Here is an 87,128-nt window from a genome sequence, read left to right on the forward strand (position 1 = left end):
ATGGCTATGGAAAATAATGAGTTACCCCTGAATCTTCAGGAGGTCAATAAGACAACGGGTGAAGTTGTTAAGCTGGATGTCAACAGCGCCAGTACTGTTCAGCCTGTTGCGCTCATGAGGCTTGGTCTGTTCGTTCCTACCCTCAAATCGACCTCTAGGAGTAAGACGAACCGCAAAAACGTCACGGATGCGACTGAGGAGCTCGTACAGCTGTCCATTGCCCGGAGTGAAGGGTATACCGATGTCAGGATCACCGGATCGCGCCTCGATATGGATACGGACTTCAAAGTCTGGCTTGGAATCATCCGTTCAATGTATGATTTTGGCGTTAAGGATGACACGCTCAAGCTGTCTTTTGTTGAGTTTGTTAAAATGTGTGGCTTTGACTCCCGGCGCTCTAACAAGAAAATGCGTGACAGGATAAGCAACTCCCTGTTCAAGCTGGCATCCGTAACCCTCAAGTTTCAGAGTGAAACGAAAGGGTGGACTACGCACCTGGTTCAGTCTGCCTATTACGACATCACTGCCGATGTCGTGGAGATCAGGGCAGAGCCCAAGCTCTTTGAGCTTTATCAGATGGACAGGCGGGTCCTGTTGCGTCTGAAAGCCATTGATGCCCTGCAGCGCAAGGAGTCCGCACAGGCACTCTATACCTACATTGAAAGTCTGCCACAGAATCCGGCCCCCATCTCCATGAAGCGTATGCGAGACAGACTCAACCTGACGTCTAACCTCTACACGCAGAACCACACGGTGCGCAAAGCCATGGCGCAGCTGAAGGATATCGGCTATCTGGATTACACCGAATTCAAACGCGGCCGGGCCACCTACTTCAGCGTGCATTACCGTAATCCGAAACTCATCAGTAGCAAGGTCGTTGTTCCCCGTGAGCCGGAAGAGGAAGTACCTGAGCAGAACTATGACGAAGTTATTAAAGCCCTGAAGGCTGCAGGTATTGATCCTCAGAAACTAGCAAAAGCGCTCGCCAGCGTGAAACCGGGAAATGACTGAGGAATGCCGTTTTAGAGTTTGTTGACTGTGGTATGCAGAGCGCATACCACAGTCAATTTATACTGATTCATCATTCCGTTTAGGTTTTGCTTGCCTTGACTGCGATATGTGGATAGGCCTACCAGAGTATTGATATTGACTGCGGTGTGTGGAAGAGCGGGCAGTCTGCTCAACATCTTCACTGCGATATGTTTACTTTCATCACTTAGTCAATATTGTTCGTCAGGGCGGATGCCCTTAGCCCAGTACTTTCACAAAGGGTCTTAACCCACCGAGATCAAAGGATTCCGGGGGCAGCGTCCGGGATTCACTGATCCGCACTCCCGTGTTCCAGAAAGTAGAGAACAGCATTTAATGGTGAAGATCCGGCATATAGAAGAGTAGGGCTCTCACTTCGGGGACGAGTAGGTACGCCAGGGTGGCGCCGGTTAAAGTGGCCATCCTTCTGAGTGCGGCCGCGGTCGCAAAGTCGACCCCATGGGCTTTCGGCAACAGTGAAATGCGTTATGAAGAAAAGGGGGCAATGCAGGGATGAACAGGATCGGAACGAAAAGGTAAGTAATGAAGAAGACGTAAAGTGCGTTACGTGAATTCCGGCCTGGTACAGCCTGGACCCCTGTCAGTTTTCACGTAACGCAAGATTAATTTATTATCGAATAAGTGGATGTCATTACAACTGTCTGTAAATTTTGACAAATTTAGTTATCTTTTTTTCAGCATGGCAACAGCATCAGCCTCTGCCATTGAAAATTGCACACGATGCCTTGCAGCAACATCGAGAGCAAATACCTTTGTATAGACTTCCGTCGAGCTGATCGACTTGTGCCCCATCAGGCTCTGCAGCACCTTCAGCGGAATTCCGGCATACAGCATGTGCATGGCGTAGGAGTGGCGGAACGTGTGTGGCGTCACCGGCACGGAGAACGTCACCCCGTCGGCGGCTGCCGCTTTAACAGCTTCGCCCAGCCAGGTGCGAACGGTACGGTCGGTGATCTCCCAGATGCGCACCTTTTCCGTTCTGCCGGTGCGCTTATTCCGGCGTTCCAGCGGTATTTTCAGGGTGGCCACCATCATTTCCAGCTGGCGGGCATACTGCGGATCGGAAAGCGGAACGTTACGATGAGGCTGGCTGCCGGCCGGAGCACGGCCGGCCGTTCGGGCCGCTTTCTCCACCCGCTGTTTGAGGGTTGCCAGTTGCACGAACGGGTAGGGCGGGGCCAGGGAAAAATCACTCCGGGTCAGGGCCAGTGCTTCGTTAATACGGGCGCCGGTGTTCCACAGGGTGGTCAGCAGCATCTTACGGTGAAGATCGGGCACGTAGTGGAGCAGGGCGCTCACTTCCGGCGCCAGCAGGTATTTCGGCAGTTCGTCCTGAACGAGCGCCATCTGGCGCAGTGCCAGCGCGGCCGGGTAATCGATGGCCACCGGCAGCTGAGCAGAGGAAAAAGCCCCGCTATGGCCTGGCAGTGCTGGCATCATGTTATGTCACCATTGTCATTAGAGTGTGCAGTGCATCACCGGTGCATCCGGGGATGCCGGACCCGGCAGGATCAGATACTCGGTAGCAGATTTGACACGGTAATTGGTGTAATCTTCAAACGAAACCGGGCTTGCTTTCATCCCCGCGAGAAAAGTTTCTTCAAGACCGCGGGCACGCGGAAGCGATAGTTCTATCGTCTCAGGATCGATGGCCATTTTCTGGCGGGTGGCTTCCAGCTCAGTGGTCAGCCGGTATTTTTCCGTACGAAAAGGAATACTCTCTTCAGCGTTTCGCTGTGTATAGGTCACGTCAAACATCATGCGATCACCGTCGTTCTGCAGTACCACGCCCCTGAGGAGACTTTCTATACGAACGGGGGATTCACCTTTCTGCGGAATCTCCGAGGTCCGGCTGCAGATAATCACCATCCCGGGTTTCTGACTGGCATTAACCATCCGCATTTCACTGAGCGTTGCCGCCCCTGCATCCCGTGCAGTCACACCCAGCAGGATCGTCAGCCCCATTATAAAACCGGTCAGTTTACACATCGTTCCTGTATCCTTTACGTTAATGTCTGGATCATCTTCAGGGAGAAATCCCGCCGGACTACACTATCGAGTGACATGTGGCCGCCAGAGGGTGTCCAGCCGACCACTCATTAAATGCTGCTGTCGGCTATCAGTAGCGACCAAGAGTCATTAACTGGAAGCATTTTTCCTCGGAGAGCTCTCCTTCTTTCTTTGGGAGAGGGCCAAGGAAAGGAGTTATCACATCGACTTCTGTGGACAGATACCATGTGTCATCAGCATCATCCCACCAGGCAACTGTGCGATCGTCCCAAGTGTGTATCTCACGGTAGCAGCCGTATCCGTATATGTGCTCAAACTCCGATTCTTCCATCCAGACTCTGTCATGCCCAAGGATTATGAGAGCCTCAAATAAAACACTCAGTGTAATTTTCATATTCATAATCAACTTCCTTATTATTTAATATCTATTAGTTCTATTTATTTATCATCGCCAGCAGAACATTCCGTTGCCCGCCCGCAGTGATTAGCAGAATAACAGTCACCGCCCGCAATTACCGGATCTCACTCTTTTTGACTTCCGAAAAATTCATAATAGCAAAGTTTTCGGAAGCGATGATGAACAGATTAACAGGATTTACTCGTCAGGTCGGTCTGATGCGGAGAGGGTGAAAGTTATCTAACTACTTAAAGTGTAGCACATTTTTAATTTTCGTTTCACAAATCAGCGCAGAAAATCGCCGTGATCCGGAACTGGTATTTTTCGGATCTAGGGGTTTGAAGCCCAATGGAGCGGAAATGTACGCTAAGAACCTAACTGCATGATTTTAGGTCTATAAAGTCGTGGCGTTGTTCGTCAGGTTTACGTTGATTTGATTACCGGGTTTATTAACACTGAAAGTACCTGAAACCGCATGGCTACTGGCATCAACGAAAAGAGTAAACAAAATCCTCGTTTTCTTTACTCGTCTGACCGCTCAAAAAATGTACTTCGCGTACGTTCTCGTCCGGTTGGCCTTCAACCCCCACCGATAAATAACCGTCAATACGGCGCTCACTTAACGCTTACCTGATTTTATGGCGTGCCGATTACGGATTTTGTTGCTAACCTGCTTTGGCTTTTAACCTCAAACACAGCTCTTATTTGAAAAAGGAATATTATGATGGATTTTGTATATGCCCATAACACTGCAATTGGCTTTTTGCTGTTGTTTGTCAGCTTAGTCTCGCTAGTCACTGTTGTTGCTGGGGAGCATGAAACTAAGCCTGCCATCAGTCTATATTGCGCTTTTTTCGTCTTTTTAGTGGCTGGCATTCTTCTGGTTTGGCGTTAAGCTCGACATTAGCATCATAGCCTGATCGTGATGGTTGATTGACGTGGCGGGGATGTGCAGCGTATCTTCTTTCCCTAAACGAAAAAACCCGCGTTCTCAGGCGCGGGCTTTGACGGGCTAACCAGTTTTCTCAGGACTGATTAGCCAGGTAGCGTGTTCTAGGGGAACAACGTCACCAAATCAGTGATCTCAGTGTAGCCGCAGTTAGGCGCATACTTCAAGACCTCTCGACCTATTCCCCTGCATGAACACGCTACCGCATAGGCTGTTGCCTTTTAGCGGCGCTTTGCCGTGTCTGACGAACTGGAAGCATGAGTTTGTCATAGTCGGGGTTTGAAGCCCAATGGAGCGGAAATGTACGCTAAGAACCTAACTGCATGATTTTAGGTCTATGAAGTCGTGGCGTTGTTCGTCAGGTTTACGTTGATTTGATTACCGGGTTTATTAACACTGAAAGTACCTGAAACCGCATGGCTACTGGCATCAACGAAAAGAGTAAACAAAATCCTCGTTTTCTTTACTCGTCTGACCGCTCAAAAAATGTACTCCGCGTGCGTTCTCGTCCGGTTGGCCTTCAACCCCCGCTAACGGCCAGTACCATTTCAACTGAGGTTGGTGACGGGAAGCAGTACGGTAGTAGTCGTGATTTTACTGCGGCAACAGGGCTGGTACCCGTCAGTACAGCACTGGTGGCCGGACAACATTGCTGGGCATCAGCAAACGAGGTAACAAAAAGATTCGAACATTGCTTTTAGTCAAAAAAATGCAGACTCAGCTGCATTTTGCGCATGCGCAAAACATTTAGTTCCTGTGCTGATATCGCGTACCTGGATATTCCGTTCCCCTTAATTGCCGTGAGTAGAAGTTATCGAGGTTGTTAACCGCCTTTCGCGGATCTAAATCAGGTACATTATTCCAGTCAACGGAATGGCTAACGCCAGCCACATCATCATCATTGAGGTTTTTTTTAGCATTAGTTTCAGCAATATCCCGCCTGAATTCCCGCCAGATATGCTTCATGTCATCAATAAAGTTTCTGGTCCAGTTTTTCATTGCGACCTCCCGTACACAATGGTTTGTCTCTCAGATTTTAATTCTCCAGTCATAAAATATCCCTACACTTCGTATATCACTTAACTGTTACATACCTGATGGTGGCATTCAGCGCTTATAGAGCCTAATCCAATCGATGGTCTCGATAAACTGGTCGTTATCCAGTTCCGCGCAGTTCGCAAAAATTGCTTCAGCTACGCGTCCCTGACACTTTTCAGTTTTCAGCCGATACCTGCTACGCAACCCATACCTTGCTGGCCGTTGTCGGTAAGCACCTGTCGTCCCGTTGATGTGACAAACTGTTGAGCCTTGATTTCCTTCGTTGTATCCCTGTATTAACGCCTGGCGGTTGTCTCAATATACCAGGTCATATCCCGTGCAGCCAGCAGAACTGGACCGCAACTGCGATATCGCAAGGGCGTTAAATTAAAAGCGATAGCCTCTGACGCAAAATCATTCCGTTACGCCTCGCGATCGGTTAAATAATACGTTTAACGTAAAAAAACTCCGGTCTCCAAACTGCCCCCTGTATCTTCAGATAAATTTAAGTCCCATAACGGGACAAAAAACTTGAAGTAGTCCTAAAATGGGACTATCATCATGACATGAAGATAATCGCTATCAAGACACTGAGGGATTTCTGGACGGCGAATCCCGATGCAGAGCAGCCGCTAAAAGCCTGGGTAGATGAGGCCAGTAAAGCTGAATGGAAAACTCCGGCAGAAATCAAAGAACAATACCGCAGTGCCAGTATTCTTAAAAACAGGCGAGTGGTTTTTAATATTAAGGGAAATGACTACCGGTTAATTGTTGCGATTGCATACCAGCGAGGATGGATGTTTATCAAATTCATTGGTACGCATAAAGAATATGACAAAATAGATGCTGAAACTGTCAGCCTGGAGTAAACCCTATGCAGATTAAACCAATTAAAACTGAACAGGACTATGAAGATGCGTTACGCGCTGTAGAGCCTATGTTTGATGACGAGCCTCCTGCTGATACCCCGGAGGGAGACTTTTTCGAAATCATGTGTGTGCTGATTAATGAATACGAAAACAAACACTTTCCTTTCGAAGCCCCGGATCCGATTGAAGCTATTAAATTCAGGATGGAACAGCAGGGGCTGACGGTAAAAGATCTTGAGCCGGCAATTGGAAAATCTAACCGGGTCTATGAAGTGCTTAACCGCAAACGTAATCTGACGCTGCCCATGATCAGGAAATTACATTCAATGTTTGGCATACCTTTAAAAAGCCTCGTTGGAGGATAAGCCGAGTTGAAATTTACGAGCTTAATATCCGCAGGGTATGCAACCGGGGATAATAAATAATGAAACGGAAGTTCTGCTCACTGGTCCTGTTCGTTGTGGCGTTTTCGGCCAGTGCAGATATCAGCGGCCGGATTGTGCGCGTGCTGGACGGGGATACCGTTGAGATACTTGATCCAGGAAACCGACTGACGCGCGTTCGCCTGGCTGGCATCGATGCGCCGGAAAAGAGCCAGCCCTATGGTCAGCGTTCACGTCAGGAACTCTCATCGATGGTGGCTCAGCGGCCCGTAACCGTCACGGGAAGTGAAATGGATCGCTATGGACGCCTGCTGGGTACCATATGGCTTGGTATGACGGATGTAAATGCCGCACAGGTACGCAAAGGCCTGGCCTGGGCATACCGGTACCACGGAAAACCCGTCCGGCCAGACTACGCTGTTCTGGAGGCCGAAGCCCGCCGTCAGTCAGTCGGACTCTGGTCAGAACCGGGTCAGACAGAGCCCTGGCGCTGGCGTAGTCTGCATCAGGATGGGCTAAAAAAGAATAATGATTAAGGAGATTTCTGAATGACGTTAAAATTGACAGAAAGCAAGCTGGAAAACCTTGTAGATACTTTAAATGCCATTATATGCGGTGAAGTAAATATTACACGTGAGCAGCGTGAAAATATGGTCAGGACGGTTGCAATTCTGGGAGGGTTAACGGAGCGGCAGCGCCTCATCACTGCGGAAAAAGAAGCTAAAAAGCAGGTAAAAGAAGAAAAGGAAAAAAAACCACGCCTTCCGGATGAAGTATTTCCGCGATCAGGAAAACCGTGGGCACCTGAGGACCTGGACCTTATTCATTCGATTATTGCTGATATTCCGGATGACAGAATCGACGATCATATACTCTGGCTGTCGAAGAAACTGCAGCGCACCCCTTATGCCATCACCCTCAAAATTGTCAGTGAAGGCCGTATGAACGAGGAATGGGCTAAAGGGTGGAAGCCTGCCGCAAAATCTATTCGTGAAGATTTCGCTCTGGTCAGGGAAAAAATTTCAGCAAATAATACAGATAATTCATGAGCGATCGCCACATATATAAAAGGGTCGATAAATTGGCCCAGATTTTGGGCGCTAATATGAATTTTTATTAGGAATTTTCCTACTCCGCTAAATATAATATTCATGCAGCCGATAATAAGAGTGTAAGAAAGGGGGCGGTGTGAACGATTTTCATAATTTAAGTATTTGTATTCAGAATAAGGATGTGGCAGGCGCAATGCGCGTGCTGCGTGATAAATCAGAATTTGCAGTGCGCAAGATTCTGGAGAAACTAAAGATCAGGGTCACAACGCAAACCGGCAGGGCATTCTGGCATTATGTTCAGGGTTGGCTGTTAACCGCGTGTCGCCAGGGGAATCTACAGCATGAATCATTCAGTACCCGACGTTCTTCCCACTATCCGGAACGCCAGCCAGCTCAGTCCCGCAGCTCTAGATTTGGTCAAACTTCTCGCACTTCTGGCCATGATTATCGACCACATCAATACGGTGTTTCTGTCGCCAGCATTGCCGGTGATGTATGCGCTTGGCCGGATGGCCTTCCCCCTGTTCACGCTTATATGGGCGATGAACGTACAGCGTACCCCGGAACGACTGCAGAAGAGAGCCAATCGTCTGTGGATCTGGGCAGTCATCACGCAGCCGGTGTTCAGCCTGGCCTTCTGGCATCACCAGCCCTGGTGGGCCCTGAACATTCTGTTCGTGTTTGCCGGCGTCACGCAGCTGATTGCCCTGCAGTACCAGCACGGCCTGAAAGGAATGTTTGTGGGATATCTGCTCCTGGCCATCATGATTTGGCCATTGCAGCAGGCAAGCTACGGGCTGGCAGGAATAACGCTGGCCATCAGTATGGCAACCGTTTCTGGCAACGAAAAACCCGAAGTGCAGCGTCTGGCGGCCATCACTGCCGTGCTGTCACTGATTTGTTTAAACGGGTTATCGCATCTCCTGGATATGCCCGCAGAAACATTATTACTGGCCACGCTGCCTACTCTGGCATTCCCCCTGGCAGTGGTTTCCTTCTGCAGAAAAATCTGTCCGGAGGGCCGCAAGCGTTTCATGCCGCGTAATTTCTTTTATTATGCTTACGCCGGCCACCTGGGGATTATTGGTCTGGTACAGTCTGCTTTTGGCTGACTTAGGATGACGTGATGGCTATCAGTGAGAAAGAGCTGATAGGGGTCTGCTTGGAAAACGGAATCTATGGTCACTCCCGTTTTTGCAACACCGATTTTGACGACAAGTTGGCTTGCTTGAATCTATCCGGCGTCTGAATGGGATTTTATTCCCGCGCCTTGATGAGTTCCGCGCCTGATGAACCTCCAGAAAATATACGGCTTCAATGAGCCTTTCCGTTTTACAGGTTCCTCAACAGGCCGGTGGGCCGTTAGTATCATCAATATCAGTATTCGCAAAACCAGATCAGTAATTCTTTAAACCGGTGTATTTCTGCCGTTATGCTACATAAGTTTGCTGTCGTGCCGTTAGGGCCCAGGCTATTCTGGCCAGCTTGTTTGCCAGAGCACAAGTGACGACAAAGTTGCTTTTCCGGCACAGTAAATCCCTGACCCAATCGGCCAATTTGCCAGACTGGTGTTCCAGTTTTTGTATGAATACCCTGGCACATTGAACCAACAAAGTTCGGATCTTTTTATTACCTCGCTTACTAATTCCCAGCAATGTCGTCCTACCTCCCGTGCTGTACTGCCGAGGTACAAGCCCTGTTGCCGCCGCAAAGTCACGGCTGCTGGCGTACTGCTTCCCGTCGCCAATCTCAGTTGAAATAGTACTCGCTGTCAGTGTTCCGACGCAGGGAATGCTCAGCAAGCGCTGTCCAACCTCATCTTCGTCCAACTTTCGTTTCAACTGGGATTCCAAATCTTTAATCTGCTCAACAAGATAGTGATAATGCTGTTGTAATTTCAGCAATAACTGGCTGAGGTAAAGAGGCAAACTATTATCCTCAAGAATGGTACTCAGTCGGCTAATAACGGCAGCTCCTCGGGGAACGCTAATGCCAAATTCCAGCAGAAAAGCATGCATTTGATTGGTTGTTTTTACCTTATCCTGAACCAGGGATTCACGGACACGATGCAGAGCCCGCATTGCCTGCTGAGATTCCGTTCTGGGCTGCACAAAACGCATAGACGGACGCGATGCAGCTTCACAAATAGCTTCGGCGTCGACAAAGTCGTTTTTATTGCTTTTAACGAACGGGCGGACAAATTGTGGTGATATCAGCTTTGGGGAATGCCCCAACTCTTCCAACTTGCGTGCCATAAAGTGAGAACCGCCACAGGCTTCCATTGCGATGGTTGTAGCGGGGCATGTCGCCAAAAATTCGATCAACTTTGGCCGGGTAAATTTTTTACGGTAAACAGCCTTCCCGCGACGATCCTGGCAATGAATATGGAAAGAGTTTTTACCCAGATCGATACCAATGAGCGCAATGTTTTCCATGATAGTTCTCCGAATGAAAGCCTGTCCTCAGCATAGTACCGGGAAGGAGGGAGTGACCATCTCATTAAACATCCTACGCTAAGCCTGTTTTTTAAAGAGTCATGACAGACAGCTTTGAGCGAAGAGCGGATATTCAGACCGACTGATAGCTGATTTTGAGTTGCCAAAAAGAGCGCTCCTATTCAGTACAAAAAAGATGGTAATGTTTCATAAAATCTCTTAGGCCTTGCAGGAATGGTTTTGAAATGAATGGATCTTGTTTGTGTGGAACAATTGAATTTGAACTTACTCATAAACCAGCAGTGTTTTATCGTTGTCATTGCTCGCTTTGCAGAAAGCAGAGCGGCGTGGGTTACAATCTCGCCACACTAGTCAAAGACAGTGAGTTTCGCTGGATTAAAGGGGAAAACTGCATTGCTTCATGGTCTAAGCCAACGGGGTACCGTACAGATTTTTGCAATGTATGTGGCTCAACTGTGCCTAACAGTCTGCGAGATGTACCTTATGTCTGGGTTCCTGTTGGTTTAATTGACGAACGTCTTGAAATGGAATGTGCAGGAGACTTCTGCACTGATGATGCAATGCCCTGGGATGAAACCCGCTCACCTAGTTGTCACGCTGGACCTGTCGAGTCTCTAGCCTCGCTTTTAAAGTACCTGAAACTCAATTCCTGAGCGTCAGCATTTGGCACAGAGCAGACTCTCAGGAAGCCCGGTTGCCGGTGGCGAAAACGCTGGGTGAGTATGACTTCAGTCAGGTGCCGGAACTGAATAACGCTCAGTTCTGGCAGCTCTGCGAAACGACAGACTGGGTTGATGCCGTAGAAAACGTCCTGTTGTTCGGTGCCAGCGGCCTGGGAAAAAGCCTTCTGGCGGAGGCGATCGTGGATGGTGTTGTAAGGCTGGGCTACCGGGCCCGGTTCTACAGTGCCGGAGAGCTGCTGCAGGAGCTGCGTAAAGCGCGGACACAACTAAAACTGAACGAGCTTCTGCTGAAACTGGATAGCTACCGGGTGATAGTGATAGACGACCTCGGGTATGTCAAACGCGACAACGCGGAAACGGGAGTGTTGTTCGAACTGATCGCGCATCGCGATGAGCGCGGCAGTCTGGTCATCACTAGCAACCATCCGTTCAGCACGTGGGGCAGCATCTTCGTGGATGAAACGATGGCTGTGGCAGCAGCCGACCGGCTGATCCATCACGGATATATTTTCGAGCTAAAAGGAGAAAGTTACCGGAAAAAGACAGCGAAGGCAGTAACCAGCGTGGCTTAAAACCACCTATCAATGGATGCGGCCAGAGTAGTTGGCGCCAGTCGGCAAAACTAGTTGACGTCTAATACGCGGTAGCAGAAAGCAATATGTGGTGGAGTTCGGACCGCTTCGAGTTCGGCTGTGACAACGGTGAAAAACTGCGGGTCACGTTCGCGCGGGACTGCTGTGGCAGAGAGGCCATAGACTGGGTGGCAAGCACCGGAGGCTACGACAGTTCGAGGGTGCAGGATGTGATGCTGAGGTCGGTGGAAAAGCGTTTCGGCGACAGGTTGCCGGATACTCCGATACAGTGGCTGAAGGATAACGGTTCAGCGTATACCGCGCATGAAACGCGGAAGTTCGCCAGAGAGCTGAACCTGAAGCCCTGCACAACAGCGGTGAGCAGCACGTAGAGTAATGGCATAGCTGCAGCAACCGGAGAACTGGTCAGCTGTAGACCATGAAAAAGAGATTCTGCTTTCATTTTGCCTTCAGACATTGTTCCCTGCGGCTGCATTGGTGGCATTGCCACTTTTTCATGAGTATCAGAGGCCAACTTGCCCGAAATCAGAACATCTGGTGCCTTATGTTGTTCGGTCCATTCCATCAGCGGAGAAAGCAAATCTATCTGATTTAACCCTTCACCACCGCCACAATGACCTACTCCCGGCAACAGGAACAGACGGACAAACTTTTCAGTATTTCTTTCTCCAAGCTCCATCGGCCAGGTCAGGCTCGGGGCATCCAGACGCAGAAGCGGAAACCGTTCAGACGCCAGCCCCTCCTGACGCAGCATCAGCCAGATGCGCCGATAACCAAAACGTCTGCGTTCAAGAGTCAGCTAGATAATATGCCCTGATAAATGTGCATCAGCGTACAGCTGCTGAAGCACATTTATCAGGGCGTATCACAAAGCTTGCGCTCGAACGAAGGCGTTTTGGTTATCGGCGCACCCGCCGGAGGGGTACGGCCAGCTGTTTCGTGCATTTGAAGCAGATGACACTAGTATCTGCATCAGATGCGGCTAGCAATGTGGATTGACAAGGTCCGGGGCGAGAGAAGTGGCGCATCAGAAGGTTGCCCCCTGACGATCGACCGCATGTCTGACTAGGGCGCTGCACGATCCAGGGATAAACTTTGCGACCGCGATGTTTGCTTATTGCGAGGAATTGATCAGCATTAAAGGCGCGATGGGCCACGCCAGCATCACCTCAACTCAGCAATATGCTCGGCGCTGAGAAACACGGTTTCGTCTAATGCATTATCTTCTCAGACTGATTGAGAACTGGCAGGAATCTGTATTAGATATCACTGTCGCAACTCAAGAGGTTGCAAGACTGCTCTGTAGTCCATGTCTATTCTAAGTTTTCAAAACAATCAAATATAGAGTTTCTGCTCCGGACTTTGTCATAAGTGCGTCGTATCGGTTCTCTCTTTTTCACCTGCACAGTCCTGTCGGGCCACATTACTGAGGTTGGAGACTGTGGTGAGCGAGTGTCTGATAATGTATAACATACCGGATCAGGATATCTCTCCATTTTTTATGGCATACATTTTCATGTCTGCCTCTTTCATTATGTCGGAAGGTACCTTATGTTTCTCTGCATTAAATTCTGCAGTACCTGCTGAAAATGATAATATACCGGATATTGTAGCGGATTGATTTAAGTTATGCACAGCTAGCTTGATTTTTTCTACAACTGATACAGCATCAGCCTCTGAGCAGTCAGTCAGTAAGTAAAATACTGAATTCATCACCACCGAGTCTGGCAATCATGTGATTGCCTGCTGTAACCTCTTCAAGGATGCGGGCGAAAGCCTTCAGCACTCTATTGCCTTCATGGTGTCCAAAGGTGTCATTGATAAATTTGAACTCATCGAGATCAATAACGATGACACTAAACACGCTCTTTTTTAATCGTGCTTTGCGGAAGGTTTTTTCAAGAAAGAGGGTATAGGAGCGGCTGTTAAATTGTTCAGTTAAAGAATCTTTAATGGCTATTTGTAATAATTCAAACTCGTCTTCTACAATTGCTGCGAGGTCCATGAGCAAAGACATTTGCTCTGGGGAAAAGATTTTTGGCGAACTGTCAAGCACGCAGATTGCACCGGCTATATCTCCGCCGGGTAAACGCACCGGATATCCTGCATAAAAACGTATAAAAGGATAGCCGGTAACCAGAGGATTTTTTGAAAAGTTTGGATTCATCAATGTGTCTTCAATGACCAAAGGCTGTCCGGTTTTTAAAATCCAATTGCAGAATGACACCATTTTATTTATTGGTTGCAGTTCCACACCACATAAGGATTTGAAGTACTGCCGTTCTTCATCAATTAGTGTAACCAGCGCTATTGGAACATCAAACAACCTTACCGCTATTCTCGTCAGTCGATCGAAACGTTCATCTGAGCCGGTATTCAAAAGCTCGATGTTATATAAAGAAAGCTGTCTTTTTTCTTCGTTTCTCTGGTTGGAATTAATCATTTAAATCGTTTATCTCACTAAAGTGATATATTTATGTATTTCTTTAAATAAAGTGGTGCTTTCAGTTAGCAGGAACAGTTTTAATAAACTTTCGGTATATGTAAATTCCTTTCTCTTGAAAAAAAAGCGCTCTTTATAACCAAATGTTATAGAAAACATTGTGGTATCGACAAAACCAACCGTCGGAGAATAAATCAACACATTAATCTTATGCTATTGAACTTAAACTCCTACTTCAATATAGTTATACAATTTTTTTTAATGTCCATGTTTATCTGTTGCCTTTTCTCCTGATAGACACTATCCTGTTGATTCCATGAATATTGTATGGCATATGCTTGTCGCCAACTCTGTTTCTTTTTATGAGCCTGACTTTTTAGATAAAAAACTATCCAGGACTAAAAAATGCTTAAAAAATTCATTCATTCTTCAGAACCTGTTCTGAAGGCGCTGCAGGATCACGCAGCTTTTATAGAGTTTTCAACAGATGGCGTCATTTATGACGTAAATAAAAAATTTCTTGATGTTGTTGGTTATGAAAGAGACGAATTGATTGGACAGCACCATCGCATATTTTGTGATGAAGACTATGTAAAAAGTACAGATTATGAGTCTTTTTGGCTAAAACTTTCTGCCGGGTACTCGTTTTCTGACAAGTTCATGCGTTATAAAAAAGATGGCTCGATAATATGGCTTGAAGCTAACTACATCCCTATTAAAAGCAGGGGGGGTAAAGTAAAAAGCATCATAAAAATAGCCAGTGATATAACAGAGCGTATTGTCATAGCTCTTGAAAAGGATGCGTTATTAAAAGCTGCAAGTCTTTCTATGGGAATGATCACATTTTATCCATCGGGACACATTATCACAGCTAATGATAATTTTTTAAATGCTGCAGGATATAGCCTGGCAGATATCCAGGGTAAACACCATTCATTATTTTGCGATAAAACTTTCAGTACATCTGCTGAGTATGCACTTTTTTGGGAAAGATTAAGTTGTGGTGAAACGCTGACCGGTGTATACCGGCGCATCACGAAACACGGTGCGGATTTGTGGCTACAGGCCAGTTACTGTCCTGTTTTTGATTTTAACGGAAAGGTAATGAAGGTTGTCAAATATGCTCAGGATATTACAAAACAGAAGTTAAAAAATGAGTTTGAAGCACAGGCGGCGCATAAGGCATATGATGTGTCATCTTTAACTGCGGAGCAGACATCACATGTCAGTGCAGCAATTGCAGAAACGTCTGTTGCTCTTGAAGACGCAATTACCACTACCACGGTGCTGAATGGGTATATTCAGCAATTATCACAGCGCTCCGCAGAAATAACTGAAATATCAAATACTATCCATGATATCGCCGTCCAGACAAAAATGCTTTCACTGAATGCCACAATCGAAGCTGCTCGGGCTGGAATTCATGGTCGGGGATTTTCTGTTGTGGCTGCTGAAGTACGTCTTCTGGCGGACAGGATAGATTCCGCTACGAAACAAATTTCGGGTATTACTGAGCAGAACAGCGAACTCTGTAAAAAGTCCGTAGTGAAAATACGTGAGAGTAATGATGCGATCATAAAATCTGTCAATACGGCAGAAAAGACCGCAGAAATAATCTCGCAAATCAGTATGAATGCCTCGGCCATGATGGCGGTTGTTGAAGAGATAAATACTGCTGTACAGGCTGAATCATAGCCCCCTGCTTTCAACTGGTATTTTTTGTGTCTGAAACTAGAGTCAGTATTTTTAACTTAAATGTCATTACATAAAAAATTGACAAAGTAGTGGACGATGAAAAATATCAGTTTTTCACTCATGCCTCCTTCCAATTTCATGCCTCCGAAATACGAAAAGCAACCTTAACGAATGGAAGGGACTTGCCATGGATGGTTATTCGATTAAGGTCAAATCCCCTGAAAATGGCGTATAGCGCAGGAGTACACCTTATCGCTATAGGTGAGCCTTTTCAAAAAACAGGCTTACCGTACAATAATTCTCTATATCCAAACTGACCCCATTATGCTTACGCCGGCCACCTGGGGATTATTGGTCTGGTACAGTCTGCTTTTGGCTTACTTAGGATGACGTGATGGCTATCAGTGAGAAAGAACTGATAGCCCGTAACCACCTGACAGGTTATCGGTCGGGCTTAACTGGTTATTAGCGCAGGGCATGTTAAACTTCCCGCAGGGAAAAGGAGAGAAGCATGAACCATGAAAGTGATCTGACGAACCACGGCTTCAGTGAAGAGGACATTGTCCGGCTGCAGGCCAGTTCAGCTAAAACGGGTACGGAGATGGATACCCTCCTGAACGATCTGGCAAACCGTTTTAAGGCCCTGATATGGGTGCTGTCAGTCATGTTACTGATTTTTGTGGTCACACTTTTGGCGGGCTCGAGGATGCATGCCATTTCCTTTGGCGTGGCTATTCTTGTTCTTGGCACTCTGTTTACGATTACCATGCCTTTGAAGCTGGCCTATAAATCATGGCATTACCGCCGGAATCTCATTTCCCAGCGTCATCAGAAGTGATCAGATCGAAAACAACCTTAGCCTTTACCCCCCATCCCACAATTTTCATTGTCAGTTTGCCCCGGGACATGGTGTCGATTTTTCGGTAAAAATCGGTGCTGATATAGTTAAACAGACGCCATGTTCCAGGTCTGGCCATTAATCCATAGACACTGTAGATATTTCCTGCAAGCGCGATCCCGTTGTATATCCCCAATCCTGTTGATCGTTCAAATCCCATGAATTTAGCGATGTTCATGGCACCATCACCAAAAATACCCTGCGTGTCAGGTTCATTCAGGAACTGACGACCAACCTCACGGGTTATCGTGTTGGCCGAGTCGACAATCAGAATAGCCCCGGCAAGAACGCCAACGGGGGTCATTGAGGAAGTCAGCACGAAGCCAAATGCGCCCTGCATACCTGCCAGCACCACTTTAATTCCTGAGATGACATAACCGACCATCCGGTCTTCATCCCTGACGTATTTGATCTGGGCATATAGTTTCGCATAACCGGTCTGGATCTGACGGCTCTGCTCAAGCAGACTGGTGTTTTCGCCCTGCAGGTTACGCAGGCAGGTCATGCACTCTTCGTCAGACTTTGCCCGCCGGGCACGCTCAAATTCGCCATTAATGACAGATTTAATTTCATCGATGAATTTGAGACGCGTCAATCCATCCCCAGATGTCGGGCGCCAACAATATTAGCGGTATCGACGAGTTTGCGGGCCTCCAGATTAATCATGGTTTCTGCCCAGACTCGTGCCTGGCTTTTGTTTCCCGGAAGAATTATATCCATGTTTCTCATCCTGATTGAAAATCACCCGTTAAAGCTAATCGCGCTCCCGGATTTAGGCAACCCTGCTTTAAAGGGTAAATGTATGCCGCGAAGCGGCATGGAGACGCCAGCCGGAGCTGAACCGGGTGATTCTGGTGAGGGGCGTCGTAACCGGCATCAGCCGTTACGGATTGATAGGTTCTGCCAATCCCATCCCTTTCCCTGCAAAGCCATACCCGCTTAAAGCTTTCTGATTGCTAATGTGCGCGGTCGGAGTGAGTCCGTCAAGGCCTCTGGCCGCTGACGGGCTGTATCTCCGCGTTAGCGCCGTGAGGCGCTTACGAGCGTGTACAGCGGGCTTGCCGCGACGCTAACTGCAGCAGCTCTTACTTCTAGTTACAACATCCCTCTTAAAGCGATGGTGTTCCGGCCCGCGGGCCGGGGCGGCGTCGGTTTAGCAGGGGTCAGGTATGTATGCGGCGCCCGGTTCTGGCGAGAACGGTGCCCGGCGCTTGCGACGGGAGGTACTTTTTATTTCCTTCTGAGCGCGCGGCCGTGAGGCCGCTGCATGCGAAGGCATTTTTCGTTATCCACAGAGTGACTGCAGACAAAGATCTACTCTGGAATGAAATGAACAGAGAGATAAAAACGGTGAAGTAAGACTGTTTTGCGGAATGTCTTTTATTCGTTTCCGGGTTACTTCACTTATTCGTTTGCGGATTTCTGTGTAAAAAAACGAGACAGTGGCCACTGCGGGCCATAACGACACGCAGTACGTCATGGTGACCGGAATGAGAACGGAGTGAAGGTTGAAAAATGAGCAGAGTGGCCGAAAAAATCCAGCACGAAAAGCCCCGGTGAGGGGCCTTTAAACAGGAAGACTGTTGTGTCGTCTGTGGCTAGTCCGGTGGAGAAAGCGCCAGATCCAGCTGGTAAAGATGCTGGATGGCCAGCGCCTTCAGGCGCTCAGATGTGCACCAGTACGCTTCATCAGGCGGCAGGGTGCGATAAATCCATTCAGACATTGCATGGAGTCGTTCATCTGCCGGCAGCTTAATCAGATTGTTGGCACGTTTACGCTCCGCGCCTTTTTTGCGGCGGTAAACGAGTGCCTCCTGACGCTTACGGCCAGACCAGCATTTCCGCGCAGAGTGGGCCTGAACATCATCATGTTCGCTCATCACTCCTTCCCGGATCAGCTGCTCACGCTCGGCGCTCTGACGGAGCTTCTTCTCCTGCTCTTTAAACAGCTTGTCCATATCGACGCCCAGCATCTGGAATCCCACGGGGGTTATATAGACATACGTTGGCAACCAGGTGCGGGATTCACGATCCCAGGCGCGTTCTTCTGCGAGGCCCAGAACGCCAAACCGTACCTGTTCCTCAATAAGCCGTGAAAGGCGTGACACCGTCACCTCCGTTTCAGGAATGACATTGCCTTTTGCGTCCTTTGCACTGAGTTCTTTTGCAAGACGGGAGATACACATGCCGACGGTATGCTTGCCGGCATCACAGAAGCTGATGAGCACTGGCCAGAGCGCATCGAGCAGGCGCTGACGTTCCGGACGGAAGCCATATTTACGTCCCGCCTTACGGCGGCCGGCGACATAGAGAGGGTGACGAGAAACATGCATGCGCAGGCTGACCTGCCCGGTTTCTTTGTCTTTTTTCACCAGGCGATTGTAGGCGGGGTCTGACGCTCAGTGGAACGAAAACTCACGTTAAGGGATTTTGGTCATGAGATTATCAAAAAGGATCTTCACCTAGATCCTTTTAAATTAAAAATGAAGTTTTAAATCAATCTAAAGTATATATGAGTAAACTTGGTCTGACAGTTACCAATGCTTAATCAGTGAGGCACCTATCTCAGCGATCTGTCTATTTCGTTCATCCATAGTTGCCTGACTCCCCGTCGTGTAGATAACTACGATACGGGAGGGCTTACCATCTGGCCCCAGTGCTGCAATGATACCGCGAGACCCACGCTCACCGGCTCCAGATTTATCAGCAATAAACCAGCCAGCCGGAAGGGCCGAGCGCAGAAGTGGTCCTGCAACTTTATCCGCCTCCATCCAGTCTATTAATTGTTGCCGGGAAGCTAGAGTAAGTAGTTCGCCAGTTAATAGTTTGCGCAACGTTGTTGCCATTGCTGCAGGCATCGTGGTGTCACGCTCGTCGTTTGGTATGGCTTCATTCAGCTCCGGTTCCCAACGATCAAGGCGAGTTACATGATCCCCCATGTTGTGCAAAAAAGCGGTTAGCTCCTTCGGTCCTCCGATCGTTGTCAGAAGTAAGTTGGCAGCAGTGTTATCACTCATGGTTATGGCAGCACTGCATAATTCTCTTACTGTCATGCCATCCGTAAGATGCTTTTCTGTGACTGGTGAGTACTCAACCAAGTCATTCTGAGAATAGTGTATGCGGCGACCGAGTTGCTCTTGCCCGGCGTCAACACGGGATAATACCGCACCACATAGCAGAACTTTAAAAGTGCTCATCATTGGAAAACGTTCTTCGGGGCGAAAACTCTCAAGGATCTTACCGCTGTTGAGATCCAGTTCGATGTAACCCACTCGTGCACCCAACTGATCTTCAGCATCTTTTACTTTCACCAGCGTTTCTGGGTGAGCAAAAACAGGAAGGCAAAATGCCGCAAAAAAGGGAATAAGGGCGACACGAAAATGTTGAATACTCATACTCTTCCTTTTTCAATATTATTGAAGCATTTACCAGGGTTATTGTCTCATGAGCGGATACATATTTGAATGTATTTAGAAAAATAAACAAATAGGGGTTCCGCGCACATTTCCCCGAAAAGTGCCACCTGACGTCTAAGAAACCATTATTATCATGACATTAACCTATAAAAATAGGCGTATCACGAGGCCCTTTCGTCTTCAAGAATTTTATAAACCGTGGAGCGGGCAATACTGAGCTGATGAGCAATTTCCGTTGCACCAGTGCCCTTCTGATGAAGCGTCAGCACGACGTTCCTGTCCACGGTACGCCTGCGGCCAAATTTGATTCCTTTCAGCTTTGCTTCCTGTCGGCCCTCATTCGTGCGTTCTAGGATCCTCCGGCGTTCAGCCTGTGCCACAGCCGACAGGATGGTGACCACCATTTGCCCCATATCACCGTCGGTACTGATCCCGTCATCAATGAACCGGACTGCCACGCCCTGAGCGTCAAATTCCTTTATCAGTTGGATCATATCGGCAGTGTCGCGGCCAAGACGGTCGAGCTTCTTAACCAGAATGACATCACCTTCCTCCACCTTCATCCTCAGCAAATCCAGCCCTTCCCGGTCTGTTGAACTGCCGGATGCCTTATCGGTAAATATACGGTTTGCTTTCACACCTGCGTCTTTGAGTGCTCTGACCTGAAGATCAAGAGACTGCTGACTGGTTGAGACCCGAGCGTAACCAAAAAGTCGCATAAAAATGTACCTTAAATCGAATATCGGACAACTCATGTCTATTATTACAAATTTACGATTTAATAGACATATTAATGTAACAGTTTTACGATGTCCGATAATTTATAACATTTCGTACGGTTGGAAAAATGTTACTAAATGCCCGTCAGGCAGGGAGGCCGATATGCCCGTTGACTTTCTGACCACTGAGCAGACTGAAAGCTATGGCAGATTCACCGGTGAACCGGATGAGCTTCAGCTGGCACGATATTTTCACCTTGATGAAGCAGACAAGGAATTTATCGGAAAAAGCAGAGGTGATCACAACCGTCTGGGCATTGCCCTGCAAATTGGATGTGTCCGTTTTCTGGGCACCTTCCTCACCGATATGAATCATATTCCTTCCGGCGTCCGGCATTTTACCGCCAGACAGCTCGGGATTCGTGATATCACCGTTCTTGCAGAATACGGTCAGAGGGAAAATACCCGCCGTGAGCATGCAGCGCTGATACGTCAGCACTATCAGTATCGTGAATTTGCCTGGCCCTGGACATTTCGCCTTACCCGTCTTTTATATACCCGGAGCTGGATAAGCAACGAACGTCCTGGCCTGCTTTTCGATCTGGCGACAGGGTGGCTTATGCAACATCGTATTATTCTCCCCGGAGCCACTACGCTGACCCGGTTGATTTCAGAGGTAAGGGAAAAGGCGACGTTGCGCCTGTGGAACAAACTGGCACTGATACCGTCAGCCGAACAGCGTTCACAGCTGGAGATGCTGCTGGGGCCAACTGATTGCAGCCGCCTGTCTTTACTGGAATCACTGAAAAAGGGCCCTGTGACCATCAGTGGTCCGGCGTTTAATGAAGCAATTGAACGCTGGAAAACTCTGAACGATTTTGGCCTGCATGCTGAAAACCTGAGTACACTCCCGGCTGTGCGCCTGAAAAATCTCGCACGTTATGCTGGTATGACTTCGGTGTTCAATATTGCCAGGATGTCACCGCAGAAAAGGATGGCGGTTCTGGTTGCCTTTGTCCTTGCATGGGAAACGCTGGCGCTGGATGATGCATTGGACGTTCTGGACGCCATGCTGGCCGTTATCATCCGTGACGCCAGAAAGATTGGGCAGAAAAAACGGCTCCGCTCGCTGAAGGATCTGGATAAATCTGCATTGGCGCTCGCCAGCGCATGTTCGTACCTGCTGAAAGAAGAAACACCGGACGAATCGATTCGTGCTGAGGTGTTCAGCTACATCCCAAGGCAAAAGCTGGCTGAAATCATCACGCTTGTCCGTGAAATTGCCCGGCCCTCAGACGATAATTTTCATGAAGAAATGGTGGAGCAGTACGGGCGCGTTCGTCGTTTCCTGCCCCATCTGCTGAATACCGTTAAATTTTCATCCGCACCTGCCGGGGTTACCACTCTGAATGCCTGTGACTACCTCAGCCGGGAGTTCAGCTCACGGCGGCAGTTTTTTGACGACGCACCAACGGAAATTATCAGTCGGTCATGGAAACGGCTGGTGATTAACAAGGAAAAACATATCACCCGCAGGGGATACACGCTCTGCTTTCTCAGTAAACTGCAGGATAGTCTGAGGCGGAGGGATGTCTACGTTACCGGCAGTAACCGGTGGGGAGATCCTCGTGCAAGATTACTACAGGGTGCTGACTGGCAGGCAAACCGGATTAAGGTTTATCGTTCTTTGGGGCACCCGACAGACCCGCAGGAAGCAATAAAATCTCTGGGTCATCAGCTTGATAGTCGTTACAGACAGGTTGCTGCACGTCTTTGCGAAAATGAGGCTGTCGAACTCGATGTTTCTGGCCCGAAGCCCCGGTTGACAATTTCTCCCCTCGCCAGTCTTGATGAGCCGGACAGTCTGAAACGACTGAGCAAAATGATCAGTGATCTACTCCCTCCGGTGGATTTAACGGAGTTGCTGCTCGAAATTAACGCCCATACCGGATTTGCTGATGAGTTTTTCCATGCTAGTGAAGCCAGTGCCAGAGTTGATGATCTGCCCGTCAGCATCAGCGCCGTGCTGATGGCTGAAGCCTGCAATATCGGTCTGGAACCACTGATCAGATCAAATGTTCCTGCACTGACCCGACACCGGCTGAACTGGACAAAAGCGAACTATCTGCGGGCTGAAACTATCACCAGCGCTAATGCCAGACTGGTTGATTTTCAGGCAACGCTGCCACTGGCACAGATATGGGGTGGAGGAGAAGTGGCATCTGCAGATGGAATGCGCTTTGTTACGCCAGTCAGAACAATCAATGCCGGACCGAACCGCAAATACTTTGGTAATAACAGAGGGATCACCTGGTACAACTTTGTGTCCGATCAGTATTCCGGCTTTCATGGCATCGTTATACCGGGGACGCTGAGGGACTCTATCTTTGTGCTGGAAGGTCTTCTGGAACAGGAGACCGGGCTGAATCCAACCGAAATTATGACCGATACAGCAGGTGCCAGCGAACTTGTCTTTGGCCTTTTCTGGCTGCTGGGATACCAGTTTTCTCCACGCCTGGCTGATGCCGGTGCTTCGGTTTTCTGGCGAATGGACCATGATGCCGACTATGGCGTGCTGAATGATATTGCCAGAGGGCAATCAGATCCCCGAAAAATAGTCCTTCAGTGGGACGAAATGATCCGGACCGCTGGCTCCCTGAAGCTGGGCAAAGTACAGGTTTCAGTGCTGGTCCGTTCATTGCTGAAAAGTGAACGTCCTTCCGGACTGACTCAGGCAATCATTGAAGTGGGGCGCATCAACAAAACGCTGTATCTGCTTAATTATATTGATGATGAAGATTACCGCCGGCGCATTCTGACCCAGCTTAATCGGGGAGAAAGTCGCCATGCCGTTGCCAGAGCCATCTGTCACGGTCAAAAAGGTGAGATAAGAAAACGATATACCGACGGTCAGGAAGATCAACTGGGCACACTGGGGCTGGTCACTAACGCCGTCGTGTTATGGAACACTATTTATATGCAGGCAGCCCTGGATCATCTCCGGGCGCAGGGTGAAACACTGAATGATGAAGATATCGCACGCCTCTCCCCGCTTTGCCACGGACATATCAATATGCTCGGCCATTATTCCTTCACGCTGGCAGAACTGGTGACCAAAGGACATCTGAGACCATTAAAAGAGGCGTCAGAGGCAGAAAACGTTGCTTAACGTGAGTTTTCGTTCCACTGAGCGTCAGACCCCTAGGCATGACCGAGCTGTCCGGAGAGCTTTTTATAATGCTCCGGGCGATACCAGGCCGGGTTCTCACATTTGGCTTTTGTGGAATGCTCACCGCGTTTGCGGCGGGTCAATTTTTTGACCGGTGCAATGAGGAAATTACCCTGAGTGCCGGCATCGACATCCTGGCAGAAACGGGTTAGCTCATCTTTCGGTAGATCTGACCAGTGAACAGAAATCTGATTGTCATTCACGGCGGCCTGTTCTTATGGCGGCCGGGTGTTGTGTTATGTGGTGCATGCGTTATAATCCTTCACAGGCCACGCGCCTGCTTTTGGACCCCCTGATATCTGTGTCTTCCGCCAAGATGATGACAGATGTCGGGGGGTTTGTGCATTCAGGCTCCGGGAAATCCCGTTACCTGCTCCTGAACGTTTTACTGGACACGTCCTGTCCCTGTCTGTTTCCGGAAGTCCGCATTTCTTCCGTAAAACCATCTTTTGCCACCCGCCTGCCTCACCACAAAGCAGTCAAACCGTCAGTTTGAGTTAGGACACAAAAGTAATCTGAATCAACAATCTGTCCCACCACAAGACGATCGCTGACGATCCGAATACTACCTTCTCATCAGTAACTTTTCCAGATGTTAGACCAGATAACAATCCATAGTTTTCATGCTAATTGTCCGGATGAGACTGCTAGCAAGCATCGCACGCAGTAAATTCAGGGCGTTGGGTTTGATTTGGTAGGCCAGAGCAAGGAAAATAATTTAGAGGAAGAGCTTTACCTAATAGTTGCAAGTTGACTCTTTCGTATGTTCACTGCACTTAAAAAACCGTATAGCTTTTGCTATACAGAATCCATATGATATGCTTGTAAAGCAATCGCTATACAAGGAGCGCACTCATGAAATCAGATGTTCAGCTCAACCTTAGAGCTAAAGAATCTCAAAGAGCACTTATTGATGCTGCAGCAGAGATTCTCCATAAATCACGCACGGACTTCATCCTGGAAATGGCATGTCAGGCTGCGGAGAATGTGATCCTCGATCGTCGCGTATTTAATTTTAACGATGAGCAGTATGCAGAGTTTATCGATATGCTCGATGCACCGGTTTCGGATGAGGCGGCTATTGATAAACTTCTGGCAAGGAAACCTCAGTGGGACGTGTAACAGCACCAGAACCATTATCCAGCTCCCATCAACTAGCAGAGTTCGTCAGTGGTGAGGCAGTACTTGATGACTGGCTTAAACAGAGGGGATTAAAAAACCAAGCTCTTGGTGCAGCACGAACGTTCGTCGTTTGTAAAAGAGACACTAAACAGGTTGTCGGTTTTTACTCTCTGGCCACCGGCAGCGTTAACCACGTGGAAGCAATGGGAAGCCTCAGGCGCAATATGCCAGATCCAATTCCCGTAATCATACTTGCTCGCCTGGCAGTTGATGTTTCATACCGTGGCCAAGGGCTCGGGGCCGATTTACTGCATGATGCAGTTCTGCGCTGTTACCGTGTAGCTGAGAATATTGGAGTCCGTGCGATTATGGTTCATGCACTGACTGAAGAAGCCAAAAACTTTTATCTTCACCATGGCTTTAAGGCATCACAAACTCAGGAACGGACATTGTTTTTAAAGTTACCACAGTGAGGTTTGAGGAAGAAAGGGGCTTGTTCTATATTTAAGATATTGATTTATAATGATTTTACCATTGAATTTAACATAATCTTTGTTATGCGAACCGGCTTTGTAATGGCTCAATAGTAATGTCCGCCTGTGGCTCAATTCAGATGTCCGCGCTATGGTAAGCTTCACTGGTCCGTTTAAACTACCGGGAGGCATATCATGAGCGCAGAAAGCTCAGGAGTGTTTACTTTGAAAGAGATCAACCGGATCAAGATTATACAGGACGTCATTGAACGTCGCATCACAACGCGCCGTGCGGCCGAGCACCTCGGTATCAGCGACAGGCAATGCCGCAGACTTCTTGCCCGTTACCGTGAAGGCGGACCGCTTGGTATGGCCAGCAGACGATGTGGCATGCGTGGTAACCGCCAGTTGCCACCCGGGCTCGCAGATCAGGCTCTGGAACTGATCAAGACGCGTTATGCTGATTTCGGTCCGACTCTGGCGCGTGAAAAGCTCGAAGAACTCCACGGACTGTTTCTTGGCAAAGAAACTGTCCGGCGCATCATGGTGCGGGCTGGCTTATGGGTTCCCCGTAAACAACGTGCCGCAAGGATCCCTCAACCACGGTACCGGCGTCCGTGTACTGGTGAGCTGATACAAATAGATGGCTGTGATCACGACTGGTTTGAAGGCCGTGGCCCGGCCTGCACCGCGCTGGTCTATGTTGATGATGCAACCAGCAAACTGATGGAACTGTTGTTTGTTAAATCGGAGTCCACGTTTTCTTACTTCGAAGCCACGCGGCGCTATATCGATAAGCATGGTAAACCGCTGGCACTGTACAGCGATAAAGCCGGTGTTTTTCGTGTTAACAATAAACACGCCACAGGCGGAGACGGGCATACTCAGTTTGGGCGAGCCATGCATGAACTGAACATCCAGACTATCTGTGCAGAAACCAGTCCCGCCAAAGGGCGTGTAGAACGAGCTCACCTCACTTTACAGGATCGTCTGGTCAAAGAGCTGCGGTTACAGGGCATTTGTTCAATGGAGGCTGCAAATGACTTCGCTGAGGCCTATATGGCTGACTATAACCGCCGTTTTGGCAAAGTACCGCGACATGATTTTGACGTACACCGTGCTGTAGAACATGATGAGGACCTGGGGCTTATTTTCACTGTTCGTGAAAAACGTAAAGTCTCAAAATCGTTGACGATACAATATGATAAAATGTTGTACCTGATTGAAGACAGCGAACTGAGTCGCCGTGCAATAGGTAAATATATCGATGTGTATCACTATCCTGATGGCAGAAAAGAGCTGCGCCTGAACGGTACGCTACTTCCCTACTCTACCTACGACCGACTGTCAGAAATCGACCAGGGCGCGATTGTCGATAACAAGCGTCTTGGCCGAACCCTGGAGTTTATCAGTCTGGTGCAGAGCAAGCGGGATAACACGCGCTCTCAGTCAATTCCCGCTGGAGATGGCCCTTCCCGACGACGGCCAAAGCAGGAAGGGAAGAAATCCCAGCGCTCACTGGATAATGATGACATGCTCGAAGCACTCAAACAGCTTCAGTCACGTTCAGAGGACATTTTTGGTAAAAGAGCCCGCTGATGGTACTCACTGGCCGGACAGTGGTTGCTCACCAGTTGATATTGTCCGGCCAGACCCATGATGTATTATTCATTTCGTTCAGCATCTTTATGTCCTGCTTTTCACGGGCATACTTACCCCATAATGAATGAAAAGAACGAACAATACTGATTAACTGCTTTTTTCTTTGCTCCGGAGATAGGCTGATAAAATAGCAGCACCTGCTGTCAATATTATCCTCAATGAAATTAAAATCAGAGTCTGATGCATATTTTACTGTTAGCATAATATCATTCGACGTTGTTCTCTCAGACTCTGTTAATGCTGATTCTATCAGGTATTCAAAGGCATACATGACAGACAGCTGGTTTTTGTCTGTCTGAATATAACCCATTGAGTTTCTGAGTATTGAGGACTGTACCAGGACCAGAGGCCATAAAAGCTCAACACCATAAAGCTTATATGTATCATGTTGATCATACTGATGTTGCTCAACACGACGATTACCTTCCCGTGCTTTACGAATATCATAGGCAAGGGATAACATAAATCCGTCTTTAACTTTAATCAGTGGGCTTTCATCCACGATGTAATGAATGAGTTCATGTAATTCATTCAGGGCTTCTGAATCTCCCCACAGTATAAAACCTGCATTGTTCGGCGTTAACTCGTATCGAAGCATGGGCTCAATCATCCTGTTGTTTCAGTCGGAGGAAAGTCTATCGGCTTTGTTGAATAAATCGAACTTTTGCTGAGTTGAAGGATCAGATCACGCATCTTCCCGACAACGCAGACCGTTCCGTGGCAAAGCAAAAGTTCAAAATCACCAACTGGCCCACCTACAATAAAGCCCTCATCAACCGTGGCTCCATAACTTTCTGGCTGGATGATGAAGCTATTCAGGCCTGGTATGAGTCAGCAACACCTTCTTCACGAGGCAGACCTCAGCGCTATTCTGACCTTGCCATCACGACTGTGCTGGTCATTAAACGCGTATTCAGGCTGACCCTGCGCGCTGCGCAGGGCTTTATTGATTCCATTTTTTCTCTGATGAACGTTCCGCTACGCTGCCCGGATTACAGCTGTGTCAGCAGGCGGGCAAAGTCGGTTAACGTCAGTTTCAAAACGGCTTTGTTGAATAAATCGAACTTTTGCTGAGTTGAAGGATCAGATCACGTATCTTCCCGACAACGCAGACCGTTCCGTGGCAAAGCAAAAGTTCAAAATCACCAACTGGCCCACCTACAATAAAGCCCTCATCAACCGTGGCTCCATAACTTTCTGGCTGGATGATGAAGCTATTCAGGCCTGGTATGAGTCAGCAACACCTTCTTCACGAGGCAGACCTCAGCGCTATTCTGACCTTGCCATCACGACTGTGCTGGTCATTAAACGCGTATTCAGGCTGACCCTGCGCGCTGCGCAGGGCTTTATTGATTCCATTTTTTCTCTGATGAACGTTCCGCTACGCTGCCCGGATTACAGCTGTGTCAGCAGGCGGGCAAAGTCGGTTAATGTCAGTTTCAAAACGCCCACCCGGGGTGAAATCGCGCATCTGGTGATTGATTCCACCGGGCTGAAGGTCTTCGGTGAAGGCGAGTGGAAAGTCAAAAAGCATGGCCAGGAACGCCGCCGTATCTGGCGTAAGCTGCATCTCGCCGTTGACAGTAAAACACATGAAATCATCTGTGCAGACCTGTCGCTGAACAATGTGACGGACTCAGAAGCCTTCCCGGGTCTTATCCGGCAGACTCACAGAAAAATCAGGGCAGCATCGGCAGACGGCGCTTACGACACCCGGCTCTGTCACGATGAACTGCGGCGTAAGAAAATCAGCGCGCTTATCCCGCCCCGAAAAGGCGCGGGTTACTGGCCCGGTGAATATGCAGACCGTAACCGTGCAGTGGCTAATCAGCGAATGACCGGGAGTAATGCGCGGTGGAAATGGACAACAGATTACAACCGTCGCTCGATAGCGGAAACGGCGATGTACCGGGTAAAACAGCTGTTCGGGGGTTCACTGACGCTGCGTGACTACGATGGTCAGGTTGCGGAGGCTATGGCCCTGGTACGAGCGCTGAACAAAATGACGAAAGCAGGTATGCCTGAAAGCGTGCGTATTGCCTGAAAACACAACCCGCTACGGGGGAGACTTACCCGAAATCTGATTTATTCAACAAAGCCACGTTGTGTCTCAAAATCTCTGATGTTACATTGCACAAGATAAAAATATATCATCATGAACAATAAAACTGTCTGCTTACATAAACAGTAATACAAGGGGTGTTATGAGCCATATTCAACGGGAAACGTCTTGCTCGAGGCCGCGATTAAATTCCAACCTGGATGTTGATTTATATGGGTATAGATGGGCTCGCGATAATGTCGGGCAATCAGGTGCGACAATCTATCGATTGTATGGGAAGCCCGATGCGCCAGAGTTGTTTCTGAAACATGGCAAAGGTAGCGTTGCCAATGATGTTACAGATGAGATGGTCAGACTAAACTGGCTGACGGCATTTATGCCTCTTCCGACCATCAAGCATTTTATCCGTACTCCTGATGATGCATGGTTACTCACCACTGCGATCCCCGGGAAAACAGCATTCCAGGTATTAGAAGAATATCCTGATTCAGGTGAAAATATTGTTGATGCGCTGGCAGCGTTCCTGCGCCGGTTGCATTCGATTCCTGTTTGTAATTGTCCTTTTAACAGCGATCGCGTATTTCGTCTCGCTCAGGCGCAATCACGAATGAATAACGGTTTGGTTGATGCGAGTGATTTTGATGACGAGCGTAATGGCTGGCCTGTTGAACAAGTCTGGAAAGAAATGCATAAGCTTTTGCCATTCTCACCGGATTCAGTCGTCACTCATGGTGATTTCTCACTTGATAACCTTATTTTTGACGAGGGGAAATTAATAGGTTGTATTGATGTTGGACGAGTCGGAATCGCAGACCGATACCAGGATCTTGCCATCCTATGGAACTGCCTCGGTGAGTTTTCTCCTTCATTACAGAAACGGCTTTTTCAAAAATATGGTATTGATAATCCTGATATGAATAAATTGCAGTTTCATTTGATGCTCGATGAGTTTTTCTAATCAGAATTGGTTAATTGGTTGTAACACTGGCAGAGCATTACGCTGACTTGACGGGACGGCGCTTCCCTACCCTCATGGCCGCCTCCCAGGAATCGACCCAGGTGCTTATCGTGGACATAATCCTTTACTCATAAATTTATCTTATTCCATTATTGTACCTGTCGCGCAAAAGTTGCAGAAAAGCCATAAACGCAGGAGAATCCTGTCGGCGGTGAGGATAATAAATATGGTAGCCGTCAAAATATGGACACCACTCGGTCAGAACAGCAATCAGCTTGCCGCTTTTGATATATCCATCTGCAACATACTCGGGAATATAGGCAATCCCCAGCCCGTCTAATGCTGCATCGAGCTGATGAATCGTGCTGTTCGCAATATATTGCCCTTTGACTTTCAGACTGAATTTCTGAGCATCTTTCTCGAATTCCCAGGCGTACAATCCACTCGTATCAGAATAGCGGACGTTAATGCAGTTGTGGTTCAAAAGATCCTGCGGCTTCCTGGGCTTAGCATAACGCTTAAAATAATCTGGTGCAGCAACAACAAGCTGGCGCCAGTTCTGGCTTATTTTTGCGGCAATCATATCATTATTCAGAACATCGCCCGGACGAATCCCGGCATCAAAACGCTGATCAACAATATCTGTAAATCCATAGTCAATGCCGATTTCAATCTGAATATCTGGGTAGCGACTCAGAAAGTCCGGTAATACAGGACGGATCAAATACTGGATAACATCATCTGCCGCCGTGAGGCGTATGACGCCAGTGGGTTTTTCCCTAAGCTCACTCAACCGACTAATAGCATCATCAACCTGTTCCATTAACGGGCCAACTTCGTTAATGAGCCTTTCACCTGCTTCCGTAGTGGAGATACTGCGGGTGGTTCTGGCCAGCAGGCGGATCCCAAGCCTTTCCTCAAGAGATTTCACCGTGTGGCTGATGGCTGAGGGTGTCACACCTATTTCAGCTGCGGCTTTGGTAAAGCTTTTCAGCCTGGCCACTGTTAAAAAAACCTTTAATTCATCCACACGATTCCTCCTCCTCGGTCCCTACTGGAGACGTCAGCGTACCAGTCTGTCATTAATTATCAAATAAATTTCACAAGTAAGTGAAATTTATGTTGATTAATAAATAAAATTCAAAATGGTACTTTATATTCCACGACGTGAATATGTCCTCGTTGTAGTGACGGCTTTTAATTCTGAAAATGAGGTAATCATTATGCAAGATTTTATCTATCATAATCCGGTAAAAATTCTTTTTGGTCGCGATCAAATTTCTGCGTTAGCACAAGAAGTCCCGCAGGGTAAAAAGGTCATGATTGTCTATGGCGGGGGCAGCGTTATAAAACACGGTATATTGAAACGCGTAAAAGAGTCCCTGACAAACACCCTGGTTTATGAGTTTGGCGGTGTAGAAGCAAACCCTCATTATGAAACCCTGATGAAAGCCGTTGAGATTGTCAGAACAGAAAAAATTGATTTTCTTCTGGCCGTGGGCGGCGGTTCAGTGATCGACGGGACTAAATTTATTGCCGCCGCAGCCCTCTACGAAAATGATCCATGGGAGATCGTCAAGAGTTATGGCGGCGTGGTGAAACAAGCTCTCCCTTTTGGATGCGTGCTGACCCTGGCGGCCACGGGTTCAGAGATGAATAACACGGCGGTGATTAATCGGGTGACCACCCAGGATAAACTCTTTTTCACCTCCCCTTACGTTATGCCGAAATTTTCAGTGCTCGAACCGGAAATGACCTACACGCTGCCTGAACAACAAACCGCAAACGGGGTTGTTGATGCCTTTGTCCACGTTCTTGAGCAATACATTACTTACCCGGTTAACGCTAAGGTGCAGGATCGCCTGGCGGAAGGACTGCTGAGCACGCTGAAAGAAGAAGGCCCAGTAGCCCTTAAAAATCCACAGAACTACGACGCCAGAGCTAACATCATGTGGGCTGCGACGATGGCCCTGAATGGAATGTTGAGCGCAGGTGTCCCAACTGACTGGGCTTCTCACATGATTGGCCAGGAAATTACTGCATTATACGGAATCGACCACGCCCGTACCCTCGCTATCGTTATGCCTGCACTATGGCGCTTGTGCAAAAAGGAAAAAGCAGAAAAGCTGGCTCAGTACGGTGCGCGTGTCTGGAATATTCCTGAGTCTGATAGCGAAAAAATGGCCGATGAGGCTATCAATGCCACCGTGGAATTTTTTGAACTGATGGGCGTTAAAACCCGACTTTCTGATTATGGTCTGGGCGCGGAAGATATTTCAGCTGTTATCGGCAAGTTAAAAGAACATGGGCACATCGCATTAGGTGAACATGGAAAAATTACTGCTGAAGTGGCGGAAACAATACTGAACATGGCACTTTAATTGACTAACGATCTACTCTATTAGGCGCTAAGCCTGCGCACCTGGCAGGCTTAATTAAACATTAACGGTATTGCAAAATGCAGAAAATGAATGACACATTTCCCTATATGCCATTAATGGCTTTTGCGATGACCGGATTTATTTGCATCATGACGGAAACTATTCCAGCAGGATTATTGCCAGAAATCAGTAAGGGAATGAATATTTCGCTGGCTAGCGCAGGCCAGTGGGTCACCGTCTACGCCCTCGGGTCATTATTTGCCGCTATTCCGTTAACTATCGTTACCCGGTCGTGGAATCGGAAATATGTCTTATTAATGACCGTAGCGGGATTCTTCATTTTTAATACCATTACCGCACTTTCATCAAATGTTTACCTGACCCTGTTAGCGCGTTTGGGGGCCGGGGCGGCTGCGGGACTGGCGTGGAGCCTGCTGGCGGGGTTTTCACGCCGAATTGTTGAGCCGCTTCATCAGGGTCGGGCTATGGCGATAGCCATGGCTGGGACACCGCTGGCGCTCTCACTAGGCGTTCCGCTGGGAACCTGGCTTGGGCATTATCTTGGCTGGCGCCTGACGTTCGGTATTATGTCAGTACTTTCGCTGTTACTAATGATATGGATCCGTATCAGCGTTCCGGACTCTGCGGGGCGGCTTTGTTGAATAAATCGAACTTTTGCTGAGTTGAAGGATCAGATCACGCATCTTCCCGACAACGCAGACCGTTCCGTGGCAAAGCAAAAGTTCAAAATCACCAACTGGCCCACCTACAATAAAGCCCTCATCAACCGTGGCTCCATAACTTTCTGGCTGGATGATGAAGCTATTCAGGCCTGGTATGAGTCAGCAACACCTTCTTCACGAGGCAGACCTCAGCGCTATTCTGACCTTGCCATCACGACTGTGCTGGTCATTAAACGCGTATTCAGGCTGACCCTGCGCGCTGCGCAGGGCTTTATTGATTCCATTTTTTCTCTGATGAACGTTCCGCTACGCTGCCCGGATTACAGCTGTGTCAGCAGGCGGGCAAAGTCGGTTAACGTCAGTTTCAAAACGTTCACCCGGGGTGAAATCGCGCATCTGGTGATTGATTCCACCGGGCTGAAGGTCTTTGGTGAAGGCGAGTGGAAAGTCAAAAAGCATGGCCAGGAACGCCGTCGTATATGGCGAAAGTTGCATCTGGCAGTTGACAGCAACACACATGAAATCATCTGTGCAGACCTGTCGCTGAACAATGTGACGGACTCAGAAGCCTTCCCGGGTCTTATCCGGCAGACTCACAGAAAAATCAGGGCAGCATCGGCAGACGGCGCTTACGACACCCGGCTCTGTCACGATGAACTGCGGCGTAAGAAAATCAGCGCGCTTATCCCACCCCGAAAAGGTGCGGGTTACTGGCCCGGTGAATATGCAGACCGTAACCGTGCAGTGGCTAATCAGCGAATGACCGGGAGTAATGCGCGGTGGAAATGGACAACAGATTACAACCGTCGCTCGATAGCGGAAACGGCGATGTACCGGGTAAAACAGCTGTTCGGGGGTTCACTGACGCTGCGTGACTACGATGGTCAGGTTGCGGAGGCTATGGCCCTGGTACGAGCGCTGAACAAAATGACGAAAGCAGGTATGCCTGAAAGCGTGCGTATTGCCTGAAAACACAACCCGCTACGGGGGAGACTTACCCGAAATCTGATTTATTCAACAAAGCCGACGAAAGCCTGAAACCGGTACTGTCAACCTGACTATACCAGGCTGGCATTAAACACAAGGTAACGCTCACTGCAATAAGTGAGCGCAGTCCGTTATGAGCGAAGAGCGGACATTGATGCCCCCACAGGCTTTGAAAATATTCAATATAATCGCTCCTTGAGTGTAAGTTAAGTAGCGGAGGAATGCATCCGCTACTTTTTAACGTTATGACAGTAATTAATATTTGAATCTTTTGTTTGGTATGATTTTCAGTTTTTTTGCTAAAGCTGTTAACTTTCTTAAGCGCCATTTAAGGGTGGACTCAGTTAATCCTTCCCCTGCAATACCTTTAAAAATTTCATAACAGGGCTGATCAGCATGTATTGCTTTCCAGAAATCCTCATACCCGTCATCAAGTATTTGAGCTGTAAGTGCCTCATTAAGCTCTTCAATATTAGATACTGCTAAATGTCCACCGACTAAAACACCAGCATTATTTAAATCAGATTTTGCTTTAAGCGCTTCTTTTCCAGTAGGCTCTTCACCGTTCAGTATCAAACTGGTAACTTCAATCATTTTGGCGTGAGATGTTACAGGGAAGAAAAGCCCTTTATTTCCTGCCCTTAAGCCCGAAATTTTCTTAAGATTTCCTAACTCAGCTGTTGCATCATTATGCGACACATCTGAGGCAATAATGCGACCTTCTCCATCAATTTCTATAATTTTTAGGGCAAGCAACCATGACTTTAAAATCGTAGAGTATAATCCCCATGTTTTCTCTGATGCCTCAATAAAAGGATAAGATTCGGAAAAATACGTGGGTATATCGCTCTCGAAAATTTTTTCTCCAGAAAGATTTTTTTTAAGTAAAGTCTCGACGAGTTGATTGTCTAAAATCTTTCGGCGTAGATAACCAGCAAGAGTACCTTGAGAATATATATCTCTTACATTTGTTGGAATTATCCATTCACCACTTTTAACTGCATCAAGCAAGTCTAAATTCCGCAATTCCTTCACGAGATTAAATGCGTAACCTTCCCTTACATTTAGGTTTTCTGTTATTTTTGTAATTGTCAGCTTTCTCATTGTTATCAGTTTATGAAACTGAGATATAACAGAACTTGGATACATTCTATAAATAACTAGCAGTCTAAACTCGGGAAGCTTTTGGTATACAAGATATTCTTTGAAAACATCGTTATAAGTATCATAAGTAGAACCACTCAAGCGTACCAATCTGTAAGCTGTTAACTTATCGAGGACTTTTACAAGCATTGGGTCTTCGTCAAATTGGTATTGAAGTTCATTGAAATCTGCTGGTAGCTTGGCTGCAATCTTAACTAGATAATCTTTTTCAATTTCATCCAAACCTTCAAGCTCTTCTTCAAAAAGGTCGTTCAGTTTTAAGCCCGCACTGATTAAGTCCCTCTGAGAGTCACCTTTTCGAGTGAGTTTTAAAACATGAGCTATCGTTCTTTTTAAAAGCCAAGGAAAACCCTGCGCAAATTCAATAATATAGGGTAGTATTTCTTTGCTGAGAATATTGGAGTTATTTTCATTTATTTTTTCTAAAAGAAGTATTGATTCTTTGTTTTCAAAATCCGGAAGAGTAAAGCTTTTCGATAGCTGATTAATTCTATTAAGAGAAACTTTACTGTTGTCATAGGTTGTTAGCTGATCATTTTTACGCGCAAACACTATGTATACGCCACCACGAAGCTTTGTTATTGAGTTCGCAATGTATTCATAGCAATCGAATATGTCAGGATTCGAAAATGTAGATTCAAATTGGTCAACAAAGAAAACTGCCTTTTGGCCATTTAGTGAAAGCTGCAAGTTTTTCAGTTGTTCATCAAGCTCTATAAAATTAGTCGCAATAATGCTGCTTTGGGTAAACCTCTGAACAAGATAAAAAACATCATATATTGTTTTTACATCTCTTGAGTCATGTAATTCAGTAATAACTCCATCCATTGAGAGCTTGTTTTCTAAAAAGGATACAAGGGAGCTTTTTCCTACTCCAGAGCGACTTTTTATCTGAAGAACATGTGGTAGCTCATTATGTTTGATGTGAGAAAGAAGTTCACCTATGAATTCATTCCTGCCAACGAACACAGTTGGCCCTGCAGGTAGCCTATAGTCAGCCCATTCAGTCCCAACAGTTAATCCTCGAACTATTTCACGCTTTACCTGAGGCGTTTCGTCAACTATTTTTTTCTTGCTAGGCATAATGAAATCCAAACCAGCAAGTTCTGAAACCCCTATTTTTAAATCTTCCAAAAATCTTTCATCATCAATTTGGCTGCCACTTTTATTGAATACCACAAAATTTGATGGCGTTCCTGAATTCACCTCTTTTAAAATAAATAACTTATACAACCCTGTATCAGTCTTGAGAATATTTGGGGCCACAAGGTCATAACCTTTAATTTCCCTGTATAGAAATTCTTCAGTCGGCAAATGCAAAGTCGCAGTTATTTGGTTATAAAGTTCCTTTCCTACCTTTGTCGTTAACCCCATATTTTCGACAGTTCGAAAATAATCTTCCGCCTCCGGTGTTAATGGTGATAATGACAGAAACAATCCATGCACCTTCTTTTCCAGAAGACCTAGCGGCAAAAGCTTTCCAACGAACGCAGCAACTGTTTGTCCACTCATGCTTTTGCTGTGTGCTTTAGCTTCGCCAATAATCTTTTGGCCAGTTGCTCTAGCGAATTGGACTGACCCCACGCCCGTAGACAAATTCTGTCCTCACGATGAGGCCTGTTCGAAGGCCTCCGGACTGAGGCCGCCGAGGTGACTGTGGCGCCGGGCCCGGTTGTAGAACACTTCAATGTAATCGAAGATATCGGCCCGGGCCAGATCCCGGGTTTTATAGATGCGTTTTCTGATCCGCTCTTTTTTCAGCGAACTGAAGAACGATTCGGCCACCGCATTATCCCAGCAGTTGCCACGCCTGCTCATGCTCGGGGCCAGGTTATTAGCCCGGCAGAAGCGCTGCCAGTCGTCACTGCCGTACTGGCTGCCCTGGTCTGAGTGCACGATGACCTCGCCGTCCGGTTTTCGCCGCCAGACGGCCATCATCAGCGCGTCGAGTGCCAGTTCGCGTGAGAGAGTGGGCTTCATCGACCAGCCGACCACATTACGGGCGAAGAGATCGATAACCACCGCCAGATACAGCCAGCCCTGCCAGGTGCGGATATAAGTAATATCTGTGACCCAGACCTGATTGGCCCGGACAACAGTAAACTGCCGTTGCACGCGATTAGGGGCAACCACTGAAGGCCGGCCGGCGATACGACGCGGCGCTTTATAGCCGCGTACGGCTTTGATCCGGTTTTGTTGCATAATACGACCCACCCGGTTTTTGCCGCAGGTTTCCCCGATTTCGTTCAGGTCGCCATGAACCCGCCGGTAACCGTATACGCCTCCGCTCAGTGAATATGAGTCGCGGATAAGCATCAGCAGACGCTGGTTATCTTTATCACGCGCCGAGACCGGGTTGTGCAGCCACGCATAGAACCCGGCCCGGGCGACATTCAGTACCCGACACATCGTCATCACACCCCATACAGTGCGGTGTTCATTGATAAAGCGGTACTTCAGTCGGGCTCCCTTGCAAAGTACCGCGCGGCCTTTTTCAGGATATCCCGTTCTTCTTCGGTGCGTTTTAGCTGCGCCCGGAGTTTCAGGATCTCGCTTTTGGCTTCCAGTAAATCCCGGGCATGCTGTTCGCTGTTATCAGGTTTGATAGCCCGTAGCCACTTGTAGAGGCTGTGTGCAGAAACGCCCAGACGGTCGGATACTTCGGCAACGGAATAACCGCGTTCTGTTATCTGACGGACGGCTTCTTCCTTAAATTCAGGTGTAAATCGTGGTGTGCCCATACGCTCCTCCTATGCTCAAACTATAGGGCAGGATCGTCTACCGGGGCGGGGTCAGTCCAACTTACAAGTCGGCAAAAATTCCCACGTCCGCTTCTGGCTCAAAACGGACCGACTTAAGAGATAAAGTTCCGCTGTGAGCGAGATGCAGACAGTAGTAACGTTAAGCACTTTCAACGTCTTTACGATTTTCAATCCAATATTGGCGATGATTTTTCAGATGAGTTGTTAACGGCCAGTTTTGCTTATCTTTAGGTAACCTGAGATTTCGGCCATCTAACTCTGTATATTCTGTTCCGGCCAACTGTTCTGATATCCTTATTTTCAACTCGGTATCAATCCAGAGCAAACCGCGGTCAAACAGAGTATGGATATCTGTTTTCAGTAACAGCCCATGCTGAGCACGGGTATGCCAAGCTCCTGCGTAGGGGGTAATATGTGCAGCTTCAAGTAACACTTGGATTGAACAGCCCGTTACTGCACATTTACCCTCATAAGCTTCAATGAGCTTTCGTCTAAATACTGGTTGCCCTTCTCGAATAATTACCTCGCGTAGGGCTTTAAGGCGAAAGTCACCTTCATCTTCAGGCAATTCATTGAATAATTCATCTCTCGCTTCAACTACCATCCTGTCGCCTGGCCTGGGGACTGCAATCTGAATTGGCGTCTTACCATCATCGCCAATGTCCCATATGCCGTGCAGCTCCTGCACATACAGTTCATACCGTGTATTTCGTAGGTTTCCACTACGAAATAACAAATCGTATGGGCTACCCAGGTCAGTCCGAGCGCTTTTTCGGCTACCAAGATATCGATACCGGGAGTTGCTATTGACGGTTAATGCATCCAGTTGAATGCGAATCTCGGTCTCTTTCAGGGGGGCATTGCTGTTACGGATCCACTTAACAATATTTGTAGCAGAAGCGGAATTCAGTTGTGTCACGGCATACCATACGCGGAGATATTGCGGATAGTGCATTTCTTCAGGAATTATACCAGACACATCAACATCAAACGTTGAAAAATTATGATGACGCATCCATTCTCCCCACTGGCGGGAATGGGTGCTAATACCTATGCGATGGGGTTCGCGTTTGCCAATTTCATCATTGAATTCCTGTCGGGAGGGTGCTCGACCGAGTTTCTGATAAAGCTCATTACAGCAGTCCCACACTGCCCGTACTAACAGACCCTGTGGGTATCCATCTTTACTCAGGTTCAAAATGTTCTCCTTCAACGAACATATCATGAGAATAGCAATATCCAATTCTGACACTAAATCCCCCGGATAGCATCAGGCGGTTATGAGTGAAAAGCGGAAGTTGCGCGTGATCATTAGTGGACGAGGAGTGGAGTAGCCAGCTTAAAGGATAACAACCAAAGCAGATGTGACTAACACCATCAACTTATGAGCCGGATGTGTATTGCCTTTCAAACCCTCTGAGCATATTAGTATCAACTAATTGCAAACTATGCCGATACTGACAGAATGACTATCATTTAATGATAATGAAAGAAGGAAACTTGAATTGTACAGAATGACAGGAGTTGCTGTTTTAAGTCTTACGCTGATGGGATGCAGTTCTATGCCCTCAGAAAACAGAACGCAGTACCTGATAACGGAAATGCGGTCACCAGTTTCAGGACCAACCACAGTAACTGTAACCGCGGAAAGCCTTCTGAAAAAAGACAATACCCGTAATTTGCTACTGTACGCACTCCGTCCGTTGCCTGGTAAAGTATTCACCTCTGATCTGGACAGAAAATTTGCAGCAGCGACGATCTATATCGATTTTTACCCACATAAAGGAAACAGTACGGCCGAAATCAGTGGTGAGATAAATTACTATGATCACGAGCAATACGTGAATGCCCATCTGGTAGGAGGTGTTGTCAGGACAATACCACTTGCACCACAGACCATCCCGCTGACACTCAATAAGCCATTATTAATCAGTCTGCCACATGGCATCCACTATTCCGTCATGCTGACGGACAGCCAGCCTAGAACATAGCTCCGCTTAGTAAACTCATGAGGACGAAATGGCGAAAATATGGCACAAAATTAAATCGGTTTTCATAGCAGAACCGGAAGATGCTTACTGGGATCAAAGAGCGACCAACCTTGACTATCTGGTGAAGAGGCACACAGGTGAAATTATAGTTGATCCTACCACCGCGCACTTGTCCCTGGATGAACGGGCCAAAATGGCAGTCGGTACGGTGGATTTCGAGACGATGCTTGCAGACCTGGAGATATCAACAGATTATCGTTCACTCAATCCCAATGATATTGTTGTGGCAGTCTGCATTGGGATCATGGGAGTTGGAGCTGCGCAACTGACAAATCACTATGCAGATGCACTTGAAGAGAAATTCGTAAAGCTGCATGAGAATTTTAAGCCTAAGGATAAAGGCCCCAGTCCCTTAGACTACCGGGCAGGTGGTAACCATCGTTCAATCTTTGGGCACGACTTTAATCTCAATCAGAAACTGCCTGACGGTTATACGTATGGCGGGCAAGATGTCGGAGGGCAATCGGTCTATTCCCTGGTACTCAAGTATCTCGAAAGTAACTTTCCCGGTAGCAGTGGCCTCGGCCTGCATTTGAAGGCAATACTGCATATTCTGACCCACTATCTTTCCGATTTACCCACAACGAAAGGTCTTCCTCTGCCCTTTTCTTCTTTTTTTACAGAGTGGAAAGAGGACCCCACCAAAGCTACAGGGTATGCAGCCTCGAATCCTTTAATGGAAGCTCTGGGAGATGAGTACGGAACTATTAACGCAGCTGATGCATCCACCTACGCTGTTATGAAGATGCTCTTACTATCTTATGGCGCTTTTGCCCACAGGGGACTGGATACTCCTGAAGATGAAAAAGAGCTGCATAAGACGCAACTTGCGGTGATCGCTTATGGCACTGCGCTTGTTATACAGATGCTTCTGCTGGTAACAGGAACTCTTGGACGAACCGGAAAGCTGAACTACCTTATTGCCGGTCCGTTCCTCTGGAACAGCGCCCGTTCGGTGTTGATAGTCCATAAACAGCATCGTCAGGTCATGACTCATTATGAAAAATCTATTGCCGTACTTAATGACAGCGAATCAAATTTTGACGATTGGATAAAAACTGTATGCGCTTAGTAAACCATGCCACTAATACAAAAAACTTTTATCATTTTGAAGACTCCGATGATTGTTGCGAGCCTGCTGTAGTAACAGCAGCAGCTGAGCGTTTGCGGCAAAGCAAAGATCTTAATGCTGCAGATGTCGCCCAACTGGAAACGATTGTCTCGCTTGAACTGCTGAGGTATGAGTACGCTTCTGGCGAAATGCCGGTGGATGATTTAAAGTCGCAGATACAAAAATTGCGTAATAATTTAATCGATGTCCATGGCCGGGAACCTTTCGATAATGGCAATATAGACAAAGGCTTCTACACATTTCTGAACGAGGAGTATGGTCTTGTCACAAAGTAAAAACATCCTGGCCGCTGTTGGGTTATTAGTGACGGCTATTTCATCAGCTTTTGCAGGAAAAAAAGCTTCGGACCATCTTGAAAAGCGACGTAAAAAGTCGCTTGAAAAGGAAGAAGATGGGATCGATAAAAAACTCAAAAAGGACGGAAAATGATTATTTTATTTGTTGTTATTGCAATAATTGCTTTTGTTATTATATTTGGCGCCAATGAGGTGCCCAGACGAAGAAGGCATCAGGCGATGCAGGAGGCAAAAAAGAAAAGGTTTCGTGATAGTGACCAGAGATGAATGATATAGTATTACGATCAAGGATATGTTGCATATTGATGATGCTAATACAATTAGCTTAAAAAGCTGTAGCTAAGTGTTTAGCCAGAGTTAACTTTCTAGCTTCAACGGTCCTTGGTACAAAAATGTCATCATACGAGGCATTGTAAAGAATTCCGGAAGATACGACATCCATACCTTCCGGACAATAAATAAACAGCGTATTTGTTCGCTTTACAGCATTTTAACATGCCATTAACGCCGGAAATATTAAATTAAACTTAAGTTAAATTGCCTGGGTTAATCTTAATATGCCTGGAATTACACCAGGCACGTGGCCTTCAAAATTACAGAATATTCTTTAACTTAGCCTCATCAATCCACGTTCGGAATTCTTCAAGAAGATTATCGTAAAGTGCTTCATCGCTAACGGTTGCGAAATTATCCATGGCAAAGAAGTGCGTGTTATCGATCTTACGATCTGTAAAATCATCAAGGTTTTTCAGGATGCCATAATTCGAACCTCCGAGGCCGACAAATTTCCAGAAGATTGGATAATTTGCGGATCGACGAATAGCATCTTTTATCGCTTTTGTTTTACTGATGCCGCCGTCCGTGATGAATACGATATAGACAGGTAGCTTACTGTCCCGGTAGTAATCAACAATCTCCTCCATCACTGGTGGCTCGTTGTTCGTACCACCCAAGCCAGGCAGTAATTCCCACCTTGAGCGTTTGCCACTCCCCTGAATGGTTTCGACATAATTATCGAGATTACTCAGCGTGACATTCAGATATTTTCGGTGCTTTTCAGCAAAGCCCCAAAGATCCATTTCACCGTCATCATCAAACTGAACGGCAAGAACAGCGATGCGATCCAGTACAGACTGCACATGCCCTCTTGAAAACTCTCCGGTCATTGAGCCAGAGGCATCGAGCACAAACGCTACGCTCGCCTGCAGCGTATTAAGCTTGTGCTTGGTCAAACTGACGGTCGCTTTTTTTGCAAGGCTGACCAGGCGTGGCGCTTGTTTCTCCAGCTTTTTCTCAAGACTTATCGTCGGAGCTGTTGAAGGTTGAGGAGCCGGTGTCGGAGCTTGAGATGACACGTCAACACCGTAGCTGATGGCCAGCGGCTCAAGCCCGCCATTGAAACCTTGGCCAAGCGCCCGGAGCTTCCAGTTGCCGTTATGACGATAGACCTCCGCCACGATGATGGCTTTCTCGCTGCGCCCTGCCGTCTCGGGATCGAATGATGCGATGCCGGGTGCCTGCAGGCTCAGCTGCTGCAGGCCGGTAATGGTATCGCTGCCATCGATGACGAGAGTTAAGGCAATTTTCTGAACAGCCGGTGATACACGGTTAAGTTCAATATGCACGCTTGATTGCTGTGTCCCAGGAGTCAGTTTAACGGCGCCATCCGGTGAACTCAGATTATTAAAAAAGATGAAATCGTTATCACCACTCACCTTTCCCTGTGCGTTGAGCATGAAAACGCAGGTATCGGGTTCGCCGCGAAAAGCCGGTCGCACCGGATATCGCAGGTTGAGCGTGATAGAGGATGAAGTTAGAGGGATATTCTGACCTGACTGTAATTGCATGGCTTCTGCTCCTTGTTTAATAACCGTAGTCTCTGCCACCCTTTACGCGGGTTCTGGCCTGCAGCGCCGAAAGACATTCGTCACGCTTTTGTTTATTGGAAAAGTTGATACGGCGGGACCCAAAATCACCGTGAATGTAGAAATTGACGCCTTTCTCTCGGGTGATATTCGATATTTTGCGTATCTCTATGCTGTCCTGCTCGCCCATTCTGCTCAGGAACCTGAGGCGAAGCCAGTCACCCAGTCCCATATTGCCTATGTCGGCAGGGAGGATAATTGTTCTGTCGTTGTCATTGAAGACGATGCCGAAGTACTCAATGGCGATGCGCTCAGCCATTTTTTTCATTGGCCATATCATGACAATCGGATAGAGAATGAATAAAACTCTCGCAATGTAATGTGCGGTTCCTGGCGATACAAATTTAGCCGGAAGTGCACTCAGTTGCAGAACCAGTACGGCTGAAACCACAATTACAGCAATGGAGGCACCCAACGTTTTAAACAGAACGCCAATATCGTAAACACGCTGGATGTTTGGTATTGCTGAGTATTTTCTTTTTAATTTTCGGTAGAAGAACATCCCGAATATCAGAAAGGGCAGGAACACAAAAAACGCTACAACAAAAAGTAGTATTACAGCCGAACCATCATCTTTTTTCTTTGCCATGTGCAGACACCTATAAAAAAACCCCAGTGACAGCACCGGGGTTGAGTATGTAATTATTATTAGATATTAACACCGTGCTGGGATGCCAGCGCCGGTAATCCACCTGCAAAACCCTGGCCTACGGCTTTAAATTTCCATTCGGCGCCATGGCGGTACAGTTCGCCAAAGATCATAGCGGTTTCGGTGGACGCATCTTCAGACAGATCGAAGCGTGCGATTTCAGCAGCATTATCGTTGTTGTAAACGCGCATGAAACTGTTGCTCACCATACCGAAGTTTTGCTTACGGACTTCGGCGTCATAGATGGTGACAGCGAATACCAGTTTTTTAACGTCAGCTGACACTTTGGTCAGATCAATTTTGACCGACTCATCATCGCCATCCCCTTCACCAGTACGGTTGTCACCCTGGTGTTCCACGGCGCCGTCAGGACTGGTTTTGTTGTTGAAGAAAATGAAGTGCTGATCAGAAAGCACTTTACCGTCATCACCTACCGCGAACACAGACGCATCCAGGTCAAATGGCTGACCGTCGGTGACACGCGCATCCCAGCCCAGACCAACCATCGCAACATTCATGGTTGGTGCTTCTTTAGTAAGGGATACGTTACCGCCTTTAACGAGAGAAACTGCCATTGTTAAGCTCCTGCTATTAATTAGGGTTTGGGCTGAATGAACAGCCCGGGGACAGAAAAGCGACTTTTATCAGGACGCGTTAATGCCGTACTGAGCACACACGGAAGCCAGGCCACCAGCATAACCCTGGCCGACCGCACGGAACTTCCATTCGGTATTGTGACGATACAGTTCGCCAAACAGCATGGCGGTTTCTGTGGAGGCGTCTTCAGTCAGATCATAACGAGCGACTTCAGTCTGGTTATCGTCGTTCACCAGGCGGATAAACGCACCGGATACCTGACCAAAGCTCTGTCGGCGGGCCTGTGCATCATGGATCGTCACCACAAACACAATCTTATCCACGTCTGCCGGGATAGTATCCAGTTTGATTTTCAGGGATTCATCATCACCATCGCCTTCACCGGTACGGTTATCACCGGTATGGGTAACGGACCCGTCAGCTGACTTCAGGTTGTTATAGAAAATGAAATCTGCGTCATTACGAACTTTGCCACTGGCGCTCAGCAGAAACGCAGAAGCATCCAGGTCGAAGTCCTGCCCGTCAGTGGAACGAGCATCCCAGCCCAGACCAACCAGAACATTTTTCATGGTTGGAGCTGCTTTGCTCAGGGATACGTTACCGCCTTTAGAAAGAGAAACACTCATAGTTCAGCCTCATGCATTAGTAATAGAATTAGTGAAATTCTCAGGAGATTAGCTCTCCTTTCCCTCTGTTTCTGGTTTGCCCGGGAACATGACGCTTGCAATGATCCCGACGGCCAGGACACCCAGCACGACGTACAGGCTGGTGGTGGCCGCAATATTATACCCGTGGTGCCAGATATGGTCTGTTGCGTTCAGCCCCAGTTTGGCAGCGATGAAGAACAGCAGTACGATAACGGCTTTCTCCAGATGCACCAGATACTGCTTCAGGGCTTCGAGTACGAAATACAGGGTACGAAGGCCCAGGATAGCAAACATCATGGCACTGTAGACAATCAGTGGCTCACGGCTGACGGCTATGATGGCCGGGACCGAGTCAAACGCAAACATGACATCGGAGAGCTCCACTACTGCCACACAGAGCATCAGCGGCGTGGCGTAGCGCCATGCTTTCTTACCGCGACCGATGGTCACATCTTTGTTTTCAGGTTTTGCCAGCTCGGCATCCACTTCTTTCTGAGAGAGAAGGAAAGCGTGACCCTGAAGTTTTGGCCAGATCGGGAAGAAGCGTTTAACCATCCGGTATGCAAGATGCTGCGAATAGTCTTCCACTTCCTCTTCATCACCGCCACTTCTGAGCATCATGACAGCCGTCCAGGCCACGATGAGGGCGAATACCACTTCAACATACGGCCCCAGGCTCAGCAGGCCAGCACCGATGGCCACAAAAATGCCCCTGAAGACGATGGCGCCAATAATGCCCCAGTAGAGCACACGGTGACGGAAACGATCCGGTACCGAGAACCAGGAGAAAATGGCCATCATCACGAACAGGTTGTCGACAGAAAGCACCTTCTCCAGTGCATAACCAGTGACAAACAGGCTTGCGACTTCAGCACCGTGGTGAACGTACAGGAACCCGGCAAATGCCATCGCGACAATGACCCAGAACACGGACCACAGCGCGGCACTTTTCAGCGAAATTGGCTTGTCATGACGGTGCATGAACAGGTCAATGAAAATGGCACCGAGTGACAGCGCAATAAACACTGTGACTGTCTCAACCGGAAAACCAATATGTGTCGAAACCATAATTTACCTTTAAAGGATGTATCTCAGAGGCCGAATTCAGCCGGGTCAAAGCCGAGCGCGACAGCGATTTCACGTGCGGCTGCTTTCTCATCCGGGTCAAAGTTACCGTCGCTTTTGCCAACAGCAATACCAACGCGTAATGCCAGTTGTGCGGCTTCAGGCTGATCTTTCAGCGCCAGGATGTACTTCATGGTTTCACCTTTACCAATCTCAACATCGAAATCGAAACTTGAAACCAGTTTGTTGAAGAACTCGATAACCTCATTGGTATCGAAAATTTTCAGTTCTTCGGAAGCACGCAGAAAACCCATCATTTTCTGTTTTTCTTCCGAGCTTACGCCGTCACTGGCGGCAGCAATACGGGCGCAGACAGCGACTGTACCCTGCATGAACTTCTTATTTTTGAAACGGCCAACCTGACGGGTCAGTTCGTCGCGCCCGGAATTAAGCGCACCTTTAACTTTGTCGAAAAAACTCATGGTTAAATCCTTTGATGTGACGTTATTTAGAACCGGCGCTCCAGCGAAAGCCCCAGTTAAAGGCTTTGTCCATTTCAGACTGGCCTTTGAAATACTGGTTGATTCGCTCCACCTTGATGGCGCCATTTTCGTTGACAAGGCGGGCAATCGCACACAAGGTGCGACGGTTATCGCCTTCTGTCAGCCGGGTTTCAATAGGCGGCTGATCCGGAACATGGATGGTGACGATCCCATCTGTTTTATCCCAGCTGGCCGCACCTTCGTAAATGAAGGCATAGATCAGGACCTCACGAACGTGCTTCCATTCGCGGCCGTTGATGTGCAGCCATTCACCTGAAGCATTGTCGCCAGTACGATCATCGCCCTGCAGCTGAACATAAGGTTCGTCATGATAATCACCGAAGGCATTACCCAGCGCCTGTATTACCGATTTGTAACCGTCTTCCAGCTCTACAAAGGCACCCAGATCCAGATCAATCCCTTTGGAACCAAACATGCCCCTCAGTCCTGAGCTGCCGCTTGCGCGATTCCAGTTAAGATTGATACGGATCTCGCCAAAGTTATCGCGTTTGGCCAGGCTGATTGCTGGTTTCTCCTTGGTCAGGGAAACCTTGCTCAGGCTTACTTTATTAGCTGCCGGAGCTGGTGCTGGTGGCGTAACGGCAGGCGGCGCAGTTGTAGTGTCCGGAGCCGGTGAGTCTGCGATATCAACACCAAAGTGTTCCGCCAGCGGCTTTAGTCCGCCATTGAAACCCTGAGCAACGAAGCGGAATTTCCACTCGTTATTACGACGATAGAATTCACCCAGAATGAGCGCAGCTTCCTGACGGCCCGTTAAATCCACGACGCCGCTAACCAGACGGGTTGCACCCTGCTCTACGTCAATAGACAGATTGCGAAGACCAGCAACGGTCTGCCCACCGTCACAGGTAACGGTAAAGGCAATTTTCTGGACATCGGTCCTCAGCCGGTTAAGAGCGACAGTAAATGTTGAATACTGTCCCTCACTCACCAGGCTGACAGTGCCATCATCGTTGCGCAGCTGGCCGTAGAAGACCATATCCGCATCCCCCTGCACTTTTCCGTCTGCATAAAGACGAAACGCAGAGGCGTCAACCGGACCACCTGAGGTGATTCGAACCCGGAGCTCCTGTGATGGTACGGGGGCATTGCCCCCCGGCGTCAGGTTCATTAGCGGACTACCGTTGAAACGATATCGGAGTGCATATCGGTAATGGTACGACCGCGGCATGGGTGGCCATGGGCCGTGAAGTCCCAGTTGCCATTATTACGACGCAGGGACGCAATAACGATGCCGGTATGGGCGCCCTGCTCGGTCAGCTGATAACGGGCGAGTTCTTTGTTGGTCTGATCAACTACACGGCAGAATGCATTATCGACATCGTTGAACGACTGACCACGGAAGCTGTTCACGGTAAAGGCCAGGTACTCGACATTTGCAGGCAGTTTGCTCAGATTGACATTGATCACTTCATCATCACCATCGCCTTCACCTGTCAGGTTGTCGCCGCTGTGAACAACAGCCGTACATTTGGATTTCAGTTGTTGGAACCAGACGGTGTCGATTTTGTTTCCGGCGCTGTCCATGAGGACACATCCGGCATCTAGATCGATGGAACCACTGCCACCAAACAACCCACCCAGCAGCCCTTTTTTCTTAATTGGATCCCAGCCAAGACCAAACTGAAGCTGGCTGAGTGCAGAAGATTGTTTAGTGAGTGAAACCGTCTGATTCTTGCTTAATGAAACCATATTTATTTCCTTAAATGGTGATGAGAAAGTTAACCCAGAGATAACGCTTATCCACTAACGTAAAAAATCATATCATGATGAAGTTCTGAGGCAAGAACAAATTTTTAGGTTTTTTTGATCCAGGGCTGTATTTTCGCTACATTGTTGCGCACTTAAATCTTTCAGGTTGCTGAAATATAAGTGTATAAACCCCCTGCATGATCACAGTCACAGCGTTGAAAATGCCCGCATTTAACAATCATGTTATGATTGACATCAACTTAAGACATTCTTAGACTCTCATAACCGCCTTAACAGCTTGAACTTATCAGGTAATAACTTAAAAAATGAAAAACAAAATTTGGCTTATGGAAGGACTTTCATCACAGCGTGATATTATTCAGGGAATGAAGTCTTTCGCTAAATTTAATAACTTCAATCTTGTTGTTTATGCCTCTCATCGTCACGAACGTAATGAATTGCTTGCCGTTGCTGACTATGCGCTAATCGAACCCTCTGACCCGGAAAGCCGCCTTGCTTTCATTCTCGACACTATCGGGAAACACGGGATTAATGCTGTTCATACGGGACGAAATAGTCAGTGGTTCGAACAGCATCGTGCTGCAATCGAAGCGTCGGGCGCTACGCTCACCACTGGCGCGACGGCTTCTGACTGGCTGACGCTTGCCGACGATAAAGTTACTTTCGCTGACTTTATGCAGCAATGTGGACTGCCGGTCGTCCCTTCTGTACGCATCAACTCGATTTCGGCGCTGCAGGACCATCTTGCTAATCCTCCTTTTGCGGATACTCCGCTATGTGTCAAACCCGTCACGGGTATTTATGGCATGGGATTCTGGCGTTTCGATGACGAGGCCTCCTCCATAGCGGTATTCAACAACCCGGAAAACCGGATCGTGAAACCCGGCCAGTATATTGCAGCGCTGAGCGCCGCTAAGACGTTTACCCCCCTTGTTTTGATGCCGTATCTGCCTGGACCCGAATATTCTGTCGATATTCTGGCGCACAAGGGTGAAGTCCTCGCAGCTGTGGGACGTCGCAAAGAAGGTGCGCTTCAGTATCTGGTGAACTGCGGCGAAGCATACGAGCTGGCCTGTAACTGTGCCCGGGCTATGAACGCGGACGGCCTCACCAATGTGCAGACGCGTAATGACCACAACGGCAAGCCAGTGCTGCTTGAGACGAATATGCGTCCGTCAGGTGGGATTGGATACACGTTGCGCAGCGGCGTAAATCTGCCGGGGCTGTTTGCCTTCCACCAGCTGGGCCTGATGTCGAAAAATGAAGTGATAGATAACGCGATGGTTTCCTTCAAGCCTGCAACGGTGCGATCCATTACCGATGTCATCGTCTATCCAGCCGACCTCACCAACCGTATTAATTAAGGCTCACTATGTCACTGTTGAACGAAGACACTGTTTATCGACGTGCATTGTTATGCGGCACGATTCAGGTCACACGCGCCCGGGGCGAGATGTCCCTTAACGATCTTTTTGATATTGCTGAGCGCCATAACCCGAAACGTGCTTTTCTCTTTGTCAGCAAAGTGCTGGGCAGACATATTCCGGTTCCTCCTTCGACAATGCGTCAGGCATACCAGCGTCTGGCCCGCCAGTTTCCGGAGTCCGTTCCCGGACCGGTGCTGTTTATCGGGATGGCCGAGACTGCGGTAGGTCTCGGGGCTGGCGTGTTTGATGAACTTCGCCACCAGTACGCGGATTCCGTTTACCTGACCTCAACGCGCCATCCTCAGGACGGTGAACTGCTGTGTGAATTTAAGGAAGAGCACAGCCATGCGACAGATCATCTGATCTACCTGCCCGCTGAGGCGGAAATGCGCCGCAGAGTGACCGAAGCGCGAACCCTGGTTCTGATTGATGATGAAGCCACAACCGGTAACACCTTCATCAATCTCCTTGCGGCACTGCGCAATACTGGCCGGTTGCCACAGCTGGAGCAGGTTGTGGCTGTCACACTCACCGACTGGAGTGGTGATGCGCTGGAAACGCGTTGTCCTTTGCCGGTGCGCACGCTGTCATTGGTCAGCGGTGCATGGCAGTGGGAACCCATCCCGGACGCGCCCGTCCCGGTAATGCCAGCGGTGAATGTGACTTCCCGGGGTAACTTCCCCATCACCGGCAAACAGTCCTGGGGCCGACTGGGGATGACGGCGCCCGCTAATGACCTGGGCCGTAATATCACCATCTCACCGGGAGAACGCGTGCTGGTGCTGGGCACAGGTGAATTTGTGTGGGAACCGTTCCTGCTTGCTGAGCGTCTGGCCGAGGCCGGTGCGGATGCGTTTTACAGTTCCACTACCCGATCACCGATAGCCACAGGCTTCGCCATTCAGTCGGCTATTGCCTTCACGGATAACTATGGTCTGGGCATTCCCAATTTTTTATACAACGTTGCGCACCAGCGGTTTGATCGCGTTCTGCTTTGCACCGAGACGCCAGCGGCCAGCGTGGACAGTCACCTGATGAAGACGCTGGCAGGAGTAGCCGCCAGTGTGGAGATTATTAGCTATGAATAAACCCGTTGTCCTGAGTGACCTTGATGACACCCTCTTCCAGACCCGACGCAAAATGGTGGATGAGCTCGCGCTGGAGCCCTTTAAAACCGGAGCGCTGGACAGAAGTTTAGCGCCACGCAGCTTCATGACTGAAGAGCAGTCCATGCTGGTGGACTGGTTACTGGAGCAGGCTGAACTTATTCCGGTGACGGCCCGCGGCACTGAAGAAATCAGCCGCGTGCAGATCCCCTTCCACTCTTGGGCGATTACAACCCATGGTGCCGTTATCCTGAACCCACAGGGTCAGCCTGACGAGGACTGGAAAGCGCACATGTTGCAGGGCCTGGCGCAGTACGAAGAGAGGCTTATCTCCATGCAACGTGCGATCACAGAGATGATGGAAGCCAGGGGCATTAACGCCTGGGCGCGACTCAACTATGAATATGACGGCACACCCGTCTATCTGGTGATGAAGCACCGCGACAGCACACGGCTTGATGAGCTGTATGCCATTGCAGACGAGATTGAAGCGGTATTCCCGGTCGCGGACTTCTATATCCACCGTAACAGCAACAATGTTGCCTGGCTTCCTCATCCCGTGGAAAAAGGTCTGGCCGTTACCTGGTTGCTGAACAAATTACGTGCCGAGCGAGGTGTATTCCCGGTGATTGGGCTCGGTGACAGTCTTAGCGATCACCGCTTTATGAAGCTCTGCAGCTGGTACGGGATCCCGCGTCAAAGCCAGTTCGCTGAAGCCGTCTCAATGAAAATTTTTGGAGAACTGTAAGATGCAGCCACTCATTCCTTTTTCGGGCTCTTACGACGCCAGTGATGTCCAGTTCCTGCTCAAACCCATTGAAATGGAAATGACGCCGGTTGACCAAAAAGAGGCGCTGATCCAGTCCGGCAAAAAGCATTATTCAGACATGCTGAGCCAGGAGCCTGCCCCTACCTCTTGGCATCTGGATCTATTCTCACGCGCACTGGATCGTGGCGCGGCCCGACTGGCACACGAAGTAACACAACTTGCCCGCGAACTGGCCAACCGCTTTGGTGATGAACCCATTATTCTGGCAAGTCTCGTCCGGGCCGGTGTGCCTCTGGGCGTGATGCTGCATCAGACGCTGCGGGACATGGGGAAAACATCCTTCCACTACGGGATCAGCATTATTCGTGATCGCGGCATCGATACCGCTGCCCTGGATATCATTGAATCCCGTCATGGCACACATGGCATTGTGTTCGTTGATGGCTGGACCGGTAAAGGCGCGATCACGGGTCAACTGGTTCGCTCCCTGGAAGGACGCAGCGGTTATCCGGAACACCCCCGCCTTGTGGTGCTCGCTGACCCGTGTGGCTGCTCCTGGCTGGCGGCAAGCGATGATGACTGGCTGATCCCGTTCGGGATTATGGGGGCGCCGGTATCAGGCCTTATTTCACGCTCTGTATGGACTACTGAAGGGTTACACGGCTGCGTCGTGTGCGAACATCTGAATGAGTACGAATGCAGCCGCTTGCTGGTCGGGACGGTTGCCGATTATCGCGAAAAACTCGATCCCGCGGCTGTACCCGGGCTCGACTGGAATATGGCAGCGAATACCGGTCTGTGGCAGAAGAGTCGTGATGTGATCGCCCTCCTTGCTGACAGGTATGCGGTCGACAGCATCAACCGGATTAAACCGGGTATCGCTGAAGCAACCCGCGCCGTATTACGCCGGGTACCCGATCATGTGTTTGTACGCTCAGTCAGCGATCCGGATGTCGAGTTACTGGTAGGCCTGGCCCGCGATAAAGGGATCATCGTTACCGAAATGGGTGACGCACTTGGCCAGTACCGGGCCGTGACCATTATTAAAAAGGTGCTCTGATGAAAAATCGCCTCTCGCCCTGGAATCTTGGCGCCACGCTGTACATGCCCGCAACCCGTTACGATATTGAGGGAGCTATCCTGGACGGCAAGATCCCGGGACTTCGCTCGCTGGTCATTTGTCTGGAGGATGCGGTCAGTGAAACAGATATCCCCCGGGCGCTGGAAAATCTGAGACAGCTGCTGCAGCGCCTCAGCCAGGAAAAATTACGTGCCGGTAACCAGGACTGGCCGCTGGTGTTTATTCGCCCGCGACATACGGAAATGGGGCAATGGCTGGTTCAGAATGTCGACCTGAGCGCCGTTGACGGTTTTGTACTGCCAAAATTCACTCTGGCCTCGTTGCCGGAATGGTGGGCGGCAATGGCAGACACGCACCTTTGTCTTATGCCGACCCTTGAAACCGACGACGTGTTTGATGTCCTCCGGATGCGTGAACTTGCGGAAAAGCTACTTTCTCATCCATGCCTTGATCGGCTCATTGCCCTGCGTATCGGCGGAAATGACCTGATGAATGTGGTCTCGCTGAGACGGCCGCGGAATCTGACACTTTACGACGGGCCTATGGGCTACGTGATTAAAATGCTGGTGTCAGTATTCGGTCCGCGTGATTTTGCGCTGACGGCGCCAGTCTGTGAGCATATTGACGATCATGACATTATGGCGCGGGAGCTGGCGCTTGATATGGCGCATGGGCTGGTGGGTAAAACGGCCATCCACCCTGCTCAGATTGATGTTATCGAAAACGCACTGAAGGTATCAGCAGGCGAACATTCGGATGCGCTCCGGATCCTCAACTCCACTCAGGCTGTATTCAAATCGCAGGGCGCGATGTGCGAACCGGCAACGCATCGCCGCTGGGCAGCGAGCATACTGGAACGAGCCCGGATATATGGCATGATCCCGGAACAAAGCGCAGAGGGTATCAGACTGATGCCACTGTCACAGAAAAACTGAGGATGTCGTAATGGGATTTCGATTTCGTAAAACGATCAACATCATTCCCGGCGTACGGCTGAACTTAAGTAACGGCGCACCGAGTCTCAGCGTAGGACCGCGGGGGGCGTCTGTATCCATTGGTAGCCGGGGCACTTATGCCAACCTGGGTTTGCCGGGTACCGGCCTGAGTTATCGCACCAGACTGGATAGCTCAGCCCGCTCACGTACTGCCCGTAGCGCACAACCCGATCCTTCTATTCGGCTGGAGCTCGAAAAGGAAGTGGGCGCACTGATGTCTGTTGTGAGCAGTATTGCCAATATCCATGAGCTGACGCCGGATCCCCGCCAGGGTATCAGCTGGTCCGAACTGGAAACAGAATATCTGGCCAGTCGTCAGAAACCCTGGCTGGTACCGGCGCCGGTACGTCCGGCGAAACCTGAGTTGATGCCCTTACCAGAGCAACCGGATGAGAGCACTAGTGTAGGATTTTTTGGGAAATGGTTTGAATCCGATGCGGCCCGTGCAGAGCGTCTTGAGGAGCTCAGGAATCAATGGCAGCAGACGCTGGCTGATACGGAACGAGAAAATACGCTCCGCCAGCATCGCTATCAGCAGCAGCGCACCGCCTGGGCTGAACAGTATGCCAATTGGCAATTCGAGGCTAAGGAGCATGAAAGCAGGCTGATCGCATCGCAGGCTGAAGCCCGTGACCAGTTTCGCAGGGACAGTGCTTTCTTTGAGTCCCGACTGGGTGAGGTACTGGCGCAAACTGAGTGGCCACGGGAAACTCTGGTGACGTTCGAAGTCAAACCTGAACAGTCCACGGTCTGGCTCGATGTCGATCTGCCTGAGATAGAAGACATGCCTGATAAAACTTACGGTGTGAATGCCCGCGGTACAGAAATCACCGAAAAGGCCATGACGCAAAAAGCACAGCGAGAAAATTACGCACGCCATGTTCATGGGTGCCTGTTGCGCCTGGCCGGTATTGCCCTGCATACACTACCCTTTGACTACGTGGTGGTTTCAGGTTTTACCCAGCGCATCAGTAAACGGACCGGGTATCTTGAAGACGAATACATCCTGTCATGCAAATTTAGCAGAGCACAGATGGCGTCGATTAATTTTGCCGGGATAGAACATGTGGATCCGGTGGAAGCGCTTGGAGACTATCCGGTTATCAGAAAGATGAGCACGACATTTATCTTTCAGGCAATTGAACCACTTTTTTTTGACGCAGGCTTTAACTAACGATGCAACTCAATACGCGACAGGTCCGCATTTTCACTCTGGCTAATTTACTGGGCACCGGGAAACCGGTTCCTGCCGCCGATATCATCACCAGCCTGGAATGTTCAGAGCCAACCCTGACACGGGCCCTTAAAGCACTCAGGGAAGACTATTCAGCAGAAATAAAGTACAGCAAGGCCAGTCACTCTTACCAGATGATCACGCCGGGTAACCTTGATAAAAAAACGCTGCGACGGATGAGTGATGATCTGGCAAAGAATGCCGAACTGAAAAGCACAGAGTCAGGTGGCCGCGTCATTCTGGATAAAGATAAAAAAACAGCGGTCTCTTTATCGCTGCGTATGAAAATACTGCGGAAGATAGACAGGCTTGCGGATATGGAAGGTCTCTCAAGAAGCGAGGCCGTGGAAAAAATAACGGAACGTGTGATTGACGAGCTTTTAAAGGAAAGCCGTGAAAATGAGAAGATTCGGAAAAATGAATCCCCTTAACACAAAGTAACCGACAGAGAGCATAAAATATGCGCACCCGGTAAACCATTACTCCTGCAATGGTAAGTAAAACTTTAACCGGGAGCGTTTATTTATCTTCGACCAAAGTTGCCCTGACTCAGCATTATGCTTGCCATAGCCACTATCAGCGAATACCTTACATCAAAGCTGAACTCAGATTATCTTCATATAAGGGGTAACATTACCCCTGACCCACGCTTATCAAAACACTCTCAAGTAGTCAGGGTTGATGCATTTTAAACCAGGTATATGGTATGAGTTGCCATAAGGTTTTTGTAACTAATTTTGTATTTCTAACTTTTTAACATCATAAATATGCCGGGTAAATCCCTACCTGTGATTCATTTTAAGTATCGTTCCCATCTAACATGTATGAACCCCATGCGACTTTACAACCTGTATACCAAGGCACAATGTCTCAGAAGCTCTTCAAGCGCAGTTCATTCATTTTAAGAAACATAAAGAAGTGAATCCGTTCGACATTGTTCATTAATTCAGTTGGCTTTCTGTTGATTTTATTTTTTAATGTTTCATAATCAACTGAGATTATGATTACTACCCTCTGGAGCTAAAATGTCTGAAGAACTGAAAACACTTAATAACACCCGTTCACTGCGAGCTCAGGCGCGTGAGTTGCCTCTCGAAACTCTGGAAGACATTCTGGAGAAGTTTAATGTCATCGTTTCGGAACGTCGTGATGAAGAAGAAGCAAAACGTAACGAGATTTCGGAACGTACAGAGAAGCTGAATAAGTTGCGCCAGTTGATGCTGGATGATGGTATTGACCCGTCAGAGTTGCTTGAATTCTCCACCGGCCAGACAAAACCTAAAAAAGAGCGTGCAGCACGACCGGCCAAATACCAGTACACCGATGAAAACGGTGAAACTAAAACATGGACTGGCCAGGGCCGTACACCTAAAGTTTTTGCTGAACACATTGCCAACGGCGGCAATGTTGATGACTTCTTGATTAAATGATAAAAAAGGCAGGGAATTAATCTCCCTGCCTTTTTTCTTCCTTTCGTGCATATCAACTGCTCATACTCTGAACATTCGTATTTGTTTCCGGCGCCGCATTGTCTGTTTTCTTTCATTTACTTGATTGGTTCGGCGCGTCTTGGCATCCTCAAGTAACTAGCAGAGTCGGTCAGCTCCGTCGGATTGCCAAAATAAGTGTTACGAGCATCCGGCTAGCTTATGATGGTGAACGGCAGGCGTACGGGACCTCTTCATAAACAATTCAGAATTACCGCTACTTATTATTTTCAAAAATAGACAAAGACTAAGGTACGTTGAAATTTTGATTTAGTGGAGAGTCAGATCATTGATCTGTGTTCAATAAAATTGTGTTCAGTAACTGCATTACCATTAAAAACACTAAGAATATTGTTCATTTCAATTAGCAGGCATTTTTTCTGGGCCACTATTGCTCTGCAACCTCTGCGTGTAACGTTCACAAAATTTTTGAGAAGCCAGATTGTAAACTTCCACCCAGGCATACAAACGTCTGTTTAAATAAATAATCAAACAATGCAGCAAATGACTCGTTCGCATATCTCTGGCGTTCATAACGTTGAGTAAAGTGTCAGCCTACTGACCTGGTATTGCTGTCTGGCTTATTGCTATTGTCCGCAAAAAGATATCCGATTAACGTATCGGTTTTTAGACAAACGGCAAACTGTGCTGGGTCAGTGGCTCGTTTAGCCACGTCGACCTCCGCCTCGGCTAGTGAATGTAACTTTTCAACCTAAAAGCAAGGAGCACGTGGTGAAGAGAGGTAATCGAAAAGTGCTGCCGCATCCTCTCCCTTAAATTAACCTTTGTGTGATAATGATGTTCATAATATCCTTGATAATGTAATGCCAGCCAGTTCAGCAAGAAGCCTGCTTTAAACTGACCGGAACATAGCGCAGAGATTAGCCGTTCCGGCTATTCCCCGGTATGTCTTTTCGCATGCCAGTAAATCGGGTGATATTTACGAAAAATACCGGAACAAAGGAAATGGCCAGTAGCGTTCCGCTAATCATCCCGCCGAATACACTGGTACCGATCGCATGCTTTGTGCTGTCACTGGCCCCATGGTAAGCATCAGCGGAACAGTGTTTAATGTGAAAACCAGAGAAGTAATCCGTATTGACCACAAGCGCTGCTTCAATGCAATCAATGTCGCATCAATAAGGGTCTTTCCTTCTTTCATCAATTGTTTCGCGAATTCGATAACCAGAATCGCATTCTTAGCGGAAAGGCCAATCAGGGTTATCTGGCCCACTTTGAAAAAGACGTCATTCGTCATATTCGTTACGGCTAAAGCCAGCACAGCGCCGAGCAATCCAAAGGAACTATAAGCATTTCCGCTAAGGGAACGGACTAGGTTTCGTAAAGAGCAATACCACCAGTATCAAGGCGAGATAGCTGCTTTATCTACTTATTAAAATGTACCTTTGAAAAAGTAGACTTTCTGCGATACGCTCTGGCGGTATCATTTCCCCCGATTTTTCACGCAGCGCGCCGGACGGTTTCCGGCCCTGACGGAGCCCTGGATGACACAGATGCCTGATGATGATCCTGACCTGTCCATGTCGCCGGCGGTCATACCACCTGATGGGGATTTCCTGCCGGCGCTGACAGGCGGCGAGGGTCCGGTCAGTCCCGCCCGGGCGTACCTGCTTTCCCTGAATTCCCCCCGCAGCCGGCAGACCATGGCCTCGTTCCTTAGCATCGTCGCGGACATGCTCGGTTCAGCTTCCATGGATGCCTGCAGCTGGGGCAGCCTGCGGCGTCATCACGTGATGGCTGTGACCGAGCTGCTGCGCGATAGCGGGCGGGCCACGGCCACCGTCAACACCTACCTTTCGGCACTCAAGGGCGTGGCGAAGGAAGCCTGGATGCTCAGGCTGATGGACGTGGAAAGCTTCCAGCACATCCGGGCGGTGCGCAACCTGCGCGGCAGCCGTCTCCCCCGCGGCCGGGCCCTGCTGCCGGAGGAGATCCTAGCGCTGTTCAGTACCTGCGAGGATGATGGCTCCAGTATCGGCCTCCGGGATGCGGCGATGCTGGGTGTCATTCTTGGCTGCGGCCTGCGCCGGTCGGAGGCCGTGGGGCTGGATTTGAGTGACGTTGTCACCACTGAGCGAGCACTCAGGGTGCTGGGTAAGGGGAACAAGGAACGGCTGGCCTATATGCCGGCGGGCACCTGGCAGCGGCTAAAGCTGTGGATCGATGAAGTGCGCGGAGAAAAAGACGGGCCGCTGTTTACCCGTATCCGTCGCTTTGACACCCTGACGAATGACCGTCTCACCGACCAGGCAGTGTACCATGTCCTGCAGGTGCGCCAGCGCCAGGCAGGAATAGCGAAATGCGCCCCGCACGATTTAAGGCGTACTTTTGCCACGGCCATGCTGGATAATGGGGAAGACCTGATTACGGTGAAGGATGCGATGGGTCATGCCAGCGTCACCACCACCCAGCAGTACGATCGCCGCGGCGAGGCGCGCCTGCGAACGGCGCGCGACCGTCTGGATCTGATATGAACTTAACAACACGTTAAGATAACAAGTTAACAAGATAGTAGGTGTGGATGCTCGCATGCTTGCAATTTTCTGAAATGGTGTCACATTGGAACTTCCGTTAAAGTAGGTCTGCCGGCTATCCCGTTTCCCCTTCTGAACCGGGGTGGTTTGGATATGCGGGATGGCCGGTCCTTTTCGTTCTTTTGCCGGGTACCATATGTGATTTTTAGGGTTATGAAGCGTGAAAATCTTCTGCAACTTCAGAAAAGTAGCTGAGTAACCGTGTATCTCTCGCGGGCATACGTTCATGAGCCGGTGTTATCAGCCCCATCAGCAGAAAGCGGCCGCTATCCCACATGTGTTCTGTGTAAATGAGATAGTGATCTGAGGTACGGTTGTAATTCTCTTGTCTGGCACTCCAGGTGAGCTGGAAATGCAGATTAACGTGAATATGCTGGACGTTAGCATCGACAGCGAATGGCGGGTAATCAAAAGGGGCGTCCCTTCCAAGAAGATTTGACGGTGCGCCAGTTGATTTATACGTAATGAACTCTGCTTGTAACTGGCTCTCCAGCTCAGGGTAAACGGCAAACGTGGGCTGGAAAAAAGTATCCCACGTGACATGACTGTACTCAGCTGTTAACGCCATTTAGCCGCTGCCCTGTTGCCTGAATCCAGCAGGTGATTCATGGCCGAGAGGTTGATTCCAGAGTCACGCACTTCTGTCGTTCGTGTGATTTGATCAATAAGACTGAGGTAGTTTTTAGTCGCAAGACTGACCATTTTAATGGCCTTAAAGAATGCAAACTCAACAGAATTCCTGTCATACGACTGAACGATTTTTTTTTCCGGCAGCATCAGAACAAAGGACTCTGCGATACCTGCGACATGGATAGTATGATTTCTGATGTCGCTGGCGACTTTGATAGCGCCGGCGAAATCGCTGTCTGCATACCGTGCCAGCTCGATGCGACTTGAGCGTAATTCTTCAGCTACGTCATTGAGAGCAACAGTGAGCTCGCTGATATCGGTTTTGTTGACTCTGGAGCCCATTTCGTAAACCCGTTCAACAATCGTAGGCTGACACGCAACCGCTTTGGGTTGCGGCTGGAAACTGGCAAGAACCAGTGCCACTGCGGCCTGCAAGTGCTGGATTTTAAATTTCACGACGGGCTCCATAATCATCATCTCTCGACGAGGCGCTGCATTTTACTACTGAACTTAACTATATGCTAAAAAAAGTTGGTTGCATATGTGGCTGGCACAGCAAACAGGAAATTGAAATCTTCTATCTGGCCGTGGCTTTCCGGATTGCTACCTGAAGCCTGTCAGCGGTTACAGCTTCCGGGAAAACCGTGATGGTGTCGGGAGTCGCCCCGCTAACGGGCATGACGATGATCCCCGGCGTTCCGGTGAGTCCCAGCGCCTCCGACAGATTGCTGTTTTTCTCAAGAGACGCGGTATGGTCGCCAGGAGCTGAGGTGGCCAGCCCCGCCTTTGACGCTGCAACGCGAATATCCTCCACCGTCAGTTTGCCTTCATTATGCCCGGTGGCGTAGATGGCATTGTGATAGGTGACATAGGCCTGCGGCCCTTTCTTTTGCCAGACCGTCAGCCCCTGCTGCGCTGCCTGAAGTGAGGCTTCCCAGCGGCCACCAAATATTGGCCACTCCTTAAAGAGGTAGCGGACGTCCGGCTGCGCTTTCATGACCTTCTCCAGCTCCGGCGCAAAGCGGCTGCAGAACACGCACTGGTAATCAAAGAATTCAATCACCGCGACCTTTGTATTATCAGGCCCGTAAGCCGGGGTATCCGGATCATGCAGAAGGTTCGCCTGATTCTCCATCACGCTGAGTGCAAACATCTTCTGCTTACGTGCCTTCTGCTGTTCCTGCAGCTTATGACTGACCGTCACCAGTATCTCCGGGTGGGATACCAGGTAGTCTGCTGCGATTTCCCCGATACGGGCCTCCTGCTCCGGGCTGAATATCGGCTGAGGGGCCGAAGCGTGTGCTGTTGCAATAAAGCCAATGTATGTTGTAACTATTAATGCTGCTAATTTGTGTACTTTCATCGTCTGAGTCTCATTGTTAAATGGGGGATTAGCGTTCTTTCTGAATGGTACGGGTGAGGGTCTGTTCTTCACGCTCCGGCATGCGGCCGCGTTCAGTATTTTCTGCCACCCTGAGCATGTCGCGCTCAGCGTTTGCCAGATCTGCAATCACACGCGATGCCCGCGACTGTTCACCGGATGCCTTGTCAGCACCTTCCAGCTCACTCCTGACACCTGCAGCAGCTTTCATTTCCTGTCCACCGGTGTTTTCCTCACCTCTCACCCTGGCGATTACATCTGCATCCGGGGTGAGTGGTTCCGGTTTACGCGGGTTAATGTCTTCCGGTTTCAGTCTGATCACCTCTTCCTGCGGAATTTCCGGCAGCAACGACTCCGGCTGCCTGTTCCGTCCGGCGTCTTCATTGCGAATCTGGTCTGCCAGCATCTGTTCGCGCAGTTGCTGTACGTTCTGCTCGTCAGTCAGCGTGGAGACAATACCCGGCGACACATCCTGTTTTGTCCCACCGCTCACCTTAAGCAACCATGCTGAAGGCGGTTCATCGCCGGTCTGCCAGACCACGCCGTCCTTCGGGTGATGTCGTACTGCATCAAGCGCGGCCGCCAGGTCACTGGCCACAATCGTGTTGCCTGACTGGCTTCGCTGCAGTACCGCACCACGGGCACGTTCTGTCATGACCATCCGGGTCTCCCCCTGTGTCATCCGCCCTTCCGGGCTGGCAACCAGGGAAACCATGGCCAGGCCCGCACTCCTGCCATTGTTGTCATACACCGGCAGCGCCAGCGCCGGTTCAGGAAAGCGCCGGGTGGCCGGGATGATTTTTGCCGTCAGTGACGCATCCTGCATGCCCTGATGGCGCACCCAGGCGCGACCGATGGCCGTTTTATTCACCGGCTGCCCCATTGCCCAGATGGCTTTCGCCTGTTTGCGCTGCGTTTCTGGTGCCAGCGCATCGTGCGCCGTTTTGATATCACGCTCCGGCGTTTTTACCGCCTTAACCCAGTCCGCTTTCTTGTCGGTGTAAATCTGGACGTGCTCCTTGACGCGTGAGGCTGAAATGTAGAAGGCACGACGGGAAGCCAGTGCCTTACGTCCGTCTTTCGTGCCCTCAAGCGCAATGACATAATCACTGCTGGCCCCCTGTGCGCCGTAGCCGGTGACGGCCCAGCCGTAGTCGAGATTCTGCTGCGCCCGGACCTTCTCAGGATTGATGGTGACGCGACCGTTCTCCCCCTTCAGACGGATATTCCCCTCCTCGCTGACCGACTCCACCGTATAGCGCTGGTTGGCCATCTGCCCCTGTTCGCGATCGGTCGCCGTGAACTTAAGCAGATCGCCGGAACGGACTTCCATCTCGCTGCGGCGAAACAGCTGCACGTCACCGGTGATCAGCTCCTTCGGTGAAACCAGAGCAATCTTCCCCTCCTCATCACGTACCGTCACCGTGCTGCCGTTACGGTCAACGGCTACCACATCCTGGTAGCGGTCACCGCGTTTAACCACCATCCCGGCTTCCCAGGACTCTGTTTTATTGAACTCATGGCGCGTATGGGTGATTTTATCGAGCACCGGCACCTTAATAGCCTTCTCCCCCAGTTCTCCCCGCGCTGCCAGCGCGGCATGAATGCCAGCATTTATCGCCTTACGGTCGGCGTTCAGCTGCGCAATGATGAGCGTACGGGACCGCGCCTCCGGTGACGTTTTCACTGCCTCCGCTCAGCTCTGCAACCAGCGTATCAGCGTCGACTTCCCCACCCCGATAGTGCCATGCATCAGGAAGTTGAGTACCTCCGCCATCCTGACCATATGCAGATCACCCACGCGCAGGTCAGAGAACTCACCGTTTTTACGCAGGAGCTTGTTCACTTCAGCTGGCTTATCAGTCAGCTGCATCCCGGAAATGTATTCATCTTCACTTTCCTTTCTGCCGATACTGGCGATAAACCATGTCACGGCGATAAACACCACCATACTGAACAACCCGCTGGCGCCGGCCGCCCACTGCAGCTCAGTCAGGCACTGGTTGCCCATCTCCTGCATATACAGGTCGGTATAGATCTGCGGCAGGGTCATTTTGAGCACCATCATCGTCGCGGTTGGCGCATACCAGTAGTGGACGTCGTAAATTTTTGGCGTCCCCGTTGCCGGCATCAGATCGATAAAACTGCTGTTGATGCTGGCAAACCACCACAGGGAGCCGTTATCAAGGGCTTCCTGTGGAATTCGCCAGAGAAAAATGGCGGTAGTTAGCACGGCGAACAGGATGAAGATCCAGAATCCTATCCAGTTGTTCACCTGAATGAACATGCGCCAGCGGTAGGCGGTCATCTGCCCGCCCTGAGTGAGGTTTTTTCCTGCGAAGCTCATAGAGTGTTGTCCGGCCGTTATTGCATCACCTGTTCGGTGATGTGTGTTATCAGGGGAGAAACGTTGAAAAGGGTGATGAATTACGTGATAGCGCGAGTGGGAAAACGTCGGGTTATTACATCAGACTCAGTTCATATCTGGCCTGCTGACATCCGTCCTCCCAGTCCTGTGCATTAATGTATGCAGCCACAGAACGGACTGAGGAGGCCACATCCTTATAAACCGGTGAATGCCACTCCTGGGGCTCCAGACCATATAGAGTGAATTCATAGCCAGCCCAGCCAGCAATGATGGTCATTCCCTGCCCCTCAGGAAGTGAACCAAATACATTCATATAAGCCCTCGCTAACATCAGCTCACTTTACGGTGTATTCGGGTGGCCGGGCCTGACCGCCAGCAACGGGACCGGGGAGTGGTGTTCCGTTCTGGCCAACAGGTGGTGTCTGCTGGCCAGTGGTCTGGTTGCTGCCGGGGGCTTTCGTTAGCTGGTCATTCAAGCGCTGTATTTCAGCGTCCTTCTCGGCCAGCTTCTGCTCGGTTGTGAGCTTGTTCTGCGCGAACTGCTGAGCAAGCGTGGCAAGGTTTTGCTCAAGAGCGGAGGTCTTTGCCTGCTGCTGTGTCAGCGCGGCATCGTTGACCTGTTCGTTAAACGTCGCGGTCACAACGCCGGTCAGGTTTGGTGTTGCAACCGGTGCGGGTTGCTTTTGTTTTTGCTGGTATTGCCCGTACCACATTACGCCGCCTACTGCAGCTGCGCCGCCAATGATGACGGCGGCCAGGATGGCCAGTTGCTTGCGGCGGGTTTTCAGGTTTTCATTCAGGCTGATGGTCATGAGCGGGCGTCTCCGTCATCTGAAAACACAATCCAGGCATAGCCCTCACCGCCAGCGTAGAGCTGATTCTGCGACAGCATTACGGCCCGGACGCCCTTGCGCCAGAAATCGCGCTCGCGGAGGCTGCGGGTGATGCTGCCCGGGTTGCTCATCCGGAAGCGAACAACCCGCAGGTGGTTGCCCACAAACTGGCGTTCAGGCGTCAGGCGTACATCACTGGTGGGTGTGTAAGCCGGCATGCGGCTGACCGGGTATTCCCGGTAGTCGTCCGGCACCTGGCCATTGACTGCGGCGCGGGATAGCGCAACCAGCGTTTTTTCATAGGTCTGCCCTTCTTCCCATGCCTTCGCATCGTCGTTCTTGCGAAGTGGTGGTGACATCGGGGTGAAGCGCAGTGTTTTGCCGTTACCCGGCTGCGGCCTGACGTTCAGGCTCAGCGATGAACCGTGGTCAGTCTGGATAAACAGGGTGAAGTTCTGGCCAACAAGCGGAGACAAAATAAGCGCTCCGTCCTCGGTCTGGCTCTGGTCATACGCACCGGTTGGTCCGCTGATGCTGGTAATGAGTTCTCCGTCTACAACAACCTTACTCGGGTTGGTGTTGCTGAGAGTGACGTTAAAGGCGGCGTCGTTCTCAAACGGAATGGCTGCGGGTGAGGAAGCGGCCCGGAGGCCGCTGGTAAATAATCCCGCTGCCAGAAACACAGCAGCAGCTGCCGGTGAAATGCGAAATTTCATGGGCAGTCCTGTCAGTTAGTGGAAGATACCGGCTTGAGTTCTTCAAAGCTGTGGAGGTTAATCACACCGTTGTCATAACTCAGTTTCAGTCGGTAGGTTTTTTCCTGGTCTTTCAGTGGCGTGATGATTGCGCCGTTTGTGGTGGAGGATTTCAGTACCCCGCTGTACTGCACGGAGCCATCATCCATGACGCGAATTTCTTTCGTGTCGAACTGGGTGGTGATGCCCGCTTTCTGGATGCGCTCAGTTTCTATGTCCAGGGCTTTCTTGAGTACGTCCCGTTCGGCGGAGGGGACAAATCCAAGAATCATTTTCTGGTTATGTTCGATGTTTTCCGGGGTAACGTTGAGTCGCCAGTAAATAAAGGAAGCGGCGAACTGTGTCAGACCGGTCGCATCGACACTTTTAGAATCTGATGCAAATGGGCGGTTAAACGTTAACGGCGTGGTGATGGTTTTCTGGGTTGTGGCGAAATACCATGCCAGTGACCCTGTCAGTACATTCCCTGCGCTCATGAGTAAAGTTAAAGCTGAAAGACCAATAAACGCATAGCGGAGTTGTTTATCGCGCTCTCCTTTAATATTCAGTTTCATGAAAAACTATGCCCTCCAGTGCCGGAAACTTGAGTCAGGTATCTGGCGAAAGGTTACTTTGAATAAAAGTGATGGCAGGTGCCAGTAGCAGAAATTAAGCAACCAGTACGACCCCTGCCCTTTTTTCAGATATCTGACGATGAACCAGAGGATTCCCGCAATTACACCAAGTTCGAGTGACAGGTTGTTAAGCACCCCCAAAACTAAAAGGGGTGCGGTAACAATAAATTCGTCAATCGGTAAGCCTAAATAGCGGTTCTGCTGGTTCATTGTTTCCGGGAAGTTATATTTGTCTCCTTCCCCGTTCATCATTTAGCTCGCGATACCGAAGGCGACACGGGTAAAGATGATTGCCATAACGATACCGACGAATACCAGTAGTGAGCGGGCCTTAATGTAAATAAACAGGCCCATGATGATTTCGGCGATATAGAACCATTTAACCAGTGATGAGCCGGAGCCGAAGGTGGAATTAACCGTGGCGTTCTGCGAGGAAAGAAGGTCGGTACCAGATGCGAATGCCGGGTGAGTGACCATAAGTGCAATTAAAAAAGCGCCTGCTGACTTTAAGTAAAATTTAGCCTGGCGATTTTCGCGTGCTTTGCGGAATAAAGACGCTACCGCCCATCCCTTACCGACGTTAAGGGCACTGCCTTTGGTTAACATGTTTGTTTTCTCCGAAGTAAACAAAAGTGAATCGCGTAAGTGCTTGTTTACGCGGGCGCAATTGTCCCATGACCCTAAAAAAAAAAAACTGTGACGCATGTCACACTTTTTGGAACCATTCAGATTTATCCGAATATGTAAGTGGGTAGGCTTTGTTGACCAGTAAGTTCGGAGATGGTCTATGGGATCTATAGCTATGAAAGTAAAAGAAAAAATGTGGGATGGTCGCGGCCGTCCACGCAAGTTCCAGCCAGGTGAGGCGGTGGAGTGGCGATTGCGTGCACCGGATAATCTGCTTATGGAGCTGAGAATATGTGCCAGAGCTGGCAACAGAAGTGTGAATGAGGAAATTATTGCCAGGCTTTTGTTGTCGCTGAATTATCAGCCCGGCAAGCCTGTCATTAAAACTGCGGAGGGTGAGCGGCTCATTGCTCTGGCGGTGAGATTTGAAGAGTGGCTAGGGCAATTACTTGATGGTGAATCTCTTGATGATGCTGGAGAAATTAAATCCTCGCCCAAGCAGGAGCAATTGTGGATGTGGCGTGAGGGTGAAAGAGTTTTGCTTCCGGGGAAAACAACCGGATATAGCATGCGAATTCCTGAAAACCTTGCAGATGAAATCAGGGCAATGGCGAAGGTGCATAACCGTAGTCTGAATGATGAAATGCTCACCCGTCTGATGAATACGCTGGGTTATTTTACGGAAAGGTTACTTGACCAGAATGAGGATGTGCAGGCGCTTAAAGTTCTTTGCATGGAGTTCGAGGTGTTCCTGAAAGAAAAAATAAAGGAGGTGGAGAAAAGTGACCTTCCCTGGGATGAAAAACCGTCCCTGTGATCGATGTGGGCCGGGGTGTCCGGCTCACAGATTTATTCTTTTTCGTTGATGAAGTGCCTTGCTTCTGCTTCGTTCTCGGCTGTGTTTATGCCGCTTAAAATCATATCAAGCGTATCTTCAAGGCTGCCTTCGCCGTCTTTTCCTGTCATTTTTAAATACATCTCAGCGATTAGGGTGGCAATGAGAACTGTGCCTTCGCGTGAGCCGGCTGCTTTTCTTATGAGGTCTCTTCGATATCCTTCGATATCAAATTGATTGCCATCCTCGCCATCGCGTTTATAAACAAGCAGTCCAAGCCGGATTAATTCGTTGCAGGTAGCTGATATGTTTGCTTCTCCAGCATTAGCGCCGTTCTGCAGGTCTTGTTGAACAATATCGCGAACTTCGCGTTCAATTTTATCTTTAAGGTAGATGCCGACTCTTCCCATATTTCTTACCTGTTTTAAGTTAGTGTCGGAACCGACACTATGTATGGCCTGTTGGTGGATTTCCACATTGCTGTGCAAGGCTGTAATGGGTTGATACTGCTGTGCATTTCTGTTCTATACAGTAGTACAATCCAGCACTATGATGTGCGATAGTGTGACACTGTGCGATATATAATTCAATGTAATTAAAGCATATCTACAATTGTATGATACATGTGTGACATACCGACACTAACAGGTATCAGGATTATACGATAGTGTAGTGTCGGTATGTACGACATTAAACGGTCACATTCCAAAAGCGCGCAAATTTCTTACAAACATCCCACTGAAATGAAAGGAAAAATCTGCAAGACGAAGTCTTGCGTGGGGTGTGATGTTTTAAAGGGTTAGTAAAGAGCGGCATGTTAATACCGTATACCGTTCTGGCATGTTTATTTCGGACAGGTGTTAAATCCCTTCAGGAGAGCGCTCAGGCGCGTTTGTAGTGAATTTACTTGATTGCGACGATCCGCCGGGGTATTTTTTAAAGCGCCTCTCCAGAGCCCGTTTATTTCGCTAAAAGGCCAAACCATGAAAATATCGTTACTGCCTGCTGCTTTACTGACTCTTTCACTATCTGCTGGCGCAGCTCCGCAGATGTGCTTTGATCAGGCCGGGAAAGATTACCAAATTGATCCGCTGCTGCTTATGTCAATTTCGATTAAAGAGAGCCATCTTGTACCGGATGCGATAAATGGATCAAACAGGAATGGAACGGAAGATGTCTGCGGTATGCAGGTGAACAGTTCCCATTACGGTAAACTTAAAAACTTCAATATTACCCGTGAGCGCCTGTTAAATGATCCATGTATCTGCGTTTATACGGGAGCATGGGTACTGGCGCACAACTTTCGGTCATACGGGAAAAACTGGGACAGCGTGGGGATGTATAATACTGGACCGAGCAAAAAGCTCATTGTACAGCGCAAGGCCTATGCACAGGATATCAAAAATATATATCGTGTATTACTGGCCAGAAAAAAGTTACTTTCAGAACGTCTCGCGCCAGCTGCGGGAAAGGAGCATGATATTAAAATTGCAGAAACAGCATCGTCACATAGCGTGCAGTAAAAAGCCGCTCTGTTGAGCGGCTTAATTTTTAGGCCTTCAGTTTTGCAAACTCCTCCGCCATTTTCCAGAGCACCTGATTTAATTTGATGTCACCATCTATTCCGGTGACTTCCCGCGTTCTGGTCATCTTCCCTTTTTCCGTTCTGCCACGAATTCCCCCACGGATCACATTTTCCTGCACCACGTTAAACGTGGTCCATAAATCCTGGCCTCTGTCGAGCACACGGCGAGGGTTAATAATTTGCTCCGGTGTAATCGGCGCTGGTTTTCCATCGTATTTAAGTTCCAGGGCGGTCGCACCAAAAAGGCGCTGCTCAGGCAAAGTGAGCTGAATGCTTTTCATGAGGTCTATATTTTCATCAACCGCGTCGAATGTTTTCAGCACCGTGTAAGCGCCTTCAATAACCTGCCCGACAATATCCCCTTTGTGGGGTACGCGGATTTCACCAAAATCCTTCCATGCAACCAGACCATTACTGCAAACCTGACGGAACATGCCGGGGATCATTTTATAGCTGCTTGAACCATCATGGCTATTCAGCAGAATAATTTCCGGCACTTCTTTTCCGTTAATCTGGTCATGACGGCGCAGGCGAAGCATATGCTTTGTAAAGTCGCTTTTATCCTGGTCACGTGTACGTGACTGCGTTGCATAATATGGCTGAAAACCTTCATCACGTAAGCGATCAAGAATGTTAATGGTCGGGATATACGTATAACGTTCAGAGCGTGAATCGTGTTTATCCGATGAGAACGCGCTCGGAACGATGCGCTGTAATTCATCATTCGTCAGCGGACGGTCTTTGCGGATCGAGGCAGGCATACGATAGCGGCTTGCGAAACTGACCATTTTTATTTACTCCTGATTATTTAGTAAGAGATGAAGAAATAACGCGGTGAAAATTATCCAGCGGGATTGCAGCTGCCACCGGGCGACCATCTACAACCCAGACAGAGATATAATCCGGGCATTCGTCATTTATTAACGTCAGCTCAGTGGCATTCTCTGGCGGCGTAAAAATTACCGGTTGTGGCTCCCCTTCCGATGCGGCCAGGACCCAGCAAAACAGATCCGTAAACTGGGACGTGGTGAGGTTTGAATCACATCTTCCGGTAGATTCTTGAGCGGCGGTTTTGACGTTGACGTTTCGTGTGTGCATCCTGGTTTTCTCCTGTGGTGATGGCAGTCCATCTCCCTGGTGAGTTCTCTCGCGGCAAAGGGCAAAGGAGCAACGGCGAAGGGCGGAAGGAAAGGGGCGGAGACTAAAGTTTTTGCGGCACGAAAAAAAGTTTTGGCGGAGTGCATTTCACCCCTTGGATGACGACCCGACGGTGCTACAAGCAGCCCTCCGCGTGAGGACACACGGGGGATGGCTTCACCGGGGGAACAGGATGCACACACCCGACACGTCGGAACGGCGTGGCGCCATTAAAGCGACGGCATCAGCCGGCGCGGTGAAGGCGTTCCGGACGGCACGGCCGGAGAAGCCGCAGCCCTTGACCTTCGCCATCAGACCCTAGCCGTATGGCCCGAAACCCGGAGGGGTTCGGCGGAGCCTGGCGGGTGCGCAGCGGCCGCCCTGGCGGAGTGGGGCTCGACGACCGGACAGCAGCGCTGGCCGGGAGCCGAAGGGGGCCATCGCCCTGCCCTGTTTTCGGGTTATGGCCACGGAGCTGCAGCTGAGGAAGTTAACCAGCAGGACGACGGATATGACGCCCGGGATGAAGAACACAGGGAAAACCAGGCCGAAGCCAGATACAGGCAGGTAACTAATGGCGCGCTGACTTCAGCAAAATCAGGCAGGAGAGAGGGCAAGGCGGAGGGAGCAGAGGGGCAGCGCCGAAGGCGCGTCCCCCTTCCCCCGTTCCCCGCAGGGGAACAGACCTTCCGGGTTGTTCATGCATGCGACTGCACCCTTCGGGATGGAAAAAGGGGCTACCGGCGAACCGGCAACCCCTTCATAAAGGCGCTTCAGGCATGTCCACACAGTCTCAGCCCCTGAATGGCGGGGGGGGGTCCCCCCGCCGGGGTTAGCTACTTAGCGGATTCGTAAGCCATAAAAGCTGCCACCTCCCTGTTCGTGTCCCTGTATCGGATTTCGCAGAGCGATTTCCGTGTCAGGTAAGTGAATATCAGCAGTGTGAGACACACTATTAATACGCACCAGAGCAGGGTATTTCGTGGCAGTTTCATGGCCTTCTTCTCCTTGCCTTGCGGCATCTAAGAGGCTATCCTGATGTTGTCTAGGCATACAGGTGGCCTCGTGGGTTAATGAAAATTAACTACGGGGCTTTCTGCTTTCTGCCACACAACACGGCAACAAACCACCTTCACGTCATGAGGCAAAAAGCCTCAAGCGCCACGTCGATTATACCGGGCAGGTGCTCTTTCTTACCAGGTATATCCACGCTTTATGCTGCTTAACGCCTGAAATATCTCAGGTATCCCCATCCCGCGATCACTACGCCCGTGACCAGCGCAAGATTGGGCAAAATGACGTCAAATGCACTTACAAATTCGGCATCAGAATTACCCTGCCCCCAGAATGCCAGCTTGTACCCGACGCCCCAGACAAAGAAGATGATCCCGGCACTCAGAACTCCGTATTTCATTACGCCGAGCAGGATTTCATTTAACCAGCCAGGCGGATCACGCCATGTGATGACCAGAGCTATTAGTGTGCAGATGATCTGGCCTGCATAATAACCAGGCGTACCATGCCATTCTGGCGCAGCATGCTTAACGATTAAATAGAACAGCACGTTCAGGAAGATAACGAGCAACCAGTACCTCATAATTCTGCTTTCCTTATATGTTTTGTCTGAGCAGTCAGACAACATTGTATCTGATTCATCGGGCGGACTTGCCATTGAAATATGCCTGACTTGCAGCCAGCTCACGCTCGATTAACTCATCGGCAAACAAAGGGGCAACACGATTAATCCGTGCCTGCATATTGCGCCTTCTCACTGCGGCTTTCCGTTCATCGCTCCAGCGCTGGATCTGTTTCTGACCGAGAAAATCCACGCAAACAGCGTAACCTGAGCCAGCAACCCAGCGTGCCATCACCTCCTCAGGTGCCGCCTGCCCTGCCTCCACGACAACTGAAACCAGCTCCAGTAGACCTGGGCAGGGCTTGTGCGGCAATTTCCAGCGCAGGGAATAGCGCCACTTCATACACCGCTCCGGTCAGCCAGCTTATTTGGCACCTGCCAGCGTTCAGCGACACGAACATGCTCAGGTGTTTCTCGGACAATAAACGGGATTTCATACATCACTGTATACAGCGGCTCACCGCTGATGCGAAGCCAGTCAAGTTCCTTCAGCGACGCGAACCGCGACTGCCAGCGCCAGAACGGTCCGGCAAGCTCTGCCGCGTCAAACTCGTCGCTCCACCGGGTGTACCAGGTGCAGACGGTTTCCGGAGACTGAAAATTCAGGTCAATTTTCGCCTGCTCCAGCAGGTTCTGGCGCAGTTTCCAGTGCTGTTCGTACTCACGGGACTGGCGGCGCAGCTGGCGCGTGGTCTTAATGCCGGACCGGTGCAGCCGTCGACCCGTGCGGGTGTGCATGACCTCAGGAAACAGTTCGGCCTGTACGTCAATCGTGAGCGGCAGCGGGCAGGCTTCGCCACTGGTGGCGATCATCGTGTTAAGCGCCTCCTCGACCTGTTTCAGGTTCGAATGACGGTTATTTGGCACCCAGTGCAGGCCAGGTATTTTACTGGCCACCGTGGCGTTGAGGCGTCCGCTGCCCGTGAGAAGACGCAGAAAGGTACGCACATACGGCATGGCGGGCAGTCGTGCGCCGCGTTCGCGGGCAGACTCAACATGGCTGATAGCCTGTATTGCAGCCTGACGGGCGGGCTTCAGGGAAACGAGCGCGTGTGAGGATGGGATCATGCTGTCACATCCCCGCTCATCAGGTTCGCCACGGTGCGGGCAGTGCAGTTAAAGCGGCGCATACCTGCCAGCTGCGCGATCAGCTGGCTTATCCGGTCAGGCTGTAGCGTGTCACTCTGGTAAAGGGTACGCACCACTTCCCCGCCGGAGGAGAGCAGTACCAGAAGCCAGTAAGGCGAGACTTCGCCGGGGCTGCACACGCACAGATGCCAGTCATCGCTGCCGTCCGCGCTGAAGCGGCACTGGACGGGGAAGAAGCCGCCGAACTCGCTGCGGTATTCGGCGCAGACGCGCCATCCTTCTGGTGTCGACAGGAGGCCGGTCACGGTATCGCTGAGGGCGCGGCGCGCGTCCTCGCCCTGCTGACGGATAAACTCCAGGTCGGAGGCGGTCAGTTTGTTGATTTGGTTCAGGTCATATTGCATAGTCATGTCTGTTCCCGCCGCCCGAAGGCGGCGGCCTCCGGTATTAAGCAGCGTGGTCAGTGGTGTGAGCGTCGGTTTCGGTGGCTTCTTCAGCCTCAGCGGTTGGTGATGTGCGCACCATCCAGTCAGGCAGCCAGCCCTGAGCATTCAGATCCTGCTCGGCGGCCTTCGCCGCATCGCGGCGCTTGAGCTTCACAATCTCTCCGGCGCGGGCACTGAGTCCGGCTTCTTCGTAGGCTTTGCCAATCTGGGCGATGGTGAGCTTGCCGAAGTAGCTCTCAGCATCCGGCTGCCACCATTTGCGCAGGTCAAAGTCCAGCGCCGCTTCCAGCCCGTCCAGTTCGCTTTTCTGCGTATGGTTGTACATACGTTCCTGAATACCGTTGATACCGTGCGCGGCACAGAATCCCAGCAGGGTGTTCACCTGCTCCGCTGACCATGAAAGCAGCCACGTGAAATCGAGATGCCAGTTTTCGGGCAGCGTTGCCTGAAGCGCCTCTTTCTGCGCTTTGAGCGCCGTCAGCGCCTTCCCTTCTTCACCGGATGGAGCCAGTGATGCAAGGTGATACTGATTCGAGGACACGGAGGCTTTCAGCGGTTCGCTGCGTTTACCGTAGCTGCGGTCAAACATACTGAGGCACAGTGTCCACGTCAGCAGCGCCACCGATACGTCGGGACGACCCGCCAGCTCGGCCTGAACGGCGAGAGTCCGTTCGGCTGACATAGCTTTTACCAGCGTTGCCGGATAGGCGTCGGCGGGAATTTCAGGCGTGGTGTGTCTGATCACATTGCTTTCACGTTCCTGACGCGCCTGTTCTTCAGCTACCCGGTCTTCGTCGGTCAGCTTGCGGATACCAGGCTGAACCTGAAAATTGCTACCGTCCCATGACACCCAGATTCCGTGCGCGGCGCGAAATTCCGGCGTGGCTTCGCGGTACTGCGCCTCGCAGTAAATGTCATCGATATCCTGCTGAAGCTCGTATTCGTAATCGTAGCTTTCAGTGGCATCCCTTTGTTCTTCCAGCTCACTGACGCGCTTCTGTTCTTCTTCCGTCAGGACAGCTTTCGGCATCGCAAAACGGTACTGTTCACCGTCCTCACCGCTGGCACGCAGTTCCGTCATACGGAACTCAGCCCAGCCCCAGCCCTGCTCCTGCTTAACGCGAGCGGCGAGCACGGTGAGCTTGCCAGCCAGCAGAGATTTCACCAGCGCCGCATCGGCAAAGGTGCTGTCCCTGTCGCTGAACAGGTCGGCGGTCAGCGTACCGCCAGCGGCGGTATAGGCTTCCTCACCCACATACTCAAACATAGGGTGACTGATGGCCATCTTGTCGTCGGTCACCATTTTGCGCAGAGTCTGTACGGCAGGATCGCGCCACTGTTCAACAGCCTCTTTCCAGACCTGCTCCTGACGCTCATGAGTATCAGCAAGTGTCAGGACTTCACACTGTTCAAGGGAGATTTCATCCCGCGCCAGCGCATCCAGCAGGGAGGGGGCAAGATTCGCCAGCTTCAGGCAGCGCTGAACGTGGCGCGGGTGATAGCCCATCAGTGCGCCGATCTGAGAGGACGTTTTACCTTCCTGCTGAAGGGTACGAAAACCGATAATCTGCTCGGCGGGATGCATGTTTTTACGTCGACCGTTCTCGATCATCGAGGCCGCCACAGCCATCTCAACGGGCAGGACTTTCACCGGAACAAACGGCGTGTCTGCATCGAGCACACCGCGCATCACCAGAATGCCTGTGCCTCTGCGGCGACCTTCCCCGCCGACAATGCCGATCGTACCGTCCGGCAGTTCTGCACCGATCAGGTTCTGGAGGATGCCCATTGCCTGAATGCTGTCTGCCATCTCTTCCACTTCCTGATCGGTATGCGGAATGATGCGCGTGTTTAAGTCAGTGTGTGACAGGCGGGAGTACGGGAAGATTTGCACGGGCGTATCAGCGAGCAGCCGGACGAGCTTCTGCTCGGTAGTCTGCGCGATTTTCTCCGCTGTCTTTTTCGCAGAGGTGGATTTCGCAGTTTTTTTTGCCGTAGTATTGGTGGCGGCCATGATTTTTACTCCTGTGTTTAAGTGATGGTCCGCCGTGGCCGGAGTGCGATCCGGTCACGGCACCCGGTTAACCGGTAATACGTTTCGGGTGTGCAGCCAGTGCTGCAAAGGACGGATAGCCGTCGAGTACCTGCATCATGACTTCCGGAGGCAATGCCTCCGGCTTTTCTGTCAGGCATCGAGCGCCTCGCGCAGGCGCATCATGACGTCGTTTTCTTCTTTCAGGGTTTCTTCAGCTGATCCGCCGCCATCCTCCGCGCATACTGCGATACGTTGCATCTCCCGTCCTGCAAGCTGCATGACTAAGGCCAGCGATTTCGCGGGAATAGTCACGGTTCGCTTCTCGCGTCGCTCATCGAGCATGGTTTCGACAATCGCCCGTATCTGGCCGATATCAGCGCCACTTTCAAGGCATGAGCTTAGCCGACGCAGGACTTCATCCAGTTCCTCATCGGTTAAATCCCAGTCAAGGCAGACGCAACGAATGTCATTTCGATTCCAGCAGGCGAAAACGTATTTCTCGCCATCGAGGTCGGAATGTCTGAACATTTCAAGGGCAATTTCTCTTGCTGTACCAATCATGTTTTTCTCCTTTTATCGGGCGGCATCGCCGCCCGTGGTCAGTCAGTCAAGGGCACGCCAGATGGTGGCGCTTTCCGGATGGGTGTCAGCAAATGCCATAAGCTGCTCATAGCGACGGCAGAAGTGGCGGCACAGTTCTTCATGGTCATGGTTGCTGTGGTGCCAGCTCCGGTGATTCAGTACCAGCGCCGTGAGGATGATCCCCGCCACTTCCCCGCTGACAGTCTGCTCAAACCAGTTGTCCGGATTGCACAGGGTCAGGCTCTCCACGTCAGGCGCCATATATCCGCCGCCTTCCGGCAGCCGGTAAAACTGCCAGAATCCCCCCTGATACTCAGGGCAGTAACGCTGGGCGTAGGCGTACACGGATGCCTCGGACGTCATAAAATCGCCGCCAAACAAATCAGGCAGGAAAGTCAGGCGCTGCGCACCCTCAAGACGAACAGCATCACAGGTCACGGTCTGGTTCATAGATCCTCCACGGTTAACATATTCTCGGTTCCGGCATCGCCGTGACGACACGACAGACCGGCGAAAAGCGGAGGACACAGGGGCGACGCCGCAAGCCGCAGCGCAAAGCCTTCACGGGCTGAATGCACCGTGAAGGGTGCGAACGGGTGAGGACGGAGGCGTAAGCGAACCCTTGTGGCCGATGCGGCCGGGCTACAGTGAAGTCACGGCGCATGCCGTCACCGCACGGAGCTTCAGAGGAGTTTCATTGTCCCGACGTGGCCCGGAGGGCAGCGGCGGATAAAAGCGGAAGGCACTGACATCCTTTTCGCAGTGGATGGCCACCGGTTGCCGGGGCGTTACCCCGGCTCTCTCCCTTACGCGGCCAGCGTCTCCTGTAATGCGTGAACGTCCTTCAGCTCATTCCTGACGGATTCAGGCTCCTGCCGCCCGGCTTCCCAGGCCATACCGATCCGGTTTTCCAGCTCGCATTCATAGTTACGCAGGACGCGGGACAGGAGTACCGCCGGAACACTCACCTGACGGTTTGCCGCTTCGCGCTGACGGGCCAGGAGATCGCTGACAGTCAGATTATTTACCCCCTCCTGACGGTATTGCGTCATTTTCATTTCGCCGATCGCCTTCATCAGATTCCGGATTTCAGTCCCGTCCGGTTCTGGCTGGGCTTCACGGCAGGCCACGCTAATCCCCTCTTCCGTCCAGACCAGCAGGACCAGGGGTTCGTCAAACGTGAACATGTTTTCAAGCTGTACACAAAGTTCTTCGCGGGTTCCGTACATCGTTTTTTCTCTCTTGTTAGGGGTTACAGGCCGGGCATCAGCCCGGCAGGGTCAGTCAGTCCTGAAAGGTTTCGTCCAGCACCAGGGCTTCGCGGTAGGCTTCAAGAAGCAGGGTGTTGATCCGGCGCAGAGTCTGCGCAGCCATACGTTCGGTAAGCGTTGCCGCGTCGTGCCGGTGCTGCGATTCGAGGCGGTTCAGCAGCATCCGCACGTCACACATGGCATTGCTGAGCGCGGCCACGTCCGCGCGCAGGTGTTCAAGGCCCGGGTAGTTCATGCCGCCTCCGGATAGTCGGGGTAAAACGCGCCGTCATTGGCCGCCGGCATCCTTCTTGCCCGTTCAACCTGTGCCAGACGTCGAACGCCGGCGGCGTGGTACTGCTCAAGCATCTCGATCCCGATATAGCGGCGGCTGGCTTCGGCGGCTGCCACGCAGGTGGAGCCGCTGCCGGCGAACGGGTCAAGGACAATAGCCCCCGGACGCGTGAGCGATTCAATCAGCGGCCGCAGGCTCTGCACCGGCTTCTCCGTCGGGTGATGTCGGTTGCCCGTGTATTTCCAGGGGATCACGTCCGGGATGGGACGGTCCGGGGTTTGCGGCCTTCCCTTTGCCAGCAGGTAGGCACTCTCATGGGTGTAACCCACGAACGTCGATTTTGAGGCGTAGCTCTTGGCAAAGACGATATGGCCAACCACCCGGAAACCGGCCGTTTTCCACGCATTCAGAAACAGATCCGCGCGGTTCCAGGCATAGAAACTCACCATCAGGCTGTCATTTTTCAGCACGCGGTACATTTCATGACAGGCGGGCTGGAGCCATTCGGCAGAGTTGTCCCCGGCCAGGGTGCGGCCGGTACGGTCCTTATAGCCAACCAGGTACGGTGGGTCGGTAAGAATAAAATCGACGGCACGCGCCGGAAAACGGGACATCACCTGCACGCAGTCACCCAGAATAAAACGGGACATAGACACACTCCTCTCTGATATGCGGCACCCTCTTGCGCCGTGCCGCCACAAAAACCCGGCGAAAAGCGGAGGGCGCAGGGGCGACGCCGCAAGCCGCAGCGCAAGCCTTTCACGGGCTGAATGCACCGTGAAAGGTACGAACGGGTGAGGACGGAGACAACGTGAACCCTTGTGACCGCAGCGGCCGGTTTAGCGTGAAGGCACGGCGTTGAACTCGCCGCCGGTTGGCGGCAATAAGGCGGAGAGAACCGACAACCTTTGTTACCGGTTCTGGTAGCTGATGAGTCAGACAAGGTATGGCAGAATGCACACTGATAATGGATTCGCGCCGTTATCTTACATGTGTGCCTTTGATTTCAGGACGTCCCCGACCGGAGACGTCTTTTTTTTGAGTCGGATATATGGCAGGTGAAAAAAGGCAGCGATTGTGCAATTATCTGTGCCGAAAACATCTGATGGGTTTTCACTTACAACGAATATGACACATTTCAGGACACCCCTCCCCGGAAGGTGTCCTTTTTTTTAGCGCCCCTTCACGTGGTCGATAGCGAACTGCAGCGTGTCCCAGTTAAAACCGATGCCTGCATCGTGGCTGTGGTCGCAGATACGCATGGCTTCTGCAATTTCCTCCTCCGACAGACTGCCATCGAGGGACAGAAAATCATCTTCCAGCAAGAACGTCCCCATACACAGTGCATCCGGTGGGTACTGCTTCAGCCTGGCGATGAGCCCTGCCACCGTCACATCATCACGACATGCAGGACGCGACGGCAGGACGCGATCAGCGATGTCGTTCCAGCACCAGTCATCGCACTCCGGTACGGGTTCCAGCAGGGTCTGTAATTCCACGCCCGGCAGCAGGGAGAGCTGCTCCAGAACCTCCCCCAGAGAAAGTCGCTCTCCGCTGGCATCTTCACTCCCCAGGTAATGGTGATTGATATAGACGGCAAACTCGCCGTTATCGAGTTCAATACAGGTCAGTCTGAACATGGTTGTGTCCTCAGCATCCGGCACCCTCTTGCGCCGTGCCGCCACAAAAACACGGCGTAAAGCGGAGGACGCCAGGGCGACGCCGAAGCCGCAGCGCAAGCCCTTCACGGGCTGAATGCACCGTGCAGGGCGCGAACGGGTGAGGACGGAGACAACGTGAACCCTTGCGACCGCAGCGGCCGGGTTAGCGTGAAGGCACGGCGGGTAATTTTTTACGGGAGATGTAAAGCGGAGGAAAAATTTCACATTAAATTAAAATGTGATTTACATCACAAAACAATACATTATAATCGCCGAAAAATTAAGCGTTTAGTTTTGACGGCAGGGATGAGATGTCACCCTGCCGTTTTTTTCTGAAGTGTACGGGACCGGATTTAACGCGCAGGAGCTGCACCAATACGTCTCAGCGCATCCTCTACTTCACGCAGCCCAAAAATATCTTCCGGCGGCTGCTCTTTTCCGGACAGGCTACATACCGTAAAGACGGCATTTGATGCGGATAATCTCTCGCGGAACAACGCCTGCAGTGCCACAACGACCAGCGTACGTTCGTCTCCTGTCAGTTCTTCAAGCTGCATACTGTTTCTTTCAGGTTAATGTTCATATTCATCCCCGCCCCTCTGGTTTTTTCTCGTCAAACGCCAGGAGAACCCCGAGGCCGATCAGTGAGGCATAGCAGACCTGCATCGCGATTGTCACCGGCAGTGAGATGTTATCAACCAGAACGCCAGGAACCACGACGGCCACGCCTGCCAGTATCATTCCCCTGCCGGTCTTTTTGACCCGTTCCGGCCACTGAGATTCAGGCACGTTCCGGGCGCGCAGAAAGTTATGAATGCACTGCACTGCTTTTTGTTTAATCACTGACATGCTTAGTCTCCGAATGCCCGGCGCATATTTTTCTTTATGCTGGTCGCTTCAGCGGATACCGGTGCGGCAGGCTCCGCTGGGTTCTCCGGCACTGCAGCCATACTCACGTCAGCCGTACCAGCCATCTGCTGAACCAGAACCTGCAGCTCGCTGACCGTGCCGGGCGGTACCGGCATACTGGCCAGCAGACGCGGCAGCTCCGGTGCGGTCGTATGCAGGGCCAGACCGGTGATAATCAGGTTTCTCAGCAGCTCTCCGCGCAGGCGGGATGACACGCCCGTCAGCACACGCTCAACCCGTTCACTGCTCCGGTCATCCTGAAGCGTCAGGGTGTAACGCCGGCGCTGGTATTCCGTCTCCGGTGACATGGCCAGAGCAGCCACGCCACCATCAGGCTCATCAGGAAGCCCTGAGAGTGAAGACCAGGTGCCGGATACCAGCGCCATCACGGCACAAAGCCGGATGGCACTCAGATGTCCGTCAAAGAACACCGGGATCAGCGCCGGTAAACGGGCATCCGTCTGGTACATCACCGCCCCGGCGGTGGCGGCGGTCCGAATGAAGTCACCGCGCAGGGGCTGTGAGATGGTGCTGATGGTCGCCATCGCCGTGATGTCGGTGCGATCGTCGCTGTGCAGATAGAAAGAATACTGGCCGTCCGGCACGTTTAGTCCTCTTTATTGTAAAGGGCAATCTCTCTGGCCAGCGCCAGCTGCGGATCGCCGATAACCTCGATACGGTCAGGAGCCAGAGGCCAGGCCTGACGTATAGCCTCTTCAATGAGGGATGCCCCTCCCCCGACCAGGAATACCCGGTTAACGCTCCTGAAGACCGTCAGCTCACTGGTGACACGCGCGCCCAGGGAAGTGATTGCCTCTGTAATTTTGTTCAGAACATCGTCAATTTTTCCGGCATCGTTGATCACTCGCTGCAGATACTGACGATCATTGCGGTTGCGGATGACCGTGTCAGCAATAAGCGCGCTGGTTTCGCTGTCTGCAGCCCGCAGCGCGCCTGCAGCTGCGCGGGTGACCTGTGACACGCCGACAGACGGATTGCCGTGTACCGCACTGATATCATCAAACTGTCCGACAATCACGCCGGCATCGAGCGTGGTTCCGCCGAGATCGATAATCAGGGTGGTCTCAGCGGGTCCGGGCTTCAGCTCCGCGAGACGGGAGAACGCCGCCGGCAGTGATTCAGGCATCACCTTCACGTCCGTTACGGTAAATGCCCTGCCCTTATTCAGAACCAGCTCACGCATCAGGTTTTCTCGTTTGCGTCGGATGTTCTCCTCGTTCCGCTGGCAGTCCCCGTCATAATACTCGCTCAGGGGCAGCGTCACGGTCAGGCTCACCGGCTGCGGCTCAAGTCCGCTGTTCAGCAGGGCATGATGCACGGCCAGCAGGTTGAGATCACCGTACTGGTATTCCACGTTTGTTGTCGGGATGGCATCCCGGCTGACGCTGTCCCAGGTGTATTTCAGCGTGCCCACCTGATAGTTGAACGTTGCGGCACTGAATTCCGCCACTTTCCAGCCATGCCGGAAGGAGTTAGCAGAAACCCGGGTCTGCAGCTCGTTTCCTTCAAACCATGCCAGCTTAACATTAGTTGAACCATCATCGCAGTAAATATTCATCATTATGCTCCGTCAATTAAACTCAATTTGATACATATTATAAGAGCAAAATGGCAAAATAAAAGCCATACTTCTCATTATGAGTAATTTAAATGTCCCATAATGATATTAAATAGCATTTTGAGTAACTTAGGTTACTCACCCTGTTCATGAAGCAGGTGATCTGGATTATCCTCACGCTGTTAAATATACTGTATGCATAACCAGTATATTTAGACGTCAGGAGGAAAGATGAAACTGCAGCTTTTCAGCACCGGGAAAGCACTCCCGCCACAGGCCCATCCGTTGTTTGCAGACCTGGCCAGCTGCGGTTTTCCGAGCCCTGCCGCTGACTATGTCGAGTCCGACCTGGATCTCCATGATTACTGCATACGGCACCCAAGCGCGACTTACTATCTCCGTGCCAGCGGTGACAGCATGTCCGACGGCAGCCTTTACAATGGCGATCTGCTGGTTGTGGACAGTGCAGAGAAGCCCCGGCACGGCGATATTGTTGTGGCCAGTGTGCAGGGGGAGTTTACGGTTAAACGGCTTCTGCTGACGCCACGACTGACGCTGCAGCCAATGAACGCCGCCTGGCCGCCGATTTATCCCGACCCGGACGATCTGGATATCTTTGGCGTCGTCACGCACATCATCCACCGCCCGAGGGAGATGTACTGATGTTTGCCCTGGCCGATGTGAACAGCTTTTATGCCAGCTGCGAACGTGTTTTCCGCCCGGATTTGAAAGGAAAGCCGGTTGTGGTGCTCAGTAATAACGATGGCTGCGTTATCGCAAGAAGTGCCGAGGCAAAGCCCTGGATCAAAATGGGCATGCCGTGGTTTCAGATGAAAAACGAAACGTATCCGGAAAAAATATACGCGTTCTCAAGCAACTATGAACTTTATGCCTCGATGTCAGCGCGCGTGATGAGCTGCCTGGAGGAGCTGGCCCCAAGGGTGGAACAGTATTCGATTGACGAGATGTTCCTCGACCTGACCGGCGTTGAGCACTGCATGGACCTGGAGGACTTCGGCCGGCAGCTGCGCCAGCACGTGTATGACTGTACCCGTCTGACCATCGGCGTGGGTGCCGGGCCGACGAAAACCCTGGCAAAATCTGCCCAGTGGGCCTCAAAGGAGTGGAAACAGTTTCGTGGTGTGCTCGCCCTGACCAGGGGGAATCCTCAGCGAACGCGGAAACTGCTTTCACTGCAGCCGGTCGAAGAGATCTGGGGCGTGGGAAACCGTATTGCACGCAAACTTAATGTACTGGGTATCAGGACCGCGCTCGATCTGGCCCTGACGAACCCGGCCTTTATACGCAAAAATTTCTCCGTCGTTCTCGAGCGAACAGTACGCGAACTGAACGGGGAAAGCTGCATGTCGCTTGAGGAAGCACCACCGACGAAACAGCAGATCGTCTGCAGCCGCAGCTTTGGAGAGAAAATCACGGAGTACGATTCGCTCCGCCAGGCTGTCTGTCAGTACGCAGAACGGGCCTCTGAAAAGCTGCGGAAAGAGCGCCAGTACTGCCGGCATATTTCCGTTTTCATCAAAACGTCTCCGTTCGCCGTTAAAGAGCCTTACTACGGCAACGTGGCCACGGAGAAACTGCTTACACCCACTCAGGACACCCGGGACATTATTGCGGCCGCCACAACGGCTCTGGAGCGTATCTGGAAGGATGGGCACCTGTATGCCAAAGCCGGTGTGATGCTGAATGACTTCACCGGCTCCGGCGTTTCGCAGCTGCAGCTGTTCGACGAACGTCCGCCACGTCCTCACAGCTCTGAGCTGATGAAGGTTCTCGATGGCATTAATCATTCCGGTCTGGGACAGATCTGGTTTGCCGGGCGAGGGATAGCGCCATCATGGCAAATGAAACGCGATATGCTCTCCCCTGCGTACACCACCCGCTGGAAAGATATTCCCGTTGCGAGGATCAGATAAATTCTGCTTTTCTGAGAGAGCCAGTAGTGCTCGCCGCAGCCGAACGACAGGGTGAAGCCCGCGAGTGAGCGAGGAAGCACCAGGGAACAAAACGAACATAATCTTCTTACGCACCTAATACAGGAATCACAGTAACAATCTCAAAATCTGTATTGTGATAGAAACAGCTGAATAGAGTGGGACCATGGTCCCAGTTAAATCCGGCGTGTGGAATCGATATTCCAGGCGGGGTTGAAGGATGAGTTCTGACACGCAAGTAGGAGGTGGGACCGTGGTCCCAGTTAAATCCGGCGTGTGGAATCGATATTCCAAGCGGGCTTGACGGGTGAGTTCTGACACGCAAGTAGGAAGTGGGACCGTGGTCCCAGTTAATCTGGTGTATGAAATCAGTATTCCGGGATGGGTTACCGTCTGAGTTCTGATATGCAGGTTGAGGGGTGAACTGCGGAACTAGTTAAGGAAAACTAGAAAAAACTGGATCTTTAGATTGTGGTAACAATCAGGTTGGGAGAAGTAAACAGATCTTTTTTACAACACTGGGCTATAGTGCAGAAAATAACTGCTTCGGATGTATATATTCCGAAGCAGCATGTAACGCATTAAGGATATTGGAAATTAATGAAGACTCTCGCGTGTATCATTAAACAGGCTAAACTTTTTGTAAGTCGCGCAGTATGGTTTCTATCTTCTCGATACACTCGGCAGGCAAACGAGATTTATCGAGATTAAAAATCACCTTATCGCCTTTGTATAGGGCTGTCGCACCAGGTACAAATTGATGACGGGTATTAAGGTTTACTTTTTTACCTGATGGCTCTTTCAGAACATCCGTCAGTAAACCAATAACTTCCTCGGATTCAAAGATAACTCCCGCTTTCTTTTGCTCATGAAGCTGTTGTGTCCGTTGCAACAATAAAGCTTCTTTTCCCGAAAATGCTTTGTACAGCGTCTCCCCTGAGCGGGCGGAAAGTTCACCAGGATGAGTAAACAGGGCAACCACTGATTTTGGCAAATGGGCCGTGTTGATGCAACGCGTGATGATTTTACGGGAAATATTCTCAGCTTCAGCCAGAGCAGAGATATTGCCGTTAAAATCATTTTCCAACCGCTGTGCATAACGGTTGCCCCGTTCATAAGCGCTGACAGGACGATAATCATTACCCAGCCGTGATAAAGCCATCATCTGTTCGTCATCGAGATCCCCGACGAGAACACGATAATCTGATGATGTCAGTATGGCGGCTTTACGACGGCGACTACCATCAGCAATTTCAATGACACCTTCTACCCTTCGTCCGAACGCAGGCGTCTGTTGACCACTCAGCATAAAAGAGGGAATCAGATCATCAAGCGCGTCTTCGGTCAGTAGTTCCTGGTCACGTTCATTACCTGACCAGACTCTTGATGCCGTCTCAACACTCTCGCCCGGGATCGCTTCCAGAATAAATTTCACTTCCCGGCCACAAACCGGAAGCAGAATGGTATTCCCGCGGGCCATGGCTCCAACCCGTGCAATTAATGAATCAACCATCGGTGCAGCGGGTGCCGCTGAAGGTTCAGTTTCGGGGCGGATATCTTTTACGGTATGTTTTGGAATGACTGGTGCACGTTTCATTATCTGATCTCCCAGCGAGGTTTAATCAGGCGATCAAAAATTTCATTACAGACAGGCTCCCAGATAGACAGCGCATTTCGCCAGGCTCCTGTAGATGAGCGCTGATCGATAGCCTGCTCAAACACCGTTCTCATACGGATCTGACCTTTACCGACTTCGTCGGTCTCGCGAACAACGTTTTTCAGTACCATGCTTCCCCAGGCATCGCGGATCTGTTCTTCCATCCAGGGTGACTGTGAGCCATTGTTATTGCTGTACTTGGTCAGAAGAATTCTAACGTCAGGTTCAAAACCCTGCAGGTCCACGTTTTTTAACAGGTCGCGCAGCATGTCAAAAAACTGAAGGGCAGAGGTGTAATCAAATAACTCTGCTGGCGTTGGCACGATGAGTACATCTGCAGCACAGACGACATTGATGGTACCAATACCGAGGTTCGGTGCACTGTCGATAACAATGACATCATAATCATGGGCCACTGTTTCGATGGCCAGGCGAAGCATCATATGAGGTTCTGTCGGCAGTTTCCCGTTGTCAAACCTTCCCATTAGTTCTGTCTCAATGCGGTGCAGAGCCAGGCATGAAGGTATGATGTCGAGACCCGGCCAGCAGGTGGCTTTGACGGCATAGGCTGCATCATCGCGCTCACCAAGATAAAAAGGCAGCAGTGTGTCTTCGGCATGGATATGCAAATCAGGGACCCAGCCGTGGTACATGGAGGCTGTGCCTTGAGGATCGTTCCCTTCGACAAGCAGTACTCGCAGCCCTTTCAGCGCCAGGTCCTGTGCCAAATGTACAGATACAGATGTCTTATAGACACCCCCTTTATGTGCTGCCACCGCGATGACGGGCGGAACGCTGTCATCAGGACGGCGCAGACGGGTGCCAAATACATCCCGCATATGGTTGATTTGTTCAATGGTGTAGCCCACCCGCTGCTCTACACGTCCACGCATTTCCATATCAGGATGGGGAAGGCGTCCTGCTTTTTCTGCATCACGGATTGCCTGAGAAGAAACGCCAATCAGATCGGCGGCCTCACCCACACGCCAGCGACGGGTAATTTTCCTGGCTTCCGGGCTATCATCGTTAAACTGTGCAATCGCGATAGCTTTCGTCATTTCATGACCGGCCGTAATGCACTGGTCAAGCGTTTCCATCAGTCCCATTCTTTGTTCCTTATTATTATCTTTGCATTAATCTATTAAATCTTGGTAAAAGGCGCAAAGCAACATTAAAGTTGCAAACCGTCTTAAATATTGCAAAGCCGATCAAAATATAGTCTTGTTCAGTTCAGCATCCGCCTGAAAGGCTGCCGCATGCTTCAGTCAATATCATCCGCTCGCCGCAGAAAGTATGCGCGCGTAGGCGCATGCGTCGAGGAAGCGGAATTACTCCGTACTAACAAGGTGTGGCTGACGCTCTGAAGCTAACGAAGCTCCACTGGAAGGAACTGAATGGTAAGGAATTGACTATAGTATGCAGATTATTGACTGCGGTATGAAGCTGAATAGGAATAGGGAAGAGTAATTACATGCATTTTTCTGCATATCACAGTCAAGACTATTGCCTTTCCTGGTGTTGTATTACTGGGTTGTTGTACCAAGATTCACATTGTGTCATGTCAGTGGTCCATATGTATTGGATGCTGGCTGTTATTCCATATTTCGATCCAGTAATTGATCCTTAAGGAGATCATGTTGAGATCAAAAAGAGATCCCCGGATCGTTTAGCGCCCCGCTACGCCTGATCCTGGAGACTATCTTCATTAACTGTGGTGTGTGGTATGTTGACTGTTGTGTGCGAGATCAACTATTGCGGTATGCAATTGTATTAACTGGGGTATGTATTTCCGTTGACTGTGATATGCGTATATACTTTCGTTTGTGGATAACCGCGGGTTAATAAA

Annotated in this window: 90 protein-coding genes and 15 pseudogenes; 40 read left to right on the forward strand and 65 right to left on the reverse strand. The window is 50.2% G+C overall.

Annotation, left to right across the window (positions count from 1 at the left end):
• Entirely contained in the window at nt 1-1,011 is a 1,011-nt protein-coding gene (locus AAHF05_RS24485; protein WP_015572055.1) for a RepB family plasmid replication initiator protein, read from the forward strand.
• A 243-nt stretch (nt 1,012-1,254) separates the two neighbouring features.
• Here AAHF05_RS24485 and AAHF05_RS24490 read toward each other — a convergent pair.
• The 4 genes and pseudogenes from AAHF05_RS24490 to AAHF05_RS24505 all read right to left on the reverse strand — a co-directional run.
• Nucleotides 1,255-1,512: pseudogene (locus tag AAHF05_RS24490) on the reverse strand (site-specific integrase); the annotation flags it as partial.
• A gap of 201 nt (nt 1,513-1,713) precedes the next feature.
• Nucleotides 1,714-2,490: a site-specific integrase gene (locus AAHF05_RS24495; RefSeq protein ID WP_023327688.1), complete on the reverse strand. Its 777-nt coding sequence runs from the start codon at nt 2,488-2,490 to the stop codon at nt 1,714-1,716.
• A gap of 18 nt (nt 2,491-2,508) precedes the next feature.
• A complete protein-coding gene (locus AAHF05_RS24500) occupies nt 2,509-3,039 on the reverse strand; it encodes a hypothetical protein (RefSeq protein ID WP_013087127.1) in 531 nt (176 codons plus the stop codon).
• Nucleotides 3,040-3,169: 130 nt separating this feature from the next.
• The gene (locus AAHF05_RS24505) at nt 3,170-3,460 is read right to left on the reverse strand and encodes a hypothetical protein (RefSeq protein WP_013087126.1); all 291 of its coding nucleotides are present in this window, start codon (nt 3,458-3,460) and stop codon (nt 3,170-3,172) included.
• Between the two features lie 718 nt (nt 3,461-4,178).
• Between AAHF05_RS24505 and AAHF05_RS24510 the strand changes: the two genes are divergently transcribed.
• Complete coding sequence (locus AAHF05_RS24510; RefSeq protein ID WP_182014367.1) at nt 4,179-4,352, forward strand: hypothetical protein; 174 nt, start codon at nt 4,179-4,181, stop codon at nt 4,350-4,352.
• 581 nt (nt 4,353-4,933) lie between these two features.
• Nucleotides 4,934-5,106 (forward strand): annotated as a pseudogene (locus AAHF05_RS24515) (transposase); the annotation flags it as partial.
• 47 nt (nt 5,107-5,153) lie between these two features.
• On the opposite strand, the gene AAHF05_RS24520 reads toward AAHF05_RS24515, so the two are convergent.
• Both AAHF05_RS24520 and AAHF05_RS24525 read right to left on the reverse strand, forming a co-directional pair.
• Nucleotides 5,154-5,405, reverse strand: coding sequence for a hypothetical protein (locus AAHF05_RS24520; RefSeq protein ID WP_049120190.1), 252 nt, complete (start codon nt 5,403-5,405; stop codon nt 5,154-5,156).
• Nucleotides 5,406-5,513: 108 nt separating this feature from the next.
• A pseudogene (locus tag AAHF05_RS24525) lies at nt 5,514-5,719 on the reverse strand (hypothetical protein).
• Between the two features lie 291 nt (nt 5,720-6,010).
• Here AAHF05_RS24525 and AAHF05_RS24530 point away from each other — a divergent pair.
• The 5 genes from AAHF05_RS24530 to AAHF05_RS24550 all read left to right on the forward strand — a co-directional run bounded on the left by AAHF05_RS24530 (nt 6,011) and on the right by AAHF05_RS24550 (nt 8,860).
• Entirely contained in the window at nt 6,011-6,313 is a 303-nt protein-coding gene (locus AAHF05_RS24530; RefSeq protein ID WP_029403837.1) for a type II toxin-antitoxin system HigB family toxin, read from the forward strand.
• A gap of 5 nt (nt 6,314-6,318) precedes the next feature.
• A complete protein-coding gene (locus AAHF05_RS24535; protein ID WP_332618529.1) occupies nt 6,319-6,678 on the forward strand; it encodes a transcriptional regulator in 360 nt (119 codons plus the stop codon).
• A gap of 59 nt (nt 6,679-6,737) precedes the next feature.
• On the forward strand, nt 6,738-7,232 hold the full coding sequence (locus AAHF05_RS24540; protein WP_032656049.1) for a thermonuclease family protein: 495 nt from the start codon (nt 6,738-6,740) through the stop codon (nt 7,230-7,232).
• A gap of 12 nt (nt 7,233-7,244) precedes the next feature.
• Nucleotides 7,245-7,745: a hypothetical protein gene (locus AAHF05_RS24545; protein ID WP_023345532.1), complete on the forward strand. Its 501-nt coding sequence runs from the start codon at nt 7,245-7,247 to the stop codon at nt 7,743-7,745.
• A gap of 344 nt (nt 7,746-8,089) precedes the next feature.
• Nucleotides 8,090-8,860, forward strand: a complete 771-nt coding sequence (locus AAHF05_RS24550) for a TraX family protein (protein WP_182014366.1) — start codon at nt 8,090-8,092, stop codon at nt 8,858-8,860.
• Between the two features lie 318 nt (nt 8,861-9,178).
• Here AAHF05_RS24550 and AAHF05_RS24555 read toward each other — a convergent pair whose 3' ends face one another.
• On the reverse strand, nt 9,179-10,183 hold the full coding sequence (locus AAHF05_RS24555) for an IS110-like element IS4321 family transposase (RefSeq protein WP_000427623.1): 1,005 nt from the start codon (nt 10,181-10,183) through the stop codon (nt 9,179-9,181).
• A 245-nt stretch (nt 10,184-10,428) separates the two neighbouring features.
• Between AAHF05_RS24555 and AAHF05_RS24560 the strand changes: the two genes are divergently transcribed.
• From AAHF05_RS24560 to AAHF05_RS24570, 3 genes and pseudogenes are all read left to right on the forward strand, one after another.
• Nucleotides 10,429-10,857 (forward strand): GFA family protein, encoded by a 429-nt coding sequence (locus AAHF05_RS24560; protein ID WP_001554382.1) that lies wholly within the window; start codon nt 10,429-10,431, stop codon nt 10,855-10,857.
• Between the two features lie 17 nt (nt 10,858-10,874).
• Nucleotides 10,875-11,459 (forward strand): annotated as a pseudogene (gene istB / locus AAHF05_RS24565) (IS21-like element helper ATPase IstB); the annotation flags it as partial.
• Nucleotides 11,460-11,527: 68 nt separating this feature from the next.
• Nucleotides 11,528-11,845, forward strand: a pseudogene (locus tag AAHF05_RS24570) (DDE-type integrase/transposase/recombinase); the annotation flags it as partial.
• Between the two features lie 194 nt (nt 11,846-12,039).
• On the opposite strand, the pseudogene AAHF05_RS24575 reads toward AAHF05_RS24570, so the two are convergent.
• The 4 genes and pseudogenes from AAHF05_RS24575 to AAHF05_RS24590 all read right to left on the reverse strand — a co-directional run.
• Nucleotides 12,040-12,159 (reverse strand): annotated as a pseudogene (locus AAHF05_RS24575) (tannase/feruloyl esterase family alpha/beta hydrolase); the annotation flags it as partial.
• Nucleotides 12,154-12,312, reverse strand: a pseudogene (locus AAHF05_RS24580) (IS3 family transposase); the annotation flags it as partial. The pseudogenes AAHF05_RS24575 and AAHF05_RS24580, both read right to left, overlap by 6 nt.
• Nucleotides 12,313-12,959: 647 nt before the next feature.
• Nucleotides 12,960-13,193, reverse strand: coding sequence for a diguanylate cyclase domain-containing protein (locus tag AAHF05_RS24585; RefSeq protein ID WP_080277803.1), 234 nt, complete (start codon nt 13,191-13,193; stop codon nt 12,960-12,962).
• Entirely contained in the window at nt 13,165-13,923 is a 759-nt protein-coding gene (locus AAHF05_RS24590) for a diguanylate cyclase (RefSeq protein WP_108091224.1), read from the reverse strand. Before AAHF05_RS24590 ends, AAHF05_RS24585 begins: the two co-directional genes overlap by 29 nt.
• Nucleotides 13,924-14,328: 405 nt before the next feature.
• Between AAHF05_RS24590 and AAHF05_RS24595 the strand changes: the two genes are divergently transcribed.
• Both AAHF05_RS24595 and AAHF05_RS24600 read left to right on the forward strand, forming a co-directional pair.
• The gene (locus AAHF05_RS24595; protein WP_049015823.1) at nt 14,329-15,618 is read left to right on the forward strand and encodes a PAS domain-containing methyl-accepting chemotaxis protein; all 1,290 of its coding nucleotides are present in this window, start codon (nt 14,329-14,331) and stop codon (nt 15,616-15,618) included.
• A 511-nt stretch (nt 15,619-16,129) separates the two neighbouring features.
• Nucleotides 16,130-16,456, forward strand: coding sequence for a hypothetical protein (locus AAHF05_RS24600; protein ID WP_023327699.1), 327 nt, complete (start codon nt 16,130-16,132; stop codon nt 16,454-16,456).
• On the opposite strand, the gene AAHF05_RS24605 is transcribed toward AAHF05_RS24600, so the two are convergent.
• From AAHF05_RS24605 to AAHF05_RS24625, 5 genes and pseudogenes are all read right to left on the reverse strand, one after another.
• Complete coding sequence (locus AAHF05_RS24605; RefSeq protein ID WP_307857213.1) at nt 16,431-17,111, reverse strand: DUF4225 domain-containing protein; 681 nt, start codon at nt 17,109-17,111, stop codon at nt 16,431-16,433. The two genes, AAHF05_RS24600 and AAHF05_RS24605, sit on opposite strands and share 26 nt — an antisense overlap.
• On the reverse strand, nt 17,108-17,236 hold the full coding sequence (locus AAHF05_RS24610; protein ID WP_307857215.1) for a hypothetical protein: 129 nt from the start codon (nt 17,234-17,236) through the stop codon (nt 17,108-17,110). Before AAHF05_RS24610 ends, AAHF05_RS24605 begins: the two co-directional genes overlap by 4 nt.
• Before the next feature lie 878 nt (nt 17,237-18,114).
• Nucleotides 18,115-18,903: pseudogene (repA, locus tag AAHF05_RS24615) on the reverse strand (plasmid replication initiator RepA); the annotation flags it as partial.
• A gap of 147 nt (nt 18,904-19,050) precedes the next feature.
• On the reverse strand, nt 19,051-19,911 hold the full coding sequence (locus AAHF05_RS24620; protein WP_000027057.1) for a broad-spectrum class A beta-lactamase TEM-1: 861 nt from the start codon (nt 19,909-19,911) through the stop codon (nt 19,051-19,053).
• 182 nt (nt 19,912-20,093) lie between these two features.
• Nucleotides 20,094-20,651, reverse strand: a complete 558-nt coding sequence (locus AAHF05_RS24625; RefSeq protein ID WP_001235713.1) for a recombinase family protein — start codon at nt 20,649-20,651, stop codon at nt 20,094-20,096.
• Between the two features lie 163 nt (nt 20,652-20,814).
• Between AAHF05_RS24625 and AAHF05_RS24630 the strand changes: the two genes are divergently transcribed.
• Nucleotides 20,815-23,820 carry a Tn3-like element Tn3 family transposase gene (locus AAHF05_RS24630; RefSeq protein WP_001143760.1) on the forward strand — a complete coding sequence of 1,002 codons (3,006 nt, stop codon included), beginning with the start codon at nt 20,815-20,817 and terminating at the stop codon, nt 23,818-23,820.
• Nucleotides 23,821-23,855: 35 nt separating this feature from the next.
• Here AAHF05_RS24630 and AAHF05_RS24635 read toward each other — a convergent pair.
• Nucleotides 23,856-24,083: pseudogene (locus tag AAHF05_RS24635) on the reverse strand (replication initiation protein); the annotation flags it as partial.
• Nucleotides 24,084-24,735: 652 nt separating this feature from the next.
• Between AAHF05_RS24635 and AAHF05_RS24640 the strand changes: the two are divergent.
• The 3 genes from AAHF05_RS24640 to AAHF05_RS24650 all read left to right on the forward strand — a co-directional run bounded on the left by AAHF05_RS24640 (nt 24,736) and on the right by AAHF05_RS24650 (nt 27,074).
• A complete protein-coding gene (locus AAHF05_RS24640; protein WP_007869691.1) occupies nt 24,736-25,002 on the forward strand; it encodes a DUF1778 domain-containing protein in 267 nt (88 codons plus the stop codon).
• Nucleotides 24,990-25,475, forward strand: a complete 486-nt coding sequence (locus tag AAHF05_RS24645; RefSeq protein ID WP_013087269.1) for a GNAT family N-acetyltransferase — start codon at nt 24,990-24,992, stop codon at nt 25,473-25,475. The genes AAHF05_RS24640 and AAHF05_RS24645 overlap by 13 nt, the downstream gene beginning before the upstream one ends.
• Before the next feature lie 195 nt (nt 25,476-25,670).
• Complete coding sequence (locus AAHF05_RS24650) at nt 25,671-27,074, forward strand: ISNCY-like element ISKpn21 family transposase (RefSeq protein ID WP_001567368.1); 1,404 nt, start codon at nt 25,671-25,673, stop codon at nt 27,072-27,074.
• Nucleotides 27,075-27,102: 28 nt separating this feature from the next.
• Here the strand turns inward: AAHF05_RS24650 and AAHF05_RS24655 are convergent, their stop codons facing one another.
• A complete protein-coding gene (locus AAHF05_RS24655; protein WP_001567369.1) occupies nt 27,103-27,735 on the reverse strand; it encodes a DUF6904 family protein in 633 nt (210 codons plus the stop codon).
• A gap of 74 nt (nt 27,736-27,809) precedes the next feature.
• Between AAHF05_RS24655 and AAHF05_RS24660 the strand changes: the two are divergent.
• The 3 genes and pseudogenes from AAHF05_RS24660 to AAHF05_RS24670 form a co-directional block, all read left to right on the forward strand.
• Nucleotides 27,810-28,181 (forward strand): annotated as a pseudogene (locus AAHF05_RS24660) (IS5/IS1182 family transposase); the annotation flags it as partial.
• Between the two features lie 31 nt (nt 28,182-28,212).
• Nucleotides 28,213-29,181 carry an IS5-like element IS903B family transposase gene (locus AAHF05_RS24665; protein ID WP_013815099.1) on the forward strand — a complete coding sequence of 323 codons (969 nt, stop codon included), beginning with the start codon at nt 28,213-28,215 and terminating at the stop codon, nt 29,179-29,181.
• Between the two features lie 160 nt (nt 29,182-29,341).
• A complete protein-coding gene (locus AAHF05_RS24670; RefSeq protein ID WP_012695470.1) occupies nt 29,342-30,157 on the forward strand; it encodes an aminoglycoside O-phosphotransferase APH(3')-Ia in 816 nt (271 codons plus the stop codon).
• Nucleotides 30,158-30,293: 136 nt separating this feature from the next.
• On the opposite strand, the gene AAHF05_RS24675 is transcribed toward AAHF05_RS24670, so the two are convergent.
• Complete coding sequence (locus AAHF05_RS24675; RefSeq protein WP_012695469.1) at nt 30,294-31,187, reverse strand: LysR family transcriptional regulator; 894 nt, start codon at nt 31,185-31,187, stop codon at nt 30,294-30,296.
• Nucleotides 31,188-31,380: 193 nt separating this feature from the next.
• On the opposite strand from AAHF05_RS24675, the gene AAHF05_RS24680 reads away from it, so the two are divergent.
• From AAHF05_RS24680 to AAHF05_RS24690, 3 genes and pseudogenes are all read left to right on the forward strand, one after another.
• Entirely contained in the window at nt 31,381-32,538 is a 1,158-nt protein-coding gene (locus AAHF05_RS24680; RefSeq protein ID WP_021243026.1) for an iron-containing alcohol dehydrogenase, read from the forward strand.
• 77 nt (nt 32,539-32,615) lie between these two features.
• Nucleotides 32,616-33,191 (forward strand): annotated as a pseudogene (locus tag AAHF05_RS24685) (MFS transporter); the annotation flags it as partial.
• A gap of 30 nt (nt 33,192-33,221) precedes the next feature.
• On the forward strand, nt 33,222-34,190 hold the full coding sequence (locus AAHF05_RS24690) for an IS5-like element IS903B family transposase (RefSeq protein WP_022652343.1): 969 nt from the start codon (nt 33,222-33,224) through the stop codon (nt 34,188-34,190).
• Between the two features lie 273 nt (nt 34,191-34,463).
• On the opposite strand, the gene AAHF05_RS24695 is transcribed toward AAHF05_RS24690, so the two are convergent.
• The 3 genes from AAHF05_RS24695 to AAHF05_RS24705 all read right to left on the reverse strand — a co-directional run bounded on the left by AAHF05_RS24695 (nt 34,464) and on the right by AAHF05_RS24705 (nt 39,386).
• Nucleotides 34,464-36,968, reverse strand: a complete 2,505-nt coding sequence (locus tag AAHF05_RS24695) for a hypothetical protein (RefSeq protein WP_213783350.1) — start codon at nt 36,966-36,968, stop codon at nt 34,464-34,466.
• A 9-nt stretch (nt 36,969-36,977) separates the two neighbouring features.
• A protein-coding gene (locus tag AAHF05_RS24700) for an IS3 family transposase (protein WP_201405648.1) occupies nt 36,978-38,113 on the reverse strand; the annotation gives its coding sequence in 2 pieces (ribosomal slippage) (nt 36,978-37,867 and nt 37,867-38,113; 1,137 coding nt in all).
• A gap of 160 nt (nt 38,114-38,273) precedes the next feature.
• Complete coding sequence (locus AAHF05_RS24705; RefSeq protein ID WP_224435157.1) at nt 38,274-39,386, reverse strand: HNH endonuclease; 1,113 nt, start codon at nt 39,384-39,386, stop codon at nt 38,274-38,276.
• Nucleotides 39,387-39,639: 253 nt separating this feature from the next.
• Here AAHF05_RS24705 and AAHF05_RS24710 point away from each other — a divergent pair, with 253 nt between their 5' ends.
• The 4 genes from AAHF05_RS24710 to AAHF05_RS24725 are packed head-to-tail and all read left to right on the forward strand — an operon-like array spanning nt 39,640 to nt 41,746.
• A complete protein-coding gene (locus AAHF05_RS24710; protein WP_131638990.1) occupies nt 39,640-40,125 on the forward strand; it encodes a hypothetical protein in 486 nt (161 codons plus the stop codon).
• Between the two features lie 28 nt (nt 40,126-40,153).
• Nucleotides 40,154-41,257 (forward strand): hypothetical protein, encoded by a 1,104-nt coding sequence (locus AAHF05_RS24715; RefSeq protein WP_045295106.1) that lies wholly within the window; start codon nt 40,154-40,156, stop codon nt 41,255-41,257.
• A complete protein-coding gene (locus AAHF05_RS24720) occupies nt 41,248-41,592 on the forward strand; it encodes a hypothetical protein (protein ID WP_045295107.1) in 345 nt (114 codons plus the stop codon). Before AAHF05_RS24715 ends, AAHF05_RS24720 begins: the two co-directional genes overlap by 10 nt.
• Nucleotides 41,579-41,746 carry a hypothetical protein gene (locus AAHF05_RS24725; protein WP_155404427.1) on the forward strand — a complete coding sequence of 56 codons (168 nt, stop codon included), beginning with the start codon at nt 41,579-41,581 and terminating at the stop codon, nt 41,744-41,746. The genes AAHF05_RS24720 and AAHF05_RS24725 overlap by 14 nt, the downstream gene beginning before the upstream one ends.
• Nucleotides 41,747-42,206: 460 nt before the next feature.
• Here the strand turns inward: AAHF05_RS24725 and AAHF05_RS24730 are convergent, their stop codons facing one another.
• The 8 genes from AAHF05_RS24730 to AAHF05_RS24765 form a co-directional block, all read right to left on the reverse strand.
• Nucleotides 42,207-43,460 (reverse strand): VWA domain-containing protein, encoded by a 1,254-nt coding sequence (locus tag AAHF05_RS24730; RefSeq protein ID WP_374936485.1) that lies wholly within the window; start codon nt 43,458-43,460, stop codon nt 42,207-42,209.
• Between the two features lie 16 nt (nt 43,461-43,476).
• Nucleotides 43,477-44,127 carry a hypothetical protein gene (locus AAHF05_RS24735; protein ID WP_045295110.1) on the reverse strand — a complete coding sequence of 217 codons (651 nt, stop codon included), beginning with the start codon at nt 44,125-44,127 and terminating at the stop codon, nt 43,477-43,479.
• 59 nt (nt 44,128-44,186) lie between these two features.
• Nucleotides 44,187-44,762 (reverse strand): TerD family protein, encoded by a 576-nt coding sequence (locus AAHF05_RS24740; RefSeq protein ID WP_045295113.1) that lies wholly within the window; start codon nt 44,760-44,762, stop codon nt 44,187-44,189.
• Nucleotides 44,763-44,831: 69 nt separating this feature from the next.
• Nucleotides 44,832-45,410 (reverse strand): tellurium resistance membrane protein TerD, encoded by a 579-nt coding sequence (gene terD / locus AAHF05_RS24745; RefSeq protein ID WP_045295115.1) that lies wholly within the window; start codon nt 45,408-45,410, stop codon nt 44,832-44,834.
• Nucleotides 45,411-45,458: 48 nt separating this feature from the next.
• The gene (locus AAHF05_RS24750; protein ID WP_045295116.1) at nt 45,459-46,499 is read right to left on the reverse strand and encodes a TerC/Alx family metal homeostasis membrane protein; all 1,041 of its coding nucleotides are present in this window, start codon (nt 46,497-46,499) and stop codon (nt 45,459-45,461) included.
• Nucleotides 46,500-46,522: 23 nt separating this feature from the next.
• Nucleotides 46,523-46,978 carry a tellurite resistance TerB family protein gene (locus AAHF05_RS24755; RefSeq protein WP_045295118.1) on the reverse strand — a complete coding sequence of 152 codons (456 nt, stop codon included), beginning with the start codon at nt 46,976-46,978 and terminating at the stop codon, nt 46,523-46,525.
• A gap of 22 nt (nt 46,979-47,000) precedes the next feature.
• On the reverse strand, nt 47,001-48,170 hold the full coding sequence (locus tag AAHF05_RS24760) for a TerD family protein (RefSeq protein ID WP_045295120.1): 1,170 nt from the start codon (nt 48,168-48,170) through the stop codon (nt 47,001-47,003).
• Complete coding sequence (locus AAHF05_RS24765) at nt 48,170-48,751, reverse strand: TerD family protein (RefSeq protein ID WP_045295122.1); 582 nt, start codon at nt 48,749-48,751, stop codon at nt 48,170-48,172. The genes AAHF05_RS24760 and AAHF05_RS24765 overlap by 1 nt, the downstream gene beginning before the upstream one ends.
• Nucleotides 48,752-49,077: 326 nt before the next feature.
• Between AAHF05_RS24765 and AAHF05_RS24770 the strand changes: the two genes are divergently transcribed.
• The 8 genes from AAHF05_RS24770 (at nt 49,078) to AAHF05_RS24805 (ending at nt 56,814) form a co-directional block, all read left to right on the forward strand.
• Nucleotides 49,078-50,136: an ATP-grasp domain-containing protein gene (locus AAHF05_RS24770; protein WP_108091237.1), complete on the forward strand. Its 1,059-nt coding sequence runs from the start codon at nt 49,078-49,080 to the stop codon at nt 50,134-50,136.
• Nucleotides 50,137-50,144: 8 nt separating this feature from the next.
• Nucleotides 50,145-51,287 (forward strand): phosphoribosyltransferase domain-containing protein, encoded by a 1,143-nt coding sequence (locus tag AAHF05_RS24775; RefSeq protein ID WP_213783320.1) that lies wholly within the window; start codon nt 50,145-50,147, stop codon nt 51,285-51,287.
• On the forward strand, nt 51,280-52,053 hold the full coding sequence (locus AAHF05_RS24780; protein WP_108091236.1) for a hypothetical protein: 774 nt from the start codon (nt 51,280-51,282) through the stop codon (nt 52,051-52,053). The genes AAHF05_RS24775 and AAHF05_RS24780 overlap by 8 nt, the downstream gene beginning before the upstream one ends.
• Before the next feature lies 1 nt (nt 52,054).
• Nucleotides 52,055-53,134, forward strand: coding sequence for a cysteine protease StiP family protein (locus AAHF05_RS24785; protein WP_045295130.1), 1,080 nt, complete (start codon nt 52,055-52,057; stop codon nt 53,132-53,134).
• Complete coding sequence (locus AAHF05_RS24790) at nt 53,134-54,090, forward strand: HpcH/HpaI aldolase/citrate lyase family protein (protein WP_045295132.1); 957 nt, start codon at nt 53,134-53,136, stop codon at nt 54,088-54,090. The genes AAHF05_RS24785 and AAHF05_RS24790 overlap by 1 nt, the downstream gene beginning before the upstream one ends.
• 10 nt (nt 54,091-54,100) lie before the next feature.
• Nucleotides 54,101-55,324 carry a DUF4236 domain-containing protein gene (locus tag AAHF05_RS24795; RefSeq protein WP_045295134.1) on the forward strand — a complete coding sequence of 408 codons (1,224 nt, stop codon included), beginning with the start codon at nt 54,101-54,103 and terminating at the stop codon, nt 55,322-55,324.
• Nucleotides 55,325-55,326: 2 nt separating this feature from the next.
• Nucleotides 55,327-55,815, forward strand: a complete 489-nt coding sequence (locus AAHF05_RS24800; RefSeq protein WP_045295136.1) for a tellurium resistance protein TerW — start codon at nt 55,327-55,329, stop codon at nt 55,813-55,815.
• Between the two features lie 594 nt (nt 55,816-56,409).
• Complete coding sequence (locus tag AAHF05_RS24805) at nt 56,410-56,814, forward strand: H-NS family nucleoid-associated regulatory protein (protein ID WP_045337323.1); 405 nt, start codon at nt 56,410-56,412, stop codon at nt 56,812-56,814.
• Between the two features lie 459 nt (nt 56,815-57,273).
• On the opposite strand, the pseudogene AAHF05_RS24810 reads toward AAHF05_RS24805, so the two are convergent.
• A pseudogene (locus AAHF05_RS24810) lies at nt 57,274-57,649 on the reverse strand (GNAT family N-acetyltransferase); the annotation flags it as partial.
• A 103-nt stretch (nt 57,650-57,752) separates the two neighbouring features.
• Nucleotides 57,753-58,203: pseudogene (locus tag AAHF05_RS24815) on the reverse strand (efflux RND transporter permease subunit); the annotation flags it as partial.
• Between the two features lie 173 nt (nt 58,204-58,376).
• On the opposite strand from AAHF05_RS24815, the gene AAHF05_RS24820 reads away from it, so the two are divergent.
• Nucleotides 58,377-59,366, forward strand: a complete 990-nt coding sequence (locus tag AAHF05_RS24820; RefSeq protein WP_023327721.1) for a tyrosine-type recombinase/integrase — start codon at nt 58,377-58,379, stop codon at nt 59,364-59,366.
• A 211-nt stretch (nt 59,367-59,577) separates the two neighbouring features.
• Here AAHF05_RS24820 and AAHF05_RS24825 read toward each other — a convergent pair whose 3' ends face one another.
• The 11 genes and pseudogenes from AAHF05_RS24825 to AAHF05_RS24875 form a co-directional block, all read right to left on the reverse strand.
• Entirely contained in the window at nt 59,578-59,994 is a 417-nt protein-coding gene (locus AAHF05_RS24825; protein ID WP_023327722.1) for a type II toxin-antitoxin system YafO family toxin, read from the reverse strand.
• Nucleotides 59,985-60,512, reverse strand: coding sequence for a hypothetical protein (locus AAHF05_RS24830; RefSeq protein WP_223195142.1), 528 nt, complete (start codon nt 60,510-60,512; stop codon nt 59,985-59,987). The genes AAHF05_RS24825 and AAHF05_RS24830 overlap by 10 nt, the downstream gene beginning before the upstream one ends.
• Nucleotides 60,513-60,633: 121 nt before the next feature.
• Entirely contained in the window at nt 60,634-61,419 is a 786-nt protein-coding gene (locus AAHF05_RS24835) for a DsbA family protein (protein ID WP_213783322.1), read from the reverse strand.
• A 28-nt stretch (nt 61,420-61,447) separates the two neighbouring features.
• Nucleotides 61,448-63,115: pseudogene (locus tag AAHF05_RS24840) on the reverse strand (conjugative transfer relaxase/helicase TraI domain-containing protein); the annotation flags it as partial.
• A gap of 18 nt (nt 63,116-63,133) precedes the next feature.
• Nucleotides 63,134-63,784: a TraD N-terminal domain-containing protein gene (locus tag AAHF05_RS24845; protein ID WP_244997015.1), complete on the reverse strand. Its 651-nt coding sequence runs from the start codon at nt 63,782-63,784 to the stop codon at nt 63,134-63,136.
• A gap of 115 nt (nt 63,785-63,899) precedes the next feature.
• The gene (locus AAHF05_RS24850) at nt 63,900-64,082 is read right to left on the reverse strand and encodes a hypothetical protein (RefSeq protein WP_244997017.1); all 183 of its coding nucleotides are present in this window, start codon (nt 64,080-64,082) and stop codon (nt 63,900-63,902) included.
• A gap of 58 nt (nt 64,083-64,140) precedes the next feature.
• The gene (locus AAHF05_RS24855; protein WP_374936483.1) at nt 64,141-64,617 is read right to left on the reverse strand and encodes a hypothetical protein; all 477 of its coding nucleotides are present in this window, start codon (nt 64,615-64,617) and stop codon (nt 64,141-64,143) included.
• Nucleotides 64,614-65,354 carry a type-F conjugative transfer system secretin TraK gene (traK, locus tag AAHF05_RS24860; protein ID WP_374936484.1) on the reverse strand — a complete coding sequence of 247 codons (741 nt, stop codon included), beginning with the start codon at nt 65,352-65,354 and terminating at the stop codon, nt 64,614-64,616. The genes AAHF05_RS24855 and traK overlap by 4 nt, the downstream gene beginning before the upstream one ends.
• A gap of 11 nt (nt 65,355-65,365) precedes the next feature.
• Nucleotides 65,366-65,947 carry a TraE/TraK family type IV conjugative transfer system protein gene (locus tag AAHF05_RS24865; RefSeq protein ID WP_023327726.1) on the reverse strand — a complete coding sequence of 194 codons (582 nt, stop codon included), beginning with the start codon at nt 65,945-65,947 and terminating at the stop codon, nt 65,366-65,368.
• A 6-nt stretch (nt 65,948-65,953) separates the two neighbouring features.
• A complete protein-coding gene (gene traL / locus AAHF05_RS24870; protein ID WP_213783325.1) occupies nt 65,954-66,256 on the reverse strand; it encodes a type IV conjugative transfer system protein TraL in 303 nt (100 codons plus the stop codon).
• Between the two features lie 3 nt (nt 66,257-66,259).
• Nucleotides 66,260-66,613, reverse strand: coding sequence for a type IV conjugative transfer system pilin TraA (locus AAHF05_RS24875; RefSeq protein ID WP_096184874.1), 354 nt, complete (start codon nt 66,611-66,613; stop codon nt 66,260-66,262).
• A 196-nt stretch (nt 66,614-66,809) separates the two neighbouring features.
• Here AAHF05_RS24875 and AAHF05_RS24880 point away from each other — a divergent pair, with 196 nt between their 5' ends.
• The gene (locus AAHF05_RS24880) at nt 66,810-67,451 is read left to right on the forward strand and encodes an Arc family DNA-binding protein (protein WP_032636186.1); all 642 of its coding nucleotides are present in this window, start codon (nt 66,810-66,812) and stop codon (nt 67,449-67,451) included.
• Between the two features lie 32 nt (nt 67,452-67,483).
• Here the strand turns inward: AAHF05_RS24880 and AAHF05_RS24885 are convergent, their stop codons facing one another.
• Nucleotides 67,484-67,879, reverse strand: coding sequence for a hypothetical protein (locus AAHF05_RS24885; protein ID WP_023327730.1), 396 nt, complete (start codon nt 67,877-67,879; stop codon nt 67,484-67,486).
• A gap of 573 nt (nt 67,880-68,452) precedes the next feature.
• On the opposite strand from AAHF05_RS24885, the gene AAHF05_RS24890 reads away from it, so the two are divergent.
• Nucleotides 68,453-68,992: a lytic transglycosylase domain-containing protein gene (locus AAHF05_RS24890; RefSeq protein WP_032636190.1), complete on the forward strand. Its 540-nt coding sequence runs from the start codon at nt 68,453-68,455 to the stop codon at nt 68,990-68,992.
• Nucleotides 68,993-69,020: 28 nt separating this feature from the next.
• On the opposite strand, the gene AAHF05_RS24895 is transcribed toward AAHF05_RS24890, so the two are convergent.
• From AAHF05_RS24895 to parM, 19 genes and pseudogenes are all read right to left on the reverse strand, one after another.
• On the reverse strand, nt 69,021-69,842 hold the full coding sequence (locus tag AAHF05_RS24895) for a DUF932 domain-containing protein (protein WP_096184876.1): 822 nt from the start codon (nt 69,840-69,842) through the stop codon (nt 69,021-69,023).
• A gap of 16 nt (nt 69,843-69,858) precedes the next feature.
• Nucleotides 69,859-70,152, reverse strand: coding sequence for a hypothetical protein (locus AAHF05_RS24900; RefSeq protein ID WP_023327733.1), 294 nt, complete (start codon nt 70,150-70,152; stop codon nt 69,859-69,861).
• Between the two features lie 875 nt (nt 70,153-71,027).
• Nucleotides 71,028-71,147 carry a type I toxin-antitoxin system Hok family toxin gene (locus AAHF05_RS24905; protein WP_223156217.1) on the reverse strand — a complete coding sequence of 40 codons (120 nt, stop codon included), beginning with the start codon at nt 71,145-71,147 and terminating at the stop codon, nt 71,028-71,030.
• Nucleotides 71,095-71,244, reverse strand: a pseudogene (locus AAHF05_RS24910) (DUF5431 family protein); the annotation flags it as partial. The gene AAHF05_RS24905 and the pseudogene AAHF05_RS24910, both read right to left, overlap by 53 nt.
• Before the next feature lie 169 nt (nt 71,245-71,413).
• Nucleotides 71,414-71,788 carry a hypothetical protein gene (locus AAHF05_RS24915; RefSeq protein ID WP_023327673.1) on the reverse strand — a complete coding sequence of 125 codons (375 nt, stop codon included), beginning with the start codon at nt 71,786-71,788 and terminating at the stop codon, nt 71,414-71,416.
• A gap of 55 nt (nt 71,789-71,843) precedes the next feature.
• Nucleotides 71,844-72,170 (reverse strand): hypothetical protein, encoded by a 327-nt coding sequence (locus tag AAHF05_RS24920; RefSeq protein ID WP_023327674.1) that lies wholly within the window; start codon nt 72,168-72,170, stop codon nt 71,844-71,846.
• On the reverse strand, nt 72,167-72,895 hold the full coding sequence (locus tag AAHF05_RS24925) for a plasmid SOS inhibition protein A (protein WP_033147101.1): 729 nt from the start codon (nt 72,893-72,895) through the stop codon (nt 72,167-72,169). Before AAHF05_RS24925 ends, AAHF05_RS24920 begins: the two co-directional genes overlap by 4 nt.
• On the reverse strand, nt 72,892-73,326 hold the full coding sequence (psiB, locus tag AAHF05_RS24930; RefSeq protein WP_023327676.1) for a conjugation system SOS inhibitor PsiB: 435 nt from the start codon (nt 73,324-73,326) through the stop codon (nt 72,892-72,894). Before psiB ends, AAHF05_RS24925 begins: the two co-directional genes overlap by 4 nt.
• Nucleotides 73,327-73,363: 37 nt before the next feature.
• Nucleotides 73,364-75,376 (reverse strand): ParB N-terminal domain-containing protein, encoded by a 2,013-nt coding sequence (locus AAHF05_RS24935; protein ID WP_033147102.1) that lies wholly within the window; start codon nt 75,374-75,376, stop codon nt 73,364-73,366.
• A gap of 171 nt (nt 75,377-75,547) precedes the next feature.
• Nucleotides 75,548-75,958: a DUF1380 family protein gene (locus AAHF05_RS24940; RefSeq protein ID WP_023327697.1), complete on the reverse strand. Its 411-nt coding sequence runs from the start codon at nt 75,956-75,958 to the stop codon at nt 75,548-75,550.
• 42 nt (nt 75,959-76,000) lie between these two features.
• Nucleotides 76,001-76,429: an antirestriction protein gene (locus AAHF05_RS24945; RefSeq protein ID WP_008502215.1), complete on the reverse strand. Its 429-nt coding sequence runs from the start codon at nt 76,427-76,429 to the stop codon at nt 76,001-76,003.
• 356 nt (nt 76,430-76,785) lie between these two features.
• The gene (locus tag AAHF05_RS24950) at nt 76,786-77,208 is read right to left on the reverse strand and encodes a DUF1380 family protein (RefSeq protein ID WP_023327696.1); all 423 of its coding nucleotides are present in this window, start codon (nt 77,206-77,208) and stop codon (nt 76,786-76,788) included.
• Nucleotides 77,209-77,263: 55 nt separating this feature from the next.
• On the reverse strand, nt 77,264-77,485 hold the full coding sequence (locus AAHF05_RS24955; RefSeq protein ID WP_013087144.1) for a hypothetical protein: 222 nt from the start codon (nt 77,483-77,485) through the stop codon (nt 77,264-77,266).
• On the reverse strand, nt 77,482-78,174 hold the full coding sequence (locus AAHF05_RS24960) for a DNA methylase (RefSeq protein WP_023327695.1): 693 nt from the start codon (nt 78,172-78,174) through the stop codon (nt 77,482-77,484). The genes AAHF05_RS24955 and AAHF05_RS24960 overlap by 4 nt, the downstream gene beginning before the upstream one ends.
• Before the next feature lie 522 nt (nt 78,175-78,696).
• Complete coding sequence (locus AAHF05_RS24965; protein ID WP_108091228.1) at nt 78,697-79,164, reverse strand: hypothetical protein; 468 nt, start codon at nt 79,162-79,164, stop codon at nt 78,697-78,699.
• Nucleotides 79,165-79,538: 374 nt separating this feature from the next.
• The gene (locus tag AAHF05_RS24970) at nt 79,539-79,742 is read right to left on the reverse strand and encodes a hypothetical protein (RefSeq protein WP_013087140.1); all 204 of its coding nucleotides are present in this window, start codon (nt 79,740-79,742) and stop codon (nt 79,539-79,541) included.
• Nucleotides 79,743-79,770: 28 nt separating this feature from the next.
• Complete coding sequence (locus tag AAHF05_RS24975; RefSeq protein WP_013087139.1) at nt 79,771-80,034, reverse strand: hypothetical protein; 264 nt, start codon at nt 80,032-80,034, stop codon at nt 79,771-79,773.
• Nucleotides 80,035-80,036: 2 nt separating this feature from the next.
• Nucleotides 80,037-80,699, reverse strand: coding sequence for a plasmid partitioning/stability family protein (locus AAHF05_RS24980; protein ID WP_023327693.1), 663 nt, complete (start codon nt 80,697-80,699; stop codon nt 80,037-80,039).
• Between the two features lie 2 nt (nt 80,700-80,701).
• Nucleotides 80,702-81,673: a plasmid segregation protein ParM domain-containing protein gene (gene parM / locus AAHF05_RS24985; protein WP_023327692.1), complete on the reverse strand. Its 972-nt coding sequence runs from the start codon at nt 81,671-81,673 to the stop codon at nt 80,702-80,704.
• Nucleotides 81,674-81,904: 231 nt separating this feature from the next.
• On the opposite strand from parM, the gene umuD reads away from it, so the two are divergent.
• Both umuD and AAHF05_RS24995 read left to right on the forward strand, forming a co-directional pair.
• Nucleotides 81,905-82,336 (forward strand): translesion error-prone DNA polymerase V autoproteolytic subunit, encoded by a 432-nt coding sequence (gene umuD / locus AAHF05_RS24990; protein WP_013087136.1) that lies wholly within the window; start codon nt 81,905-81,907, stop codon nt 82,334-82,336.
• Nucleotides 82,336-83,607 carry a Y-family DNA polymerase gene (locus AAHF05_RS24995; protein ID WP_013087135.1) on the forward strand — a complete coding sequence of 424 codons (1,272 nt, stop codon included), beginning with the start codon at nt 82,336-82,338 and terminating at the stop codon, nt 83,605-83,607. The genes umuD and AAHF05_RS24995 overlap by 1 nt, the downstream gene beginning before the upstream one ends.
• A 649-nt stretch (nt 83,608-84,256) precedes the next feature.
• Here AAHF05_RS24995 and AAHF05_RS25000 read toward each other — a convergent pair.
• Together AAHF05_RS25000 and sopA are read right to left on the reverse strand one after the other, a co-directional pair.
• Nucleotides 84,257-85,222 carry a ParB/RepB/Spo0J family plasmid partition protein gene (locus AAHF05_RS25000; RefSeq protein ID WP_023327690.1) on the reverse strand — a complete coding sequence of 322 codons (966 nt, stop codon included), beginning with the start codon at nt 85,220-85,222 and terminating at the stop codon, nt 84,257-84,259.
• The gene (gene sopA, locus AAHF05_RS25005; protein ID WP_023327689.1) at nt 85,222-86,388 is read right to left on the reverse strand and encodes a plasmid-partitioning protein SopA; all 1,167 of its coding nucleotides are present in this window, start codon (nt 86,386-86,388) and stop codon (nt 85,222-85,224) included. Before sopA ends, AAHF05_RS25000 begins: the two co-directional genes overlap by 1 nt.
• Between the last annotated feature and the right edge of the window lie 740 nt (nt 86,389-87,128).

The organism is Enterobacter adelaidei, assembly GCF_041937165.1.
Classification (GTDB): domain Bacteria; phylum Pseudomonadota; class Gammaproteobacteria; order Enterobacterales; family Enterobacteriaceae; genus Enterobacter; species Enterobacter adelaidei.

Excerpts from the sequence above, each read along its gene's own strand:
- AAHF05_RS24485 (WP_015572055.1), top strand. The coding sequence starts at position 1 with ATGGCTATGGAAAATAATGAGTTACCCCTGAATCTTCAGGAGGTCAAT.
- AAHF05_RS24495 (WP_023327688.1), bottom strand. The coding sequence starts at position 2,490 with ATGATGCCAGCACTGCCAGGCCATAGCGGGGCTTTTTCCTCTGCTCAG.
- AAHF05_RS24500 (WP_013087127.1), bottom strand. The coding sequence starts at position 3,039 with ATGTGTAAACTGACCGGTTTTATAATGGGGCTGACGATCCTGCTGGGT.
- AAHF05_RS24505 (WP_013087126.1), bottom strand. The coding sequence starts at position 3,460 with ATGAATATGAAAATTACACTGAGTGTTTTATTTGAGGCTCTCATAATC.
- AAHF05_RS24510 (WP_182014367.1), top strand. The coding sequence starts at position 4,179 with ATGATGGATTTTGTATATGCCCATAACACTGCAATTGGCTTTTTGCTG.
- AAHF05_RS24520 (WP_049120190.1), bottom strand. The coding sequence starts at position 5,405 with ATGAAAAACTGGACCAGAAACTTTATTGATGACATGAAGCATATCTGG.
- AAHF05_RS24530 (WP_029403837.1), top strand. The coding sequence starts at position 6,011 with ATGAAGATAATCGCTATCAAGACACTGAGGGATTTCTGGACGGCGAAT.
- AAHF05_RS24535 (WP_332618529.1), top strand. The coding sequence starts at position 6,319 with ATGCAGATTAAACCAATTAAAACTGAACAGGACTATGAAGATGCGTTA.
- AAHF05_RS24540 (WP_032656049.1), top strand. The coding sequence starts at position 6,738 with ATGAAACGGAAGTTCTGCTCACTGGTCCTGTTCGTTGTGGCGTTTTCG.
- AAHF05_RS24545 (WP_023345532.1), top strand. The coding sequence starts at position 7,245 with ATGACGTTAAAATTGACAGAAAGCAAGCTGGAAAACCTTGTAGATACT.
- AAHF05_RS24550 (WP_182014366.1), top strand. The coding sequence starts at position 8,090 with ATGAATCATTCAGTACCCGACGTTCTTCCCACTATCCGGAACGCCAGC.
- AAHF05_RS24555 (WP_000427623.1), bottom strand. The coding sequence starts at position 10,183 with ATGGAAAACATTGCGCTCATTGGTATCGATCTGGGTAAAAACTCTTTC.
- AAHF05_RS24560 (WP_001554382.1), top strand. The coding sequence starts at position 10,429 with ATGAATGGATCTTGTTTGTGTGGAACAATTGAATTTGAACTTACTCAT.
- AAHF05_RS24585 (WP_080277803.1), bottom strand. The coding sequence starts at position 13,193 with ATGAATTCAGTATTTTACTTACTGACTGACTGCTCAGAGGCTGATGCT.
- AAHF05_RS24590 (WP_108091224.1), bottom strand. The coding sequence starts at position 13,923 with ATGATTAATTCCAACCAGAGAAACGAAGAAAAAAGACAGCTTTCTTTA.
- AAHF05_RS24595 (WP_049015823.1), top strand. The coding sequence starts at position 14,329 with ATGCTTAAAAAATTCATTCATTCTTCAGAACCTGTTCTGAAGGCGCTG.
- AAHF05_RS24600 (WP_023327699.1), top strand. The coding sequence starts at position 16,130 with ATGAACCATGAAAGTGATCTGACGAACCACGGCTTCAGTGAAGAGGAC.
- AAHF05_RS24610 (WP_307857215.1), bottom strand. The coding sequence starts at position 17,236 with ATGGATATAATTCTTCCGGGAAACAAAAGCCAGGCACGAGTCTGGGCA.
- AAHF05_RS24620 (WP_000027057.1), bottom strand. The coding sequence starts at position 19,911 with ATGAGTATTCAACATTTTCGTGTCGCCCTTATTCCCTTTTTTGCGGCA.
- AAHF05_RS24625 (WP_001235713.1), bottom strand. The coding sequence starts at position 20,651 with ATGCGACTTTTTGGTTACGCTCGGGTCTCAACCAGTCAGCAGTCTCTT.
- AAHF05_RS24630 (WP_001143760.1), top strand. The coding sequence starts at position 20,815 with ATGCCCGTTGACTTTCTGACCACTGAGCAGACTGAAAGCTATGGCAGA.
- AAHF05_RS24640 (WP_007869691.1), top strand. The coding sequence starts at position 24,736 with ATGAAATCAGATGTTCAGCTCAACCTTAGAGCTAAAGAATCTCAAAGA.
- AAHF05_RS24650 (WP_001567368.1), top strand. The coding sequence starts at position 25,671 with ATGAGCGCAGAAAGCTCAGGAGTGTTTACTTTGAAAGAGATCAACCGG.
- AAHF05_RS24655 (WP_001567369.1), bottom strand. The coding sequence starts at position 27,735 with ATGCTTCGATACGAGTTAACGCCGAACAATGCAGGTTTTATACTGTGG.
- AAHF05_RS24670 (WP_012695470.1), top strand. The coding sequence starts at position 29,342 with ATGAGCCATATTCAACGGGAAACGTCTTGCTCGAGGCCGCGATTAAAT.
- AAHF05_RS24680 (WP_021243026.1), top strand. The coding sequence starts at position 31,381 with ATGCAAGATTTTATCTATCATAATCCGGTAAAAATTCTTTTTGGTCGC.
- AAHF05_RS24715 (WP_045295106.1), top strand. The coding sequence starts at position 40,154 with ATGGCGAAAATATGGCACAAAATTAAATCGGTTTTCATAGCAGAACCG.
- AAHF05_RS24720 (WP_045295107.1), top strand. The coding sequence starts at position 41,248 with ATGCGCTTAGTAAACCATGCCACTAATACAAAAAACTTTTATCATTTT.
- AAHF05_RS24730 (WP_374936485.1), bottom strand. The coding sequence starts at position 43,460 with ATGCAATTACAGTCAGGTCAGAATATCCCTCTAACTTCATCCTCTATC.
- AAHF05_RS24735 (WP_045295110.1), bottom strand. The coding sequence starts at position 44,127 with ATGGCAAAGAAAAAAGATGATGGTTCGGCTGTAATACTACTTTTTGTT.
- AAHF05_RS24740 (WP_045295113.1), bottom strand. The coding sequence starts at position 44,762 with ATGGCAGTTTCTCTCGTTAAAGGCGGTAACGTATCCCTTACTAAAGAA.
- terD (WP_045295115.1), bottom strand. The coding sequence starts at position 45,410 with ATGAGTGTTTCTCTTTCTAAAGGCGGTAACGTATCCCTGAGCAAAGCA.
- AAHF05_RS24750 (WP_045295116.1), bottom strand. The coding sequence starts at position 46,499 with ATGGTTTCGACACATATTGGTTTTCCGGTTGAGACAGTCACAGTGTTT.
- AAHF05_RS24755 (WP_045295118.1), bottom strand. The coding sequence starts at position 46,978 with ATGAGTTTTTTCGACAAAGTTAAAGGTGCGCTTAATTCCGGGCGCGAC.
- AAHF05_RS24760 (WP_045295120.1), bottom strand. The coding sequence starts at position 48,170 with ATGAACCTGACGCCGGGGGGCAATGCCCCCGTACCATCACAGGAGCTC.
- AAHF05_RS24765 (WP_045295122.1), bottom strand. The coding sequence starts at position 48,751 with ATGGTTTCATTAAGCAAGAATCAGACGGTTTCACTCACTAAACAATCT.
- AAHF05_RS24770 (WP_108091237.1), top strand. The coding sequence starts at position 49,078 with ATGAAAAACAAAATTTGGCTTATGGAAGGACTTTCATCACAGCGTGAT.
- AAHF05_RS24775 (WP_213783320.1), top strand. The coding sequence starts at position 50,145 with ATGTCACTGTTGAACGAAGACACTGTTTATCGACGTGCATTGTTATGC.
- AAHF05_RS24780 (WP_108091236.1), top strand. The coding sequence starts at position 51,280 with ATGAATAAACCCGTTGTCCTGAGTGACCTTGATGACACCCTCTTCCAG.
- AAHF05_RS24785 (WP_045295130.1), top strand. The coding sequence starts at position 52,055 with ATGCAGCCACTCATTCCTTTTTCGGGCTCTTACGACGCCAGTGATGTC.
- AAHF05_RS24790 (WP_045295132.1), top strand. The coding sequence starts at position 53,134 with ATGAAAAATCGCCTCTCGCCCTGGAATCTTGGCGCCACGCTGTACATG.
- AAHF05_RS24795 (WP_045295134.1), top strand. The coding sequence starts at position 54,101 with ATGGGATTTCGATTTCGTAAAACGATCAACATCATTCCCGGCGTACGG.
- AAHF05_RS24800 (WP_045295136.1), top strand. The coding sequence starts at position 55,327 with ATGCAACTCAATACGCGACAGGTCCGCATTTTCACTCTGGCTAATTTA.
- AAHF05_RS24805 (WP_045337323.1), top strand. The coding sequence starts at position 56,410 with ATGTCTGAAGAACTGAAAACACTTAATAACACCCGTTCACTGCGAGCT.
- AAHF05_RS24820 (WP_023327721.1), top strand. The coding sequence starts at position 58,377 with ATGACACAGATGCCTGATGATGATCCTGACCTGTCCATGTCGCCGGCG.
- AAHF05_RS24825 (WP_023327722.1), bottom strand. The coding sequence starts at position 59,994 with ATGGCGTTAACAGCTGAGTACAGTCATGTCACGTGGGATACTTTTTTC.
- AAHF05_RS24835 (WP_213783322.1), bottom strand. The coding sequence starts at position 61,419 with ATGAAAGTACACAAATTAGCAGCATTAATAGTTACAACATACATTGGC.
- AAHF05_RS24845 (WP_244997015.1), bottom strand. The coding sequence starts at position 63,784 with ATGAGCTTCGCAGGAAAAAACCTCACTCAGGGCGGGCAGATGACCGCC.
- AAHF05_RS24850 (WP_244997017.1), bottom strand. The coding sequence starts at position 64,082 with ATGACCATCATTGCTGGCTGGGCTGGCTATGAATTCACTCTATATGGT.
- AAHF05_RS24855 (WP_374936483.1), bottom strand. The coding sequence starts at position 64,617 with ATGACCATCAGCCTGAATGAAAACCTGAAAACCCGCCGCAAGCAACTG.
- traK (WP_374936484.1), bottom strand. The coding sequence starts at position 65,354 with ATGAAATTTCGCATTTCACCGGCAGCTGCTGCTGTGTTTCTGGCAGCG.
- AAHF05_RS24865 (WP_023327726.1), bottom strand. The coding sequence starts at position 65,947 with ATGAAACTGAATATTAAAGGAGAGCGCGATAAACAACTCCGCTATGCG.
- traL (WP_213783325.1), bottom strand. The coding sequence starts at position 66,256 with ATGAACGGGGAAGGAGACAAATATAACTTCCCGGAAACAATGAACCAG.
- AAHF05_RS24875 (WP_096184874.1), bottom strand. The coding sequence starts at position 66,613 with ATGTTAACCAAAGGCAGTGCCCTTAACGTCGGTAAGGGATGGGCGGTA.
- AAHF05_RS24880 (WP_032636186.1), top strand. The coding sequence starts at position 66,810 with ATGAAAGTAAAAGAAAAAATGTGGGATGGTCGCGGCCGTCCACGCAAG.
- AAHF05_RS24885 (WP_023327730.1), bottom strand. The coding sequence starts at position 67,879 with ATGGGAAGAGTCGGCATCTACCTTAAAGATAAAATTGAACGCGAAGTT.
- AAHF05_RS24890 (WP_032636190.1), top strand. The coding sequence starts at position 68,453 with ATGAAAATATCGTTACTGCCTGCTGCTTTACTGACTCTTTCACTATCT.
- AAHF05_RS24895 (WP_096184876.1), bottom strand. The coding sequence starts at position 69,842 with ATGGTCAGTTTCGCAAGCCGCTATCGTATGCCTGCCTCGATCCGCAAA.
- AAHF05_RS24900 (WP_023327733.1), bottom strand. The coding sequence starts at position 70,152 with ATGCACACACGAAACGTCAACGTCAAAACCGCCGCTCAAGAATCTACC.
- AAHF05_RS24915 (WP_023327673.1), bottom strand. The coding sequence starts at position 71,788 with ATGAGGTACTGGTTGCTCGTTATCTTCCTGAACGTGCTGTTCTATTTA.
- AAHF05_RS24920 (WP_023327674.1), bottom strand. The coding sequence starts at position 72,170 with ATGAAGTGGCGCTATTCCCTGCGCTGGAAATTGCCGCACAAGCCCTGC.
- AAHF05_RS24925 (WP_033147101.1), bottom strand. The coding sequence starts at position 72,895 with ATGATCCCATCCTCACACGCGCTCGTTTCCCTGAAGCCCGCCCGTCAG.
- psiB (WP_023327676.1), bottom strand. The coding sequence starts at position 73,326 with ATGACTATGCAATATGACCTGAACCAAATCAACAAACTGACCGCCTCC.
- AAHF05_RS24935 (WP_033147102.1), bottom strand. The coding sequence starts at position 75,376 with ATGGCCGCCACCAATACTACGGCAAAAAAAACTGCGAAATCCACCTCT.
- AAHF05_RS24940 (WP_023327697.1), bottom strand. The coding sequence starts at position 75,958 with ATGATTGGTACAGCAAGAGAAATTGCCCTTGAAATGTTCAGACATTCC.
- AAHF05_RS24945 (WP_008502215.1), bottom strand. The coding sequence starts at position 76,429 with ATGAACCAGACCGTGACCTGTGATGCTGTTCGTCTTGAGGGTGCGCAG.
- AAHF05_RS24950 (WP_023327696.1), bottom strand. The coding sequence starts at position 77,208 with ATGTACGGAACCCGCGAAGAACTTTGTGTACAGCTTGAAAACATGTTC.
- AAHF05_RS24955 (WP_013087144.1), bottom strand. The coding sequence starts at position 77,485 with ATGAACTACCCGGGCCTTGAACACCTGCGCGCGGACGTGGCCGCGCTC.
- AAHF05_RS24960 (WP_023327695.1), bottom strand. The coding sequence starts at position 78,174 with ATGTCCCGTTTTATTCTGGGTGACTGCGTGCAGGTGATGTCCCGTTTT.
- AAHF05_RS24965 (WP_108091228.1), bottom strand. The coding sequence starts at position 79,164 with ATGTTCAGACTGACCTGTATTGAACTCGATAACGGCGAGTTTGCCGTC.
- AAHF05_RS24970 (WP_013087140.1), bottom strand. The coding sequence starts at position 79,742 with ATGCAGCTTGAAGAACTGACAGGAGACGAACGTACGCTGGTCGTTGTG.
- AAHF05_RS24975 (WP_013087139.1), bottom strand. The coding sequence starts at position 80,034 with ATGTCAGTGATTAAACAAAAAGCAGTGCAGTGCATTCATAACTTTCTG.
- parM (WP_023327692.1), bottom strand. The coding sequence starts at position 81,673 with ATGAATATTTACTGCGATGATGGTTCAACTAATGTTAAGCTGGCATGG.
- umuD (WP_013087136.1), top strand. The coding sequence starts at position 81,905 with ATGAAACTGCAGCTTTTCAGCACCGGGAAAGCACTCCCGCCACAGGCC.
- AAHF05_RS24995 (WP_013087135.1), top strand. The coding sequence starts at position 82,336 with ATGTTTGCCCTGGCCGATGTGAACAGCTTTTATGCCAGCTGCGAACGT.
- AAHF05_RS25000 (WP_023327690.1), bottom strand. The coding sequence starts at position 85,222 with ATGAAACGTGCACCAGTCATTCCAAAACATACCGTAAAAGATATCCGC.
- sopA (WP_023327689.1), bottom strand. The coding sequence starts at position 86,388 with ATGGGACTGATGGAAACGCTTGACCAGTGCATTACGGCCGGTCATGAA.